Annotated in this window: 84 protein-coding genes and 1 pseudogene (1 of these 85 only partly in view); 53 read left to right on the top strand and 32 right to left on the bottom strand. The window is 66.7% G+C overall.

Features of this window, described 5'->3' with window-relative positions:
- Nucleotides 1-364 precede the first annotated feature (364 nt).
- A pseudogene (locus tag HWX03_RS29790) lies at nt 365-1434 on the top strand (IS3 family transposase); the annotation flags it as partial.
- A gap of 28 nt (nt 1435-1462) precedes the next feature.
- On the opposite strand, the gene HWX03_RS29785 reads toward HWX03_RS29790, so the two are convergent.
- Both HWX03_RS29785 and HWX03_RS29780 read right to left on the bottom strand, forming a co-directional pair.
- Entirely contained in the window at nt 1463-1975 is a 513-nt protein-coding gene (locus HWX03_RS29785; protein ID WP_175873740.1) for a GNAT family N-acetyltransferase, read from the bottom strand.
- Nucleotides 1976-2294: 319 nt separating this feature from the next.
- Nucleotides 2295-3314 (bottom strand): IS110 family transposase, encoded by a 1020-nt coding sequence (locus tag HWX03_RS29780; protein ID WP_175873739.1) that lies wholly within the window; start codon nt 3312-3314, stop codon nt 2295-2297.
- Between the two features lie 213 nt (nt 3315-3527).
- Between HWX03_RS29780 and HWX03_RS29775 the strand changes: the two genes are divergently transcribed.
- The gene (locus tag HWX03_RS29775; RefSeq protein WP_175873738.1) at nt 3528-4580 is read left to right on the top strand and encodes an RNA-guided endonuclease TnpB family protein; all 1053 of its coding nucleotides are present in this window, start codon (nt 3528-3530) and stop codon (nt 4578-4580) included.
- Nucleotides 4581-4695: 115 nt separating this feature from the next.
- Here the strand turns inward: HWX03_RS29775 and HWX03_RS29770 are convergent, their stop codons facing one another.
- From HWX03_RS29770 to HWX03_RS29755, 4 genes are all read right to left on the bottom strand, one after another.
- Nucleotides 4696-5067, bottom strand: a complete 372-nt coding sequence (locus HWX03_RS29770) for a nuclear transport factor 2 family protein (RefSeq protein ID WP_175873737.1) — start codon at nt 5065-5067, stop codon at nt 4696-4698.
- A 54-nt stretch (nt 5068-5121) separates the two neighbouring features.
- Nucleotides 5122-5721, bottom strand: a complete 600-nt coding sequence (locus HWX03_RS29765; protein ID WP_175873736.1) for a hypothetical protein — start codon at nt 5719-5721, stop codon at nt 5122-5124.
- Between the two features lie 179 nt (nt 5722-5900).
- Entirely contained in the window at nt 5901-7154 is a 1254-nt protein-coding gene (locus tag HWX03_RS29760) for an SMI1/KNR4 family protein (protein WP_175873735.1), read from the bottom strand.
- A gap of 120 nt (nt 7155-7274) precedes the next feature.
- The gene (locus HWX03_RS29755) at nt 7275-8279 is read right to left on the bottom strand and encodes an AraC family transcriptional regulator (RefSeq protein ID WP_175873734.1); all 1005 of its coding nucleotides are present in this window, start codon (nt 8277-8279) and stop codon (nt 7275-7277) included.
- Between the two features lie 144 nt (nt 8280-8423).
- On the opposite strand from HWX03_RS29755, the gene HWX03_RS29750 reads away from it, so the two are divergent.
- The 3 genes from HWX03_RS29750 to HWX03_RS29740 are packed head-to-tail and all read left to right on the top strand — an operon-like array spanning nt 8424 to nt 12081.
- Entirely contained in the window at nt 8424-10091 is a 1668-nt protein-coding gene (locus tag HWX03_RS29750; RefSeq protein WP_175873733.1) for an acyl-CoA synthetase, read from the top strand.
- A gap of 13 nt (nt 10092-10104) precedes the next feature.
- Nucleotides 10105-10872: a 3-hydroxyacyl-CoA dehydrogenase gene (locus HWX03_RS29745; protein WP_175873732.1), complete on the top strand. Its 768-nt coding sequence runs from the start codon at nt 10105-10107 to the stop codon at nt 10870-10872.
- Between the two features lie 18 nt (nt 10873-10890).
- A complete protein-coding gene (locus HWX03_RS29740) occupies nt 10891-12081 on the top strand; it encodes an acetyl-CoA C-acetyltransferase (RefSeq protein ID WP_175873731.1) in 1191 nt (396 codons plus the stop codon).
- A gap of 109 nt (nt 12082-12190) precedes the next feature.
- Here HWX03_RS29740 and HWX03_RS29735 read toward each other — a convergent pair whose 3' ends face one another.
- Nucleotides 12191-12883, bottom strand: coding sequence for a TetR/AcrR family transcriptional regulator (locus tag HWX03_RS29735; protein WP_174434500.1), 693 nt, complete (start codon nt 12881-12883; stop codon nt 12191-12193).
- Between the two features lie 319 nt (nt 12884-13202).
- On the opposite strand from HWX03_RS29735, the gene HWX03_RS29730 reads away from it, so the two are divergent.
- From HWX03_RS29730 to HWX03_RS29685, 10 genes are all read left to right on the top strand, one after another.
- The gene (locus HWX03_RS29730) at nt 13203-14483 is read left to right on the top strand and encodes a Zn-dependent hydrolase (protein WP_175873730.1); all 1281 of its coding nucleotides are present in this window, start codon (nt 13203-13205) and stop codon (nt 14481-14483) included.
- A 129-nt stretch (nt 14484-14612) separates the two neighbouring features.
- A complete protein-coding gene (locus tag HWX03_RS29725) occupies nt 14613-15950 on the top strand; it encodes an NAD(P)-dependent oxidoreductase (protein WP_175873729.1) in 1338 nt (445 codons plus the stop codon).
- 55 nt (nt 15951-16005) lie between these two features.
- Nucleotides 16006-17322 carry an NAD-dependent dihydropyrimidine dehydrogenase subunit PreA gene (gene preA, locus HWX03_RS29720; protein WP_175873728.1) on the top strand — a complete coding sequence of 439 codons (1317 nt, stop codon included), beginning with the start codon at nt 16006-16008 and terminating at the stop codon, nt 17320-17322.
- 100 nt (nt 17323-17422) lie between these two features.
- Entirely contained in the window at nt 17423-18931 is a 1509-nt protein-coding gene (locus tag HWX03_RS29715) for an NCS1 family nucleobase:cation symporter-1 (protein ID WP_175873727.1), read from the top strand.
- 64 nt (nt 18932-18995) lie between these two features.
- Entirely contained in the window at nt 18996-20453 is a 1458-nt protein-coding gene (gene hydA, locus HWX03_RS29710) for a dihydropyrimidinase (RefSeq protein WP_175824351.1), read from the top strand.
- Between the two features lie 446 nt (nt 20454-20899).
- Nucleotides 20900-21823 (top strand): nucleoside-specific channel-forming protein Tsx, encoded by a 924-nt coding sequence (locus tag HWX03_RS29705; RefSeq protein ID WP_279612255.1) that lies wholly within the window; start codon nt 20900-20902, stop codon nt 21821-21823.
- Between the two features lie 51 nt (nt 21824-21874).
- The gene (locus HWX03_RS29700) at nt 21875-22921 is read left to right on the top strand and encodes a purine nucleoside permease (protein WP_174434507.1); all 1047 of its coding nucleotides are present in this window, start codon (nt 21875-21877) and stop codon (nt 22919-22921) included.
- A gap of 77 nt (nt 22922-22998) precedes the next feature.
- Nucleotides 22999-24273: a NupC/NupG family nucleoside CNT transporter gene (locus tag HWX03_RS29695; RefSeq protein WP_175873726.1), complete on the top strand. Its 1275-nt coding sequence runs from the start codon at nt 22999-23001 to the stop codon at nt 24271-24273.
- Nucleotides 24274-24328: 55 nt separating this feature from the next.
- The gene (gene deoA / locus HWX03_RS29690; protein ID WP_175873725.1) at nt 24329-25645 is read left to right on the top strand and encodes a thymidine phosphorylase; all 1317 of its coding nucleotides are present in this window, start codon (nt 24329-24331) and stop codon (nt 25643-25645) included.
- A gap of 25 nt (nt 25646-25670) precedes the next feature.
- On the top strand, nt 25671-26060 hold the full coding sequence (locus HWX03_RS29685; RefSeq protein ID WP_174434510.1) for a cytidine deaminase: 390 nt from the start codon (nt 25671-25673) through the stop codon (nt 26058-26060).
- Nucleotides 26061-26093: 33 nt separating this feature from the next.
- Here the strand turns inward: HWX03_RS29685 and HWX03_RS29680 are convergent, their stop codons facing one another.
- The 5 genes from HWX03_RS29680 to HWX03_RS29660 form a co-directional block, all read right to left on the bottom strand.
- The gene (locus HWX03_RS29680; RefSeq protein WP_175824356.1) at nt 26094-27209 is read right to left on the bottom strand and encodes an aromatic ring-hydroxylating dioxygenase subunit alpha; all 1116 of its coding nucleotides are present in this window, start codon (nt 27207-27209) and stop codon (nt 26094-26096) included.
- A gap of 243 nt (nt 27210-27452) precedes the next feature.
- On the bottom strand, nt 27453-28196 hold the full coding sequence (gene msrA, locus HWX03_RS29675) for a peptide-methionine (S)-S-oxide reductase MsrA (RefSeq protein ID WP_174434217.1): 744 nt from the start codon (nt 28194-28196) through the stop codon (nt 27453-27455).
- Between the two features lie 60 nt (nt 28197-28256).
- Nucleotides 28257-30116, bottom strand: coding sequence for a cytochrome c biogenesis protein DipZ (locus tag HWX03_RS29670; protein ID WP_175873724.1), 1860 nt, complete (start codon nt 30114-30116; stop codon nt 28257-28259).
- 35 nt (nt 30117-30151) lie between these two features.
- Nucleotides 30152-30682 carry a peptide-methionine (R)-S-oxide reductase MsrB gene (gene msrB, locus HWX03_RS29665; RefSeq protein WP_174434215.1) on the bottom strand — a complete coding sequence of 177 codons (531 nt, stop codon included), beginning with the start codon at nt 30680-30682 and terminating at the stop codon, nt 30152-30154.
- 391 nt (nt 30683-31073) lie between these two features.
- Nucleotides 31074-32423, bottom strand: coding sequence for an MFS transporter (locus HWX03_RS29660; protein WP_244132818.1), 1350 nt, complete (start codon nt 32421-32423; stop codon nt 31074-31076).
- A 228-nt stretch (nt 32424-32651) separates the two neighbouring features.
- Between HWX03_RS29660 and soxR the strand changes: the two genes are divergently transcribed.
- The gene (soxR, locus tag HWX03_RS29655; RefSeq protein WP_175824360.1) at nt 32652-33134 is read left to right on the top strand and encodes a redox-sensitive transcriptional activator SoxR; all 483 of its coding nucleotides are present in this window, start codon (nt 32652-32654) and stop codon (nt 33132-33134) included.
- 190 nt (nt 33135-33324) lie between these two features.
- Here soxR and HWX03_RS29650 read toward each other — a convergent pair whose 3' ends face one another.
- Nucleotides 33325-33603, bottom strand: a complete 279-nt coding sequence (locus HWX03_RS29650) for a hypothetical protein (protein WP_175873722.1) — start codon at nt 33601-33603, stop codon at nt 33325-33327.
- 770 nt (nt 33604-34373) lie between these two features.
- On the opposite strand from HWX03_RS29650, the gene HWX03_RS29645 reads away from it, so the two are divergent.
- From HWX03_RS29645 to HWX03_RS29635, 3 genes are all read left to right on the top strand, one after another.
- Nucleotides 34374-34691, top strand: a complete 318-nt coding sequence (locus tag HWX03_RS29645) for a co-chaperone GroES (RefSeq protein WP_175873747.1) — start codon at nt 34374-34376, stop codon at nt 34689-34691.
- 80 nt (nt 34692-34771) lie between these two features.
- Entirely contained in the window at nt 34772-36394 is a 1623-nt protein-coding gene (gene groL / locus HWX03_RS29640) for a chaperonin GroEL (protein ID WP_175873721.1), read from the top strand.
- Between the two features lie 116 nt (nt 36395-36510).
- Nucleotides 36511-36789: a hypothetical protein gene (locus HWX03_RS29635; RefSeq protein WP_175873720.1), complete on the top strand. Its 279-nt coding sequence runs from the start codon at nt 36511-36513 to the stop codon at nt 36787-36789.
- A 498-nt stretch (nt 36790-37287) separates the two neighbouring features.
- Here the strand turns inward: HWX03_RS29635 and HWX03_RS29630 are convergent, their stop codons facing one another.
- The 4 genes from HWX03_RS29630 to HWX03_RS29615 all read right to left on the bottom strand — a co-directional run bounded on the left by HWX03_RS29630 (nt 37288) and on the right by HWX03_RS29615 (nt 40456).
- Nucleotides 37288-37569: a hypothetical protein gene (locus tag HWX03_RS29630; protein ID WP_174391109.1), complete on the bottom strand. Its 282-nt coding sequence runs from the start codon at nt 37567-37569 to the stop codon at nt 37288-37290.
- A gap of 328 nt (nt 37570-37897) precedes the next feature.
- On the bottom strand, nt 37898-39190 hold the full coding sequence (locus HWX03_RS29625; RefSeq protein ID WP_175873719.1) for a divalent metal cation transporter: 1293 nt from the start codon (nt 39188-39190) through the stop codon (nt 37898-37900).
- A gap of 84 nt (nt 39191-39274) precedes the next feature.
- Complete coding sequence (locus tag HWX03_RS29620; protein WP_175873718.1) at nt 39275-39790, bottom strand: hypothetical protein; 516 nt, start codon at nt 39788-39790, stop codon at nt 39275-39277.
- Between the two features lie 63 nt (nt 39791-39853).
- The gene (locus tag HWX03_RS29615; RefSeq protein WP_175873717.1) at nt 39854-40456 is read right to left on the bottom strand and encodes a TetR/AcrR family transcriptional regulator; all 603 of its coding nucleotides are present in this window, start codon (nt 40454-40456) and stop codon (nt 39854-39856) included.
- A 414-nt stretch (nt 40457-40870) separates the two neighbouring features.
- On the opposite strand from HWX03_RS29615, the gene HWX03_RS29610 reads away from it, so the two are divergent.
- The 3 genes from HWX03_RS29610 (at nt 40871) to HWX03_RS29600 (ending at nt 43353) form a co-directional block, all read left to right on the top strand.
- Entirely contained in the window at nt 40871-41458 is a 588-nt protein-coding gene (locus HWX03_RS29610) for a tetratricopeptide repeat protein (RefSeq protein ID WP_175873716.1), read from the top strand.
- Nucleotides 41459-41579: 121 nt separating this feature from the next.
- Nucleotides 41580-42407: a hypothetical protein gene (locus tag HWX03_RS29605; RefSeq protein ID WP_175873715.1), complete on the top strand. Its 828-nt coding sequence runs from the start codon at nt 41580-41582 to the stop codon at nt 42405-42407.
- A gap of 136 nt (nt 42408-42543) precedes the next feature.
- A complete protein-coding gene (locus tag HWX03_RS29600; RefSeq protein WP_175873714.1) occupies nt 42544-43353 on the top strand; it encodes a hypothetical protein in 810 nt (269 codons plus the stop codon).
- Nucleotides 43354-43504: 151 nt separating this feature from the next.
- Here HWX03_RS29600 and HWX03_RS29595 read toward each other — a convergent pair whose 3' ends face one another.
- Complete coding sequence (locus HWX03_RS29595) at nt 43505-43690, bottom strand: hypothetical protein (protein ID WP_244132817.1); 186 nt, start codon at nt 43688-43690, stop codon at nt 43505-43507.
- A 457-nt stretch (nt 43691-44147) separates the two neighbouring features.
- On the opposite strand from HWX03_RS29595, the gene HWX03_RS29590 reads away from it, so the two are divergent.
- The 6 genes from HWX03_RS29590 to HWX03_RS29565 all read left to right on the top strand — a co-directional run bounded on the left by HWX03_RS29590 (nt 44148) and on the right by HWX03_RS29565 (nt 53026).
- The gene (locus HWX03_RS29590; protein ID WP_175822711.1) at nt 44148-46229 is read left to right on the top strand and encodes a bifunctional diguanylate cyclase/phosphodiesterase; all 2082 of its coding nucleotides are present in this window, start codon (nt 44148-44150) and stop codon (nt 46227-46229) included.
- Between the two features lie 254 nt (nt 46230-46483).
- The gene (locus HWX03_RS29585; RefSeq protein WP_175873713.1) at nt 46484-47536 is read left to right on the top strand and encodes an RNA-guided endonuclease TnpB family protein; all 1053 of its coding nucleotides are present in this window, start codon (nt 46484-46486) and stop codon (nt 47534-47536) included.
- Between the two features lie 464 nt (nt 47537-48000).
- Nucleotides 48001-49092, top strand: a complete 1092-nt coding sequence (locus HWX03_RS29580; RefSeq protein WP_175873712.1) for a triacylglycerol lipase — start codon at nt 48001-48003, stop codon at nt 49090-49092.
- 3 nt (nt 49093-49095) lie between these two features.
- A complete protein-coding gene (locus HWX03_RS29575; RefSeq protein WP_175873711.1) occupies nt 49096-50151 on the top strand; it encodes a lipase secretion chaperone in 1056 nt (351 codons plus the stop codon).
- 614 nt (nt 50152-50765) lie between these two features.
- Nucleotides 50766-51485, top strand: a complete 720-nt coding sequence (locus tag HWX03_RS29570) for a response regulator transcription factor (RefSeq protein WP_174391209.1) — start codon at nt 50766-50768, stop codon at nt 51483-51485.
- Nucleotides 51485-53026, top strand: coding sequence for a HAMP domain-containing sensor histidine kinase (locus HWX03_RS29565; protein WP_175873710.1), 1542 nt, complete (start codon nt 51485-51487; stop codon nt 53024-53026). Before HWX03_RS29570 ends, HWX03_RS29565 begins: the two co-directional genes overlap by 1 nt.
- Before the next feature lie 15 nt (nt 53027-53041).
- Here the strand turns inward: HWX03_RS29565 and HWX03_RS29560 are convergent, their stop codons facing one another.
- Nucleotides 53042-54142 carry an AraC family transcriptional regulator gene (locus HWX03_RS29560; protein WP_175873709.1) on the bottom strand — a complete coding sequence of 367 codons (1101 nt, stop codon included), beginning with the start codon at nt 54140-54142 and terminating at the stop codon, nt 53042-53044.
- A 311-nt stretch (nt 54143-54453) separates the two neighbouring features.
- Between HWX03_RS29560 and HWX03_RS29555 the strand changes: the two genes are divergently transcribed.
- Complete coding sequence (locus HWX03_RS29555) at nt 54454-56088, top strand: AMP-binding protein (protein WP_175873708.1); 1635 nt, start codon at nt 54454-54456, stop codon at nt 56086-56088.
- 22 nt (nt 56089-56110) lie between these two features.
- Nucleotides 56111-57241, top strand: coding sequence for an AraC family transcriptional regulator (locus HWX03_RS29550; protein ID WP_175873707.1), 1131 nt, complete (start codon nt 56111-56113; stop codon nt 57239-57241).
- A gap of 148 nt (nt 57242-57389) precedes the next feature.
- On the opposite strand, the gene HWX03_RS29545 is transcribed toward HWX03_RS29550, so the two are convergent.
- Entirely contained in the window at nt 57390-58658 is a 1269-nt protein-coding gene (locus tag HWX03_RS29545) for an FAD-dependent monooxygenase (RefSeq protein ID WP_175873706.1), read from the bottom strand.
- A 111-nt stretch (nt 58659-58769) separates the two neighbouring features.
- Between HWX03_RS29545 and HWX03_RS29540 the strand changes: the two genes are divergently transcribed.
- From HWX03_RS29540 to HWX03_RS29520, 5 genes are all read left to right on the top strand, one after another.
- Nucleotides 58770-59606 carry a helix-turn-helix transcriptional regulator gene (locus HWX03_RS29540; RefSeq protein WP_175873705.1) on the top strand — a complete coding sequence of 279 codons (837 nt, stop codon included), beginning with the start codon at nt 58770-58772 and terminating at the stop codon, nt 59604-59606.
- Nucleotides 59607-59813: 207 nt separating this feature from the next.
- On the top strand, nt 59814-61604 hold the full coding sequence (locus tag HWX03_RS29535; RefSeq protein WP_175873704.1) for an acyl-CoA dehydrogenase: 1791 nt from the start codon (nt 59814-59816) through the stop codon (nt 61602-61604).
- A 36-nt stretch (nt 61605-61640) separates the two neighbouring features.
- Nucleotides 61641-63314: an electron transfer flavoprotein-ubiquinone oxidoreductase gene (locus HWX03_RS29530; protein WP_175873703.1), complete on the top strand. Its 1674-nt coding sequence runs from the start codon at nt 61641-61643 to the stop codon at nt 63312-63314.
- 48 nt (nt 63315-63362) lie between these two features.
- Entirely contained in the window at nt 63363-64556 is a 1194-nt protein-coding gene (gene bktB / locus HWX03_RS29525; protein ID WP_175873702.1) for a beta-ketothiolase BktB, read from the top strand.
- Between the two features lie 38 nt (nt 64557-64594).
- Entirely contained in the window at nt 64595-65449 is an 855-nt protein-coding gene (locus tag HWX03_RS29520) for a 3-hydroxybutyryl-CoA dehydrogenase (protein WP_174432149.1), read from the top strand.
- A 71-nt stretch (nt 65450-65520) separates the two neighbouring features.
- Here HWX03_RS29520 and HWX03_RS29515 read toward each other — a convergent pair whose 3' ends face one another.
- On the bottom strand, nt 65521-66186 hold the full coding sequence (locus tag HWX03_RS29515; RefSeq protein ID WP_175873701.1) for a TetR/AcrR family transcriptional regulator: 666 nt from the start codon (nt 66184-66186) through the stop codon (nt 65521-65523).
- A gap of 95 nt (nt 66187-66281) precedes the next feature.
- Between HWX03_RS29515 and HWX03_RS29510 the strand changes: the two genes are divergently transcribed.
- Nucleotides 66282-67106, top strand: coding sequence for an NmrA family transcriptional regulator (locus HWX03_RS29510; protein ID WP_175873700.1), 825 nt, complete (start codon nt 66282-66284; stop codon nt 67104-67106).
- Nucleotides 67107-67108: 2 nt separating this feature from the next.
- On the top strand, nt 67109-67594 hold the full coding sequence (locus HWX03_RS29505) for an anthrone oxygenase family protein (protein ID WP_175873699.1): 486 nt from the start codon (nt 67109-67111) through the stop codon (nt 67592-67594).
- An 84-nt stretch (nt 67595-67678) separates the two neighbouring features.
- Here HWX03_RS29505 and HWX03_RS29500 read toward each other — a convergent pair whose 3' ends face one another.
- From HWX03_RS29500 to HWX03_RS29490, 3 genes are read right to left on the bottom strand one after another with little or no spacing between them, the layout of a single operon-like run.
- The gene (locus HWX03_RS29500) at nt 67679-69106 is read right to left on the bottom strand and encodes an efflux transporter outer membrane subunit (RefSeq protein WP_175873698.1); all 1428 of its coding nucleotides are present in this window, start codon (nt 69104-69106) and stop codon (nt 67679-67681) included.
- Nucleotides 69103-72300 (bottom strand): efflux RND transporter permease subunit, encoded by a 3198-nt coding sequence (locus HWX03_RS29495; protein WP_175873697.1) that lies wholly within the window; start codon nt 72298-72300, stop codon nt 69103-69105. Before HWX03_RS29495 ends, HWX03_RS29500 begins: the two co-directional genes overlap by 4 nt.
- A 12-nt stretch (nt 72301-72312) precedes the next feature.
- Nucleotides 72313-73569, bottom strand: a complete 1257-nt coding sequence (locus HWX03_RS29490; protein WP_175873746.1) for an efflux RND transporter periplasmic adaptor subunit — start codon at nt 73567-73569, stop codon at nt 72313-72315.
- Nucleotides 73570-73661: 92 nt separating this feature from the next.
- Here HWX03_RS29490 and HWX03_RS29485 point away from each other — a divergent pair, with 92 nt between their 5' ends.
- From HWX03_RS29485 to HWX03_RS29475, 3 genes are all read left to right on the top strand, one after another.
- Nucleotides 73662-74714 (top strand): RNA-guided endonuclease TnpB family protein, encoded by a 1053-nt coding sequence (locus HWX03_RS29485; protein ID WP_175873696.1) that lies wholly within the window; start codon nt 73662-73664, stop codon nt 74712-74714.
- Nucleotides 74715-75056: 342 nt separating this feature from the next.
- Nucleotides 75057-75806 carry a response regulator gene (locus HWX03_RS29480; protein WP_175873695.1) on the top strand — a complete coding sequence of 250 codons (750 nt, stop codon included), beginning with the start codon at nt 75057-75059 and terminating at the stop codon, nt 75804-75806.
- A complete protein-coding gene (locus HWX03_RS29475) occupies nt 75790-77067 on the top strand; it encodes an ATP-binding protein (RefSeq protein WP_175873694.1) in 1278 nt (425 codons plus the stop codon). Before HWX03_RS29480 ends, HWX03_RS29475 begins: the two co-directional genes overlap by 17 nt.
- A 249-nt stretch (nt 77068-77316) precedes the next feature.
- On the opposite strand, the gene HWX03_RS29470 is transcribed toward HWX03_RS29475, so the two are convergent.
- Both HWX03_RS29470 and HWX03_RS29465 read right to left on the bottom strand, forming a co-directional pair.
- The gene (locus tag HWX03_RS29470; protein WP_175873693.1) at nt 77317-78183 is read right to left on the bottom strand and encodes a DUF2071 domain-containing protein; all 867 of its coding nucleotides are present in this window, start codon (nt 78181-78183) and stop codon (nt 77317-77319) included.
- A 126-nt stretch (nt 78184-78309) separates the two neighbouring features.
- Nucleotides 78310-79137 carry a phytanoyl-CoA dioxygenase family protein gene (locus HWX03_RS29465; RefSeq protein WP_244132815.1) on the bottom strand — a complete coding sequence of 276 codons (828 nt, stop codon included), beginning with the start codon at nt 79135-79137 and terminating at the stop codon, nt 78310-78312.
- Between HWX03_RS29465 and HWX03_RS29460 the strand changes: the two genes are divergently transcribed.
- Complete coding sequence (locus HWX03_RS29460) at nt 79120-79572, top strand: hypothetical protein (protein ID WP_175873608.1); 453 nt, start codon at nt 79120-79122, stop codon at nt 79570-79572. The genes HWX03_RS29465 and HWX03_RS29460 overlap by 18 nt on opposite strands.
- On the opposite strand, the gene deoC is transcribed toward HWX03_RS29460, so the two are convergent.
- Entirely contained in the window at nt 79545-80225 is a 681-nt protein-coding gene (gene deoC / locus HWX03_RS29455) for a deoxyribose-phosphate aldolase (RefSeq protein ID WP_175873691.1), read from the bottom strand. The genes HWX03_RS29460 and deoC overlap by 28 nt on opposite strands.
- A 146-nt stretch (nt 80226-80371) precedes the next feature.
- Between deoC and deoR the strand changes: the two genes are divergently transcribed.
- Nucleotides 80372-81142, top strand: coding sequence for a DNA-binding transcriptional repressor DeoR (deoR, locus tag HWX03_RS29450; protein WP_175873690.1), 771 nt, complete (start codon nt 80372-80374; stop codon nt 81140-81142).
- A gap of 46 nt (nt 81143-81188) precedes the next feature.
- Here deoR and HWX03_RS29445 read toward each other — a convergent pair whose 3' ends face one another.
- From HWX03_RS29445 to rbsK, 3 genes are read right to left on the bottom strand one after another with little or no spacing between them, the layout of a single operon-like run.
- A complete protein-coding gene (locus HWX03_RS29445) occupies nt 81189-82241 on the bottom strand; it encodes an aldose 1-epimerase family protein (protein WP_175873689.1) in 1053 nt (350 codons plus the stop codon).
- 2 nt (nt 82242-82243) lie between these two features.
- Entirely contained in the window at nt 82244-83617 is a 1374-nt protein-coding gene (fucP, locus tag HWX03_RS29440) for an L-fucose:H+ symporter permease (RefSeq protein ID WP_175873688.1), read from the bottom strand.
- 40 nt (nt 83618-83657) lie between these two features.
- Complete coding sequence (gene rbsK / locus HWX03_RS29435; protein WP_175873687.1) at nt 83658-84584, bottom strand: ribokinase; 927 nt, start codon at nt 84582-84584, stop codon at nt 83658-83660.
- Nucleotides 84585-84908: 324 nt separating this feature from the next.
- Here rbsK and HWX03_RS29430 point away from each other — a divergent pair, with 324 nt between their 5' ends.
- Together HWX03_RS29430 and HWX03_RS29425 are read left to right on the top strand one after the other, a co-directional pair.
- Nucleotides 84909-85337, top strand: coding sequence for an antitoxin Xre/MbcA/ParS toxin-binding domain-containing protein (locus HWX03_RS29430; protein WP_175822684.1), 429 nt, complete (start codon nt 84909-84911; stop codon nt 85335-85337).
- Nucleotides 85334-85807, top strand: a complete 474-nt coding sequence (locus HWX03_RS29425) for an RES domain-containing protein (protein ID WP_175822683.1) — start codon at nt 85334-85336, stop codon at nt 85805-85807. The genes HWX03_RS29430 and HWX03_RS29425 overlap by 4 nt, the downstream gene beginning before the upstream one ends.
- 463 nt (nt 85808-86270) lie before the next feature.
- Here the strand turns inward: HWX03_RS29425 and HWX03_RS29420 are convergent, their stop codons facing one another.
- Nucleotides 86271-87185 (bottom strand): helix-turn-helix transcriptional regulator, encoded by a 915-nt coding sequence (locus tag HWX03_RS29420; RefSeq protein ID WP_085043334.1) that lies wholly within the window; start codon nt 87183-87185, stop codon nt 86271-86273.
- A 332-nt stretch (nt 87186-87517) separates the two neighbouring features.
- Between HWX03_RS29420 and HWX03_RS29415 the strand changes: the two genes are divergently transcribed.
- From HWX03_RS29415 to HWX03_RS29390, 6 genes are all read left to right on the top strand, one after another.
- Nucleotides 87518-88591, top strand: coding sequence for a porin (locus tag HWX03_RS29415; RefSeq protein ID WP_175822682.1), 1074 nt, complete (start codon nt 87518-87520; stop codon nt 88589-88591).
- A 104-nt stretch (nt 88592-88695) separates the two neighbouring features.
- Nucleotides 88696-89019 carry a hypothetical protein gene (locus HWX03_RS29410; RefSeq protein WP_175822681.1) on the top strand — a complete coding sequence of 108 codons (324 nt, stop codon included), beginning with the start codon at nt 88696-88698 and terminating at the stop codon, nt 89017-89019.
- Between the two features lie 151 nt (nt 89020-89170).
- Nucleotides 89171-90418 (top strand): MFS transporter, encoded by a 1248-nt coding sequence (locus tag HWX03_RS29405; protein WP_175822680.1) that lies wholly within the window; start codon nt 89171-89173, stop codon nt 90416-90418.
- 39 nt (nt 90419-90457) lie between these two features.
- On the top strand, nt 90458-91324 hold the full coding sequence (locus tag HWX03_RS29400) for a dihydroorotate dehydrogenase electron transfer subunit (RefSeq protein ID WP_175822679.1): 867 nt from the start codon (nt 90458-90460) through the stop codon (nt 91322-91324).
- The gene (locus HWX03_RS29395; protein ID WP_175822678.1) at nt 91317-92294 is read left to right on the top strand and encodes a dihydroorotate dehydrogenase; all 978 of its coding nucleotides are present in this window, start codon (nt 91317-91319) and stop codon (nt 92292-92294) included. The genes HWX03_RS29400 and HWX03_RS29395 overlap by 8 nt, the downstream gene beginning before the upstream one ends.
- A complete protein-coding gene (locus tag HWX03_RS29390; RefSeq protein WP_175822677.1) occupies nt 92294-93610 on the top strand; it encodes a hydantoinase/carbamoylase family amidase in 1317 nt (438 codons plus the stop codon). The genes HWX03_RS29395 and HWX03_RS29390 overlap by 1 nt, the downstream gene beginning before the upstream one ends.
- A 57-nt stretch (nt 93611-93667) precedes the next feature.
- Here the strand turns inward: HWX03_RS29390 and HWX03_RS29385 are convergent, their stop codons facing one another.
- Nucleotides 93668-94228: a DNA-binding protein gene (locus tag HWX03_RS29385; RefSeq protein WP_175822676.1), complete on the bottom strand. Its 561-nt coding sequence runs from the start codon at nt 94226-94228 to the stop codon at nt 93668-93670.
- 274 nt (nt 94229-94502) lie between these two features.
- Here HWX03_RS29385 and HWX03_RS29380 point away from each other — a divergent pair, with 274 nt between their 5' ends.
- The 3 genes in view from HWX03_RS29380 to HWX03_RS29370 are tightly spaced (at most 22 nt apart) and all read left to right on the top strand, a layout consistent with a single transcriptional unit that may run on beyond the window.
- Nucleotides 94503-95729 carry an aromatic ring-hydroxylating dioxygenase subunit alpha gene (locus HWX03_RS29380; protein WP_175873686.1) on the top strand — a complete coding sequence of 409 codons (1227 nt, stop codon included), beginning with the start codon at nt 94503-94505 and terminating at the stop codon, nt 95727-95729.
- Entirely contained in the window at nt 95726-97123 is a 1398-nt protein-coding gene (locus HWX03_RS29375; RefSeq protein ID WP_175822674.1) for an SLC13 family permease, read from the top strand. Before HWX03_RS29380 ends, HWX03_RS29375 begins: the two co-directional genes overlap by 4 nt.
- 22 nt (nt 97124-97145) lie before the next feature.
- A protein-coding gene (locus HWX03_RS29370) for a PDR/VanB family oxidoreductase (RefSeq protein WP_175873685.1) crosses the window boundary here: on the top strand, nt 97146-97597 show its 5' end (the start). The gene runs 520 nt beyond the window's last position; only the first 452 of its 972 coding nucleotides appear in the window; its start codon is at nt 97146-97148; the stop codon falls past the right edge of the window.

The raw sequence follows: 97597 nt of genomic DNA, 5'->3' as shown, positions 1-97597 counted from the left end.
ACGCCGATGATAGTGCGGATTCCCGTGTGAAAGTAGGTAATCGTCAGGCTCCCTAAGCCAGAAACCCCCGCCCGACAAGGCGGGGGTTTTTGCATTGGCGCGGCGGAAATGCGCGTGCCAGGCGCGGAGCCATGCGGCACGAGCTACGGGCGTAGACAGCGTCATCACGCCGACCAGTCGGGCTAATCGAAGTCCGACATTTCTCCCCACTGCAACCTCGTTCACAACCGTCGGTAGCTCTGTTCCATCGACCGCACGCAGTGAGCCATCTTGCTGCCCTCTCCTCACCCATCAGACCGTGACCTTTCCCCTCCGAAGTATCCCACTGTAAAGTTAGTGGCAAGGCCGCAGGAGAAACCTTGTCATGAAGAAGTCGCGGTTCAGCGAAGAGCAGATTATCGGGGTGCTGAAGGAAGCCGACGCAGGCATGAAGGTCGCAGACCTGTGCCGCAAGCACGGCATATCGGATGCGAAGTTCTATAACTGGCGTAGCCGTTATGGCGGCATGGATGTGTCGGAAGCGCGGCGATTGCGGCAACTGGAGGAAGAAAATCAGCGGCTCAAGCGGCTGGTGGCCGACCAGGCGCTGGACATTCAGGTTCTGAAGGACGTTCTCGGAAAAAAGTGAGTTCGCCCGCGCAGCGCCGGGAGGTCGTGCAGCAGGTGATTGAACAACACGACTATTCGGAGCGCCGGGCGTGCGCCCTTATTGGTCTGAATCGCCGAACGTTCCGGCGGCCGGCGCCGCCTGACGCCGACCACGAAGTGCGGCAACGGCTGCGCGAGCTGGCACAGCAGCGGCCACGGTTTGGCTCGCCCCGCCTGCATGTCTTGCTGCGCCGGGAGGGCCTGGTCCAGAATCACAAGCGCACTGAGCGGCTGTACCGTGCAGAAGGCCTATCGCTTCGCCTGAAACGTCGAAAGAAGCGCCCGAGTCATCTACGCGTGGTCATGCCGACGCCCAACGGCGCAGACGAAAGCTGGGCGATGGACTTTGTTGCTGATGCGCTGGTGCATGGCCGACGCATACGCATGTTGACGATCATCGACGCGTGGAACCGCGAGTGCCCGCACATCGAGGTCGACTTCTCGCTAACGGGTGTACGCGTGGCGCGTGTGCTCGAGCAGTTGCGGCAACGCGGACGATGTCCCAACCTGATTCAGGTGGATAACGGCCCGGAGTTCGTCAGTAAGGCGCTCGACGCATGGGCGCACGAGCACGGCGTAAAACTGCAGTTCATTCGGCCCGGCAAACCGGTGGAGAACGCTCACATCGAGAGCTTCAACGGCCGACTGCGTGAAGAGTGCTTGAATCAGCATGCATTCGTCAGTCTCGACGATGCACGCGGGCGAATCGAAGCGTGGCGCACGGACTACAACTCGGTGCGTCCGCATAGTGCCTTAGGACAGTTGGCGCCGGACCAATTCCGGCAATTGCATCAACCGAAAACCGGCGAGCCCACTAACTTACGAGTGGTGTACTCGAAGGGGCAAGGTCAACCGCGATCCACAAGATCGGAAAAAATCTACCCGGGACGACGCTCGATTCTTTTTCGCCGATCTTTTCAGCTCCCAGCGTCAGATAGAACGGCGCAGCATTGGGATCTGCTTCGATCACGAAGCTTTTGATTCCTCTCGCAGCGGCTTCGGCCCGAACGGATTCCCACAGCGCACGGGCGACGCCCTGACCCATGTGATCGGGATGAACGAACAGCCATCCGGGCGTCGGTCGATCCGAATCCAATGATGCTCGGACCCAGAACCCGATGATCGACTCGCCCGATTCCGCGACGTAACCGATCGCCCCTTCGATCGTCTCCGGCGAAATCGTGAGATCGTTTTGCCACAAGTCGAGCCATTCCTTCGGATAGCCCCAATGCGCCTTTGAAAGGCGCGCCAGTCGCGTGAGTTCGTCCGCGTCCGTGGCCCGCGCAGAACGCACGGTACATAGCTTGTGCATGTCGTCTCTCGCCATGGCCGACACCACCTTGGTCGGCGTTTTTCATCAGTTGCTATATGAACGCGTCCCGTTTGCAACAGTTTTCGTGTGTTTTGATAGACAGGATGGGCTGCAGCTCTATATGCGGCCTTGATGCAGCCGGTCCTGCCGCTGCGGGCCCCTATGAAATTCGCTGACTCGCACCTCATTCTCCTGGCGAGCTCGAAGCTCTTCAACTGATTCAGGTTTAGCGAGTCCCGGTCCTACCTGGCTTGTCATCACACTCGATTGCTGCGCAACCTTTCGACGTTCACCCTGTGTTAAAAACGGTTGATCAACTACGCGGCGCAGCCCATCAAGCGGGTTTCGCGCTTACGTAGTCCTTTTGATACGGCCGATCGTGTGCCAGTACAGCCCAGATCGTTCTTGCTATCTTGTTGGCCAATGCGACGACGACCACGTTCGTCGGCCGCCGTTTCTTCATCTGCTCGATCCAGAGGCCAGGTTCTTTCGCATGCCACAGCACGCTGCGTGCACCGTGGATCAGCAGGGTGCGCAGATAGGTGTCGCCCCGCTTGCTGATCCCGTGCAAGTTCACTTTGCCGCCCGATCCCGTCTGCTTCGGCACCAGTCCCGCCCATGCGGCAAACTCTCGCCCCGAGCGGAATGCCTTCGGGTCGCCCATCATCGCCACCGCCGCGGTGGCCGTCAGCGGTCCCACACCGGGAATCTCGCTGATCGCCTTCACCGCCCGATCTTCCTTCTTCCACTCCCGCATGCGCCTCTCGATGCCGGCAACCTGCCCGTCGAGCTTCGCCAGCCCATTCCACTGCTCACGTAGCGTGTCGATCAGCACTGCCGGCAAACGCTCGGCGAGCCTGCCCAATGCCGCCGGAATCTCGGCATCAAGCTTCCCCCGGCCACGGCTCATCACCTCGCCGTATTCCGTGAGCAGTCCGCGCAGTCCGTTGATCTGCATCGTGCGGAACTTCACGAGCTGCTCACGCATCCGGTGCAGCGCCAGCATCGCCTGCTGCATCTCGGTCTTCACCGCCACCGGCTTGCCCGGTTGCTGCACCGCCAGCCAGATCGCCCGTGCGTCCGCCGCGTCGTTCTTGTTGCGGATGTTGAACGCCTTCACGAACTCCGCGGGCATGAGCCTGACCTCGTGACCCATCTGGATGAACTGTCTGGCCCAGTGGTGCGCACCACCACATGCTTCCATTCCGATCAGGCACGGCGCACGGTTCGCAAAGTGCTCCAGAAACGTCGCCCGCTTGATCGCCTTGTTCACGATCTCCCCGGTTGCCGGATCGACGTAATGCACTTGAAACACCTGTTTGGCGATGTCGACGCCCACTGCCATACTGTTCATCGTGGATCCTCCGGTTGCCTGGGAAATGCGTGCATTTTCCACTTGGGCACATCGATGCCGTAGGCCCGTGAGGATCCACCCTTCCTCTTCCTCTCACTCGACCGTAGGGTGGGACGCGTTCATTTCAATTCTCCGAGAAACCCCGTCCTTCAGGACTGGGAGGAAAGGCGTGCTGTTGACAGGCTGCTTCTTCCACGGGTTAGGATCACCTGCATGATTCTTGTCTACCGCTACCGGGTGAAATCGCTCAACGGACTGCTTAACAAGCAGAGCCGCGCGGTGAACTACGTCTGGAACTTCTGCAACGACACGCAGAAGCACGCGCTCAAGTGGGGCAAGAAGTGGCCTACAGGATTCCACCTGAACGTGCTGACGACCGGCAGCAGCAAGGAACTCGGTATTCACTCCGGCACGGTCAACGCGACGTGCGAGCAATACGCGAAGTCGCGCAGTCAGCACCGACGCCCGTACCTGCGCTATCGCGGCAGGAAATCGCTGGGCTGGGTGCCGCTGAAGGGGCGTGACCTGAAGCGCGAGGGCGACGCGTTTCGCTTTGCCGGCAACACCTTTCGCGTGTTCAACAGCCGACCGCTTCCCGAAGGCAAGATCAAGGACGGGACCAACTTCGCGCAGGATGCGCGTGGCAACTGGTTTCTCAACATCGTGATCGCAGTACCCGATGTTCAGGCTCGGCCGATCCGTTCCGGCGTCGGCATCGATCTCGGCCTGAAAGACTTCGCCACACTTTCGACCGGCGAGAAGCTGCCCAATGACCAGTTCGGTCGACGCGCGGCGGAAAAGCTGGCGAAGGCGCAGCGAGCACGAAAGCACAAGCGACATATCGCGAAGCTGCACGCCAAGGTCGCGAATGCCCGCGCCGACTTCCAGCACAAGCTCGCGCTCGATCTGGTGCGGCGTTTCGATTACATCGCGGTTGGCAACGTATCTGCCGTCAAACTTGCCAGAACCAGGATGGCGAAGAGCGTCTACGACGCATCCTGGTCGTCCTTCCGAAACAAGCTCCGCTACAAAGCGATCGCGCACGGGGCCATGTTCGAGGAAGTCGACGAAAGCGGTTCTACCCAGTCCTGTTCGTCGTGCGGATCGAAAGGCAGCACGACGCGGCCGAAAGGTATCGCGGGACTGAGAATAAGAGAGTGGGTCTGCAGTGACTGTGGTGTCGAGCATGATCGTGATATCAACGCTGCGCTGAACATTCTCCGATGCGGACGTGCATCGCCAGGTGTGGGAATCCTCTCCCTTTAGGGAGAGGAGGACGTCAACAGTGCATCATCCGGATCGCAGGGTCTCACTGCTCAATCGACAGCCGGCCCGCTCGCAGCATTGCCTGACGCGGTTCATCCGCACACGCTCGGCGCAGCTACATCACCTGCGATGCATGTCCGGCGACGACGCGCCAGTTGGCGTCCGATCGACGCCAGAGGCGCGTATAGGCAAACGTGCCGGCGAATGCCGTGCCATCGAAATGGCCGGCGAGGGTCGCTCGCGTCGTGGTCAGGATCATCTCGTCGATCGCGCGTGCGTGCATTTCGTGGACGTCGAGTGTGTCGAGACGCAGAAGCTTCGCGCGATGCGCGGCGAGGTCGTCCTCTTTCGAGATGATCTGGCCGGTCGGGACGGTGAACACCAGCTCGTCGTCCAGCAACGCATCGAGCGCTTCGACGTCGTTGGCCAGCATCGCCGCGCGGAGCGCGGTTTCGCAGGGTTCGATGACGGTACGGATTGCATCCATGTCAGGCCTCGCATCATTTCGGAGGGGAGGTGGCACGGCGGCGACAAACGCAGCCTACCGCGCGTTCGACAACGACTGGCGTCGGACCAGCATCACCAAGCAGATGCCGATCGACGCGATGAGGTTGACGGCCGGATAGAACGCGACCGCGACATTCCACGTGCTCAGTGCCAGCAACGCCAGCGCGTACTTGAGCACGCACAGCGCGAAATAGGCGAGGCTCTCGCTCCACGGATTGCGGATCGTCTTGCGCACGGTCGGGCCGAGGCCGGCAAGCTCGATCAGCGTAACCAGGCAGATCGACACCGTCGGATCGTCGGTCAGCATCCACAGCGGAATGGCCGACAGTGCCGCGCACAGGAACAACCAGTCGAGGCCCGTCCAGCCGCGCTCGCCGCGAAACAGGCTGGCGATCAGCGTCAGAAAGCATGTGAGGGCAATCGCCGCCGTGCACCACGCGGACGGCCCCGCGCCTGCAACGAACTGGCCGGCGGCCGCGATCGCCGTGACGACCGACCACACGAGCCACGTGAACAGATGCGGGCGAACGGTGCGCCGGTAGATCGCGAGCGCGTAAGGAATCGCTGCCAGCAACGACACGGCCGTTCCGAGCACGCCGAAGATCGAAGCGGGGCTCTCATCGACATTCACCATCGACGCAACCTTGTTCGGACTGGCTGACCAGTATGTGGTCAGACGGAACGGGGCGCAACGTCATGCCTGCAGCGCTACGCAGAATCGCACCGGAACGCGGGAGAAACCAGATCCAGGCAAACGGCACCCGGACTGCGATGCCACAGGAAAATCCACTGTCCGTCGGTGCTGGCGTGACGTCAGCGCTCGAACGTCCGCAGGCGCTCGGCGCATGCTTCGAGCCCGTCGAGCCCGAGATAGTGACTGAGCTTGCCGGCGCGAACCTTGCGGATGTCGGCCGTCAGCGTGTCCAGCAGCTTTTCGCTCGCCGCGCGGTAGGCTGCTGCTGCATCGACGCCATGGGCGGACAAGGCCGCGCCGATCAGCCGCGCGCTATCGGCACCGCCGCCCGCGACGCAACGTGCCATCGCGTCGGCATCCGGCTGTACGCCGGCGTCGAGCAGCGCACGCATCAGTGCGACCGGCACGTCGCCGGACACGGACGCGAGCGAATCCGGTGCGACCGGGGCGCCCGATTCGAGCAACGCGGCGGCGGCCGCAAACTTCTGGCGCCGCAGCGCATAGTCGGTCGGAATCAAGCTGCCGGCGACCGGGGTGCCGAGATCCGCGACGATCGGCGCCAGTTGTGTGGTGAGTGCCGTGTCGTCGTGGTCGATCGCATCACGCAACGCGTGACGCGCGAGCACCGGCTGCGACGCGAGCGTGCCGTTGGCAAGCGGCGTGCGCCAGTCGATCACGGCCTCGCGATAGAACGCGATCAGCTTGTCCGCGAGCGGCGCCGACAGGCCATGCCCGGTCCGGCGCTCGTCGACATACTCGAGCAATGCTTCGCCGGTGCCGCTTTCGCTGCCCGGTTCCAGCGGATCCGCATGGAGTTGCAGCGCGCCGAATGCTGCGTACAGGTCGTGTGCGATCGTCGCGAGGCCGTCCTCGTGCATCGCGCCGCGCCATGCGGGCGGCAGCCCCTGTTTCCAGGCGAGTACGTGGCCATGATCCTTGGCGCCGGGTTCCGTCACGACATAGATCCGGTCGCAGTATTCGAAACCGCCGACAGGCAACGCAGCGATCTGGCCGCTCCAAGGGCGCGAGTTCTCTTCGGCGGCTTCCTCGGTCAGTTCGAGTTCGTGGTCGATCCAGCCCTGCAGATCGCGGTAGCCGTCGCTGCCGTTGTAGAACAGCTCACCCCAGCTGATCCCTTCGATATTGCCGTTCATCTCCAGCGTCAGGTCGTAGTCGAGGCGGCCGCCGGCGGTGACGCGCCACAGCTCGAGCAACGGGAGCGGAATGTCGCCGTGACAGCAGGCCTGCACGGCTGTGATCTGGTCGGCCGGCATCGGCGGCTGCGCATCGAAGATCACGCGGCCGGCAAACAGTACGATGCCGTGCGCGCGCAGATCAGCCAGTTCGGTATCGGAAAAGAAGGTGGCTTGCATCGGAGCGTGAGCGGTGAGGGTTGATCGGGTGTTTGCCGCGGTTCATCGGCGACGGACGGCATGCGGATGTTCGCATCGTATCAGCGTCGCGTGACGAGACGCTCCGCACCCACGCGCCATTCAAGACTCCGCATTCGCCGCATGCACGTCGCGCCGAAAGGCACCGGGACTCGTGCCCGTCCATTTCCGGAACGCGCGATGAAACGCGCTCGGCTCGGTGAAGCCGAGTTCGGCCGCGATCTCCGCGACGCTCAGCGTGTGCTCGCGCAGCAGCGACTGCGCGAGCGCGCCGCGCAACTCGTCCTTGATCGCCGCGAAGCTTTGCCCTTCGCTGCGCAAACGCCGCCGCAGCGTCGCGGGCGTCGTGTCGAGGCACACGGCCAGCGTGTCGAAGTCGGGCCACTCGGCGGCCGGCAGCGCCTTCAGGTGCGCGCGCGTCTTCGCGACCCAGCCCGTGTCGTGCCGGTAGCGCACGAGGAGATTGCCGGGCGCGCCGCGCAGGAAGGTCTTCAGCGCCTGCTCCGAACGGATCGTCGGCAGCGTGAGGTACGCGGCGTTGAACGCGAGCCGGCTGTCGGGCCGGTCGAAATGCACGGGGACGCCGAAGAACTGGTGATAGTCGCTGCGCTGGCCGGGGCTCGGGCACGCGAAATCGATGCGCTGCAGCGGGATGCGCCGGCCGATCAGCCAGCACGCGACGCCGAGCAGGATCAGCCAGAACGTCCGGTATGCAAACGCCGGGTACGGCGCGCGTGATTGCGCCAGCACGATCTGCGCCTGCCCGTCGGCCACGACGAGTTCGCCGTGCGGCTCGTCGAGCACGACCCGCAGGAACTTCAGCGCGCGCCGCAGCGCCTTGTCGAGCGTGCCGGCGTGCAGCACCGCGTGGCACAGCAGCGTGAAGCTGCCGCGCCGCATCGGGCGCGCGGCGAGCCCGAAGAATTCGTCGTCGAGCACACCGGCGATCGCGAGCCACAGCCGGCCGTACTGCTGCGGCGTGACGGGCTCGTGCACGGCGGCCGGCAGCCCGGCGGTGCGCAGCACGGGCGCCGTCGGCAGGTCGTGCCGGCGCAGGCACGCGAGCGCATCGTCGACGAAATCCGGCGAAATCATCTGCGGCCCCATTTTCCTGCGTCCTCCCGACATGGCAAAAGCGATCACGATTCTAGATTCCGTTTGTCATTGATTGCAATGTGGGGGCTGTCTACTATCGATGTATCCCCGTCGCGCCCCTGGCTCGCCGGCGGCCATAACGCACAGGAGACACGCATGCCTGAAGGAGCTACCGCCCGGCCGGTGCCGGCCTACGCCGACGCCGTGGCCCGGTTCAGTATCGAGACCGCCGCCGCGCAACTGAGCGGCGACCTGGAGCGCGGCCTGAACGCGTGTGTCGAATGCTGCGACCGGCACGCGAAGGCGGACGCGATCGCGCTCGACTGGATCGACGCCGGCGGGCAGCACCGCCGCTTCACGTTCGCGCAGATGCAGGCGTGGTCGGCCCGGGTCGCGAACCTGCTCGTCGCGCAGGGGGTGAAGCCCGGCGACGTGGTGGCCGGCCTGCTGCCGCGCACGCCGGAGCTCGTCGCGACGATCCTCGGCACGTGGCGCGCGGGCGCCGTGTACCAGCCGCTGTTCACCGCATTCGGTCCGAAGGCGATCGAGCACCGGCTGCGCATGAGCGACGCGCGGCTCGTCGTGACCAACGTCGCGAATCGCGCGAAGCTCGACGAAATCGCCGATTGCCCGCCGGTGGCGACGGTGTGCGAAGCGGGCGCTACGCTGCGGGACGGCGACATCGATTTCCGTGCGGCGCTCGACGCGCAGTCCGCTACGTTCGAGCCCGTGCTGCGCAAGGGGTCGGACCTGTTCATGATGATGTCGACGTCGGGCACGACGGGTTTGCCGAAGGGCGTGCCGGTGCCGCTGTACGCGTTGCTCGCGTTCGGCGCGTACATGCGCGACGCCGTCGATCTGCGCGCCACCGACCGGTTCTGGAATATCGCCGACCCAGGCTGGGCGTACGGCCTCTATTACGCGATCACGGGCCCGTTGCTGCTAGGCCATGCGACGACGCTCTACGAGGGCAGCTTCACGGTCGACAGCACGTACGACGTGATCGAACGGCTCGGCATCACGAGCCTCGCGGGTTCGCCGACCGCGTACCGGATGCTGATGGCGGCCGGGACGGAAGCGGCCGCGCCCTTGAAGGGCCAGCTGCGCGTGGTGAGCAGCGCGGGCGAACCGCTGAATCCGGAAGTCGTGCGCTGGTTCCACGCGGCGCTCGGCGCGCCGATCCATGATCACTACGGCCAGACCGAGCTCGGAATGGTCGTGAACAACCATCACGGGCTCACGCACGTTGTCCATGCCGGTTCAGCCGGCTTCGCGATGCCCGGCTATCGTGTCGCGGTGCTCGACGAAGCCGGTCGCGAACTCGGCCCCGGCGAGCCCGGCACCCTCGCGATCGACATCGCGCGCTCGCCGCTGCTGTGGTTCCGCGGCTACTGGCAGCAGGACACGCCGGCGATCGCGGGCGGCTACTACCGGACCGGCGACAACGTCGAGCTGGAGCCGGACGGCACCGTGAGCTTCATCGGCCGCGCGGACGACGTGATCACGTCGTCCGGCTACCGGATCGGCCCGTTCGACGTGGAAAGCGCGCTGATCGAGCATCCGGCGGTCAGCGAGGCCGCCGTGATCGGCGTGCCCGACCCGGAGCGCACGGAAATCGTGAAGGCGTTCGTCGTCCTGTCGAAAGGATTCGACGGCACGCTGGAACTGGCCGAGGAATTGAGTCTGCACGTGAAGCGGCGGCTGTCCGCTCACGCTTATCCGCGCGCGATCGATTTCGTCGACGCGCTGCCCAAAACCCCGAGCGGCAAGATCCAGCGCTTCGTGTTGCGCAAGATGGAAGCCGAGAAGGCCGCTCAACCCTGAATACGGACTGCGAATGAATATCAAGGATCGCGTTTTTCTGATTACGGGCGCAGGTTCCGGCCTCGGCGCCGCGGTGGCGCGCATGGTCGTCGCGCAAGGCGGCAAGGCCGTGCTGCTGGACGTCAACGACGAGGCGGGCGCGAGTCTCGCCAACGAACTCGGCTCGGCCGCGCGGTTCGTGAAGACCGACGTGACGAGCGAAGCCGACGGTCAGGGGGCCGTCGCGGCTGCGCGCGACGCGTTCGGCCGCGTCGACGCGCTCGTGAACTGCGCGGGCGTCGCACCGGGCGAGAAGGTCGTCGGCCGCGACGGCCCGCATTCGCTCGACCGCTTCGCGCGCGCGGTGTCGATCAACCTGGTCGGCACGTTCAACATGATCCGGCTGGCCGCCGAAGCGATGTCGAAGCAGGACGCCGACGCGGAAGGCGAGCGCGGCGTGATCATCAACACCGCGTCGGTCGCGGCGTTCGACGGGCAGATCGGACAGGCCGCGTATGCGGCGTCGAAGAGCGGCGTGGTGGGCATGACGCTGCCGATCGCACGCGAACTCGCGCGCTTCGGCATTCGCGTCGTAACGGTCGCGCCCGGCATCTTCGCGACGCCGATGATGGCCGGCATGCCGCAGGACGTGCAGGACGCGCTCGGCAAGAGCGTGCCGTTCCCGCCGCGGCTTGGCCGCCCGGAAGAATTTGCGGCGCTGGTGCGCCACATCGCCGAGAACACGATGTTGAACGGCGAAGTCATCCGTCTCGATGGCGCGTTGCGCATGGCACCGCGCTGACACTGGAGGAAGCGAATCATGACGACTCAGGATCCGATCGTAATCGTGGGCGCGGCGCGCACGCCGATGGGTGGTTTTCAGGGCGACCTGGCGGCAGCCAGCGCGAGCGATCTCGGCGCGGCGGCGATTCGCGCCGCGCTCGAGCGCGCGAACGTGCCGGCCGAACGCATCGACGAAATCGTGTTCGGCTGCGTACTGCCGGCCGGCCAGGGCCAGGCGCCCGCACGACAGGCCGCGCTGAAGGCCGGACTGCCGCTCGCGGCGGGCGCGACCACGGTCAACAAGATGTGCGGTTCGGGGATGAAGGCGGCGATGTTCGCGCACGACCTGCTGCTGGCAGGTTCGGCGGGCGTGGCCGTGGCGGGCGGGATGGAGAGCATGACGAATGCGCCGTACCTGCTGCCGAAGGCGCGCGCGGGCATGCGCATGGGGCACGGGCAGGTGCTCGACCACATGTTCCTCGACGGGCTCGAGGACGCATATGAAAAAGGCCGCCTGATGGGCACGTTCGCCGAGGATTGCGCGCAGGCCTACCAGTTCACGCGCGAAGCGCAGGATGCGTTCGCGATTGCGTCCCTGACGCGGGCGCAGCGCGCGATCGCGGAAGGGCATTTCGTGTCCGAGATCGCGCCGGTGACCGTGAAGGCCGGCAAGACGGAAAGCGTCGTGTCGATCGACGAGCAGCCGGGCAAGGCGAAACTCGACAAGATCCCGACGCTGAAGCCGGCGTTTCGCGACGGCGGCACGGTGACGGCCGCGAACGCATCGTCGATCTCGGACGGCGCGGCCGCGCTCGTGATGATGCGCCGCTCGGAAGCCGAGCGCCTCGGCCTCACGCCGAAGGCCGTGATCGTCGGGCATTCGACCTATGCGGACAAGCCCGGCCTGTTCGCGACCGCGCCGATCGGCGCGCTGCGCAAGCTGTCGGAGAAAACCGGCTGGAACCTGCGCGACGTCGACCTGTTCGAGATCAACGAAGCGTTCGCGGTGGTGCCGATGGCCGCGATGCGCGACCTCGACCTGCCGCACGAGAAGGTCAACGTACACGGCGGCGCGTGCGCGCTCGGGCATCCGATCGGCGCATCGGGTGCGCGCGTGATGGTGACGCTGCTGGCCGCGCTCGAAACGTACGGCCAGAAGCGCGGCATCGCATCGTTGTGCATCGGCGGCGGCGAAGCGACGGCCGTCGCGATCGAGCGCATCGCGTAACGCATCGCGTCGTTCGCAAGCAAGCGCCAACACGGGCGGCGCGTATCGCACGGAACATCCCCGTGTGGTGCGCGCCGCCCGTTTTTATTCGGCGGATCGTCGTGTCGCGTTACGACTTCGCATTCGGCGACACCGCGCCGCACGCGCGAATCACGAGCTGCACGACCTGCTCGGTCTTTTCGTCGAACGCCTTCTTCGTGAACGCGCGCTTGCCGCTCAGCGCGCGAATCTGCGCATCGAAATCCGCATAGTGCTGCGTGGTCGCCCAGATCAGGTACATCAGCGCGTGCGGGTCGATCGGCGCGAGCAGCCCGCGCGCGATCCAGCCTTCGATCACCTTGATGCGCGTGTCGAACCACGGCTTCACGCGTTGCGACAGGATGTCCTGCATGTGCTCCGCGCCGTGGATGATCTCGTTGGCCCACACCTTCGAGCCGAGCGGGCGCCGCTGCGACAGCGCCATCTTCGCGCGCACGTAGCCGCCGATCGCTTCCACCGGATCGTCGCCGCCCTCGAACGAGCCGGCCGCGCGGTGCCAGTCCTCGAACAGGTCGTCGAGCACGCGGCGATACAGCGCGAGCTTGGTCGGGAAGTAGTAGTGCACATTCGCCTTCGGCAGGCCGGCGCGCTCCGCGATCATCGCGGTGCTGGCGCCGGCGAGCCCGCGTTCCGCGAATACGGCCTCCGCGCACGCGAGCAGATGCGCTTCGTTGGATTCGCGAATGTGTGCCTTGCGTCGCCGCAAAGGCGCCGGCGTTTCATCCCGGTCGGTGGCTGCGATTGCCGCCTCGTCATGTCTCATCGTGACCCTCGCGCGGCGGGCATGCCGCGTTGAGCTTCATTCTAGCCGCTGATTCGTGTCGCGCGCACGCATGGGAATGCCGCCACGCCACGGCGATGCTGCGTTGCGATGGCACGTTTCTCGCTCCGGTGCGTCGCGCAAGAAAGACGTTGCGCTGGTTATTTTGATGGTCTAAAACCTGTCCAAACGGACAGGATTTAACGCGTTTCGCGAGTCGACGGACATGCACCGCATCCGTGCGGTGTGCCCCGAAACAGGCCTCACATGCACCGGCACAGACCGGGCTGACGACATCACCGACCCCACAGGAGCGATACGAATGAACGCGGTATCGGAAACAGTGAAGCGGGCAGCTTTCGACACGTCGATCAAGGTCGACGGCAAGCGGTTGTGGGACAGCCTGATGGAAGTCGCGAAAATCGGCGCGACGCCGAAAGGCGGCGTGTGCCGTCTCGCGCTGACCGATCTCGACAAGGCCGGCCGCGACCTGATCGTCGGCTGGGCGAAGGCCGCCGGCTGCACGGTGACGGTCGATACGATGGGCAACGTGTTCATGCGCCGTGCGGGCCGCGTGGCCGACGCGGCGCCGGTCGTCACGGGCTCGCACGCGGATTCGCAGCCGACCGGCGGGCGCTTCGACGGCATCTATGGCGTGCTCGGCGGACTCGAAGTGATTCGCAGCCTGAACGATCACGGCATCGAGACCGAGCATCCGGTCGAGGTCGTGATCTGGACCAACGAGGAGGGCTCGCGCTTCGCGCCCGCGATGGTCGCATCGGGCGTGTTCGCGGGCGTGTTCCCGCTCGAATACGGGCTGTCGCGCAAGGATGTCGACGGCAAGACGATCGGCGAGGAGCTGGCGCGCATCGGCTACGCGGGCGACGTGCCGTGCGGCGGGCGCAAGCTGCACGCGGCATTCGAACTGCATATCGAGCAGGGGCCGATTCTCGAGGCGGAATGCAAGACGATCGGCGTCGTGACCGACGCGCAGGGGCAGCGCTGGTACGAGATCACGTTCACCGGCCAGGAAGCGCACGCGGGACCGACGCCGATGCCGCGCCGTCGCGACGCGCTGCTCGGCGCGTCGCGCGTGGTCGATCTCGTCAACCGGATCGGCCTCGATCATGCGCCGTTCGGCTGCGCGACGGTCGGCATGATGCAGGTGCACCCGAACTCGCGCAACGTGATTCCCGGCCGCGTGTTCTTTACCGTCGATTTCCGTCATCCGGACGACGCCGTGCTCGCGAAGATGGATGCGGCGCTGCGCGACGGGGTCGCGCGCATCGCGGCCGACATCGGGCTCGATACCGAACTCGAGCAGATTTTCTACTACAAGCCGGTCGCGTTCGATTCCGCATGCGTGGCGGCCGTGCGCGATGCGGCCGATCGCTTCGGCTACTCGCATCGCGACATCGTGTCGGGCGCGGGCCACGACGCGTGCTATCTGGCGCAGGTCGCGCCGACGTCGATGGTGTTCGTGCCCTGCATCGACGGCATCAGCCACAACGAGATCGAGGACGCGACGCCCGCATGGATCGAGGCCGGCGCGAACGTGCTGCTGCACGCGATGCTGTCGCGCGCATGCGAGCCGGTCTCATGACGGATCGGGTATAGCGCGGTCGGCAGGCCACGCATCGTCCGACCGTAGCATTCCTAAGCACGACCGCCCCGACTGTGCATCCGCAGCCGGCGGGGACGGCTTTGTCTCCACCCAGTCGAAGGAACGCGTATGACCACCCAGCCAACCGGCGATATCGCCGCGCACCGCCTGTCGTCCACGCAACTCTCGTGCGAATTCGCCGATATCGCGCCGCTGCTCGATCCGACTGCCGCGGCGGCGGCGGCCAGCCGCTGCCATTACTGCTACGACGCACCGTGCGTGCACGCGTGCCCGACGCAGATCGACATCCCGAGCTTCATCCGCAAGATCGGCAACGGCAACCTGAAGGGTGCCGCGACCGACATCCTGTCCGCGAATCCGCTCGGCGGGATGTGCGCACGCGTGTGCCCGACGGAGATCCTGTGCGAAGGCGCGTGCGTGCGCAACCATCAGGATGCGCAACCGGTCGCGATTGGCGCGCTGCAGCGGCATGCGACCGACTGGGCAATGCAGACCGGCGCGGTGCAGTTCCGGCGCGCGCCCGACACGGGTCGCCATGTGGCGGTGGTCGGCGCGGGGCCGGCCGGGCTCGCGTGCGCGCACCGGCTCGCACTCGCCGGGCACCGCGTCACGCTGTTCGACGCACGCCCGAAGGCCGGCGGCCTCAACGAATACGGGATCGCCGCGTACAAGACCGTCGACGATTTCGCGCAACGCGAAGTCGAGTGGCTGCTGTCGGTGGGTGGCATCACGCTGGAAACGGGCGTGGCGCTCGGACGCGACGTGACGCTCGACGCGCTGCGCGAGCAGCACGACGCGGTATTTCTCGCGATGGGGCTCGGCGGCGTGCGTGCGCTCGCGATCGACGGCGAGCAACTGGACGGCGTGATGAATGCGGTCGACTTCATCGAGCAGGTGCGGCAGGCCGACGTGCTGGAGAACGTGCCGGTCGGGCGGCGCGTGGTCGTGATCGGCGGCGGCAACACGGCGATCGATGCGGCGGTGCAGAGCCGCAAGCTCGGCGCCGAACGCGTGACGATGGTGTACCGGCGCGGCGTGGAGGCGATGAGCGCGACGTGGGCCGAGCGCGAGTTCGCGCAGAAGAGCGGCGTCACGCTCGTCACGCACGCGAAGCCGGTGCGCATGGCGGGCACGAACGGGCAGGTGACGGGCGTCGAATTCGAGGGTGCATCGGGCGAGCGCTTCTCCGTCGACGCGGACATGGTGCTGAAGGCGATCGGCCAGACGCTGGTGCCGGACGGCATCGCGGCCACGTTGCTGACCGCGGACGGCACGCGTATCGCGGTGGATGCGGACGGGCGCACGGCGCTGCCCGACGTATGGGCCGGCGGCGACTGCGCGGCGACGGACGGCATCGACCTCACGGTTCAGGCCGTGCAGGACGGCAAGCGCGCGGCCGCGTCGATCGACGCGACGCTCGCGGCGCGCGCCGCGAAGGCGGCCTGAACGCGCGGCGCACCGCCGGCATACCGAACACGACCCCCTTCTCACGGAGCCGAACATGGCCGATCTTCGCTGCACCATCGCAGGCATCACTTCGCCGAATCCTTTCTGGCTGGCGTCCGCGCCGCCGACCGACAAGGCCTACAACGTCAATCGCGCGTTCGAGGCGGGCTGGGGCGGCGTCGTCTGGAAGACGCTCGGGCTCGATCCGCACGTCGTCAACGTCAGTTCGCGCTACGGCGCGGTGCAATGGAACGGCCAGCGCATCGCGGGGCTGAACAACATCGAGCTGATCACCGACCGTCCGCTCGACGTGAACCTGAGAGAAATCGCGCAGGTGAAGCGCGACTGGCCGGACCGCGCGCTGATCGTGTCGCTGATGGTGCCGTGCAACGAGCGCGACTGGAAATGGATCCTGCCGCTCGTCGAAGATACCGGCGCCGATGCGGTCGAGCTGAACTTCGGCTGCCCGCACGGGATGAGCGAGCGCGGGATGGGCGCGGCGGTCGGGCAGGTACCCGAATACGTCGAGATGGTCACGCGCTGGGTCAAGGAAGGCACGAAGCTGCCATGCCTCGTGAAGCTCACGCCGAACATCAGCGACATCCGCATGGGATCGCGCGCCGCATACAAGGGCGGCGCGGACGGCGTGTCGCTGATCAACACGATCAACTCGATCGTCGCGGTCGATCTCGACCAGATGGCGCCGATGCCGACCGTCGACGGCAAGGGCACGCACGGCGGCTATTGCGGGCCGGCGGTCAAGCCGATCGCGCTGAACATGGTCGCGGAGATCGCACGCGATCCGGAAACGCCGAACCTGCCGATCTCGGGTATCGGCGGTATCTCGTCATGGCGCGACGCGGCCGAGTTCATGGTGCTCGGCGCCGGCAGCGTGCAGGTGTGCACCGCCGCGATGCATTATGGATTCCGGATCGTGTCGGATCTCGCCGACGGCTTGTCGAACTGGATGGACGAGAAGGGCTACGCGACGCTCGACGACATTCGCGGCCGTGCGGTGCCGAACGTGACCGACTGGAAATACCTGAACCTGAAGTACGACATCAAGGCGCGCATCGACCAGGACCGCTGCATCCAGTGCGGGCTGTGCCATATCGCGTGCGAGGACACGTCGCACCAGGCGATCACGGCGATGAAGGACGGCGTGCGGCACTTCGAAGTGATCGATTCGGAATGCGTCGGGTGCAATCTTTGCATGCATGTGTGCCCGGTCGAGCAATGCATCACGATGGAGCGCGTCGATTCGGGCGACTACGCGAACTGGACCACGCATCCGAACAATCCGGCGAGCGCGGATGCCGGTGCGAGCGGCGGCCCGGCGGCCGAGCCCGAGAAGCACGCGAAGGCGGCCTGACCGGCGTCCGGCGGCGCGGGATGGGTCGCGCCGCCGATTTTCGTTTCCCTGGGCCGGCATCGCACGATGCCGGCGCCGACGTTTTCGTGGAGTGCGATCGATGAAATCCGCAGCGAATCCCGCCGATCCCGACAGCGCCGCGGCGCACGGCGGCAGCCTGTACAACGACGACCTCGCGCCGACGACACCGGCGCAGCGCACGTGGAAGTGGTACCACTTCGCGGCGCTGTGGGTCGGGATGGTGATGAACATCGCGTCGTACATGCTCGCGGCCGGGCTGATCCAGGAAGGCATGTCGCCGTGGCAGGCGGTGATGACGGTGCTGCTCGGCAACCTGATCGTGCTCGTGCCGATGCTGCTGATCGGCCATGCGGGCGCGAAGCACGGGATTCCGTACGCGGTGCTCGTGCGCGCGTCGTTCGGCACGCAGGGCGCGAAGCTGCCGGCGCTGTTGCGCGCGATCGTCGCGTGCGGCTGGTACGGCATCCAGACCTGGCTCGGCGGCAGCGCGATCTACACGCTGCTGAACATCCTGACCGGCAATGCGCTGCACGGCGCGGCGCTGCCGCTCGTCGGCATCTCGCTCGGGCAGCTCGCGTGCTTCCTCGTGTTCTGGGCGCTGCAGATCTACTTCATCCTGCACGGCACCGATTCGATCCGCTGGCTCGAAAGCTGGTCCGCGCCGATCAAGGTCGTGATGTGCGTGGCGCTCGTGTGGTGGGCGACGTCGAAGGCGGGCGGGTTCGGCTCGATGCTGTCGGCGCCGTCGCAGTTCGCGGCGGGCGGCAAGAAGGCCGGACTGTTCTGGGCGACCTTCTGGCCGGGCCTGACCGCGATGGTCGGCTTCTGGGCGACGCTCGCGCTGAACATCCCCGATTTCACGCGTTTCGCGCATTCGCAGCGCGACCAGATGATCGGGCAGTCGATCGGGCTGCCGCTGCCGATGGCGCTGCTGTCGGTGGTGTCGGTCGTCGTGACGTCGGCGACCGTCGTGATCTACGGCAACGCGATCTGGGATCCGATCGACCTGACGAGCCGGATGACCGGCATCGGCGTGGGCATCGCGCTCGTGATCCTCACGCTCGACACGATGTGCTGCAACCTCGCCGCGAATCTCGTCGGTCCTGCATACGATTTTTCGAGCCTGTGGCCGAAGGCGATCTCGTACCGCATGGGCGGGATGATCACCGCGACGATCGCGATCGTGATGATGCCGTGGAAGATTCTCGCGACGACGGACGGCTATATCTTCACCTGGCTCGTCGGCTATTCGGCGCTGCTCGGGCCGGTCGCGGGCATCCTGATGGTCGACTACTTCCTGATTCGCGGTACGCAGCTCGATACGCGCGCGCTGTTCGACGAAGGCGGCGACTTCAGCTACGCGCGCGGCTGGAACCCGGCCGCGCTGGTCGCGCTCGCGGTCGGCGTGCTGCCGAACCTGCCGGGCTTCCTGCATACGGCGTTTCCGGCATCGTTTCCGAACGTGCCGGCGTTCTTCAACACGCTTTACACGTACGCGTGGTTCGTCGGCCTCGTGCTGGCGTCCAGCGTGTACGGCACCTGGATGAAGTGGCGCGCCGGACAGCGCGCACAGATCGCGAGCGCATGACGCGCGAGCCGATGCGACTCGCGCGCGGCATGCGGCACCCGACAGTCAACGAGGAGGCAACGAAATGGCAATCCTGATTCGTGGCGGCACCGTGGTCGATGCGGACCGTTCCTATCGCGCGGACGTGCTCTGCGCGGACCCGCAGGACGGCGGCACGATCCTGCAGATTGCGGAGCAGATCGACGCGCCGGCCGGCGCGACCGTCGTCGACGCGCACGACCAGTACGTGATGCCGGGCGGCATCGACCCGCATACGCACATGGAACTGCCGTTCATGGGCACGACCGCGAGCGACGATTTCTATTCGGGCACGGCTGCCGGGCTGTCGGGCGGCACGACGAGCATCATCGACTTCGTGATTCCGAGCCCGAAGCAGCCGCTGATGGATGCGTTCCGCGAATGGCGCGGCTGGGCCGAGAAATCGGCTTCCGATTACGGCTTTCACGTGGCCGTGACGTGGTGGGACGACAGCGTGCACCGCGACATGGGCACGCTCGTGCGCGAGCATGGCGTATCGAGCTTCAAGCACTTCATGGCGTACAAGAACGCGATCATGGCCGACGACGAGATCCTCGTGAACAGCTTCACGCGTTCGCTCGAACTCGGCGCGCTGCCGACCGTGCACGCGGAGAACGGTGAACTCGTGTTCCAGCTGCAAAAGGCGCTGCTTGCGCGCGGCATGACGGGGCCGGAGGCGCATCCGCTGTCGCGGCCGCCGGAGGTGGAGGGCGAAGCCGCGAACCGCGCGATCCGCATCGCGCAGGTGCTCGGCGTGCCCGTGTATATCGTGCACGTGTCGGCGAAGGATGCGGTGGATGTGATCACGCGTGCGCGCAGCGAAGGGCTGCGCGTGTTCGGCGAAGTGCTGCCGGGGCACCTCGTGATCGACGAGGCCGTCTATCGCGACCCGGACTGGACGCGTGCGGCGGCCCACGTGATGAGCCCGCCGTTCCGCTCGGCCGAGCATCGCGAGGCGCTGTGGCGCGGGCTGCAGTCGGGGCAGCTGCATACGACGGCGACCGATCATTGCGTATTCTGCGCATCGCAGAAGGCGATGGGCCGCAACGATTTCACGAAGATCCCGAACGGCTGCGGCGGCGTCGAGGACCGCATGTCGGTGCTGTGGCATCACGGCGTGAATCATGGCCGCATCACGCCGAACGAGTTCGTGCGGATCACGTCGACCAATGCCGCACAGATCTTCAACCTGTATCCGCGCAAGGGCGCCGTGCAGGTCGGCGCCGATGCCGATCTCGTCGTGTGGGACCCGGCCGCGACGAAGACGATCTCGGTGAAGACGCATCACCAGCAGGTCGATTTCAACGTGTTCGAGGGGATGACCGTGCAGGGCGTCGCGACGCACACGCTCACGCGCGGCGCACTCGCGTGGGCCGACGGCGAATTGCGCGCGGTGCGCGGCGCGGGCCGCTACCTGAAGCGCCCGCCGGCGGCCGGCTACTACGAGGCCGCGCGGATCGCGAACCGCCTGCGCGAGCCGCATCCGGTCGAGCGCGGCGGCTGAGCGGAACGTATCGTGCGGGTTGTCCGTTTGCGCGGCGCGCCCCGCGTGCGTCCGGACATCCCGTTGCGTTCATGGCGGCGGACGATCGGTGCGGGACGGCCTGTCCCGCCGGCGTCGGCCGCGCTCCGGTCCCGAATCTTCCTCGCATCCTGTCCATCCGGTCAATATATGGCACGGCTTGTGCTTTATCCCCTCCGTTTTATCCGCGAAGCGGTCTGAATGCTGACTGACCGGTCAAGTTCGGAGCGCACGCGCACCTGAAGCAGGCGGCGCGCCCGAATCTGGGGCAGCGGCCGGCCGCGGCGATCCGGGTCCGCCGGAAAGCGTCGGGATATCGACAAGAGCAACGATCGGAAGGTGGGGTCAAGAGAATGTATGTAGAAGAACTGAATAAATTGTCAAGGAGTGGAACGAAGACGGTGCGCGTGGCGACGCGGACGGGCGCCATGCTGCTTGCGCTGTCGGTGGGCATGCCGGCGGTCGCAATCGCGCAGGGGACGGGGACCGTCGCGCCGGGGGCCGGTTTGCAGGTCGCCGAGAGCGGCACGGTCACGCCGAATGCGCCGCCGGCACCCGCGCCGTCGCCGTATCTGTCGGCATGGTTTCACCAGAGCCTCGGCGTGATTGGGTCGAAGGACATCCGCTTCGGGCCGCACACGACCAATGACGTGTACCTCGAATACGAATATTTCGGCCGGAAGGGGCCGTTCGACCTGTACGGCTATGTCGATCTGCCGCGTGCGATCGGCGTCGGCAACGGCTATGACTCGGGCTATACGAACAAGGGCTCGCCGCTGTTCAGCGAGCAGGAGCCGCGCGTGTCGATCGACGATCTCCTCGGCCGGCATCTCGGATTCGGGCCGTTCAAGGAATGGTATGTCGCGTTCGACTGGATCTACGACCAGGGGCACAACACGGCCGGGCGGCAGAACACGCTGTATGCGGGCTTCGGCACCGACATCGACACGCATACGAAGCTGATGCTGTCCGCGAACCTGTACGTGCGCCGGCAATGGGAGAACTACGGCGCAGCCAACCAGAATACGTGGGACGGTTATCGCGCGCAGATGAAATACATCTACCCGATCGGCACGTTCCACGGCGGCAACCTGACCTACGTCGGGTTCTTCAACTACGACTTCGGTTCGAAGCTGCGCGAGGAGACGGGCGGCAATACGCGCACCGACACCGCGTTCGTGTCGACCAACGTGCTGATCTATTCGTTCAAGCATTGGCGTTTCTGGACCGCGGCCCGCTATTTCCACAACGGCGGCCAGTGGGGCGGCACCGAGCTGAATTTCGGCGACGGGCCGTTCCAGAACCGGTCGACCGGCTGGGGTTATTACGCGAGCGTCGGCTATCAGTTCTGACGGGCCCGCGCCCGCGACACGATCATGAATCTCACACGAACGAGGCAAGCAATGTTGAAGGGGAACGTACTAAAGTTGGCGGCAATCATCGCGCTGGTCGCGACGATGACGGCCGGCGCGCACGCGGCCGGCGAACGCGTGCATCGGCCGCGTGCGATCAAGGTGCTGATCGTCACGATGTTCGGGCCGGAAGGCAAGGCGTGGCTCGACCGGATCGGGCCGGTGCAGAAGATCGCGGTGCCGGGCCTGTCGCCCGACTACCCGGACATCAGTTGCACGCGCAACGACGTGTGCGTGCTGACGACCGGCATGGGCCACGCGAACGCGGCTGCGTCGATAGCGGCGCTGGTCTATTCGCGCCGGTTCGACCTGCGCAAGACCTATTTCGTGGTGACCGGCATCGCCGGCATCGATCCGGCGCAGGGCACGCTCGGCTCGGCCGCGTGGGCGCGCTACCTGGTCGACTTCGGGATCCAGTGGGAGCTGGATGCGCGCGAGATCCCGGCCGGCTGGAAGTCGGGCTATCTCGGCATCAACACGAAGAACGGGGACGAGAAACCGCCGCTCGACTACCGCACCGAGGTGTTCCGGTTGAACGAGGCATTGCTTCGGAAAGCCGTCGCGCTGTCGCGCGACGTGACGCTGCACGACAGCAAGGAAGCGGCCGCGTATCGCGCGAAGTATCCGGACGCGCCCGCGAACCGGCCGCCGACCGTGATCCAGTGCGATACGCTCGCGGGCGACACGTGGTTCTCGGGCACGAAGCTGGGCGAGCGCGCCAGCGAATGGACGCGCCTGCTGACCGACGGCAAGGGGGTGTACTGCACGACGCAGCAGGAAGACAATGCGACGTTCGAAGTGATCAAGCGGGCGGCCGCGGCAGGGCTGGCCGATACGCAGCGTGTGGCCGTGCTGCGCTCGGGTTCGGACTTCGACCGGCCGCCGCCGGGCGGCTCGGACGTCGACAACCTGCTCGATTACCAGAGCCAGGGCGGGTTCGTGCCGGCCCTCGACAATCTGTACCTCGCCGGTTCGCCGCTCGTGAACGCGATCGTGAAGGACTGGGCGCACTGGAAGGACGGCGTACCGGCCGAGTGATGGCCGCCGTCGGCAGGACACCGGCGCGCTTCGGGCGCGCCCGGCAGTTCAATAACATCGAGAGAAAGGAGTACAAGGTGGATATTCTGCGCAGTCTCCTGGGTATGCTGTTCCTGCTATTGGTTGCCTATCTGCTGTCGAACAACCGCCGCGCGGTCAGCACGCGGACCATGATCGCCGCGCTGCTCACGCAGTTCGCGATCGGCGCGCTGGTGCTGTTCGTGCCGTCGGGCCGCACGGCGCTGGCCGCGGCCGCGAACGGCGTCAATCGCGTGCTCGACATGGGCAATCACGGCATCGCGTTCGTGTTCGGCGGGCTGGTCGACGCGCGGATGTTCCAGTTGTTCGGCGACGGCGGGTTCGTGTTCGGCCTGCGCGTGCTGCCGATGATCATCTTCGTCACCGCGCTGATCTCGGTGCTGTACTACATCGGCGTGATGAAGTGGATCGTCGCGATCCTCGGCGCCGGGCTCGCGAAAGTGCTCGGCGTGAGCCGCATCGAGGCGTGCTCGGCCGTCGCGACGATCTTCCTCGGACAAAGCGAGATGCCCGCGCTCGTGAAGCCGTTCGTGCGCAACATGACGAGCGCCGAGATCTTCACGGTGATGGCGAGCGGCATGGCGTCGGTCGCGGGCTCGGTGCTGGTCGGCTACGCCGGCCTCGGCGTGAAGATGGAATACCTGCTCGCCGCGTCGTTCATGGCGGTGCCGGGCGGGCTGCTGTTCGGCAAGCTGCTGTTTCCGACCGTCGAGCCGAGCCGCGTGGTGGTCGACGGCCTTGATTTCGACGACAAGCGGGCCGCCAACGTGATCGAGGCGGCCGCATCCGGCGCATCGGTCGGCCTGCGGATCGCGATCAACGTCGGCGCGATGCTGATCGCGTTCGTCGGGCTCATCGCGCTGATGAACCTGATCATCAGCGGCGCGGCCGCGTTCGCGGGCTTTCCGCAGGTCACGCTGGTCGGTATCATCGGCCACCTGTTCGCACCGCTCGCGTGGATCATCGGCGTGCCGTGGCACGATGCGACGCTGGCCGGCAACTTCATCGGCGAGAAACTGATCTTCAACGAATTCGTCGCGTACGGCGACCTGTCGCCGTACCTGAAGGGCGGCGCGCATGCGGCGGCGGCCGGCCTCCAGGTGCTCGACCCGAAGACGCTCGCGATCGTGTCGTTCGCGCTGTGCGGCTTCGCGAACTTCTCGTCGATCGCGATTCTCGCGGGCGGCTTCAGCGCGGTCGCGCCCGAGCGCCGCTCGGACGTCGCGCGGCTCGGCTTGCGCGCGCTGACGGCCGCGACGCTGTCGAACCTGATGAGCGCGGCGATTGCCGGCCTGTTTTTCTCGCTGCATTAGCGTGAACAGGCCCTAAGCCGTGCAGTCGACTCCGACCAATCGAAGCGAGGTAACGATGTTTCTACCGCAGGAATTCATTCGCAGGAAGCGCGATGGGCAGCCGCTCGATCGCGACGGCATGGCCGCGTTCGTGCGCGGCGTGACCGACGGCAGCGTGACCGAGGGCCAGGTGGCCGCGTTCGCGATGGCCGTGTATTTCAACGACCTGAGCACCGACGAACGCGTCGCGCTGACGCTCGCGCAGCGCGATTCGGGCGACGTGCTCGACTGGCGCGCGCTCGATCTCGGCGGGCCGGTGATCGACAAGCATTCGACGGGCGGCGTCGGCGATGTCGTGTCGCTGATGCTCGGGCCGATGGTGGCCGCGTGCGGTGGCTACGTGCCGATGATCTCGGGGCGCGGGCTCGGCCATACCGGCGGCACGCTCGACAAGCTCAGCGCGATTCCCGGTTACGACGTGATGCCCGCGACGGACGCGTTTCGCCGCACGGTGCGCGAGGTCGGCGTCGCGATCATCGGGCAGACCGCGCGGCTCGCGCCGGCCGACAAGCGCATCTATGCGATCCGCGACGTGACGGCGACCGTCGAATCGGTCGCGATGATCACCGCGTCGATCCTGTCGAAGAAACTCGCGGCCGGGCTCGACGGGCTCGTGATGGACGTCAAGGTCGGCTCCGGCGCGTTCATGCCGACCGCGGAGAAATCGGCGGAACTGGCTCGCAGTATCGTCGACGTCGGCAACGGCGCCGGCATGAAGACGACCGCGATCCTCACCGACATGAACCAGTCGCTCGCGCCGTGCGCGGGCAATGCGCTCGAGGTGGCGTGCGCGATCGACTACCTGACGGGCAAGTCGCGTCCCGCGCGGTTGCACGACGTGACGATGGCGCTGTCGGCTGAACTGCTCGTGATCGGCGGGCTGGCGCGCGATGCTGCCCACGCGCGCGAGAAGCTGCAGCAGGTGCTCGATTCCGGCGCGGCGGCCGAACGTTTCGCGCGCATGGTCGCGGCGCTCGGCGGCCCTGCCGACCTGATCGACGCGCCCGCGCGGCATCTGGCGCGCGCGGCGGTGGTCGTGCCGGTTCCGGCGCCCGCGAGCGGCGTGGTGCAGCGCGTCGATTGCCGCGCGCTCGGGCTGGCGGTGGTCGCGCTCGGTGGTGGCCGCACGCGCGCGGAGGACGCGATCGACGTCAGCGTCGGCCTGTCGGCGCTCGCGGAGATCGGGCAGCGCATCGAGGCCGGCGAGCCGCTCGGCTTCGTGCATGCCCGCGACGAAGCGGCCGCGGCCCATGCGGTGGACGCAGTTCGGCGCAGCTACATGCTCGGCGAGACCGGCGAAGCGCCGCCGACCCTTTACCAGCAGATCGGCTGATCCTGCTCCCGGAGGCCTCACCACGATGGAACGAGACGAACTGATCGAACAGGCGAAGGCGGCGCGCGAGCACGCGTATGCGCCGTATTCGCGCTTCAAGGTCGGCGCGGCGCTGCAGGCGCGCGACGGGACGGTTTTCCACGGCTGCAACGTCGAGAACGCGTCGTACGGACTGTGCAATTGCGCGGAACGCACGGCGCTGTTCGCGGCGATTGCCGCCGGCTATCGGCCGGGGGATTTCGCGCGGCTCGCGGTCGTCGGCGACACGGATGGCCCGATCGCGCCGTGCGGCGCCTGTCGTCAGGTGATCATCGAGATCGGCAAGCCCGACATCGAAGTGATCCTCGCCAACCTGAAAGGGGCCGTCGAGATCACGACGGCCCGCGCATTGCTGCCGGGCGCGTTCACCCTGTAACGGCGCGCGCCGCGGCGAACCGCATGCGTCGCCTCACGCGCCGTCGCGCGCGTCGCGGATCGGGATCACTGTGCGTGCGCCGCACTGGCGCAGCAGGTCGCGCAGCTCGTTGATGACCGGGAACACCTCGTGGTTCCAGTCGGCGCCCTGGCGATCGTGCGCTTCCTGCTCGCGCTCGACGATCCAGCGATCCTCGCGGAAGATGCGCTCGGTGAACCACACGAGCAGCGGCCACGCGAGATCGAGTGCGAACGGGATGCCGGGCTTGTGGATCGACAGCAGTCCGAACGTGCGGTTGGTGCGCTGCTCGGCGTCGAGCGGCACGTAGACGATCCACAGGTCCATCACGAGCGTGCCTTCGCTCGAGCGAATCTGCAGCGTCTGGTACGGATAGCCGGTGCGCACCGTCATCACGCTCTTGTCGGACTGGTCGGCCGGCTTCTTGCTCGCGCCGAACACGAGCGCCTCGCCGACCGGCTGCTTGCCTTCCATCCGCGCGAACGTGTAATCGACCTCGACCCAGTCGTCGCCGCGGCGGCGGCCCACCGAGCGCGCGCGCATCTGCCCCATCTGCTTGCGATGCAGGAACTGATGGTTCATGTCCATCAGGTTCTCGTGCATGAACGAGTAGTGGCACTTGACCTCGCGGCCGAAGCGGCGCGTCTTGTACGCAGGGTTGTCCGCCGATTCGAGCGCGGGGAACGGCCGTTCTTCGGCGAGCGTGGCATCGCCCGGGAACACGAAGATCAGCCCATGCGCCTCGCGGCACGGATACGCGCGCACGCCGTTGGGCAAGCGCTCGCGGCCGAGGTAGGGCACGTCGACGCAGCGGCCGCTGTCGCACGCGTAGGTCCAGCCGTGATAGCAGCAGCGCAGCGTTTCGCCGCTCACGACGCCCGCATGCAGCGGCACCTGGCGGTGCGCGCAACGATCTTCGAGCGCATACACGGCGCCCGATTCGGTGCGCACGAGCACGATCGGGTCGCCGGCGAAGCGCACGCCGAGCGTCTTGCCGCGCTTGAGCTCGCGCGACCACGCGAGCGGATACCAGTGATCAGGATGAATGGGCACGCGGCGCAGGTCGCGCACGACCGCGCCGGTGGACGGTTCTTCGAGGGTATTGCTGTCAGGCAAAGGCACTGCGCGCATGCGTGACGCCTCCTGGCGGGACTGAATGTCGAGCGCCGCAAGAAGCGGCGGGAATCCGGAGAGTCTACGCGAAGTTGCCGGCCGCGGCGGACGCGATGCGGGTTTGCCCCGGCATCGCGTCCGCCGATTCGTTGATGTGGCGCAAACGAGCCGCCGCCGGTGCGTGGCGGCCGCGGCGCGGCTGGGCGGCGGGCGGCATCCCGTCACGCAACCGGGTGGGGCACGAGCGGGCTCACAAGCGGTTCACAAGTGCGCTTCGCGCCACAGCACCGCGTCGGCACGGTACAGCGCCGGGAAGTGCTGTTTCAACCCGGCGACCTTCGGCAGGTCGTTGAACGCGATATACGGCGCATCGGGATGCAGTTCGAGGTAGTTCTGATGATAGGCCTCGGCCGCATAGAACCCCTTGTAGGCTTCGACACGCGTGACCACGGGCGCCGGAAACACATGCGCGCTGCCGAGCTGCGCGATGTACGCGGTCGCGACCGCGCGTTGCTGCGCGGTGGTCGGGAAGATCGCGGACCGGTACTGCGAGCCTTCGTCGGGGCCCTGCCGGTTCAGTTCGGTCGGGTCGTGCGCGACCGAGAAGAACACCTGCAGCAGCCGGCCGTACGTGATCTGCGTCGGGTCGTAGACGATGCGCACCGATTCCGCGTGCCCCGTCAGCCCGGAGCCGACGAGCGCGTAGTGCGCGGTTTCGGACGCGCCGCCCGCGTAGCCTGCGGTGACCTGCTTCACGCCCTTCACGTGCTCGAACACGCCCTGCACGCCCCAGAAGCAGCCGCCGGCGAGCACGGCGGTTTCGTCGTGCGACGCGCCGGGCGTTTCGTCGAGCGTCGGCGCGGGCACGGTACGCATCGGCTCGGCGGAATTGACGATGCGCTGGTAGCCGAACACGGCGGCCACCGCGATGGCGATGGCGCCGATGCGGCGCAGCATGACCGCGCGCCGTTGTGCGGCGGCATCGCGGGTCGGGATCGGGTTCATCTTTTGCTCCTTCGAAATACGTTGAGAAAAGCGGCGCTCGGATGGCGGCGGCGCGCGCGATCAACCGAAAGTGAATGCATACGCATCGACACCCGGATCGAGGAACTCGATCGCGAACGTGCGATCCGCGATCGCGCCGGGCTGCCGGACGAGCTGGTACAGGCGCTGGCCGTTGACGGTGCCGTAGCCCTGCGCATCGACATCCGTGCCATGCGCGGCCCCGGGCGCCGCGCCGTCGAGCGTCACGCGAAAGCGCACGGGCCGGCCGTTCGTGCCGGGGCCGAGCACCAGGTGCAGGTCGCGTGCATGGAAGCGGTAGACGATCCGGCCATCCGGCGCGGCGAGCGCTGCGCGCTCGGCGCCGACGTTCCACGTGCCGGCAAGGCCCCAGTCGTTGAGATCCGGGTGGGCCGGCCCGTCGTAGCGGTGCACCGCATCGCGCACGACGCCGCCCGGCGACGCGAAGCTTTCCGCGCGCGCATAGCCGACATAGGTTTCGGGCGAACGGACGTCCGCGCTGTCGGCCGCCGCGAGCGCACCTTGAGCGGGCGCGCCGGCGAGCCCGAGCGGCACGTTCAGCGCATCCGGATGGCCGGCTTCGGCGAGCAGCGACTGGATCGCGCGTTCCGATTGCGCGTATTCGCCTTCGCCGAAGTGGTGATGGCGGATCCGCCCTTGCGCGTCGATGAAGTAATGCGCGGGCCAGTATTCGTTGTTGAACGCGCGCCAGATCGAATAGCCGTTGTCGATCGCGACCGGGAAGTCGATGCCGAGGTCGTGCACGGCTTTCTTCACGTTGCCGATGTCGCGCTCGAACGCGAACTCCGGCGCGTGCACGCCGATCACGACGAGCCCGTACGGCGCGTACTTGCGTGCCCAGGCGGTCGTGTACGGCAGCGTGCGCAGGCAGTTGATGCATGAATACGTCCAGAAATCGACCAGCACGACCTTGCCGCGCAGCCCGGCCGCCGTCAGCGGCGGCGAATTCAGCCACTGCACCGCGCCGTCGAGCGACGGCAGCGTGCCTTCGACCGGCAGCGCGGACGGCGTCGCGCCGGCCGCACGCATCATCGCGCCGCCGGCCATCGCACCGCCGCCGGCCTGCGCGCCATCGGCCGCGGCGGCCATCATCGCGCTGCCCGTCGCGTTGTCGGTGGCACCGGTTGCGGCCGTCGCTGCCGGCGCGCCGTTCGAGCGGCCGCCGAGGCGGTCGACGAGCTTCGTTTCGAGCCCGCCCGTGGTGACGGTCGACAGTTGCGCGAGGGCGCCCGTGTCGAGGCCGAGCGCGATCGCGCCGACACCGGCCAGGAGCGCCGCGCCGATCCCGCGCCGGATCCATTCGCCGGCGCCGAGCGAGCGCTTCATCGCGGCGAACACCTTGCCGCCGATCACGAGCGCGACGCCGAGCGAGGTCGCCGCGCCGGCCGCATACGCGACGAGCAGCAGCGTCGTGCCGACGCTCGCGCCGCGCAGCGCGGCGCCGGTCAGCACGAGGCCGAGGATCGGGCCCGCACACGGCGCCCACAGCAGGCCCGTCGCGACGCCGAGCAGCAGCGACGACGCCGGGCCGGCCGGGCGGCCGTCGCGTTGCGCGAACCCGGTGAGCCGGTTGCCGGCGGCGACGAGCGGGCGCGTCAGGTGTTCCGCGAAGCGCGGCATCAGCAGCGTCAGGCCGAACACCGCGAGCAGCACGATCGCGATCCAGCGGCCGGCCTGGTTGGCCTGCGCGACCCAGCCGCCGCCGACGGCGGCGAGCGTCGCGACGACGGCGAACGTGAGCGCCATGCCGGCGAGCAGCGGCAGGCCGGTGCGCACGAACGGCTGGTCGGCGCGCGCGAACACGAACGGCAGCACGGGCAGGATGCACGGGCTCAGGATCGTGAGCACGCCGCCGAGATAGGCAAGGACGATGAGCAGCATGGTGCGTTCTCCAGTCGGACGGGAGTGGGGCCGGATCAGGCGGCGGCCGGGTGGAAGGCGAGCGCGAGACCGTTCATGCAGTAGCGCAGGCCGGTCGGCGCCGGGCCGTCGTCGAACACGTGGCCGAGATGGCCGCCGCAGCGGCGGCAGTGCACTTCGGTGCGGACCATCCCGAACGACGCGTCGGTGTCGGTGCCGACCGCGTGGTCGAGCGGTTTCCAGAAGCTCGGCCAGCCCGTATGGCTGTCGAACTTGGTGGCCGACGAGAACAGCGCGAGGTCGCAGCCGGCGCACGCGAACGTGCCGTGCCGGTGCTCGTCGTTCAGCGGGCTGCTGAACGGCCGCTCGGTGCCGGCTTCGCGCAGTACCGTGTATTGGGCGGGCGTGAGCCGGCGATGCCATTCGGCGTCGCTGAGCGTGATCTCGAAAGGAGCGGCTTTGGGTGAGCCGGCGGGCGGCGCGGCGAACGCGCGGCCGACCAGCGCGCGGCGGCCGGCGGACGACAGCGCCGCGAGCGCGGCGAGGCCGGTGGCGCCGGCGAACAGCAGGTGTCTGCGGGTGGGCATGATGGGCTCCTGGAAGCAGGTCCTGAAAACATGCGCCCATCGTAGGCAGCGGCCGGTGTCGAAGTCCTCACGGAAAGTTAAATGAATCGTGATGATTGGCCGCGGGTGGCGGGAATGTATGCCCGAATCCGGCCGGGCACCGGCGACAACGGTCGCGAGGGGGAGGGGAGCGCGCATGCCAGCGCGCCGTCGATTTCACGCATCCGGCAGGGCTGGCGCGTTCGGCGCTGCCGCCGGTACGGGCGACCACGCCGGAACGAAGCCGCGATCCGTCGAATTGCGCGGCGTGATCGCTGTCGTACAGCGGAACACACGAGGTCATGGCAGGTATTCCGTCAAGTCGGGTTGTCGTTCGACGGGGTATGGCAGAAAAACGTGAGCGGCCCGGCCATTACCGGAAGGGCACTCGGCGCGCGACGACTGCGGCCAGCAGCGGCGCGGCCGCGAATAATGCGAACAGCCATGCGGCCGCGTGCTGCGCGCCGGCGAGTCCTCCGGGCGTCGAGAAACCGGCAAGATTGGCGACGAGACCGCCGAGTGCTGCGCCGATCGCGGTCGCATAGAGTTGGACGGTCGTGATCGATGTCGACGCGAGATCTTCCTGCCCGACCGGCGCATGGTTCAGAACCTGTGTGAGCAGGTGCGGCCACCCCATGCCGATGCCGGCGCCGACCGCCACGAGCGCCGCGCACAGGGCTGCCACGCCGGTCCCGGCTTCGGACGCGTGCTGCGACGGCGCGATGAACGCCAGTGCGGCGAGCGCCAACGTCACGACCAGCGGGCCGCCGCGCACGAGCGCCTGCGCGGCGCGCGGGCCGCGCCCGGAGCTGAAGAGCGAGCCGACCGTCCAGCCCGCGGCCATCAGCGCGGTCAGGTAGCCGGCGATCAGCGGCGGGTAGCCGTGAATGACCTGCAGAAAATACGGAACGAAGACCTCCGTCGTGATCCCGATCACGAGCAGGCTCATGCACGCGTAAATCGCGCCGAGCGGCGCACGCAGGCTGTACGCACCGACCGGCAGCAACCGGATCGTCGCGCTGCGCTCGAGGCGTGCGATCAGCGCCGCGATCGCCAAGCCGGCGGCGACGCCCGCGAGGTTCGCGGCTCGCGCTGTCGACAGGCTGGCCACGGACACGACGAGCACGGAGACGGCAAGCAGCAGAACCCGGCCGAGCGCGGGCGACGATGCGTGCCGGCCGGACACCTCGCGCGCGGGCAGCCTGACGATCACGATCAACGCGAGCACGGCGGCGATGGGCAGCAATGCGACGAACGCGAGCCGCCACGTACCCGACTCCGCGAAGATCCCGCCGATTGCCGGCCCGCAGAGCGTGGCGACGCCCCACATGCCGGACACCATCGCCATCGCGCGCGGCCACAGGCGCGGGTCGAACACGACACGGATCAACGCATAGCTGAGCGCGAACAGGATGCCTCCGCCAAACCCCTGAGCCGTCCGGCCGACGAGCATCCACGGCATGGTCGGCGCGCTCGCGCATGCGAGCGTGCCGCCGCAAAACACGACGAGTGCAACGAGATAGGCGGCGCGCGGCCCGAAGCGGCCGAGCACGTTGGCGGACAGCGGGGCACCGACGATCGATGCGGCCATGAACAGTGTCGTGTTCCACGCGTAGTACTCGAGCCCGCCGATGTCTCGAACGACCGACGGCAGGATCGTCGTCGCGATGTAGATGTTGATCGCATGCAGTGCGACACCACCGGCCAGTGCCAGCGATCGCATTCCGTTCGCGCCGGACAAGAGCGCATGCCAGCCGACGTTGGTGTCGTGTGCCGCTGCGTTGACGTCCGGCCTGGCGGCGGCTGATGCAGGTTGCGCGTGCGTTGCGTCGTCGATATCCATGTTTTCTCCGATTCGTGATCGCGCGTCATGCGGCGACCCGATGCTTGAAAAGGCCATCGCTATCCGTTATAAAACCTCAACCAATGTTGAGGTCAACAGCGGGGGAACATGAAAATTGATGTGCAGGTACCGTTGTCCGTCGGCGAGGTCGCGCAACGCAGCGGCGTTGCCGTGTCGTCGATCCACTTCTACGAAGCGAAGGGATTGATCCACGGCTGGCGTAGCGACGGCAACCAGCGCCGTTACGCGCGCGACGTGCTGCGACGGGTCGCGATCATCAAGGTCGCGCAGCGCGCGGGTATTCCGCTCGACACGATCAAGGCCGCGCTGGACGAGCTGCCGTCCGGCAAGGCGCCGAGTGCGGCCGACTGGCGGCGGCTGTCGACGGGATGGCGCGACCTGCTGAACGAACGGATACGGAAGCTCACGCAGTTGCGGGATCAGATGGATGGGTGCATCGGTTGCGGATGCCTGTCGATGAAGGATTGTCCGCTGCGAAACCCGGGCGACGCGTTGAGCGAGCGCGGACAGGGGGCGGTGCTGCTCGAGGGTGAACCTGTCCGCAAGTCGAGGTCGAAGCCGGGTTCATGACGACGGTGATGTGGCTGTGATCCGCATGTGGGCGGTTGGCCGCGGCTGTCGGCGGAGGGCTCGACGACAGCCGCCGGGATCACGGACGAGATGCGAGCTTCGGTGTCGGCGGCGCGTTTTCGCGGATACCGCGGACATCGGGCATGACCGCGCGCCCTTCGATCGCCGGGACACTGTCCCGAACACCGCGTCATCCCGCCTCGTCCGATAGTGCGCCAGGCGCTTCGCCTTGACCGCCGCGCTCCGCCGTCGACCCATGGCCCCGGCGCGGCGCGATGTCGGCCCCGAGCGCGTTGAGAATCGATCGACCCTTCTTCGTCAGGTACGCGCGTCGGCGGCCGGGGGTGCCGTGTTCGAGCATGACGAGTTGTCGTTCGAGCAACGCATCGAGTTCGGCGCGATTCATGTCGAGCTGATCCGGCGCCTGGCACACCAGCATCAGGGTCGCGAATTCGTGCGGGCTCAGCATGGCCGCCTCCCGTCGCGCACGGAACCGCCGCCGGCAGGCGTGACGCAGAAAAACGAAATAGGGTGCAGCACGCGTCCAAGCGTGGCGACTCGACGGCGCGGCAGCTTCGATCGGCCCATCGCGGCGGGTGGGTCCGCGCGGCGCAACGCGAATGGCTTGCGCGCAGCGCGTCGCCGAGCGCCGATCGGCGCGAAGCGAACGTTGCCGTTGCGCGCGACCCGCAGGCCGGCCGGCAGACCCGCGATGACGCGGGCGACGCGGACGACGCGTCGTGGTCGGTGGCCGACCTCCGTCGGCCGATCGAAGGTGAAGAAAGGATCGGTCATGATTCGCTCCCGGTTGGACCTCGCACGGAGGACGAACCGGACCACGCGCTCCAGTTCGTCGATCCGCGAGAGGCCTCGCTGACAAACAAATCGAAACACGCAGCGCGTAAGCCGCGGCTGCTTGAGCGATACCAAAATAGGATGGGAAGCGCGGATTTCAAGCGCCGTCCCGAGACGCTTCGCGCGACCCGGAGCGGCGACCGTCGAGGCCGTGCCGTCGCCCGTCACGGGATCATCGCGAGACAAGCGCCGGCCGGACGAACACGGTTTCCGGCCGGAAACATTTTGTTACAAACACGCTTTTCCCGCCCTCTTGAAGCGCGCTTCCCGCGCCACTATTTCGCTTTTCGCCATTCGATGGCACGCCGGCGCATCGCAGCCTTTGCGCGTGCATGCGCCGACGGATTCCCTTTTCCAGGTGATCTCATCGCTCAGGAAATGAAAATGCAGATTCGTCCCCTCTACGAGCGGGTTATCGTCAAGCGAATCGAACAGCAGCGGACGACAGCCTCCGGCATCGTGATTCCCGATTCGGCCGCCGAACGGCCCGAGCAGGGTGAAGTGATTGCGGTCGGCGGCGGCCGGCTGCTCCAGGACGGCTCGCAGCGCCCGCTGCAGCTCCAGGTCGGCGACCAGGTTCTCTTCGGCAAATATGCAGGCCAGACCGTGAAGGTGAACGGCGAGGAACTGCTCGTGATGCGCGAAGAGGACGTCATGGGCGTACTCGAACCCGAATCGCCGGCCGCCAGGAAAGCGGCCTGAATGCCGATTCGACCGCGTCGCACGGGTGGCTGCCCGATGCGCGCGGCATCCCGTTCAACGACTGTATCCGGAGCAAGAAAATGACCGTAAAAGACGTGAAATTCCGCGATGGCGCCCGCCAGCAGATCGTCAAGGGCGTGAACGTGCTGGCCGACGCGGTGAAGGTGACGCTCGGCCCGAAAGGCCGCAACGTCGTGATCGAGCGCGGCTTCGGCGCGCCCGTGATCACGAAGGACGGCGTGTCGGTCGCGAAGGAAATCGAGCTGAAGGACCGCTTCGAGAACATGGGCGCGCAGATCGTCAAGCAGGTCGCATCCAGGACGGCCGACGTGGCCGGCGACGGGACGACCACCGCCACCGTGCTCGCGCAGGCGATCGTGCAGGAAGGCATGAAGCACGTCGCGGCCGGCATGAACCCGATGGACCTGAAGCGCGGCATCGACAAGGCCGTCGGCGCGGTGCTCGACGAACTGCGCAAGCTGTCCCGACCGATTTCGACCCACAAGGAAATCGCGCAGGTCGGCGCGATTTCCGCGAACTCGGACGACGCGATCGGCAAGATCATTGCCGATGCGATGGAGAAGGTCGGCAAGGACGGCGTGATCACGGTCGAGGACGGCAAGTCGCTGGAGAACGAACTCGACGTGGTCGAAGGCATGCAGTTCGATCGCGGTTACGTGAGCCCGTATTTCATCAACGATCCGGCGAAGCAGGCGGCTTATCTCGACGATGCGCTGATCCTGCTGCACGACAAGAAGATCTCCAGTGTCCGCGATCTCCTGCCGATCCTCGAAGCGGCGTCCAAGGCCGGCAAGCCGCTGCTGATCGTCGCCGAGGATGTCGAGGCCGAAGCGCTCGCGACACTCGTCGTGAATTCGATGCGCGGCATCCTGAAGGTCGCCGCCGTCAAGGCGCCGGGTTTCGGCGACCGGCGCAAGGCCATGCTGGAGGATCTCGCGATCCTGACCGGTGCGACGGTCATCTCGGAGGAAACCGGCAAGCAGCTCGACAAGGCCACGCTCGATGAGCTTGGCAGTGCGAAGCGTGTCGAGGTGCGCAAGGACGATACGATCATCATCGACGGCGCGGGCGATGCGGCGCGCATCGCTGCGCGCGTGAAGTCGATTCGCGTGCAGATCGACGAAGCGACGAGCGACTACGATCGCGAGAAGCTGCAGGAGCGCGTCGCGAAGCTCGCGGGCGGCGTGGCGGTGATCAAGGTCGGCGCGGTCACCGAAGTGGAAATGAAGGAGAAGAAGGACCGCGTCGACGATGCGCTGCATGCGACGCGCGCCGCGGTCGAGGAGGGCATCGTGCCGGGCGGCGGCGTCGCGCTGCTGCGTGCGCGCGCGGCGCTGTCGGACATCCGGGGCGCGAATGCGGACCAGGACGCCGGCATCCGGATCGTGTTGCGCGCGCTCGAGGCGCCGCTGCGCGTGATCGCGGCCAACGCGGGCGACGAACCATCGGTCGTGGTCTCGAAGGTGCTCGAGGGCAAAGGGAACTTCGGCTACAACGCGGCGACCGGCGAGTACGGCGACCTGGTGGACGCAGGCGTGGTCGACCCGACCAAGGTCACGCGTACCGCGCTGCAGAATGCCGCGTCGATCGCGAGCCTGGTGCTGACGACCGATGCGACTGTCGCGCAAGCACCGAAAGAGGACAGCGCCGAGCCGGCCCCGGCGCCCGAACTCGGCTACTGACCTGCGTCGCAGGCTCGCCTGCGATCGTCGAATAGCCGCTGGCCGGAGCGGCTTTGCCCGGCGCGCGCGACAGCGGGGGCGCGCCGCGCCGCTTTTTCATGTTTGCGAGACTAACCATGAAGCTCGAACTTTCGATCGATTCCAGGCCGCTGCACGTCGAACTCGACGACGTCATCGCCGGCCTGCTCGCTGCGCGGCTCGGCCTGCCGCCCGATGGCGACCATCGCGGCGCGATCGGCCGCTACCTCGGCGACGCGGCGGGGCCGTGGACGCTGGATGACGACCACATGCGCAAGCGCGTGATGCGCCGCCTGATTCTCGACATCGCCGATCCGACGCTGGTCATTCAGTACCTGATGGCAGACCAGACCGAGTCCGGAGAAGCAGGCGCGTGATGCATCGCCGGCGCGTCGGATCCTGGTCGCGCGCCCGTCGAACTCCCGTTCAGGCGCCGTCCGGCTTGCCAGCTTGCGGCCCTGGGGGCCGGCTGGCCCGTGCCGAGTTCGGCACCGGTCACCGGGTCGCTGAGCACCTGTGTCACGTGGCTGTCGTTGCCCGCGCCGTGCAGCTTGCGATACAGCTCGGCCTGTTCGTCGACCGCTTCGGCCAGTTGGCGCGAGCGCGCGTCGCGTGACCTGCGATCCTCGTCGCCGGATTTTCAAGCGGTTGCCATGTCAACAACCTGCCAGGCCGTGCCACGCCGGCATGAATGCGGCGCGGCGCGGCGCGGCATGTCGACGGTGCGCGGGACCGATCGCATCGGCGATGCATGATGCCGGGTTCGCAAAGGAGTACAGAGGGCGACGCTCGACAGGAACGCGGTGCCTCCGCATTGCCGGTGAGCCGGACGACTGCAGGCGCGCGGGCCGAGCGGCGCCCGCGGGCATGCCGGTTCATCGCGCTTTCAGCATTTCGTCGGCGAGCCGATAGGCGCTGACTGCGCGCTTCGATTCGTAGTCGGCGATCGTGGACACGTTGCGACCGGCGTCACGCGACAGCAAACCTTGCAGCGCGGCGGCGGCGAAGAAATCGCGAAGATCCGGGGCGGTGGATTGCGTCTCGGGCGGCGCGGCTTCGACGAGCGGATCCGGCTTCCAGAAGACGGGCGACAGCGGCGATGCTTTGGGTAAGGCGGCTGTCTGCTTGATGCTCACATTCTGGGAAAACGGTGTCATTTCTTCCCCTTCGATCAGGTATCAATTGGCGAAGCAGTGGAACGTCCCCGACTGAATGAGCGAGCATCGTGTCGTTATTTTTTGAGCGGTACTAACGATTGATCGACGCGAATATTCGCCGGTAATACGAAATCCGTCAAAGAAAATAAATTGGCTCCACCTCGCGGTCGAACGAGCAGGATTCGTTCCCGCTCGCGGTAGGGGCGAAGCGGCGTTTTCGCGAGCCGGAGTCGATGGTATGTCGGCGCGAATGACGTCCCGGTGACATGCCGTGGGGTCATCGTTGATCCCGACTTTCTCACGCCGACGGCGGTCGATATGGTGTGATTTATCCCGGCACGAACACGCCCATCGCGGCGATCGCCATCGCGAGCGTCGCGATCCATCCTCCCCACGCAAGCGCGCCCTTGACGGCAAACTCGCCCATGACCCGCTTGCTTCTCGCCATCAGCATCATCACGACCATGATCGGAACGGCGCTCACGCCGTTGATGACGGCGCTCCAGTAAAGTGCGCGGATCGGGTCGAAGTGCATGAACGTGAACGCGATTCCGCCGACGGTCGCCAATACGATCACCGCATAGAATGCGGGCGCGACGCCCAACTGCAGCGCGAGACTGTTGCGCCAGCGGAAGGTGCCGGCCGCCGCATAGGCGGCCGATCCCGCGAGCACCGGCAGCGCCAGCAGGCCGGTGCCGACGATGCCGAGCGCGAACAGCACGTACGCGAAGTGACCGGCAAGCGGCTCGAGCGCCCGCGCGGCGTCCGCCGACGTCTTGATGTCGATGTGATGCGCGTTGAGCGTGGCCGCTGCCGTCAGCACGATGAAGAATGCAATCACGTTCGATACGCCCATGCCGAACCACGTATCGAAGCTGATCCGGCGCAACTGCGCGGGTGCCTGGCGCGGCATGCGCCGCAGCGGCCGCTGGTTCGGCACGGCGCACAACTCCTCGACTTCCTGGGACGCCTGCCAGAAAAACAGATACAGGCTGATGGTCGTGCCGAGCACGGCGACGACCGTGGTCAGATAAGCGGCGCTCAGTTGCGCATGCGGCTGCACGATCGCGCGACCGACCTCGGCCCAGCTGACGGGCACGATGAGGGCGACCGCAACATAGGCCAGCAGCGTCAGCGCCGTCCATTTGAGCAATCGCGAGTAGCGGTCGTACGGCACGAAAACCTGCAGCACGACCGACACGCCGCCGAGGCACACGATGTAGAGCTGTTGCGGGCCGGGCAGCAACAAATTGACGGCCGCGCCCATGGCCGACAAGTCGGCCGCGATGTTGATCACGTTGGCCGTGATCAGCAGCACGACCGTCCCGTACAGCAGCCATGGCGGGTAGTGCGTGCGTATGTTGGACGCGAGACCCTTGCCCGTCACGCGACCGATGCGCGCGCTGACCAGCTGGATGGCCGTCATCAGCGGGTACGTCAACAGCAGCGCCCACAGCAGTTCGAAGCCGAATTGCGCGCCCGCCTGCGAGTACGTGCCGATGCCGGAAGGATCGTCGTCGGCGGCGCCGGTGATCAGGCCGGGGCCCAGGCGGCGGACCCACGTGACCGCGTTCGGGTCCGGTTCCGTCGGCTCGGGCTGGAGATAATCGTTGTCGTTCATGATGGCGGGCCTCCCGGAGAGTGCAGCAGGCGCAATTGCCGTGCCCACCCGGATGGCTTCCCGCACCGGCGGTTCAGGCGGGCATCACGGCCCGTTCGGCGTCGCCATGTCGCCCGCGTCGACTTTGATCGCGTGTTCCTTCGACACCAGCCGGGCCCCGGCCATGCTCCCGCTGCCGATGCGCAACGTCAGGAGCGCCGGTTCGTTTGCATCGAATCCCGATACATAGTCCAGACCATGCAGCCCCGCGCGATCATGGAACGGAATGAACCAGGAGGAGCAGAACGCCGACGTGGGGATCGGGCAGCGGGCGTGGAGGTCGAGCCGCCGGGCAGAGAACGGATAGTCGTCGAGATCGGTTGCACCCACATCGAATCGCTTCCGGAGGGTGACCGGCGTGACGGCGTACCGAGGGTAGACGTGGTCGGCCCACAGCGCATTGTCGAGCGACGCCAGATCTTCAGTTGTGAACGCAACGATCGTGAGGCCGTTCCGATCCCGATGCTGGATTTCATACCGGCTGACATCCACCGACTTGCAGCCGGCACATGCGATTGCCGCACCCAGCGCGAAACCGATCGAACGCATTCGGTCGTGCATGCCGTTCTCCCCGGCGCCCTCCGGCCTCGGTTTGCTTGCAATACGACGGCGGCGCGACGTGCGTTACGTCGGGCTACCCGTACCGTCGGCGGGCGAGGCCGTCGCGTGCATCGCCTGTTCGAGAAGGGCGTGCGCGGCTTGCCACGCGCGCGCGGCAGCCGCGGAGTCGTTGAACGCCCGCGCTTCGACCGTGGCGCCGTCCAGCAGCATCATGAAGACGGTCGCCAGCCGGTTTGCGGTTTCGGCCGGCACGAGGGCTTCGATCAGTTCGGCGATCCATTCGACCATTTTGCGGCGATAGCGGATCGCGACATTCGAGATCGGCGCATAAGCGGTGCCGAATTCGGCCAGCGCACGCTCGAACAGGCAGCCGGCAAATTCGGGCGTCCTGAACCATGCTGCGTACCAGTCGAAGATGGTCTTGATGCGCTCGACCGGATCGACGACGTGCTGCAACTGCGCGTCGATGCTGCCGACGATCAGGTCGTAGCGCTGGACCAGCACTTCGCGGATCAGCTCATCCTTGCTCGCGAAATGCCGGTACAGCGTCATTCGGGCGACACCGGAATCGTCGATGATCCAGTCCACGCCCACCGGGTGGAATCCGTGCCTGGAGAACAGTTCGGTCGCTTTGTCTACCACCAGCTGGCGTTTGTTGGCTCGCACGAACAGCTTCCTCCTCGATATTTCAGCAGCATAGACCGATTATTCTAGCATCAGGCTGCTCGGTGAAATCGACCTCCCGCCCCCAATCCGTGGCCCTTCCGCCCGGAAATCCCCCTCCTGCACCGGTTATCAAGTTATCTTGACTATTGGATAGACCGATATGTATCATTTGAAACTAGTAAGCAGCGGTTGGTATTGCGTGGATTAAAGAGGTGGAACAGGGGCAGTATCCCGCATTCCGCTTTCCGCCGCATCGGACGCTGCAACGATGTTTCAAGCCGACAAGAGAACCTGAGAGAGCCTTGGCATGCGGGCCCGCGGACGATGTTCGCTGCGCCTCGCGCCAGCCGGGGGCATGCTCGCGGGCGAGCGCGCGAAGCAATACGGCGCCAATGAAACGTGAGGACAGTACCCATGTATCGCCGTTTACTCGCACCGGGGCTGCTGTTGCTGTTGGCCGCGTGCGCGCAGGATCCGTCGATTACCGCCAGCACGGTACGGATCTGCGACGACACAGGTTGTTCCGATCGCCCTAAAGATCAGGTCTCCTATCAAAAAAGGGACGATGCGGAAGACCGGGACGATCCGCGCATCGCCGCGCTCAAGCAAACCGCGAAGACCCAGCCGAAGGCCGCGTACGACCTCGGCCTGCGTTATTTCCGCGGCGACGGCGTGCGCCAGGACAGCTACCAGGCCCTCAAGTGGATGCGCGAGGCCGCCGAGCGCGGCGACCTGAACGCGCAGAAGGCGCTCGGCAGTTTCTACTTGTTCGGCCTCGAGGAAATGGGCTCGGATTCGCGCGAAGCGGAGAAGTGGCTGTCGATCGCGGCCGGCCGCGGCGACAAGGAATCGAAAAAGCTGCTCGAACTCGCGCGCAAGGCGAAGAAAGAAGACGAAGAAGACTGGAAATGGCGCACGCAATGGCGTGACACCTATTACGGCTACTGGTACTCGGGCTATCCGTACTACGGCGTCTGGCAGCAGACGTACTGGTACTACTGACCGGGCATCGAGCAACGGGGGCAGCCGCGGGGAGACCACCATCGCGCGCCACGCCGGGGGGCTTATCGAAGTTCGCACGGACACATAAGCCGAACAACGACTCTAATCGATCGACAACGACATGAAGACCAACCTTTCCCAACGTCTCATTCAAGGTGCGCTGGTTGCAGCGCTTGGCGCGTCCGTCGCGGGGTGCGGCGGCGTGGTGACGCCCGGCGGGCAGAACGCCGGCGTGACGGGCGCGGCGGCCGGCGGCGCGAGCGCCGGCGCCGATTCGCAACTGCAGCGCTGCACGTCGCCGCTGGGCACGATCGCGGTCGATGACGGCCGCAACGCCGACTGGTGGGGCCCGTTCGGCAGCGCGACCAAGATGACGACGATCGACCCACTGCTGCGCCTGGCGGTGCAGCAGTCGAACTGCTTCGTGATCACGTCGATCGGCAACCAGAAGAGCGACGCGCGCCTGTCGCGCATCACGCAGTTGCAGCGCAACTCGGGCGAATACCGGGCGGGCTCGAAGCAGCAGAAGGGCCAGCGTGTCGCGGCCGACTACTACATGGAGCCGCAGATCGTGATCAACGATTCGCCGATCGGCGGGATCGGCAGCATGATCGGCGGGCTGATCGGCAACAGCGCGGTGGCGGCGGTGGCGGGCCACCTGCAGACGAAGGCGTCGGTCGTGACGCTGACGCTGTTCGACGTGCGCTCGGCAGTGCAGATCGCGGCGTCGGAAGGCAGCTCGACGGCGACCAACTACGGCGCGGCGCTGGGCGGCTTCGGCGGTGGCGTGGGCGGCGCGCTCGCGGGCTTCTCGGCGACACCGGAAGGCAAGGCGACGGTCGTCGCGTTCATCGATGCGTACAACAAGATGGTCGTCGCGCTGCGCAGCTACAAGGCGCAGGACGTGAAGGGCGGGCTGGGCCGCGGTGGCCAGCTGCAGGTCAACTGACGTCGCCGGGCCGGCGGGGGCCGCCGGCCGATTGCTGCTTCCTGAGTCTTGATTCCTGATTCGTGATGGTCGGTGCGTGCGGCGTGATCCGCGCGTACCGGCTGCGTTCGTCCTGTTCGTTTGAAAGGTGATCCCGATGAGAGCCGCTGCACTGATTGCATTGACCTGCCTCGCGCTGACCGCTTGCGGCGGTGGCGACGACAATTCCTCGCCCGCAGCGTCCGGCGGTTCGGGGACGACGAACAACGGCGGCAGCGGCGGCAGCGGCGGAAGCGGCGGGACGCCGACGGGCACACCCGACGGCAATTCGGGTTCACCGACCGCCTCGAACGTCGAGTGCGATCCGGTTTACCAGCAGGGCGATACCGTGCAACTGCACATGTATACGCAAGCGACGTCGCAGAGCCCGTCGGTCGACAACGGCGTGTACACGCGGACTTACGCGCCGGCGACGTTCGAGGGCATGGCGCTCACGCAGCAAGCCGAAACCATGACAGGCTCGCCGATCCAGACCAATCACTACTACCTCGTCGGCAACGGCGTGCGCACGAACTACGGCAGCGAGGTCTACAGCGGCGGCACGCTCGCGTTGCGGGACGTGAACTCGCCGCCCGATGTCGAGACGATCGGGCTCGCGGGAAGCGAGTCGGTGAATTACGTGGATACGCCCGTCTTTCCGTCAGGCGGCGCGCAAACGTCCGTCTCGATCCAGCGGACCTACGTCGCGCGCGAAACGGTCAGCCTTCGGAACGGCAAGGTCTTCGCGAACGCCTGCCACTATCACACCACGGAGACCGCCACCAACCCGGCGTTGACGAGCAAGACGATCGCGGACGACTGGCTCGCGCCGGGCGTCGGCCTGGTCAAGTCGGTCGCCGACGTGGGCGGCACGCAGATCATCACGCGCGAACTGGAATCGGCGACGGTGGGCGGAAAGTCGTACTAGAGGTCAACGCTAGACGCGCGCAGCGGATGGAGAGGTTGCGCCATCCCGTCGCGCCGTTCGCCGCGCAAGTCGAAGCCCGGCAACACGACGCACGTGGCGGAGATCGACATCCCGCTCGATCAGGACCGCGAACACACCGTGCCCGAGCCCTTCAAATGGAACGCAGGAACGCGGCGGACACACCCAACCGAAGGTCCGACGAGAGACCGCGCGATCGTGCGATTTCCTTCGTGAGCTGCATGACCGTGCGGCACGCCAGCGTCAGTTCGCCGTGAGGCGACATGGCGAGCGCAATGAAGCGCGGCACGGACGGATCGACCACCATCGACGCTTGCAAGCGGCTTTCCCGTTCCAGATTGGCAATCGCATAAGGGCGTCGCGTGGCGATGGGGCAGCGTTTTCGTGGCGCGACGGCATCACCGCATGGCGGCGCTCCCAACGCAGCTTGAGTTCCGCTGGCCGCGCTTCATCGTCGACGCCCGCGTCAGGAGGATGCAGGCGCTTGGGTGAGTGACACGCGACCGCCCGAGGGCGCGCACGTGGATGCCCGCCCCGCAAATTCCGGCCGCACCCTCCACCGCCCCCGCAGCGGTAAATCCTTCCCTGAACGGCAAGTCGCGTTTATGATCCGCCGCTGCAAGCGGTAGTCGTCCGAATCGTCTGACGCGTCACACGACTGGTCCATGCCTTCGGACGCCGCTTTCCCTTTGTGCCCAACTTTCACACGAATCCGCGAGACCCCGGCTAACCGGTGGTCTCGTGACTGCCGAATCGAAAGCGATCTGTAAATAACAATGCTGCCGACAAGTTATAACGCGTTGCTCGTTCTTCTTTCGCTCCTGATTGCCATATTGGCGTCCTACACCGTGCTGGACATGGCCGGGCGTATCAAGACGGCCGAGGGGCGCGCCGCACATTGGTGGCTGGTAGGCGGGGCCAGCGTGATGGGTGCGGGCATCTGGTCGATGCATTTCGTCGGCATGCTTGCCTTCGCGTTGCCGATTCCCCTGGGATACGATCCGGCCATTACGGTGCTTTCGTTGCTGATCGCCATTGGCTGCTCCACGGTTGCGCTGTGGCTCGTCTGTCGGGGCACGCTGAAGTGGCACCGGCTTGGCGGCGGAGCGATGTTGATGGGGGCCGGCGTCTCGGGAATGCATTACACGGGCATGGCCTCGATGCGCATGTCACCGGGCATCCAGTACGACCCGTTGCTCGTTTGCCTGTCGGTCGCGATTGCCGTGGTCGCATCGGGCGCCGTGCTATGGATCGTATTCATTCGGCGTAGCGGTTCGTCTCGCGTGCGTCTGCTCAATCTGGGCGCCGCGGTCCTGATGGGCGCCGCCATCGCCGGCATGCACTATACGGGGATGGCGGCCGCCCGGTTCCCGTTGGGCAGCATCTGCGGGGCAGCCGGCTCCAGCATGGATGCCGGCGGGCTTGCGCTCGTCATTGTCGTGGCCACGTTGGCGATACTCGCCATCGCGCTGATCGTTTCCGTCCTCGACCTGCGTCTGGAGTCCCGCACGTCGGTACTCGCGACGTCGCTGGCGGAAGCCAACCAGGAACTGACGTATCTGGCGCTGCACGACACCCTCACCAAGCTCCCCAACCGCGTGCTGCTCGAAGACCGGATCGATCAGGCGATCCAGAGCGCCGACCGCGAGCACGGGAGTTTCGCGCTGATGTTCATGGACCTCGATGGATTCAAGGCCGTCAACGACGCCTATGGTCATCATGTCGGTGATCTGCTGCTGGTCGACGTGGCGCGGCGCATCGGCGCGAACCTGCGCTCGCAGGACACGATTGCCCGTCTGGGTGGCGACGAGTTCGTGCTGGTCGTGGCCGTGAACGAGCCCGCCGACGCGGCCGACGTGGCGGACAAGGTATTGGCGGTGATCCGGGCGCCATTCCACGTGTCCGAACACGAATTGCGCGTGTCGGCCAGCATCGGTATCGCGCTCTATCCCGGCAATGGCGGCGATTTCCGGGAGCTGATGACCAATGCCGATGCAGCGATGTATCACGCCAAGGCGCTCGGCCGTAACGCGTACTGTTACTTCGAGGCATCGATGAACGCGAATGTCCGCGAGCACTTGAAAATCGTGCAGGAACTCCGTTTGGCGCTGGAGCGGCGTGAACTGATCCTGCATTACCAGCCGAAGTTCGACGTTCCTGACGGGCCGATCATCGGCGTCGAGGCGCTATTGCGATGGCTGCACCCGACGCGCGGCCTCATTGCGCCCGACCAGTTCATCGCCATCGCGGAAAAGACCGGATTGATCGTGCCGATCGGCGAATGGGTCCTGGACGAGGCCTGCCGGCAGATGCGCGAGTGGCGCGATGCAGGCCGAACCGACTGGACGATGGCCGTCAACCTGTCACCGCTGCAATTCGGCCACGCGAGCCTGATCCGGGTCGTGGAGGCCACATTGCAGCGGCACGCGCTGGAACCGCACTGCCTGACGCTGGAGATCACCGAATCGACCGCGATGCGCGATGCCGACGCCAGCTTGAGAATCCTGCAGCAGTTGCACGACATGGGTGTGCGCATTTCCATCGACGACTTCGGAACGGGTTATTCAAGCTTGCTGTATCTCAAGCGCTTGCCGGCCAGCGAGCTCAAGATCGACCGGGGATTCATCCGGGATCTCGAACACGATACCGAAGATGCCGCGATCATTTCCGCGATCGTCGCGCTCGGCCGGGCACTCGACCTGAAGATCGTCGCGGAGGGCGTTGAAACGACCGCACAGCAGCAGTTCCTGACCCAACTCGGCTGCAACTCGCTGCAGGGCTTCCTGCTCGGACGTCCGATGCCGGCGGATCACTTCGTCGAAATGACCGCGCAAGGTACTGCGATCAGAAATATCTGATCCTGTTTCGGAACGCGTCGCGGTCGGCCGTGGAAGGGGCGGCCGGACATCGCGAGCGGTCCGGTCGACATCGGACAGGCACGCGGCGCGCGACGATCGCGAGCCGGTTCGCAGCGCGGGTCGGCGTGATGCGGACGTTCATGCGGCCATGACGATCGAGTTCATCAGTTGTTCCGAGAAACCCCGCCATTGATGGCGGGAAGGAAAGGAGCGAAGTTGACAGGCAGCTTCTTCCACGGGTTAGGATCACCTGCATGATCCTTGTCTACCGCTACCGCGTGAAGTCGCTCAACGGACTGCTCAACAAGCAGAGCCGTGCGGTGAACTACGTCTGGAACTTCTGCAACGACACGCAGAGGCACGCGCTCAAGTGGAGCAGGAAGTGGCCGACGGGTTTCGACTTGAATGTGCTTACCACTGGTAGCAGTAAGGAACCCGGCATTCACTCCGGCACGGTCAACGCAACGTGCGAACAATACGCGAAGTCGCGCAGCCTGCATCGACGCCCGTACCTGCGATATCGCGGCAGGAAATCGCTGGGCTGGGTGCCGCTGAAGGGCCGCGACCTGAAACGCGAAGGCGAAGCATTCCGCTTTGCCGGCAACACCTTCCGCGTGTTCAACAGTCGACCGCTTCCCGAAGGCAAGATCAAGGACGGGACCAACTTTGCGCAGGATGCACGCGGCAACTGGTTTCTCAACATCGTGATCGAGATGCCGGATGTTCCGGCCCGACCTATCCATTCCGGTGTCGGCATCGATCTCGGCCTGAAAGACTTCGCCACACTTTCGACCGGCGAGAAGCTGCCCAATGACCAGTTCGGTCGACGAGCGGCGGAAAAGCTGGCGCAAGCGCAACGGGCGCGAAAGCACAGGCGGCATATCGCGAAGCTGCACGCCAAGGTGGCGAATGCCCGTGCCGATTTCCAGCACAAGCTCGCGCTCGATCTGGTGCGGCGTTTCGATTACATCGCGGTCGGCAACGTGTCGGCCGCGAAGCTCGCCAGAACCAGGATGGCGAAGAGCGTCTACGACGCATCCTGGTCGTCCTTCCGAAACAAGCTCCGCTACAAAGCGATCGCGCACGGGGCCACGTTCGAGGAAGTCGACGAAAGCGGTTCGACCCAGTCCTGTTCGTCGTGCGGATCGAAAGATAGCACGACGCGGCCGAAAGGTATCGCGGGACTGCGAGTAAGAGAGTGGACCTGTAGTGACTGTGGTGTCGAGCATGATCGAGATACCAACGCTGCGCCGAACATTCTCCGATGCGGACGTGCATCGCCAGCTGTGGGAATCCTCCGCCTTTAGGCAGGCGGAGGAGGACGTCAATCCATCGGATGCGAAGCAGGGTGCAGATGCGCGCCAGCGCAAGTCTTCTCGACGGGACGCGACGCGGGGGCGAAGCGGTCGAATCCGGACATTCACACTATTGACCGCGTGGGCAGGCCAATCCATTCAAGCCTGTCCGGGAGCAACATCATTCTCGATGCAACGTCTAGTGATTGATGCCCCCGTTGTCAACTGACTGGAGGGCCCTGTCTAACCGTCTCCGCAATCTTGTCGAACGTGATTCACTTCGCCTGCTGGTGCGAAAACGTTCGTTTGTGTTCGTTTTTATTCGTTTTCGGGCATCGGTGTGCGCCCAAGCCGTCGAGGCCGGTATGGCCGACACCGCGCGGGCGACGCTTCAGTGCCGGAAGCGTCGCTGCATCAGCGATTCTCGCGTCCTCATCCTCAAGCAATTGATACGCACGTAAAAAATGGAGAGCAAGATGAGCAGATCGATACGAGCGAAGACAGCGGCGGCCGTGGTCGCATTCGCAATGAACGCGGCGCCTGCCGCGAGTGTTGGAACCTTTCTGTCGCTGGCCGGCACGCACGCCGCCTCCGCCGCGACGACCGCCGTCGACGATTATGCGGCGACCAAGTATCCGATCATTCTCGTGCACGGGTTGACCGGCACCGACAAGTATGGCGGCGTCGTCGAGTACTGGTATCACATTCCGGCGGATCTGCAGGCGCACGGCGCGAAGGTCTACGTTGCCAATCTGTCCGGCTTTCAGGGCGACGATGGCCCGAACGGGCGCGGCGAGCAGTTGCTTGCCTACGTGAAGCAGGTGCTCGCGGCGACGGGCGCGCAGAAAGTGAATCTGATCGGCCACAGCCAGGGCGGTCTGTCATCGCGTTATGTTGCGTCCGTCGCGCCGGAGCTGGTCGCGTCGGTGACGACGATCAGCACGCCGCACTGGGGTTCGCAATTCGCGGACTTCGTCCAGCAACTGTTGCAGACGGATCCGACCGGCCTGTCGTCGGCCGTCTTCAGCGCGTTCGCGAATGCGCTCGGCACCTTGACGAGCAGCACCTTCAATACGAACCAGGATGCGATTCAGGCATTGTCGGTGCTGACGACAGCGAAGGCTGCCGCATATAACCAGAAATTTCCGAGCGCAGGTCTCGGTGCGCCGGGCTCGTGCCAGACGGGTGCGTCAACCGAGACGGTCAACGGCAATACGCACCTGCTTTATTCGTGGGGCGGCACGGCGATCCAGCCGACGACGACGGTGGCCGGCGTGACAGGTGCCGTCGATACGAGCGTGAGCGGGGCCACCGATCCGGCGAACGTGCTCAATCCAGCAACGCTGGCGTTCCTCGGCAGCGGCACGGTGATGATCAATCGCGGCTCCGGGCCGAACGACGGCGTCGTGTCGCAATGCAGCGCGCTGTTTGGCCAGGTGCTTGGCACATATCACTGGAATCACACCGATGCGATCAACCAGATTCTCGGCGTGCTCGGCGCGAATGTGGAGGATCCGGTAGCGGCGATCCGCACGCACGCGAACCGGCTGAAAACGCAAGGCGTGTAATCGATGACAGGTCGCAAGAGCGGCATCGCGCGTCGCGTCGCGCTTTACGGGGTAGCGGGCGTCGTTGCGGCTGGCGCAGCCTGGTATGGGGTCGACGCTCTGAAGACGCGCGACGCCGGCATGTCCGGCGTCGCGCGTGCCGGGGCCGTGTCGTCCGCGTCGGCGTCGGCGTCGGCGGGCGGCACGGCGGCGAGCACCATGCCCGGTTTCGGCGCAAGCGGGTTCCCCCCGGCACTCGCTGGCTCGACTGCGCCGCGCCTGCCGCTCGATGCGCACGGCCATCTCGCCAAGGTCGGGGCGGTGCGTGGCTTCTTCGACTATTTCCTGACCGCGCAAAACCAGTTGCGCACCGTGGAACTCGATGCACTCGTCGCGCGCGCGATTGCCGCGCAGCTCGACGGGACGGTTGCGCAACGCGAGGCGCTCGACGTCTGGCAGCGCTACCGCGCGTATTTCGCCGAACTCGCGAAGCTGCCGGGCGGCGGGGCGGTGGACAACAAGCTCGACCTTCCGGCACTGCAGCTCGCGCTCGACCGACGCGCAACGATCGCGAGCCGCGCACTGGGCGACTGGAGCGAGCCGTTCTTCGGCGCCGAGCAGGCGCTGCAGCGTGGCGATCTCGCGCGATTGAAGATCATCCGCGATCCGTCGCTGACCGAAGCCCAGAAGGCGGCATATCTTGCCGCGCTCGAGCAGCAACTGCCGGCCGATCAGCGCGCCGAGCTGGAACGCCAGAAGGAGCAGAACAACGCGATCGCGCAGATCGACAAAGTGTGGAAATCGAACGCGACGCCCGACGAAATGCGCGCGCAGCTCGTGCAAACGCTCGGGCCGGAGGCTGCCGAGCGGGTCGTGAAGATGCAGCAGGCGGACAATGCATGGCATGCCAAGTACAACGAATATGCGGTTCAGCGCGCGCAGATCGATGCGCAGAACTTGTCGACACAGGATCGCGATGCGCAGGTCGCGCAGTTGCGGCAGCGCTACTTTACGGAGCCTGGTGAGGCACTGCGTGCGGCGTCGCTCGATCGTGGTAGCGCGTCGACGCACACGCAATAAATCCGCCCGCGTTCGCGCGGATCGGCGTGCATCGAATGATTTCCGCTACGCGTTGTCGATACCGGTCTACGACGCGCGGTTCATCAGCGCTTCAGCGCAGTCGACATAAAACAATTCCCACACGATTCGATCGTGCGGTGTGTCGCGCATGTAATGGAGCGCGATTGTCGAGGCGATGCGGAACAAGTAGCTGCATTCGTGACGTCGTCAAGCCTGCGAAGCGAATCGATCATGAACGAAGCTGTCGCGGTTTGCTTTCGGTTGTCCTTGCGCACCGTTCAGATTGCCGACGCCCCAGGTCCGGTTCTCGCCCATTTGGAGTCGGTGATGCGGGCACACCTGTGCCGTCAATCGTGCGCGGCACGGATAAGGTCTTAGTGTCTATTCAGTGTTCGGGCGAGTCGAGTTTCGTTTTAGAGGGACGGAACGGCCGGCCTTGCGGGTATTGGCCCGCGGTGCGGGCGTGATCCAAAGATAAACGAAATGTGATCACTATCCGCCGCAAAATTTTGCACAATGACGGCAGCGCGGCCTTCCGCCGCGCTTCGGCCGGCCCCGATCGCCGCCCGACAACCGTGACCGAGCCCCGCTCCGACGTGCCGCCGCCCACCGCCATGGACCATCCGAAACGTATCCTGATCGTCGAGGACGACGCCGACATCGCCGACGTGCTGAGCCTGCACCTGCGCGACGAGCGCTACGAGGTCGTGCACAGCGCGGACGGCGCCGAAGGGTTGCGCCTGCTCGAACAGGGTAACTGGGACGCGCTGATCCTCGACCTGATGCTGCCGGGCGTCGACGGCCTCGAAATCTGCCGGCGCGCGCGGGCGATGACGCGCTACACGCCGATCATCATCACGAGCGCGCGGTCGAGCGAGGTGCACCGGATCCTCGGCCTCGAGCTCGGCGCCGACGACTACCTCGCGAAGCCGTTCTCGGTGCTCGAACTCGTCGCGCGCGTGAAGGCGCTGCTGCGGCGCGTCGATGCGCTCGCGCGCGACTCGCGGATCGACGCGGGCACGCTCGACGTCGCCGGGCTGGCGATCGACCCGATCGCGCGCGAGGCGAGCGTCGACGGCGCACGCATCGACCTCACGCCGCGCGAATTCGACCTGCTGTATTTCTTCGCGCGGCATCCGGGCAAGGTGTTCTCGCGGATGGATCTGCTGAACGCGGTGTGGGGCTACCAGCACGAAGGCTACGAACATACGGTCAATACCCACATCAACCGGCTGCGCGCGAAGATCGAGGCCGATCCGGCCGAGCCCGTGCGGATCCTCACCGTGTGGGGGCGCGGCTACAAGCTCGCCGCGCCGGGCCAGCGGGACGCATGATGAAACTCACGCTCACCCAGCGGCTGTCGCTCGTGTTCTCGATCCTGCTGCTCGCGTGCTCGGGCGCGTCGGCGTGGTTGCAGATCCGCGCGAACGACATGCGCGAGAAGGAAGTCGTGCAGGCGCTGTCGCGCGACCTGGCCGCCAACATCGCCGGCAGCGCGCCGCTGATGGACGCGAACGGGCTGCGCCCCGATGCCGTGCGCACGCTGTTCGGGCAGTTGATGGGCGTGAACCCGAGCGTCGAGGTGTACCTGCTCGACAACGCGGGCCGCATCAAGGGCGACGATGCGCCGCCGGGCCACGTGAAGCGCGACCGCGTCGATCTCGCGCCCGTGCAGCGCTTCATCGCGGGCCAGCCGCTGCCGATCCTCGGCGACGATCCGCGCAGCCCGGACGCGCGCAAGGTGTTCAGTGCCGCGCCGCTGCAGCGCGCGGGGCAGCCGCCGTCGGGCTACATCTACGTGGTGCTGCTCGGCGAGGCGCATGACCGGCTCGCCGCGCGCGTCGACGCCGGGAACGTGCTGCGCACGACGCTGTGGTCGATGGCGATCGTCGCGCTGCTCGGCCTGCTCGCGGGCCTCACCGCATTCAGCTTCATCACGCGCCCGCTGCGCCGGCTGACGGCCGCGATGCGCGGCTTCGACGCGAACGGTGTGCCTGGCGCGCCGGGTGCGCCTGACACACCTGATGCGCCTGATGCTGCGTCTGATGCGCCGCCGCCGGTGCTGCGCTTGCCGCCCGGCCGCCGCGGCGACGACATCGCGGTGCTCGAATCCGCGTACGCGCAGATGGCCGACCGGATCGGCGACCAGTGGCGCGCATTGACGCGCCAGGACCAGCAGCGGCGCGAACTGATCACGAACATCTCGCACGACCTGCGCACGCCGCTCACGTCGCTGCACGGTTATCTGGAGACGCTGTCGCTGAAGGCCGACACGCTGGCCGAGCCCGAACGGCGGCGCTACCTGTCGATCGCGCTCACGCAGAGCGCGAAGGTCGGGCGGCTCGCGCAGGCGCTGTTCGAGCTCGCGCGGCTCGAATCGGGCGGCGTGCAGGCCGAGCGCGAGCCGTTCTCGCTCGTCGATCTCGTGCAGGACGTGTTCCAGAAATTCGAGCTGGCCGCGCAATCGCGCGGCGTCGCGCTGCATGCGCGGATTCCGCCGCGCGTGCCGGTCGTGTCGGCCGATCTCGGGATGATCGAGCGCGTGCTGACCAACCTGCTCGACAACGCGTTGCGGCACACGCCGCAGCACGGCGAAGTCGAGGTCGCGCTGACGCCGCAGGACGATTGCGTGGTCGTGACCGTGTCGGATACCGGTGCAGGGATTCCGCCCGCGCGGCGCGAAGGGCTGTTCCAGCGGCCGCAGCGGCCGATGAGCGGCGGCACGGCGACGAGCGGCGGGCTCGGCCTGTTGATCGTGCACCGGATGCTGGCGCTCAACGGCAGCGGCATCCGGCTCGTCGACCGGCCCGGGCGCGGCGCGGTGTTCGAGTTTGCGCTGGCGGTCGCGTCGCCGGCGGCGGGCGACGCGCGCTGATCGCGGTCGGCGGCGTCATCCGCCGCGCTTGCGCCGCACGTCGCTCGGCGTCGTGCCGGTCCAGCGCTTGAACGCGTGGCGGAATCCCACGGCATCGCTGAAGCCGAGCGTCAGCGCGATGTCCTCGGTGCTGAGCGTGGTCGTGCCGAGATAGTCGATCGCGAGCGCCTTGCGCACGCTCGTCAGCAGTTCGCTGTACGACGTGCCTTCGGCTTCGAGCTTGCGGCGCAGCGTGCGCGAGGTCATGCACAGGATCTCGGCGATCGCGTCGATGTCCGGGAATTGTCCCGGCGTGCGGGTGAGCTCCTCGTAGACGCGTCGCGTGATGCCCGACTGGCTGCGCAATTCGTCGAGCAACTGCGCGCAGTGCGACGACACCTGCGCGGCGGTGATCGGATTCGCGAGCTGCGGCGCGCGCGCGAGCCATGCCGCCGGATAGCTGAGCACGTGATGCGGCTGGTCGAACGCGATCGGGCATTCGAGCGCGTCGGCCAGCAGCGCCCCGTGCGGCGGCCGCGGCTGCGCGAACTGCGCGCGCGCCGGCACGCACCATCCGCCCATCACGTCCTTGATGATCGTCACGTGCAGTGCGAACTGCATGTCGATCAGGAAACGGTACAGCGGCTCGTCGAGATCGGGCAGCGCGACTTCGTGGCGGTCCGGAAACAGCCACGACGCGGTGTCGCCCTGTTCGACCCAGCGGATCGGCAGCATGCCGTTCGCGAGCCGGTGATAGTTGACGGCCGAATCGAACGCGCGCGCGAGCGATTCCGAGCACAGCATCGCGTAGCCGTACATGCCGTAGCTCGACGCGCGCAGCAGGCGGCCGACGCGCACGCCGAGGTCGGTGCCGTCGTACCGGCCGACCGCATTGCGCGCGGCCGTCAGGAACTGCAGCGGCGACGTGAGCGTGAACGGGTCCGCGACGTCGGCCGGCGCGAGGCCGGTGCCGGCGAGCACCGTCGCCGGGTCGAGGCCGGTTTGCGCGGCTACGTCGACCAGCACGGCCAGCTTGGCCGGCGTGAAGCGCTGCTCGCGCAACGCGTGGGTGGAGGCGGCGTCCGGCAGCCGGGTGTGACGGGCGTCGGTCGGTTTCAACAGCGCACTGCGCGGCATGGCGGGATCCTGCGTCCGAATCGATATCGTTGACGGCACGCAATTCTGCGCGGGAACGGTTCCATCCGCCACAGGGTTCACCCTGATGTGCTGACGGAACAGGCCGGGCGGACGGGCGTTCGCCGTATGAAGTTGCGTAGGCACGTGCGTCCGCGTGTCCGTTTCGATCATGTTTTCGGCCGCCCGGATCATTTGCAAAGCGCGTCGCGCGGGCGATAGTCGCCGATCAGGCGGCGGCCCGCGTCCTTGTGGCGTGCAGGCCGCCGTGCGAACGGCGCGCAGGCTGGCGTGCCGTCCCAGAGGAGTGAGACATGACGAAGAGACACTGGACCGGGTCGTATGGCTCGATCCCCGCCGAGATCGACGCCGATCGCCATCCTTCCGTCAGCGCGCTGCTGGACGACGCGATGCGCCGCTTCGCCGACCGTCCGGCGTTCCATGCATTCGGCCGTACGCTCGCCTATGCCGACGTCGAGCGCCTGTCGACTGCGCTGGCCGCGTATCTGCAGCAGGTCGTCGGCGTGCGCAAGGGCGATCGAGTGGCCGTGATGCTGCCCAACGTGCTCGCGTTTCCGGTCGTGTTCGTCGCCGTCGCGAAGATCGGCGCGATCCAGGTCAACGTGAATCCGCACTACACCGCGCGCGAACTCGAGCATCAGCTCAACGACGCGGGGGTCGAGGTGGCGGTCGTCTGCGGCGGCTCGATGGGCACGTTCGCGGAGGTGGTCGGCGGCACGCGCGTGCGCACCGTGCTGAGCGTGGGGCGCGAGGATCTCGGCGTCGTCGATGCGCCGGCCGGCACGTGTGACGCACTGCCGCCCGGTTCGACCGCGCTCGCGCAAGCCATCGCCGCCGGCGAATCGCTCGCGTGCGAGCCGGTTGCGCTGAGCGGCGCGGACCTGTTGCTGCTGCAATACACGGGCGGCACGACCGGCTTGTCGAAGGGCGCGGCGCTGTCGCATCGCAACCTCGTCGCGAACGTCGCGCAGTTCGCAGCGATCGTGCCGGATGCGCGCCAGCCGGGCGAAGAGGTCGTGGTCACGGCGATCCCGCTGTATCACATCTTCGCGCTGACGGTGAACTTCCTGTCCTACTTCGCGATCGGCGCGCAGAACTGGCTCGTCGCGAATCCCCGCGACATGGACGGGTTCGTCGACGTGCTGAAGGCCGCGCGGCCGACGGTGTTCGTCGGCGTGAACACGCTGTACGCGGGGCTTGCCGGCCATCCACGGCTGAAGGAGGTCGACTGGTCGCGGCTGAAGCTGTCGGCCGGCGGCGGCGCGGCGGTGATCGACGTGATCTCGTCGCGCTGGAAGGCGGCGACGGGCAATTTCATCCGCGAAGGCTACGGGCTGTCGGAAACGTCGCCGGTCGTGTCGTTCAACCCGCAGTCGATCGACCGGTTCACGGGCACCACGGGCCTGCCGCTGCCGTCGACCGACGTGAAGCTGCTCGACGAGCAGGATCGCGAGGTGGCGCTCGGCGAAGCGGGCGAGATCTGCGTGAAGGGGCCGCAGGTGATGAGCGGCTACTGGCAGAAGCCGGACGCCAATGCGGCCGCGTTCACGGCGGACGGCTATTTCCGCACCGGCGACGTCGGCGTGTTCGACGCGGCCGGCTTCCTGCGGATCGTCGACCGCAAGAAGGACATGATCATCGTGTCCGGCTTCAACGTGTACCCGAACGAGGTGGAAGCGGTGGCGACCGCGCTGCCGGGCGTCGCCGAATGCGCGTGCATTGGCGTGCCGGACCCGCGTACGGGCGAGGCCGTCAAGCTGTTCGTGGTGCGTGCGCCGGACGCCGACGTGACGGAAGCGCAGCTCGTCGCGCATTGCCGCGCAAGCCTGGCGGCGTACAAGGTGCCGAAGCTGGTCCGCTTCGTCGACCGGCTGCCGAAGTCGACGGTCGGCAAGATCCTGCGCCGGGAGCTCAGCCGCACCGACTGACGAGGGCGCCGCGGCCGCGGCTGTGCGGCCCGGTGCGCCGATAACCCCGACAGTGGCGCTCGGGCCGCTCAAGTACAATGCGGTCGGTTCGATCGACGGGGACGCGATGACCGGCTCAGATTCACTTTCCGCCCGGCCCGGGCGTGCGCAGCCGTCGCCGAGCGCGACGGTGCCGATCTCGCTCGTCAACGGCTTTCTCGCGAGCGCGGGCATGCAGCGCGACGGGGTCGAACGTTACCTGCGCGGCGCCGGCATTCCGATCGAGCTGCTCGGCGAGCCGCACGCGCGCGTGACGGAGGAGCAGTTCTCGACGCTGTACCGCACGCTCGCGATCGACCTCGACGACGAGATGCCCGGCATCTTCTCGCGCCCGCTGCGCGGCGGCACGCTGAAGTATCTGTGCCTGAGCCTGCTCGATGCGCGCAACCTCGAAACGGCGCTGCATCGTTTCGGACAATTCTTCCACATCCTGCTCGACGACTTCTTCGTCGAATCGAAGCGCGACGAGCTCGTCGCGCAGGTGCTGCTGCGCCCGAACGACGCCATCGGCCCGATCGGCGCGCTCGGCCAGGAGCTGATGCTCAAGCTCGTGCACGGCGTGTGCTCCTGGCTGATCGGGCAGAAGATTCCGCTGCTGCAGATCGAGTTCGCGTGCCCGCGGCCGCGCCATGCGGTCGACCACCTGTACTTCTTCACCGGCGCCGTGCAGTTCGACTGCGAGCGCACGCTGATGCGCTTCAGCGCCGATTACCTCGACGCGCCGATCCGGCAGAGCAAGCGCAACCTGGGTAAATTCCTCGCGCGCGCGCCCGGCGACTGGATCTTCGAATCGTTCAGCGAGCAGCTCGTGTGCCATCGGGTGCGGCAGTACCTGTCGGCGGCGCTGCCGGATCTGCCCGTGATCGACCAGGCGGCCGAGCACCTGCATTGCTCGGTGCGTACGCTGAGCCGTCACCTGGCCGCCGAAGGGACGACGTTCCAGGTGCTGAAGGACGAGCTGCGGCGCGATATCGCGATCCAGCGGCTGACCGATACGCCCGACACGATCGCGGCGATCGGCGCCGATATCGGCTTCGACGACCCGAGCGCGTTTCATCGCGCGTTCCGGCACTGGACGGGGAGTACGCCGGGGACGTATCGGCGCCGCGCGTGATGCGGGCGCGGGGCCGTGCGTCGCGGGTTCGCGGATGCGCGGAGTGAATCCCATAACCGGCTCCTTTGCGGTTTTCACGGCCGGTTTTGAGCGGACGCTCCCATAACCGGCTCCCTTCGACGCTCGCGCCGTGCGGGCACGATTGCGGCTAGCCGTTTCCTTTGGCGCGCGTGCCCGCGATCGTCGATATGGACTCCGGATTAATGGGCGCTTCCGGTTCGCCCGCGGCAAACAGCCACGCGGCTGCACGATCGGACGCGGCCACCGCGTCGGTCGCCCACACACGCATGTGTTCGGCATATCGCGTCAGCGCGTGCCGGATGTCACCGTCGCTGCCGGTCTGCCCGGCCAGCAGCGTTGCGAGCGCAGCGGCATCCCTGAGCGCGGTATTGGCGCCCGCGCCGCCGGCGGGACTCATCGCATGGATCGCGTCGCCGAGCAGCGTGACCGGGCCGGCCGGCAGCGCGACGTCGGGGCATCCGCGGCGCACGGGCAGCGCGGCGACGGCGTCGGCCGGCGTATCGAGCAGCAGGCGTCGCAGCACCGGGTGCCAGTCTCGCGCGACGTGCCGCAGCGCGGCCGGGATCCGGGCCGCCAGCGCAGCCGTCGTGTCGGCGCCGTCCAGCCCGAGGCGGCCTGACGGCCCGATCGCGGCCCAGTAGAAATAGTCGTCCGGCGGCGTGAACCGGCTGCGCGGCAGCGCACGGGCGGCGAGCGCGCGCAAGTCGGTGCGGAACCGCATGTCCTCGAGGATCGCCGCGCAGCCGTCGGCCAGGATCACCGTGGTGGCGTCGCGCAACACGGCGGTGTCGGCGAAGGCGGGGCCGTCGGTCGGTAGCCGGGTCCTGCCGTAGAGGCACAGGCTGCCGGTCCGGACCGGCGCGGCGGCGGGGACGAGCTGCGCCCGGACGGTCGAATGGACGCCGTCCGCGCCGACCAGCACGTCGCACGTGACGGCCCCGGACGTGCCGCTCGCGAACATCACCTGCGCGCGGCCGTCGGGCAGCAGGCGATAGTGGTCGACCGCGTGCGCGAAATGCACACGATCCTCGATGCCGGCCGTCAGGATCTCCCGCAGGGTCAGCCGGTTCACGCTCAGGTCCGGCGTGTCCGGTGCAGTGTGCCAGCCGGGGGACGCGTGTCCGTCGGCCGGCGCGAGCCGGGGCGTCGCGAGCCGCGAGCCGCCGGCGCCCTGCGACGCCGACGCCCGGAACAATGCCGCCAGCCCGGCCGGCAGGCAGGCCGCCAGCGCGCGCTGCCCGGCCGTGTCGATCCGGATGCGGTAGCCCTGCATCCGGCTGTCGATGGCGGGGTCGCGCTCGTAGACATCGAACGCGATGCCGGCCTGTTTCAGCGCCTGGGCGAGGCACAGACCGCCGAGGCCCGCGCCGACGATGGCGACATGAATGTTTTGCATGGGACGATCTCCGCTAGCCGCGCGGGGCGCGCGGTCCGGCATGCATTGTTCCGCGCGGGACGGGCGGTCGGATAACGGCATCCGGCCGCTCGATGCCGTAAACTGGCCAACATGGACGACGCACCCGCCACCGACGTGACGCCCCCCGACTACAGCGAATGGCTGGACGGTCCCGCGCTGATCGCGCTGCGCGGCAATGACGATCCGGCCAGCGCGTATCGGCTCGGCACACGCGAATACGACTGGCATGCGCATGCGCGCGGCCAGGTGCTGTGTGTCGAGGCGGGGCTGATCCACGTTCATACGCCACGCGGCGCGTGGCTGCTCCCGCCGCATCGTGCGGGCTGGGTGCCGCCCGGCATGCCGCACAAGGTGCGGGTGAGCGGTGCGCCGGCCGGCTGGGTGCTGCTGGCCGCGCCGCCGTTCTGCGCGGGCCTGCCGGACGAGCCGTGCGTGATCGGCATCAGCGCGGTGCTGCGCTCGCTCGTGCACCGGGCGATCGGATGGTGCCGGCACGCGCCGCTGGCGCCCGAGCACGCGCGGATGGCCGCGGTCATCCACGACGAAATCCGGCGCACGCCGCTCGAGGCGTTGCACGTGCCGATGCCCGTCGATCCGCGGCTCGCGCGCGTGGCACGGGCGCTCCTCGACGATCCCGGCAACCCGCGCACGCTCGACGCGTGGGCGGCGTTCGGTGCGATGTCGCCTCGTACGTTGCGGCGGCTCATGTCGGCCGAAACGGGGATGAGCTTCGCGCAATGGCGCCAGCAGGCACGTCTCGCGCATGGCCTCGATCTGCTCGCCCGCGGCCGACCGGTGGCCGAGGTGTCGGACGCGCTGGGTTACGCGTCGCCCAGCAACTTCATCGCGATGTTCCGCAAGGCGTTCGGTGATTCGCCCGCGCGCTATTTCGCCACCCGGCCGGAACGGCCGTCGGACGAGCGCTGATGGCCGCCCGACGGGCTTTCCTGGTTAGGCGCGAGGGCAGCCGCCCGCGCGCGACGTGGCCGGTTTTGTCACCATGTGGGCCGGATATGACAATGGGAATCCGGATCCCCGGCGTTAGGATGGCCCATCCCGTCGCCCGGTTCTGGCCGGTTTTGCCGTATCAGACCCCGTGGCGCTCCTATTCACCGCCTGATTGGAACATCGACCATGAGCTATAACGCCCCCGTCAAGGACATGCTGTTCGTGCTGAAGGAACTCGCGGGCATCGACGCCGTTGCGCAGTTGCCGGGCTTCGAGGATGCGGGTTACGACACGGCGCAGGCCGTGCTCGACGAGTCCGCGAAATTCTGCGGCGAGGTGCTGGCGCCGCTGAACGTCGAAGGCGACCGCAACCCGAGCAGCTGGAAGGATGGCGTCGTGACCGCGACGCCGGGCTTCGGCGAAGCGTTTCGCCAGTTCGTCGAAGGCGGCTGGCAGGGCCTGCAGCATCCGGCCGAATACGACGGCCAGGGGCTGCCGAAGCTGATCGCGACGCCGTGCATCGAGATGCTGAACGCGTCGAACCTGTCGTTCGCGCTGTGCCCGCTGCTGACCGACGGCGCGATCGAGGCGCTGCTGACGGCCGGCACCGACGAGCAGAAGCAGCGTTACGTGCCGAAGCTGATCTCGGGCGAATGGACCGGCACGATGAACCTGACCGAGCCGCAAGCCGGTTCGGATCTCGCGCTGGTGCGCTCGCGCGCGGAGCCGCAGGGCGACGGCACCTACAAGGTGTTCGGCACCAAGATCTTCATCACGTGGGGCGAGCACGACATGGCGGACAACATCGTCCACCTGGTGCTGGCGCGCACGCCGAACGCGCCGGAAGGCGTGAAGGGCATTTCGCTGTTCATCGTGCCGAAGTTCATGGTCAATGAAGACGGCTCGCTCGGTGCGCGCAACGACGTGCACTGCGTGTCGATCGAACACAAGCTCGGGATCAAGGCGAGCCCGACGGCGGTGCTGCAATATGGCGATCACGGCGGCGCGATCGGCTACCTGATCGGCGAAGAGAACCGCGGCCTCGAATACATGTTCATCATGATGAACGCGGCGCGCTTCGGGGTCGGGATGCAGGGGATCGGCGTGGCCGACCGCGCGTACCAGAAGGCGGCCGAATTCGCGAAGGAACGCGTGCAGAGCCGTCCGGTGGATGGCTCGGCCAAGCAGTCGGTGACGATCATCCATCACCCGGACGTGCGCCGGATGCTGGGCACGATGCGTGCGCTGACCGAAGGCGCGCGGGCGCTGGCGTATGTGGCCGCAGCACACAGCGACATTGCGCACCATCATTCGGACGAGGCGACGCGCGCGCGTCATCAGGCCATCTACGAGTATCTGGTGCCGGTGGTGAAGGGCTGGAGCACGGAGATGGTGAACGACGTGGCGAGCCTGGGTGTGCAGGTGCACGGCGGGATGGGCTTCATCGAGGAGACCGGCGCGGCGCAGTACTACCGCGACGCGCGGATCCTGGCGATCTACGAAGGGACGACCGCGATTCAGGCGAACGACCTGGTCGGCCGCAAGACGATGCGCGACGGCGGCGCGGTCGCCAAGGCACTGATTGCGGAGATCGGCGAGACTGTCGCGGCGCTCGGCAAGCTGGACGGCGCGGCAGCCGCGTCGATGAAGGCGCAGCTGGAGAAGGGCGCGCGCTCGCTGTCGTCGGTGGTGGACTACGTGCTGGCGAACGCGAAGCAGGACCCGAACGCGGTGTTCGCGGGCAGCGTGCCGTACCTGAAGCTGGCGGGCGTGGTGCTGTGCGGATGGCAGATGGCGCGCGCGCTGTTGGCCGCGCACGCGAACCGCGCGAGCGACACGGCGTTCTTCGACGCGAAGATCGCGATCGCGCAATGCTATGCGGAGCACGTGCTGGTGCAGGCGAGTGCGCTCGAAGCGTCGATCGTCGGCGCGAAAGGCAACGAGAGCGTGCTCGCGTTGACGGAAGACCAGTTCTGACCGGCTGACGGTCGGGACGCAGCAGGAGACAGGATTTTGACCACACAGGACTTGCTCGCGCAATACGGCCCGCGCGAATCGATGGAATACGACGTCGTGATCGTCGGCGGCGGCCCCGCCGGGCTGTCGGCGGCGATCCGGCTCAAGCAGCTGGCTGCCGAGAAAGGCACCGAGATCGGCGTGTGCGTGCTCGAGAAGGGTTCCGAGATCGGCGCGCACATCCTGTCGGGCGCGGTGATGGACCCGCGCGCGATCACCGAACTGTTTCCCGACTGGAAGGAACGCGGCGCGCCGCTCGACGTCGAGGTGACGGAAGACCGCTTCCTGTTCCTGTCCGAGAAGAGCGCAGTCACGACGCCCAACTGGGCGCTGCCCGAGAATTTCAAGAATCACGGCAACTACGTGATCTCGCTGGGCAACGTCACGCGCTGGCTTGGGGCACAGGCCGAGGCGCTCGGCGTCGAGATCTTCCCGGGCTTCCCGGCCGCCGAGATTCTCTACAACGACGACGGCTCGGTCAAAGGCGTCGCGACCGGCAACATGGGCGTGGGCAAGGACGGCGAGCCGACCGAGAACTTCCAGCTCGGCATGGAACTGCACGCGAAGTACACGCTGTTCGCCGAAGGCTGCCGCGGCCACCTCGGCCGTCAGCTGATCTCGAAGTTCAAGCTCGACGCGAACGCCGATCCGCAAGCGTACGGGATCGGCATCAAGGAACTGTGGGAAATCGATCCCGCGAAGCACAAGCCGGGCCTCGTGATCCACACGGCCGGCTGGCCGCTGAAGTCCGATACCTACGGCGGCTCGTTCCTGTATCACATGGACAACAACCAGGTCGTGGTCGGCTTCGTGGTGGGCCTCGGCTACACGAACCCGTACCTGTCGCCGTTCGAGGAATTCCAGCGCTACAAGACGCATCCGTCGATCCGCGCATTCCTCGAAGGCGGCAAGCGCGTGTCGTACGGCGCGCGGGCGATCACGGCCGGCGGCCTGCTGTCGCTGCCGAAGACAGTGTTCCCGGGCGGCGCGCTGATCGGCGACGACGCGGGCTTCCTGAACGCGTCGCGGATCAAGGGCAGCCACGCGGCGATCAAGACCGGCATGCTGGCGGCCGATGCTGCGTTCGACGCGGTGCAGGCCGGCCGCCAGTCGGACGAGCTCAACGCGTACCCCGACGCGTTCAAGCAATCGTGGCTGTACACGGAGCTGTACCGCGCGCGCAACTTCAAGCAGTGGATGGCCAAGGGCCTGTACCTGGGCACGCTGATGGTCGGGCTCGAGCAGAAGGTGATGGGCGGCAACGTGCCGTGGACGCTGCATCACCAGCACGCGGACCATGAAATGCTGAAGCCGGCATCGCAGTGCGAGCCGATCGAGTATCCGAAGCCGGACGGCAAGCTGACGTTCGACCGGCTGTCGTCGGTGTTCATCTCGAACACGAACCACGAGGAGAACCAGCCGGCGCACCTGACGCTGAAGGACGCGAGCGTGCCGGTGAACGTGAACCTGCGCACCTACGCGGGGCCGGAGGCGCGCTTCTGCCCGGCGGCGGTGTACGAGTTCATGAAGAACGACGACGGCAGCGATCGGCTGGTGATCAACGCGCAGAACTGCGTGCACTGCAAGACCTGCGACATCAAGGACCCGACGCAGAACATCGTGTGGGTCACGCCCGAAGGCGGCGGCGGGCCGAATTACCCGAACATGTAACGCAACGCATCCCCGCGCCCGCGGGCGCGAACGAACCGGAGTGAGACGATGAGCAATGCAGCGAAGGAAGTCGTGGTGGTGAGCGGTGTCCGTACCGCGATCGGCGATTTCGGCGGGAGCCTGAAGGATTTCGCGCCGACCGACCTCGGCGCGAAGGTGGTCGCCGAAGTGCTGGCGCGCGCGAACGTGCCGGGCGATGCGGTCGGCCATGTCGTGTTCGGCCACGTCGTGAACACCGAGCCGAAGGACATGTATCTCGCGCGCGTCGCGGCGATCAATGGCGGCGTCGCGCAGCACACGCCGGCGCTGACCGTGAACCGCCTGTGCGGCTCGGGCCTGCAGGCGATCGTGTCGGCCGCGCAGACGATCATGCTCGGCGATGCCGACGTCGCGATCGGCGGCGGTTCGGAGAACATGAGCCGCGCGCCGTACACCGTGCCGGCCGCGCGCTTCGGTCAGCGCATGGGCGACGGCAAGCTCGTCGACATGATGCTCGGCGCGCTGCACGACCCGTTCCAGACGATCCACATGGGCGTGACGGCCGAGAACGTCGCACGCAAGTACGACATCTCGCGTGAAGCGCAGGATGCGCTGGCGCTCGAATCGCATCGTCGCGCGGCGCGCGCGATCGCGGAAGGGCGCTTCAAGGACCAGATCCTGCCGATCTCAATCCGCACGAAGAAGGGCGAAGTCGCGTTCGACACCGACGAGCACGTGCGCCACGACGCCGGCCCGGACGATTTCTCGAAGCTGAAGCCGGTGTTCGCGAAGGAGAACGGCACCGTGACGGCCGGCAACGCATCGGGCATCAACGACGCCGCGGCCGCCGTGCTGATGATGAGCGCGGACGCCGCGCGCGCGCAGGGCGTGAAGCCGCTCGCCCGCCTCGTCGCGTACGCGCACGCGGGCGTCGATCCGGCGTACATGGGCATCGGCCCGGTGCCGGCCACGCAGAAGGCGCTTGAACGCGCCGGCCTGAAGATCACCGATCTCGACGTGATCGAAGCCAACGAGGCGTTCGCCGCCCAGGCGTGCGCGGTCACGCAGGAACTCGGCCTCGATCCCGCGAAGGTCAACCCGAACGGCTCGGGCATCTCGCTCGGCCACCCGATCGGTGCGACCGGCGCGCTGATCACGGTGAAGGCGCTGTACGAGCTGAAGCGCATCGGCGGGCGTTACGCGCTCGTGACGATGTGTATCGGCGGCGGCCAGGGGATTGCCGCGATCTTCGAGAACATCTGATAATCGACCGCTCAGCATCCGAATACACAGGACATTTCATGGCCATCGAAATCGTCGGCGTCGTGGGCGCCGGAACCATGGGTAACGGCATTGCGCAAACCGCTGCCGTTGCAGGACTGAACGTCGTGATGATCGACGTCAGCGACGCCGCGCTCGACAAGGGTCTCGCGACGCTGAAGGGCAGCCTCGAGCGGCTCGTGTCGAAGGACAAGCTCGACGCGGCCGCACGCGATGCGGCGCTCGCGCGCATCACGACGTCGACCGACTACGCGAAGCTCGCGTCGGCCGACATCGTGATCGAAGCCGCGACCGAGAACGTCGAGCTGAAGGGCCGCATCCTGAAGCAGATCGAGGCGGTCGCGCGCCCGGACGCGATCATCGCGACCAACACGTCGTCGATCTCGATCACCGCGCTCGCGGCGCCGCTTGCCGATCCGTCGCGTTTCCTCGGCATGCATTTCTTCAACCCGGTGCCGCTGATGCCGCTCGTCGAGATCATCCGCGGGCTGCAGACGAGCGACGCGACCGCGTCGGCCGTGCGCGCGCTGACCGAGCGTTTCGACAAATCGCCGATCGGCGTGCGCAATTCGCCGGGCTTCGTCGTAAACCGGATCCTGGTGCCGATGATCAACGAAGCGTTCTTCGTGCTGGCCGAAGGCATCGCGTCGGCCGAGGAGATCGACGCGGGGATGAAGCTCGGCGCGAACCACCCGATCGGGCCGCTCGCGCTGGCCGACCTCGTGGGCCTCGACGTGTGCCTCGCGGTAATGGATGTGTTCGTGAAGGACTTCGGCGATCCGAAATATCGCGCGTGCCCGCTGCTGCGCGAGATGGTGTCGGCAGGACGGCTCGGGCGCAAGACCGGGCGCGGGGTGTACGACTACGGCAAGTAAGGCAAGTAAGCGGCACATCATGCCACTTCGCGCGGCCGCCTTCGGGCGGCCGCGTGCTTTGTGCGGCGCGATTATGCGTCAAGCACCGACAGATCGCGCGGCAGCGCGCGCTTGAACATCGCGAGAATCTGCCGCGCCGCCTTCGGCGGCAGCGTGATCGCATGGCGCACGGCCGCCGCGATCTGGATCATCATCAGCTCGGCGAATGCGCTGCGCTGCGCGCGGGTCGTGCCGGGTGCGACTTCTGCCAATGCATCCGCGAACATCCCGGCCAGGAACGCGCCGTCCGCACGATCCAGTTCCTGCAGCGCGCGATCGGCCTGCGTCGCGCGCCAGATGTCGCGCATCAGCGGCTCGTCGACGAACATCCGGTAGTAGCTGTCGGTGATGCGCGCGAGCGTGGCGTGCAGATCGTCGAGCGTCTTCATCGTGGCGAGGTCGCGCCGCACGCAGTCGTGCCCGGCCGCGTTGTAGCGCTCCGCGAGCGTGCCGATCACCGCGGCCTTGTCCGGAAAGTACTGGTACAGCGAACCGAACGAGATGCCCGTGCGTTCGACGATGTCGCTCATCCGGAACGCATCGCAGCCTTTCTCGATCATCACCTCCGACGCACACGCAAGGATGCGCTCGAACCGCTCGCGGCTGCGCTGCTGCGTCGGCACCAGCCGCGCGCGCGCAGGCGCATCCGCTGCCGCCGCGTCGGGCTCGTCGTTCCGCCCCGATTTTTGTCGGCCCATGCCGCCTCCCGAAAAACTTGACGTTGCTAATGCGAGAGTCTATCGTGTTTTTAAAATACGAGAAATTCTCGTGTTTATTGTCAAAGGAGACGCTCATGTCGGCACTTCCCATCCTCATCGTCGGCGGTTCGGGCAAGACGGGCGCCCGCGTCGATGCCCGGCTGCGTGCTCGCGGCCTCGCGACGCGGCCGGTGTCGCGCACGTCGGCCGTCCGCTTCGACTGGACCGTGCCCGAGACCTGGCCCGCCGCGCTCGACGGCGTGTCGGCCGCCTATGTGACCTACCAGCCCGATCTGGCCGTCGAAGGCGCGGTGGACGCGATTGCCGGATTCGCCCGGCTCGCGCGGGAGCGCGGCGTCGAGCGCGTGGTGCTGCTGTCCGGGCGCGGCGAGCCGCGTGCGCAGGCGGCCGAGGCCGCGTTGCAGGCGTCGGGCGTGGGCTGGGGTGTCGTGCGTGCAAGCTGGTTCAACCAGAACTTCTCCGAGGGCTATCTGCTCGACGGCGTGCTGGCCGGCGAAGTCGCGCTGCCGGCGGGTGCGGTGCCCGAGCCGTTCGTCGATGCGGACGACATCGCCGATGTAGCCGTGGCCGCACTCACCGATGGGCGGTTCGCGGATCGTGTGATCGAAGTCACGGGCCCGCGCGCACTGACGTTCGCGGAAGCCGTCGGTGAAATCGCGCGGGCCGCCGGCCGGCCGCTCGCTTATCGCGAGATTTCGCACGATGCGTTCGTCGCGAGGCTGCACGAGGTCGGGGTGCCGGAACCGGTCGTCGAACTGCTCGACGATCTGTTCCGCGTGGTGCTCGACGGGCGCAACAGCGCGGTGGCGTATGGCATCGAAGAGACGCTCGGGCGCCCGGCGCGCGATTTCGCCGACTATGCGCGTGCGACGGCCGCCACCGGCGTGTGGAGCGCCTGACCATGATCGCGTTCGTGACTTCCGCATTGCTGTGGGGTTCGGCCATCGGCTGCGGGCTGATGGCCGGCGTGTACTTCGCGTTCTCGACGTTCGTGATGACGTCGCTCGGCCGGCTCGCGCCGCCAGCCGGCGCGGCCGCGATGAACGCGATCAACGTCGACATCGTGCGTTCGCCGTTCATGCCGCTGTTTCTCGGCACGACGCTGACGGCGCTTGCGCTTGTTGTGATCGCATTGTTCAATCGCGACCAGCCGGGCGCGATGGCGGCGGTCGCGGGCGGCGTGCTTTATGTGTTCGGCATGTTCGCCGTGACGATGGCCGTCAACGTGCCGCTCAACGATGCGCTTGCCGCGGCCGATCCGGTGAGCGTGCAAGGCGCGGCACTGTGGGCGCGCTACGTGCACGACTGGACGAGGTGGAATCACGTGCGCACGGTGGCGTCGGCGGCTGCAAGCGTGTGCTTCATTGCGGGGATCGCGGCGCGGTAGCGCCGTCGCTACGACGAAGTGCCGCTCATCGATAGCAAGACACCCGCGATTGGTGAATACACGTCGTTCACGGGCGTACAGCGGTTACCGCTGCGCCACCATGCCCGTCTCCCACCAGCCGCCGCCCAGCACCTTGTACAGCGTGATGAGGTTGGACTGCTTGGCGAGCATGTCCGTGACCAGTTGCTGCTGCGCGGCGTAGAGCGTCCGCTGCGCGTCGAGCAGGGTCAGGAAGCTGTCGGTACCGCTGCGGTAGCGTGCCCGCGCGAGATCGTAGTACTGCTGCGCCGAGTTCACGTAGTCACGGTCCGCGGCCACCTGGGTGACATACGTGGTGCGTCCGGCGAGCGCATTCGACACTTCCTTGAACGCCGTCTGGATGGCCTTTTCGTAGTTGGCGATGTCGATGTCCTTTTCGACTTTCGCCACGTCCAGCGTGGCGCGGTTGTAGCCGAAGTCGAAGAGAGGTACCGAGATGGACGGCGCAAATGTCCACGCGCCCGTGCCCGCCTTGAAGAGGTTCGAGAGGCCGCCGCTCGTGGTGCCCGCGGAAGCCGTCAGCTCGATCTTCGGAAAGAACGCGGCGCGCGCCGCGCCGATGTTGGCGTTGGCGGCCTTCAGCGTGTGCTCGGCTTCGACGATGTCGGGCCGGCGCGCGAGCAGATCCGACGGCACGCCTTCGCCGATGTCCGCGAACGTGTTCTCGCTTTCCATCAGCGAAGGGCCTTGCGGCAGATCGTCGGGCAGCGGCGCGCCGATTTCGGCCACCAGGTTGTTGCGGTCCTGTGCGACCGCACGCGTGTACGAGGCGAGACTCGACCGCGCGCTCGCCAGCGAGTTTTCGGCCTGGCGCACGTCCTGCAGCGACGCGCTGCCCATCTTCATCTTGTTCACCGTGAGGTCGTAGGTGTGCTGGTCCGCATCCGCGGTGTTCTGCGTGATCTGCAACGAAGCCTCGTCGGAAAGCAGTTGCAGATAGTCGGTGGCGACGGTCGCGATCAGGCTGATCTGCGTGCTGGTGCGCGCGGCGTCCGTGGCGAGGTACTGCTCGAGCGCCTGGCGCTTCAGGCTGCGCAGGCGGCCGAAGAAGTCGATTTCCCACGACGTGAGGCCCACGCTCGCGCTGCTCGAACTGTATGCGCTCGTGGAGCCTGCCACGCGTTCGCGCGTGACCGAGCCGGATGCGTTGATGGTCGGTCCGACGTTGGCGCGCGCAATGCGGTACTGCGCTTCGTACTGCGCCACGTTGAGCGCGGCCACGCGCATATCGCGGTTGTTCGCGAGCGCGAGTTCGATCAGCTTTTGCAGTCGCGGATCCTTGAAGAAGTCGCGCCAGCCGAGATCGGCCCCCAGCGGCACCGCGGCGGTGCTCTGAGCGGCCTTCGGCTGCGCCTGCGCGGGCACGGTGGACCAGGTGTTATCGACCGGTGCGGCCGGCCTTTGGTACATCGGGTCCAGCGTGCAGCCTGCCAGCGCGCCCGCGCAAAGAAGGGCGATCAATGTGCGTTTCATGCGTTGCCCTCGATGATGTCGGCGGAGTCCGTGGTGTGACCGTGTTCCTTGAACAGCCTGCGCACCACGACGAAGAAGACCGGTACGAAGAAGATGGCGAGCACCGTGGCCGCGATCATGCCGCCCGTCACGCCCGTGCCGATGGCATGGCGTGCGCCGGCGCCGGCACCCGTACTGATGACGAGCGGCAGCACGCCGAACACGAACGCGAGCGAGGTCATGAGAATGGGGCGCAGCCGCATGTGGGCGGCTTCGAGTACGGCGTCCACGAGGCTGTGCCCCTGCGCCTGCAGATCCTTCGCGAACTCGACGATCAAAATGGCGTTCTTCGTGGAAAGCCCGATGGTGGCCAGCAGCCCCACCTTGAAGTAGATGTCGTTCGAAAGTCCGCGCCCATGAGCGGCAAGTAACGCGCCCAGCACACCGAGCGGCACGACGAGCAGCACCGCAAGCGGAATCGACCAGCTTTCGTAGAGACCCGCAAGGCACAGGAACACGACGACGAGCGAGATCGCGTAGAGCGTCGTGGCCTGGGAGCCGGCCTGCTTCTCTTGATAGGATTGTCCTGTCCATTCCAGAGCGAAGCCGGGCGGCAGTTTGTGCGCGAGCTGCTCGACCGCGTTCATGGCATCGCCGGTGCTCACGCCGGGCCGCGTGGCGGCCGAAACGCCCATGGCGAGCTGCCGGTTGTAGCGCTCGATCTGCGGCGGCCCGAACGTCCAGTGGCTCTTTGCGAACGACGAGAAGGGCACCATCGTGGAGTCGTAGCCTGTCGTACTCGTGGTGGTGCTCGAAGACGATGAAGACGACGAACTCGATGCGTTGCTGCTTGCCTTCACATACCAGTCGCCAAGGTCGGCAGGCATCATGCGATACGGCGCGTCCGACTGCACGTAGACTTTCTGCACGCGCCCCGTGTCGATGTAGTTGTTCACGTAGGACGAACCGAACGCGGTCTGCAGCGTGTCGTTGACGTCGGAGATGGAAAGCCCCAGCGCGTTGGCTTTTTCGCGGTCGATGTCCACCTGCAACTGCGGCGTGTCTTCAAGGCCGGACGGGCGCACCATCGCGAGCGTCGGTTCCTTCGACGCCATGCCGAGAAACTGGTTGCGCACCGCGAGCAGCTTGTCGTGGCCTGCGCCGCCGCGGTCTTCTATCTCGAAGTCGAGACCGCTTTGCGTACCCAGTTCCTGAATGGCGGGCGGATTCAGCACGAAGATGCGCGCGTCGCGATTCCCGGCGAAATGCTGGTTGGCGCGCGCGATGATGGCAGGCGCGCTGTCGCGCGAACCGCGCAGGCTCCAGTCCTTGAGCGTCACGAACGCGATGGCGTTGTTCTGCCCCTGGCCGTTGAAGCTGAAGCCGTTGATGGCGATGACCTGCTTGACGCCCGGCTCGTCTTTCAGCACGTACTGCTCCACGGCCTCCACCGTCTTCAGCGTACGCGAGGCTGGCGTGCCCGCGGGCGCGCTGATCGACACGATGAAGTAGCCCTGGTCTTCGGCAGGCAGGAACGAGGAGGGCAACGTGACGTAGAGCAACGCCACGACGCCGGCGATCACACCGTAGAGAAGCATGTAACGCGCGGGCCGTGCGACCACGCGTGCGAGCGAGGAACTGTAGCCCGCATTGCTCTTGGCGAACCACCGGTTGAACCAGCCGAAGAAGCCGCGCTTTTCGTGGTGCTCCACGTCGGCGCGCTTGAGCAGCGTGGCGCACAGCGCCGGCGTGAGCGTGAGCGCGAGCATGACCGACAGCAGCATCGCCGAGACGATGGTGATGGAGAACTGCCGGTAGATCGCGCCCGTGGAGCCCGCGAAGAACGCCATCGGAATGAAGACGGCGGTGAGCACGGTGGTCACGCCGACCAGGGCGCCGGTAATCTGCCCCATCGCCTTGTGCGTGGCTTCCTTCGGGCCGAGCTTCTCCTCGCTCATGATGCGCTCGACGTTTTCCACCACCACGATGGCGTCGTCCACGAGCAGGCCGATGGCGAGCACCATCGCGAACATCGAGAGCACGTTGATCGAAAAACCGATCATCGACATCACACCGAACGTGCCGAGCAGCGCGACGGGCACCACGATGGTGGGAATCAGCGTGGCGCGCACGTTCTGCAGGAACAGGTACATCACGAGGAAGACCAGTACGACCGCTTCGAACAGCGTTTTCACGACCTCTTCGATCGAGATGCGAACGAACGGCGTGGTGTCGTACGGGTAACTGATCGCGACGTCCTTCGGCAATTGCAGCTGGATTTCGGCGAGCTTCGCGCGCACCGCGTTGGCTGCGTCCAGCGCGTTGGCGCCAGTGGCGAGCTTGATGGCGAGCGCGGATGCCGGCTTGCCGTTCAGACGCGACGAGGTGTCGTAGCTGTCGCCGCCCACCTCCACGCGCGCAACGTCCTTCAGCAGCACGCGCGAGCCGTCGCTGTTCACGCGCAGCAGGATGCTGGCGAACTGGTCGGCGGTCGTAAGCAGACTCGACGAGCGGATGGTCGCGTTGATGGCCTGCGAATCCGTTGCCGGCGAGCCGCCTACCTGCCCCGTGGAGAGCTCGACGTTCTGGTTGGTGATGGCCGTGGTCACGTCGGAGGGCGTGAGTCCGACGCTGTGCAGCTTCACCGGGTTGAGCCAGATGCGCATGGCGTGCTGCGCGCCGAACAGCGTCACGTCGCCCACGCCGTTCAACTGCGCGAGCGGATCTTCGATCCGGGTCGCGATGATGTTGCCGAGATCCACCGAATTCCAGGTGCCGCCCGGCGACGAGAGCGCGACGATCATGAGGAAGCTCGTCGACGCCTTCGCTACCTGCACCCCTTGCTCCTGCACCGTTTGGGGCAGGGTAGGCGTGGCCTGCGTCACCTTGTTCTGCACCTGCACCTGCGCGATGTCGGGATTCGTTCCGGGATTGAACGTCAGCGTGATGGTGGCCTGCCCGGCGGAACTGCTCGTGGACGACATGTACAGCACGTTGTCGATGCCGCTCAGCTTCTGCTCGATCACCTGCGTCACGGTTGCAGCGACGGTGTCTGCGGAGGCGCCGGGGTAAGTGGCCGTCACCTGCACCGAGGGTGGCGCGATGGTGGGGTACTGCGCGACGGGAAGACTCGTGACCGCCGCCGCGCCCACCAGCATGATGACGATGGCCATGACCCACGCGAGAATGGGACGCTTGATGAAGAACTCTGCCATGCCGTTCTCCGCCTAGTGTTGTGCCGACACGGTCGAGGCCGTGTCTGTCGCGGGTGCCGCGGGTGCCGCGTCCGCCTGCGTCTGCGGCGTATCGGCCGCCACCTTGACCGGCGCGCCCGCATGCACGCTCTGCAGGCCGCTCACGATCACGCGGTCGCCGGCGTGCAGACCGGACGTCACGATCCATTGGTCGCGGAAAGCGTTGTCGGCCGTTACTTGCACCTGCTGCGCGTTGCCCGCCGCATCCACGACGTAGACGCTCGCCTTGCCGTCCGACGCGCGCGTCACGGCCATCTGCGGCACGAGTATCGCGTTGTCGTTCTCGCCTTCTTCCAGGCGCGCGCGCACGAACATGCCCGGCAGCAATTCGCGTTCGGGGTTCGGGAACGTGCTGCGCAGCGTGACCGAACCCGTGGTGGCGTCCACCGTGACGCCGGAGAACTGCAGCGCGCCGGGGTGGGCGTATTCGGTGCCGTCTTCCATCACGAGCGTGACGGCGGCGCTGTCGCTGCCCGTCTTCTTCAGGCGCCCGGAAGCGAAGGCCTTGCGAAGCCTCAACCATTCCGTGCTCGGGCGCGTGACGTCGAGGTACATCTGGTCGAACGCCTGGATGGTGGCGAGCGCGGTGGTCTGGTTCGAGGTGACGAGCGCGCCTTCTGTCACGGTCGATGCGCCGATGCGCCCCGAAATGGGCGCACGCACGCGCGTGTATTCGAGGTTCACGCGCGCGGATTCGAGCGCTGCCTCGTCGGCCGTGACGCTCGCGGCGTCTTCGCGAACCGCAGCGACGGCATCGTCGTAGTCCTGCTTGCTCACGGCGTTGATCTTCACGAGTTCGGTGTAGCGGTCCGCTTTCGTCTTCGCCGAGGCCAGCGTGGCGCGGGCGTTTTCGAGCGTGCCACGCGCCTGGTCGTAGGCAGCCTGGTAGGTGGCCGGATCGATCTGGTAGAGCACCTGGCCCGCCTTCACGTCGCCGCCTTCCACGAACAAGCGCTTGAGGATGATTCCGCTCACCTGCGGTCGCACGTCGGAGACCTTCTGCGAGGAAAGGCGGCCGGAGAGTTCGGTGGTTTCGACGATGTGCTGCGGCGCGAGCGAGAGCACGCCCACCTGTGCGGTCTGCGAGGCGAAGCCTCCGGGCGGTGCGCCTGTTTGCCTGTTGCAGCCGGCGGTTCCGACTATCGCAAGTATCGAGAGTGCGGCAAACAGCTGGCGCGGCCTGCACGTCATGTGGCGGTGCGCGTGGTTCGGGAGAATGGGCGTCTTCATCAGAATTTGCTCCGAGAGACCCCGCCATTGATGGCGGGAAGGAAAGGAGTGCTGTTGACAGACAGCTTCTTCCACGGGTTAGGATCACCGGCATGATCCTTGTCTACCGCTACCGGGTGAAATCGCTCAACGGACTGCTCAACAAGCAGAGCCGTGCGGTGAACTACGTCTGGAACTTCTGCAATGACACGCAGAAGCACGCGCTCAAGTGGAACAAGAAGTGGCCGACCGGTTTCGACTTGAATGTGCTCACGACCGGCAGCAGCAAGGAACTCGACATCCACTCCGGCACGATCAACGCGACGTGCGAGCAGTACGCGAAGTCGCGCAGTCGGAACCGTCGCCCCTACCTGCGCTATCGCGGCAGGAAATCGCTGGGCTGGGTGCCGCTGAAGGGGCGTGACCTGAAGCGCGAGGGTGACGCGTTCCGTTTCGCCGGCAACACCTTCCGCGTGTTCAACAGCCGACCGCTTCCCGACGGCAAGATCAAGGACGGCACCAACTTTGCGCAGGATGCGCGCGGCAATTGGTTTCTCAACATCGTGATCGAGATGCCGGATGTGCAGGCCCGACCTATCCGTTCCGGTGTGGGCATCGACCTCGGCCTGAAAGACTTCGCCACACTTTCGACCGGAGAAAAACTGCCGAATGACCGGTTCGGCCGACGCGCGGCGGAAAAGCTGGCGAAAGCGCAGCGAGCACGAAAGCACAAGCGACATATCGCGAAGCTGCACGCAAAGATCGCCAATGCCCGCGCCGACTTCCAGCACAAGCTCACGCTCGATCTGGTGCGGCGATTCGATTACATCGCGGTTGGCAACGTATCTGCCGTCAAACTCGCCAGAACCAGGATGGCGAAGAGCGTCTACGACGCATCCTGGTCGTCCTTCCGGAACAAGCTCCGCTATAAAGCGATCGCGCACGGGGCCACGTTCGAGGAAGTCGACGAAAGCGGTTCCACCCAGTCCTGTTCGTCGTGCGGATCGAAAGACAGCACGACGCGGCCGAAAGGTATCGCGGGACTGAGAATAAGAGAGTGGGCCTGCAGTGACTGTGGTGTCGAGCATGATCGAGATACCAACGCTGCGTTGAACATTCTCCGATGCAGACGTGCATCGCCAGGTGTGGGAATCCTCCGCCTTTAGGCGGTGGAGGACGTCAACTTTGACCTGTTTGGACATCGCGATGTCGCGCGATGCGAGAACGGGACGGCACCGGACGCTTCAGGGGTACCTCAGCGGTACCGGTGCTGGACAAGGCGTAACGCTACCGATGGCGCATTTTTTTGTGCTTACGGAAACTTACTGTCCAGTGACGCGCCCGGACAGGGGAAAGCGCATCGGGACTTCGGCATACGAAATACCCTCGCGGCCCGGCCCTCGTACCGGTTCCGTTAGCGATCGCAAATCACAGTAATATTCCGAAAGCCATTCAGATCGCATCCGGGCTACCATCATTTGGTCCTCACGCCGCCCTGAGTACCCGAAATGCACCCACCTTCCATCCCCGACACCGCCCCGCAAGTCCTGCTCGTCGACGACGATGCGGAACTGCGCGACCTGCTGCGCAAGTTCTTCCAGCAGCGCGGCATCGAGTTCTCCGTTCTTCACGATGCAACGAATCTCGTACGGCGGCTGGAGCGCGAGCGGCCGGCCATCATCGTGCTGGACCTCATGATGCCGGGCGGGGATGGCCTTACCGCACTCAAGCAACTGCGCGCGAGCGGCGACACGATTCCCGTCATCATGCTGACCGCGCGCGCCGAAGGCGCGGACCGCGTGCTGGGGCTCGAACTCGGGGCGGACGACTATCTGGGCAAGCCGTTCATGCCGCAGGAACTGCTCGCGCGCATCCATGCAGTGCTGCGCCGCCAGGGGCCACCGCGAACCACGGCGGTGCGGGAGAAGCGCGCACCTTGCCGGTTCGGCCGTTTCGAACTGGATTTCTCGACGCGCACGCTGCTGTGCGAAGGCACACCCGTGAAGCTCACTAGCGGCGAGTATGCGCTGCTCGAGGTGCTGGCCTCGCACCCCATGGAAACGCTATCGCGCACGCGGCTCATCGAACTGCTCCACGGTCCGGATGCCGAAGTGACTGAGCGCGGCATCGACGTGCCGGTATGGCGCCTGCGCCGCCTGATCGAGGACGATCCATCCAATCCCCGACGGCTGCAAACTGTGCGCGGGATCGGCTACATGTTCATTCCCGACAACCCGGCCGATGAAGAATCCACTTGATACGATGTTCGGCCGGCTCGTCGTCACCACGGTGGGCCTGCTCGTGCTGGTTCACCTCACGTCGCTGCTGTTGATCGAGCGAACCCGCGCGAGCCTCGCCGCCTTCCATATTTCGCGCGTAGTGGAGGCTGCCGCCAGCATGGGCGGCCAGGACAGCGGCGGTGAGCGGTCCGTGGCGGACATCCTCGGTATTTCGTTCGTGGACCTGAAGCAACTGCCGGCCGCCGATGCGCAGCGCTTTCGCGGCGACACGAACGGGCCCGTCGAACGGCAATTGCGGAACGTGCTGCCGCCGGGCACCCACGTGGCAATGGACGACGGCGGCACGCTGCGCGTGCTTCGGGCGGGCAGCACGCGTGGCATCGTGCTGCCGCGAGCCGAGGTGCCGCTGAGCCGTTTCACCGGGATGCTGGCGTTGACGCTGGTGTTCGCCATCGCGGTTGCCGTCGTGCTTGCCTGGCAACTGAATCGCCCCATTCGCGATCTTGCCGCAGCCGCGCGCGAATATCGCATCGGTCGCCATCTGAACATCGTGCGCAAGCGCGGGCCGCGCGAATTGCGCGAGCTGATCGGCGACTTTAACGACATGACGGGCGAGCTGGCCGTGGCCGAGCGCGAGCGCGCCGTGATGCTGGCGAGTATCGCGCACGACCTGCGCACGCCGATCACACGCATGCAGGTGCGGGCTGACCTGCTGACCGACCGTGGCGATCGCGAGGGTTTTTTGCGCGATACCGAGTCGATGTCGCGTGTCATCACGCAGTTTCTCGACTTCGCGCGCGAGATCCCCGAAGGTTCGCCGCAGATCAGCGTGGACACGTATTGTCGTCGCGATTACACCGGCGCGCCGGGTCCGAGCGGCGAAGCGAACCTGGATGCGCTCGTCACGCTCGATCTTCACGCGGGGCCCGGCTTCATGCTGCCCACGGTCGATATCGATCGCACGCTCTCGAACCTCGTCGAAAATGCGCTGACCTATGGTGAGCCGCCCGTGGAGATCGCCACACGAGCGCATGGCGAGCACTACGAAGTCGTGGTGCGAGACCACGGGCCCGGCGTATCCGAGCTCGATCTCGACCGTGTGCTGCGTCCGTTTGTCCGGCTCGATCCCGCTCGCGGTGGCACCTCGCACAGCGGCTTGGGCCTGGCCATCGTTCACCGCCTTGTTCGCCATAACGGCGGCACGCTGCAGATTTCCAACGCGGCCGACGGCGGGCTTGTCATAGCGATGAGGTTTCCGAAGCACAGCGCCGCGCAATGAAGCGCCGCAAGCGGTGTCGTCACCCGTTTGCATGCGCCGCGAAGGTCGGCACGACACAAATAGCCACGCTCGCCAACGTAACGAGCCCGAGAGTATTCCGAGAACAGTCCTGCCGCCGCGAAGCTCTGGCTGCTGTAGCAGTGATCCATCGCGACGGTGGCGATCTTCTCGCCGTGTGCAAGATGCTTGAGCGCGAGCAGCCGCCGCGCCCGCTAGCTCGCGCCAGTGGCGGACCACCCGAGCATCACGCTACAGCAGCCGCTCGGACAGTACGCGGAATGCGACGTCGGGCACGACGAAGCACAGCGGTTCGCCGGTCGCGCCGATGCGGGCGAGGAAGTCGCCGCCGCCTGCGGGCCCGACCGTCTTCAGCGGCCGCACCGCGTCGACGTCGATCGGCAGGTCGATCGACGCATACGCGAGGCGGTCGCAGTCCTCGACATGGGCGATGGCCGCGTGCTGCAGCGACAGCGCGGCGACGGCCGTGCGCCAGTCGTCGAAGAACGGCGCGAATGCATCGGGCAGCGTCCGGTCGTGCGACGCTTCGGCCGTGCAGCGGAAGTCGGGCGCGCTGCCGCCGCTGCCCGCCAGCCGCGTGTCGTAGCGTCCGTCGCGCGCCGCATGCGTAAAGGGCCGCGCGAGATGCGACGGCAGCGCGTCGCTGAACAGCCGGCTGCCGAGCGCATAGAGCGGGTGATCGAACACGTTCTTCACGAACAACACGGTGCGCTCGGCCGGCTTCCCGTCCGGCAGCGCGTCGACGTAGAGCCGCCAGTTGCTCTGCAACGGCGACGGAAACACGCGCCGCAGTGGGCCGGCGAGCCGCGGGCCGAAGTGCCGGTGCCGGTAGGTGAGCGTCGTGAACAGCGTGCGGCCGCCGCGGCTCGCGAGCGTGACGCCGCGCGGCACGAGATGGGCGACGGCCGCGACATCGACGACCCACGTGCAATACACGACATGCTCGACGTCGCTCGCGAGCTGCAGGAACGGCAGCCGCGACAGCAGCGCGCGGCGTGCGCGCAGCAGCGGGCCGCTCGCGACGATCCGGTTGGCGAGCCGGCCGACGAGGCCGGTGGACGGGTAAACGAAGGCGTTGTCGTAGCGCATGGGCGGCATTGTGCCGGGGTTGCCGCGTGCGCGGAAGAGGCTTGCGTCCACCATCCTGCTTGCGGACGTCATCCATGACGGAAGAGACCCGCGCGTCCAGGAGATGTGGCAACTCTCCACCGATCCCGCCGCGATTCATTCCGGCTCGGGTTCGCCCATCTGCTGCCACGGCACGTTCAGCCAACGCGCGATCCTGCCGCCCGCGAGTCGCCATTCGAACGGATTGCGGAAATCGAACGTGTACAGTTCGCGTCGAAGGTACGGCCAGCACCCACGCAGACTCCGGGACGCCCGGGATCGCTCGACGCGCGACGGCCGCCACGTGTTGTGCCAGGGAAAGTTCGTCACCCTACTCGAGCGCCGTCGTGGTAACCGGAAATTGAGCGCATACGCGTACCGTGGCTGGTCCGAGAAGTTTGCCCCCGCGGCATGCAGCGTGCGTCCCGCATGCACGGTGCAGTCCCCAGGCATCAACGGACACGCCACGGCGCGCGCCGGATCGAATCCGCCGACACACTCGAGTCCATGTGCGGTCACGTCGCCCCCGAGCGGACCATGCGGAAGGACGTCGTACAGATGAGATCCGGGGATGAACTGCATGCATCCGTTGTCGACCGAGACGGCTTGTAACGGAATCCAGAAGTTGACTTCGCGATGCTCGATGCGCGCGTCGGTAAACGCGTCGTCCTGATGCCATGGCGTCACGGTGTCCGTACGCGACTGCTTCAGGAAAAAGCTGTCACCGGCAAAACGAACATCCGGGCCGAGCAGCGCCTTGGCGATATCGAACGCGGCGCGGCGGACACGGAGTTTCGATAGCCGACGCTCGAAATAGGATGCCCAGTGGAGTTGGAGAAGTTGAGGCCCGGCATCGCACCCGTTCGGCTCGGGATAGAAATCAAACATCAGGCCCTCGGCGTAGCCCGTGCGGCTGCCGAGCAGACGATGGCCGATTTCGCGCAAGCCTGCGAGCTCCGATGCATCGATCAGCCGGTTGATCACCGCAAAGCCATCGTGATGGAACTGGGACCGAAGATCGGCTTGCATGGGAGCCTTGACGATAAGTTCACGGATCGCGAAGCGATGCAGATGGCCTGCGACTTTTCGATTTTCGTATCGTCGCGCGGGACGCTTCTGTTCGATATCTTACGTTGGTTGCCGACGGCGGAGCAGCCCGACGAGTTGTACGACGAGGGCTATCGGGTTGCGGATGGCGCGGACGGCAAGGCGCACTACGTCGCGATGCCGCCGCGTGCCGAGCCAGGGCCTGTTCACGCTAATAACGGGCTTGCGCTGGCCCCCAGAAGGGCCGAGCGCAAGGGCCGGTCTTCACGCGTAATGCGCGCGTGCGAAGGCCGGCCGTTCGCGCGTCAGTATCCCGACCCGCCGCCGCCCTGATCGCTGACGATCGCCACCCCCGAACTCGTCCCGAGCCGCGTCGCGCCGGCCTCGAGCATCGCGAGCGCGGCCGTGCGGTCGCGCACGCCGCCCGACGCCTTCACGCCGAGCGTCGGCCCGACCGCGCGGCGCATCAGCGCGACATCCGCGAGCGTCGCGCCGCCGTGGCCGAACCCGGTCGACGTCTTCACGAACGCGACGCCGAGATCGCGGCACATCTCGCACACGCGCACCTTCTCGTCGTCGGTCAGCAACCCCGTTTCGAGGATCACCTTGAGCGGCACCGTGCCGCAGGCGCGATGCACGGCGTCGATGTCGGCCTTCACGTCGTCGGCGCGGCCGCTTTTCAGCGCGCCGATGTTGATCACCATGTCGATCTCGCCGGCGCCCGCCGCGATCGCGGCGGTGGCTTCGAAGGCCTTCGCGGCGGACAGCCCCGCGCCGAGCGGAAAGCCGACCACGGCGCAGACGAGCACGCCGGTATCGGCCAGCTCGCGCGCGGCGAGCGGCACGTTCGCCGAATTCACGCAGACCGAGTAAAAGCGATGCTCGGCCGCCTGGCGGCAGAGTTCGCGGATCTGCGCGTCGTTCGCGTCGGGCGCGAGCAGCGTGTGATCGATGGTTTGGGCGAGTTGGGCGTTGGAAAGCGGCATGTGTCAGGACTCCACGGATCGTGTGCGGAAAGGGCACACGGAAAGTTGATGTTTTCACATCGGTTTGTTACAAATACGACATTCCGGCCGGGCCTGCGTGCCCGGCACGACGAGCGACTCACGCGGCGGGCACGCAGGATACAGGCATGGAAACAAAGAAGGGCGAACGGATCAAGACCTTGATGAACGTGCTGCAAGGGCAGAACGCGATTCATCTGAGGGAAGTCGCCGAGCTGTTCGGCGTGTCCGAAATGACGATCCGCCGCGATCTCGCGGACAATCCGCATGGCCTCAGCCTGATCGGCGGCTACGTGACGCGCCATTTCGCCGCGCAGCGCAGCGACATCGGCGAATACCTGATCAGCGCCGAGAACAACCGGCAGACCGAGGAAAAGCGCCGCATCGGCAAGCTGGCCGCGCAATTCGTGACGACCGGCGACACGATCTTCGTCGACTGCGGGTCGACCACGCCGTTCATCGTCGACTTCATTCCGGACGACCTCGAATTCACGGCGGTTTGCAATTCGCTGAACGTGTTCGCGAAGCTGCAGCAGAAGCCGCATTGCAACGTGATCCTGTGCGGCGGCGTGTATCACCGCCAGAACATGGTGTTCGAATCGGTCGCCGAGACGGGCATCCTCGATTCGGTGCGCGTATCGAAGGCGTTCATCTCGGCGGCCGGCGTGAGCGAGCGCTGCGGCGTCACGTGCTTCAACTTCCACGAAGTCGATGCGAAGAAGAAGGTGATGGCGCGCGCGCAGAACCGCTTCCTGCTGGTCGATCACACGAAGTTCGACGAAGTGCGCGCGGCCTATTTCGCCGAACTGACCGATTTCAACTACGTGATCTCCGACGGGCAACTGAGCCGCCGCTACGAAACGGCGATCCGCGAGCACGGGATCGCGCTCGTGACCTGATGCGGCGCGGGCGTGCATTGCGCTGGGCAGCGCGCTTTTCATCGCATCACGCATCGCGCGCTTCCGCCGCGCTCAGGTAGCCGGTGACGACCTCGAAGCGGCGCGATGCGCCCGGCGCCAGCGCCGCGACGTGGCCCTTGCGGCGCTCGGCTTCGTAACCCTCCGGCTCGCAGGTCGACGGCAGCGCGAACGCGGCGACCTGCTGGTCCGCGTTGTGCAGGATCCAGCGCGTCGCATGCGGGAATTGCGCGGGGCGGTACGCGGTGTGGAACGCGCCGCCGTCCGGATGCGCGAGCCGGAAATGCGCGACGCCGTCGGCATCGGTTTCCACGTCGTTCATGAAGAACACGATCTCCGGGTCGTACAGCGCGGGCGCGTCGAGCGTCGCGAGCCGCGCCGGTTCGCGCGCGAGCGTGGCCGTGTAGTCGCGCCACGCGGCGGTCGGCTTCACGTGCGCGGGCACGCTGTCGCGCAGCCGCATGCCGCCGCGCGGCAGCGACTGCACGAAACGGCCGCCTGGCACGTACGCGTAGTTCAGGTGGGCCATGTACATCAGGTCCATCGGCGCGCCGCCGAGATTCGTCACGTCCATCGCGATCGTCATCCGCGCGTCGTGCTCCGCCAGCCGCACCGACGGACGCGCGACGTAGTGGCTGCCGAAGCCCCGCACGTATTCGTATTCGCCGGTCACTTCGACCGTTGCGCCGCGCGCATCCGTGCCGACGACGAGGCTTGCGCGATCCATCGGCGCGCACGGCATCTCGCCATGCAGCGCGTGCGTGTCGTCCGGCCCCGGGCAGCCGTTGCGCAGCAGCCCGCTGTGGAACATGAAGCAGCCGTAGGTATCGATGATCGACGTCGCGCGCTTCGGCTGCCGGAACATGTGCTTCATCGTCAGGTCGCGGCCGTCGAATTCGGCGGCCCAGATCATCTGGCCGAGATACGGCAGCACGACGAGATGGCCGCGGCGGTTATCGAGCTTCAGCGCCTCGACGCCGGACGGATACGCGAACGCGGTGACGGTGAGGCCGTCGGTGCGGTACAGCGTGCGCGGCGCTTCGCGGAAGTCGTCGCGCCGCAGTTCGATTTCGCCCCGCATGGTCAGGCTCCCGACGTGTGGCGCGTCGCGGCGTAGCGCGCGGACGCATGGCCGTCGGCCGCCGCGTCGGGCGTGGCCGCCGGCAGGTGACGCAGGCAGTAGAAGCCGTAGTAGACGATCACGACGAAGCACAGGAGCGGTACGACGAACGCGAGCTGCATGTTGCCGCCCGTGTGATCGGAGATCAGCCCCTGGATCAACGGCACGACCGCGCCGCCGACGATGCTCATCACGAGGATCGAGCCGCCGTATTCGGTGTCCTTGCCGAGACCGTCGATCGTCAGCCCGTAGATCGTCGGCCAGCACGGGCCGAGGAAGATGCTCACGCACACGGCGGCATACACGGCCGTGATGTTGTGCACGCTGATCGTGTACGCGAGCAGCGCGATGCACAGGATGCCGTAGACGATCAGCACCTTGGCCGGCCCGACGCGCTTCATCACGAGCGTCGCGACCAGCTTGCCGACGAAGAATGCGAAGAAGGTCGCGAGCAGGTAGCGCGATGCGCCGCGCTCGGTGAGGCCGCCGATCTGCATCGCGAGCCGGATCGTGAAGCTCCACACGCCGACCTGCGCGCCGACATACAGGAACTGCGCGACCACGCCCGCGACGAAGCGCCGGTTGCCGAACAGGCGCGCGAGCGTGCCGCGCGCGTCGATCCGGTGCGTGACCGCGCCCGCGCCGTTGCCCTTGCACGCGGGGTACGGCGTGAGCGCGAATACGATGAACACGGCGACGAGCACGACGATCAGCCACTTGTACGGCTCGAGCGTGGCCTGGATCATCGCGAGCTGGTGCGTGTGCGCGTCGGCGGTCGACATCGCCGCGAGCTGCGCATGCGACGCATCGCCTTCCTTGAAGATCAGGAAGCTGCCCATGTAGACGCCGGCCATCGCGCCGAACGGATAGAACGTCTGCGAGATGTTCAGCCGCCGCGTGCTGGTGTCGCGCGGGCCCATCAGCGTCGAATACGAGTTCGACGCCGTCTCGAGGAACGACAGGCCCGCGGCGATCACGAACAGCGCGACGAGAAACATCCCGTACTTCGCCATCGACGCGGCCGGGAAGAACAGCAGGCAGCCGGTCGTGTAGAGCAGCAGGCCGACGAGGATCGTCGTCTTGTAGCTGAACTTCTTCACGACGGTCGCGGCCGGAATCGCGAGGAAGAAGTAGCCGAGATAGAACGCGGACTGCACGAACGCCGATTCGAAATCGGACAGGAAGAACGATTTCTTGAACTGCGCGATCAGCACGTCGTTCAGGTTCGCGGCGGTGCCCCACAGCGCGAACAGGCAGCACAGCAGCGTGAACGCGAAGAGCGGCGTGCGATTCAGGTAATAGCCGTCGGGGGCGTGTTCGATCCGGGTTCGGCTCATGGGTGTCTCCTTCCCAATGTCTCGTCGATGAAGGCGCCGGTCAGAAGCCGGCGTCGTGGAGGAAGCGTTCGAACGTCGCGGCGTCGGCGTACGACTTCTGCGTGCCGAGGCCCGTGACCGAATGCGCGGCGTATGCGGACGCATAACGCATCGCGTCGACGGCGTCGCGCGAGCCGGCATAGCAGTGCGCGAAGCAGCCGATATACGCGTCGCCGGCGCCCGTCGTGTCGCGCGCGTCGACCGGCACGCCCGGCACGTGCCGCACGCCGTCGCGCGACACCAGCAGCGAACCCGCGCTGCCGAGCGTGACGAGCACGTGCTTGAGCCCGCGCGCGACCAGCGCTTCGGCGGCGCGGGTCGCGCTCTCCCGCGAATCGACCGGCATGCCCGACACGATCGCGAGCTCGGTCTCGTTCGGCACGAAGAATTCGACGGAACGGATGCGCTCGAAATCGAGATCGGCGACGGCGGGGGCCGGGTTCAGCAACACGGGAATGCCGTGCCGCGCGCCGAATTCGATCGCGTGATAGACGGTGTCGAGCTCGATCTCGAGCTGCAGCACGATCAGTGCGCATTCGTCGAGCATCGGCGCGGCCGCGTCGATGTCGGCCGGTTGCAGGTGGCGGTTCGCGCCCTTGACGATCAGGATGCTGTTGCTCGAATCGGGTTCGACGAAGATCGGCGCGACGCCGCTCGGCACGCCGGCGACCTTGCGCACGTGCGTGGTGTCGATGCCTTCGCGCTCGAAGTTGCGGATCGTGTTGTCGGCGAACACGTCGTCGCCGACCTTCGTGACCATCACGACGCGCGCGCCGAGGCGCGCGGCCGCGACGGCCTGGTTCGCGCCCTTGCCGCCGCAGCCGAGTTCGAAGTTCGGCGCCTCGAGGGTTTCACCCCGGGCGGGCATGCGTGCGACGTAGGTCACGAGGTCGACCATGTTGCTGCCGATGACGGCGATTGTCTCCATCTGCGTCTCTTCCTTGGTATGGGGTGCGCCGCGCGCGTGGGCGGCGGCAGCTTGCGACAGGTGATAATAAAATCACATTGAATGTGAAAATGCAATCCTATGATGTTATGAGGGTCACCTTATGGCTGGCGGGCAGGCGGACGAGACGCCCATGCCGCTGTCGGCATACAAAAAGATTGCACTGGTGGTCCCTGATTTTCTGGCGTTATCACGACGTGCGAGCGGCTGCGGTGCGGAGAGAATTGGGGAGCGAAAGCGCTTTTTCCAATGTCGGATCAAATGCCCTACAATCGAGTATCATCTGATACCAGGCTGGGAGCCGACATGTCACTCGTTACCCCCGAAGCGGTAGCCGCGGTCATGGGACTGCGACCGGTCCCGCACACGCTGGCTGAGTTGGAGGCACTAGTGCGCGACGGTCTGCCGAAGTCTGCGCTGCGGGCTGGCGTCGAACATGCGGCGCGAGGTGCCGATGCCCGCCGCGCGCTGCTCGCCCGCATCATCCCTGAGGCAACCTATAAACGACGCCGAGACCGGCTGACGCAAGACGAATCAGAGAAGACCGAGCGCCTCGCCCGCATCGTGGCCACGACCACCTACGTCTGGAGCGACGAAGACGATGCACGGGAATTTCTGTCGACGCCCCACCCTGAACTGGAGGGACGGGCACCGCTCGATGTCGCGCTGACCGAACTCGGTGCGCGCCGGGTCGAAGAATTGCTCTGGAGGCTGTTCTACGGGCTGCCGGCATGAAGTTGTTTCGCATTGCTGATACGCGACACACGATCTGGAGCGGCACCGGCGCGATGCTTGTCGGTGGCCGCTTTAATAGTCCGGGGCGGCCCGTCATCTACGCGGCTTCGACCTTCGCAGGTGCAATGCTGGAGGTACTCGTGCATGCGCGAATCGGCAAGGTACCGAGAACGCACGGTTGGGTCGAAGCAACCGTTCCCGACGATCTTAGCGTCGAGCATCACACGGCAGAAACGTTGCCGAGAGAATGGGATGCGGCAGCACTGCAGGTAGCACGGCAGTTCGGCGACGCATGGCTGACCGAATCGAGGACAGCGCTCCTGATCATCCCTTCCGTTGTCGTCCGGGCAGAGTTCAACGTGCTGGTGAATCCGGCGCATCCTGACGCGGCGCGAATCGTCGTGACAGATCCTCAACCCGTGGTGTGGGACGAACGCCTCTTTATCATGCGACCGGCCGGGCAGTCATAGCGCCTCGATGGCCTGAGCCTTCGTTACTGCACAACGCGGCCGAACTGGCGATTCGCAGGGGCGACGAATTTGTCGGTATCGCGCACCTCGAGCATGTCTGCCGACTTTCCGAGTAGCGTCGTCCCATGGCCGATCGCTCCCAGACCCTTCTACGAGGAAGCGCTTGGAGGTTGGTTGGGCCGTGTTGCGACACGGTATCAGGTCAGCGTTCCGATGCTGTGGGAAATACGTTGCCGGCACTTGGAACGGCGGGATGGATGCTGTTCCCACCGGTTTCCGATAGGGTGCTGCAACGATTCGCAGCACTCGCCCGTCTTGATGATGACAGGTTCGATTGCATACAGACGCCTTCGGACTGGATCACTGAGCGTCGTTACCGATCACAGGCGCAAAAGAAAGCGCAGTGCGGGAACGCGCGCGATGCGGGTCAACCGGGATCGCGCGTGGTCGATGCGACGCCGCACTACGCCCGGTCGAGCAGGTCGACGAGCAGCCTGGCCCCGTCGGCCCCCTTCGTGGAATCGGTCCACAGCCGGTCGATCATCTTCCGGTACATCGCGACGGCATCCGCCGACGTGGTGATCGTCGCGATGCCGGTACGAATGTTCGGCAGCTCGCCGAGCCGGAACGGCGATACCGCGATATGCGCGCTGTCGTCGTCCTCGAAGATCTGGAAGGTCTCGTTCGGCAGGTTGTCGCTGACGATGCCGATACGCACGCCTTTCGCATCGTCCTCGAGCATCCCGACGATCCGCATCACTTCCCGGCGCGCGGCGAGTTTGCGCTCGAGCTGCACGCCCGGCGGCAGCCCGAGGCGGCCGACCAGGCCGTGGTGCAGGAACTGCTCGATCTGGCGCAGCCCGATCAGGCTCGTCACGTTCAGCGGTGCGCGCCGGAACGCGGCTTTCCGGTCCGCGAGGATCGCCATCACTTTCGACAGCGTCTGCCGCCACGCGGCATCGGTCAGCGACGGCGGGATGCTTTCCTCGAGCATCTGGCGCAGCCAGCCTTCGTAATCGTCGGAGGTCAGCAGGAACGAGAACGGGTCGAAATGCGCGAAGATCCGCTGCGAGCGGCTCTCGATCTGCCGCATGCGCTCGAAATAGCTGATCGCCGAATCGTGATACTCGACCTCGACGCCCATCAGGTTCGCGAGCGACACGCCGAACAGCGCGGCGAGCCGCTCGAGCGTATCGATCTTGACAATCTCGCCGCGTTCGAGCTTGTAGACCGCCGCGCGCGAGATGTTCAGGCGCTCGGCGACATCCTCGCTGCGCAACTCGGCAGCCATCCGGTACGCGCGCAAGCGCTCGCCAATGCTGTCGAAGTCGAAGCGCGCGCCGCGCAGACGCGTTTTTCGGGAACCGGCGGTGGACATGAAGTACCTCTAGGTGGCGGGTGAAAAATCGACAGACACCGGGTTGCGCGACCGCGCCGCGCCGCGCCGCCATCCTGCGGACGGCATCGCGAAGATCGATGCTTGTCTATTTTTTTGTATCGGGTATTTTAACGTAGCCGACAGCGGATGCTCGCACACCCCGCGGCTTGCGCTCGTCTTGTGCGCGGTAACGGCCCGCGACCGGACCGTGTCCGTGCGCGTCGTCTAAATATTTGGACGAACGGCGAGCGCGCAGACGCTGTCGGCGATAGAGGCATCGCATCTTCCAGACATTCCCACGTGCCGGCCCATTGCGCCGGGAGGAGAAAAGCATGACGTTGCGCACCCCGCGCGCCCGATTTCGGGCAGGATTCCTGATGGCTGGCGCGGCAGGCGCCCTTGGCATCGCGCCGCTCGCGCACGCGCAGTCGAGCGTGACGCTGTACGGCGTCGCTGACGCTTTCGTCGGTTCGGTGAAGCAACCCGGCGGGCGCACGGCGCTCGTGCAGTCGGGCGGCGGGATGACGACGTCGTTCTGGGGGCTCGGCGGCAGCGAGGATCTCGGCAACGGCAACAAGGCGTTCTTCGTGCTCGAAAGCTACTTTCAACCGCAAAGCGGCGCGTACGGCCGCTACGCCGGGGACAGCCTGTTTTCGCGCAATGCGTACGCGGGATTGCAGACGCGGTTCGGCCAGCTTCGTCTTGGCCGGATCACGACGCCGCTGTATCTCGCGACGATCCAGTTCAACCCGCTGGTCAATTCGTACACGTTCTCGCCGATGATCTTCCACACGTTCAAGGGCGTGGGCGCCGAGGGCGTGGTCGGCGATTCGGCGTGGAACAACGCGCTCGCCTATACGAGCCCGACGTTCGGCGGGTTCAATGCGGGGCTGCTGTATGCACTCGGCAATACGGCCGGCCGGAACGGCGCGAAGAAATGGAGCGTCAACGCGAACTACGCGCGCGGCGCGTTCGCGGCCGCCGCGATCTTCCAGTACGTGAATTTCAGCGCGACGCCTGGCGATCTCGACGGCGCGCTCGCCGCGGCGCCGGGCCTGTCGAGCCAGCGCACGGTGCAGGTCGGCGCGTCGTACGACTGGCGTGTCGTGAAACTGTTCGCGCAGTACATGAACGTCGCGAACCGCGCGCAGCGCGGCAACTTCCACGGCGATACGCTGCAGGCCGGCGTCAGCGTGCCGATCGGCGTGGGTTCGCTGCTGGCGAGCTACGCGTATACGCATTCGAGCGGGGCGCTCGCCGACGGCGCGCATCGCAGCACCGGCGCGCTCGGCTACGACTATCTGCTGTCGAAGCGCACCGACCTCTATTCGGCGATCAAGGTCGATCACGTCGGCGGGCTGTCGACCGGCATCACGTACGGCGCGGGTCTGCGCACGCGTTTCTGACGCAGGCATCGCGATGCGAGGCTTCCCGGTTTACCCCGACATATCGGACGCTTGCATTCCGTTTTTGATACGGGTAGTCTAAATATTTAGACGAGGAGGAGAGCATGAACCTTATGGACGCCACGCAGTGGCTGGCACAGGACGTCGTCGGCTTTTCCGACATTCACCGGTTCGCGACGCGCTGCCGCGACGCGGCGGCGCCGCACGGGCGGGAATCGGCGGCGCTGGTGCTGCTCGCACAGGCGGCCGCGACGTTCGCCGAACGGCAGGAGGGCGTGGCGGTCTGCACGGAGACGGTGCAGGCGTTTCTCGCCGAACTGCGCGAGCACGCGCGGCGACTGAGCGATGCGAGCGCGGGCTCGGACGACGCGCTGCTCGCGGCGCTCAACGGCTTCGCCGCGCAGGTGTCGAAGGAACTGGTCGTCTGATGCGCGACGCCGGCGCGAATCTGCCCGGGCCACGCCCTTAAGCTGTGCGATGCCGACGATCGGGTTGCGGCCAGTCTGTCTAAAAAAAACGACAAACGGCCGCCAGGCGGACCGCCGGCATCGATATTCCCTCCTCACGATACGGACAATCATGGAAGCGAACCTTCGATCCTCCGCCGCCGCGCCCGCCGGCGCACCGCCCGAACGGGTGTCGCGCTACGCGTGGAAAGTGCTGGCCGGCTCGGCCATCGGCTATGCGATGGACGGCTTCGACCTGCTGATCCTCGGCTTCATGCTGCCGGCCATTTCGGCGTCGCTGCAGCTCGGCGCGCAGCAGGCGGGGGCGCTCGTCACGTGGACGCTGGTCGGCGCGGTCGCGGGCGGCGTGATTTTCGGCGCGCTCAGCGATCGCTACGGCCGCGTGCGCGTGCTGACCTGGACGATCCTGCTTTTCGCGGTGTTCACCGGGCTGTGCGCGTTCGCACAGGGCTTCTGGGATCTGCTCGCGTACCGGACCATCGCCGGCATCGGCCTCGGCGGCGAATTCGGCATCGGCATGGCGCTCGCGGCCGAAGCGTGGCCTGCAGCCAAGCGCGCCCGCGTGTCGTCATACGTGGCGCTCGGCTGGCAGAGCGGCGTGCTCGCGGCGTCGCTGCTGACGCCGCTGCTGCTGCAGAGCGTCGGCTGGCGCGGCATGTTCGCGATCGGCGTGCTGCCCGCGATCGTCGCCTGGGTGCTGCGCAACAAGCTGCACGAGCCGGAAGTGTTCGTCCGGAGCCGGCAGCCGGCGCGCACGGGCGCGCGTTTCCGGCTGCTGTTCGCCGATGCGCGCACGACCCGCACGAGCATCGGCATCGTCGTGCTGTGCGCGGTGCAGAACTTCGGCTACTACGGGATCATGATCTGGATGCCGACGTTCCTGTCGAAGCAGCTCGGCTTCTCGCTGACGAAATCCGGATTGTGGACCGCCGTGACCGTGCTCGGGATGATGGCCGGCGTCTGGCTGTTCGGACACCTGGCCGACCGGATCGGCCGCAAGCCGACGTTCCTGCTGTACCAGCTCGGCGCGGTGGCGATGGTGTGCGTGTATTCGCGGCTGACGGACCCGGCCACGATGCTGTGGGCCGGCGCGCTGATGGGCATGTTCGTGAACGGCATGGTCGGCGGCTACGGCACGCTGATGTCCGAAGCGTACCCGACCGCGGTGCGCGCGACCGCGCAGAACGTGCTGTGGAACGTCGGCCGTGCGATCGGCGGCCTCGGGCCGCTCGTCGTCGGCGCGCTCGCCGCGCGCTATTCGTTTCAGATCGCGATCGCGATGCTGGCCGCGCTGTACGTGCTCGACATGATCGTCACGGTCACGCTGATTCCGGAACTGAAGGACCGCGCGCTCGACTGACGCGCGTGCCTCCCGCCCAACCGTAACGAGGAGAGAACGATGGACGTGATCGACGGGGCGCGCGCCTGCGCGCAGCCGTGGGCGGCCACGGTGGCCACGCACGCGTGCGACGTGGTCGCGCATCGCGCGGTGAACCGGCGCTATCGCTATCTGCGCGTGCGCGCCGACGCGCCGCTCGCGAGCGTCACGCAGGCCGGCCAGTTCTATCAGCTCGTCTGCCCCGTCAGCGATCTGCACCGGCCATTCCTGCCGCGCCCGATGAGCGTGTACGGCGTCGGCCCCGGCGCCGGCGAAATCGAGTTCCTGTACAACGTGACCGGCGAAGGCACGCGTGCGCTCGCGCAGCTCGGCGTCGGCGCGCGGCTGTCGATCGTCGGGCCGCTCGGCCGCCCGTTCACGCTCGACGCCGGTGCGCGACGGCTGCTGCTCGTCGCGCGCGGCGTCGGTCTCGCGACGATGGCGCCGCTCGTGCAGCGCGCGGCGCGGGCGGGCATCGCGCTGACGGTCGTGATGTCGGCGCGCACGCCGGACGACCTGATGACCGCGGAATTCCTGCGCGGCGCGCCGGCCGACGTGCATGCGGTGTTCGACAGCGACGGCTCGTCGGCGGTCGCGAACGTGGACGCGCTGCTGCGCGCGAGAATCGCGCGCGATCGGCCGGACGCGGTCTACACGTGCGGCTCGCAACGGTTGCTCGCGCTGCTGCAGCGCGTGCTCGCCAGCCATCCGTCGATGCGCGGCGAGGTCGCGCTCGAGCAGCGGATGGCATGCGGGATGGGCGTCTGCCTGTCGTGCGTGCGGATGTTCGACGACGGCGCGACCCGCGCATTCCGGCGCGTGTGCCGCGAGGGCCCGGTGTTCGCGATTCGCGACGTGGTGACGGAGGGGGAGGTGGAAGTTGGCTGACCTGAGCGTACGCGTGGGCGAACTGCGCCTGCGCAATCCCGTGATGCCGGCATCCGGCTGTTTCGCGATCGAGTATCGCGATGCGCTCGACCTGACCGGGCTCGGCGCGCTCGTGATCAAGAGCGTGTCGCCCGTCAGCCGCCCGGGCAACCCGACGCCGCGTGTCGCCGACGCGGGTGACGGCATGCTGAATTCGATCGGCATTCCGAGCCGCGGCATCGACGACTATCTCGAACACGTGCTGCCCGCGTACACGGGCCACGGCACGCCGGTCGTCGCGTCGGTGTCCGCCGATACGGCGGACGCGTTCGCGCACGCGTGCGAGGCGCTGTCGCGGCCGGACGTCGCGGCGATCGAGGCGAACATCTCGTGCCCGAATCTCGAGGCGGACGGCATGGCGTTCGGGATGGACGCGGGCATGACCCGGCAGGTCGTCGACGCGATCCGCACGCGCACCGGGCATCCGCTATGGGTGAAGCTGACGCCGAACGCGGGCAACATCGCGAAGATCGCGCAAGCGGCGCAGGACGCGGGCGCCGATGCGATCGTGATGGGCAACACGGTGCTCGGCATGTCGATCGACGTGCGCACGCGCCGGCCGTCGCTCGGCAACGTGATGGGCGGCCTGTCCGGGCCGTCGATCAAGCCGATCGCGCTGCGGCTCGTCCACCAGTGCTACCGCGCCGTGTCGATTCCGGTGATCGGCTGCGGCGGCATCCGGAGCGCCGCCGACGCCATCGAGTTCCTGCTCGCCGGCGCGAGCGCGGTGCAGGTGGGCACGGCATCGTTCCGCGATCCGGGCGTGATGCGCACGATCATCGACGGGCTCGAGCAGTTTTGCGCGGACGAGGGCATCGGCGCGATCGCGTCGCTGACCGGGCAGGTCAGGCTCGACGCGGAGCTGAGCGAGCGCTGGCGGCGCTTTTGCGCGGCGCCGGCGCGCGCGGGCGGCACGACGGCGGGGGCATGATGAACGCGCATACCGACAGGCCGGACGCGCCGGCGGACATCGACGTGCACGACGCGGCGGCGCTGCCGCTTGCCGAACTGACGGCGCTCGCCGAGCAGTGGTTCGACGAGATCCGCGTGCTGTCGGCCGACGGCGTGGGCGTCACGCGCGAGAGCTACGGCGACAGCGAAACGGCGGCCGCGCAGCGGCTGGCGGCGCACGCAGAACGCGAGGGCATCGCGGTGCGCGCCGACCGCGCGGCCAACCTGGTCTTCAGCCTGCCCGATGCGGACCCGCAGGCGCGTGCGATCTGGGTCGGCTCGCATCTCGACTCGGTGCCGCATGGCGGCAACTACGACGGGCTCGCGGGCATCGTCGCGGGGCTGCTGTGCCTCGTCGCGCAACGGCGCAGCGGCTGCGCGTCGCCGCACCCGTTGAACGTGATCGCGCTGCGCGGCGAAGAGAGCGCCTGGTTCGGCAAGGCCTACATGGGATCGAGCGCGCTGTTCGGCCGGCTGACGCCGGACGATCTCGCGATGAAGCATCGCAGCACCGGCCGCCCGCTGGCCGATTGCATGGCGGCGGCGGGCGTCGACATCGACGCGGTGCGGGCGCGCAAGCCGCTGTTCGACGTGCGGCGCGCGCATGCGTATCTGGAGCTCCACATCGAGCAGGGGCCCGTGATGGTCGCGCGCGGGCTGCCGGTCGCGGTCGTGTCCGGCATTCGCGGCAACGTGCGGCACAACTCCATCAGCTGCATCGGCGAGGCCGGCCACTCCGGCGCGGTGCCGCGCGACCTGCGGCACGACGCGATCTTCGCGGTCGCCGAGCTGATCACGCGGCTCGACGAGCACTGGCGCCGGCTGCTCGAACGCAACATCGATCTCGTCGTGACGACCGGCATCGTGTCGACCGACCAGGACGAGCATTCGATTTCGCGGATTCCCGGCCAGGTGCATTTCAGCTTCGAGGCGCGCAGCGAGAGCACGGAGACGCTCGATGTCTTCCATGAGCTGCTGATCGCCGAATGCAATTCGATCGCGCGCGAGCGTGGCGTGCGATTCGATTTCGACCGGCGGTTGGCGAGCGCGCCGGCGCGGATGGATGCCACGCTGCGCGCCGCGCTTGCCGACGCGTGCACGCGGCTCGACGTGCCGTATGCGACGCTGCCGAGCGGCGCGGGCCACGACGCGGCGCTGTTCGCGAACGCGGGCGTGCCAAGCGGGATGCTGTTCGTGCGCAACGATCACGGGTCGCACAACCCGCACGAGGCGATGTCGATCGATGATTTCATGCTGGGCGTGCGCGTGCTCGCCGACACGATTGCGCGGCTGTGACCGGCGACACGGGGAGCGATGGCGGCCGACGCGCCGTGGATCCGGAAGGCGTGCGGCTCACGCCGACGGAACGTGTGCGCCCGCGCCGCCTTCCGCGCGGTTCACCTGCGCGAGCACGAAGGCATAGACGTCATCGAGCGCCGACACGATGCGCGTGCCGGCCGCGACGCCATCGAACGCGCTCGCGGGCCCGGCGCAGATCAACGGCTTCGCGAAGCGCGCCGCGAGGCGGATCTCGTCGAGCGTGCCCTTGCTCCCCGGCAGCGCGACGACGACATCGCTCGTCAGCACGTTCACGTAGTTGCGGCTCAATGCATCGTCCGGCGCGTCCGCTTCCTTGCGCGGCAGTGGCGTGACGATAGGCAGGTCGATGAACGGATTCGGATAGCCGGCGATCGGCACGAAGCCGAACAACGGGTGCGCTTCGCTCGGCACGATGCCGATCGAGCGGCCGCGGCGCCCCGGCGTCGTCGCGTAGGCGCGCGCGACCGACAGCATCACGCCGCGGCCGGCGCCGGTCAGCAGGTCGAATCCTTGCGCGGCGATCCACGTTCCGAGCGGCGTCGCCCACTCCGGCCATTCGTTCTTGCCCGAGCCCATCACGCCAATGATCGCCATCTTGTCCTCCTGGTTGGCCGACGCGCGGCGCGTCGATCTCGGCGATCGCGCGTACTGTTCGTCTTTTTAATTATACACATCGACCGATTTCTGGTGATGTGACGGCGATGACGGGCTGAAAATTATGGATTTTCCCGCCTTGCATTTTTCCTTCACTTTATTTAGTCTAAAAAAATAGATTTATCGACGGACGTATCGCGACTCGAGGGTTCGCCGGTACGCAGACGTCTCCGGGGCGATACAGCCCGCTACAACCTGAGAGAGAGGTGTATTCATGCTTGACCACGCCACCAACGAATTGCTGACCCGCGTGGGGCCCGGCACGCCGTGCGGCGAATTGCTGCGTCGCTACTGGCATCCGGTCGGTTATTCGTCGGAGCTGGCCGAAGCCGGCCAGACGAAACGCGTGCGGATTCTCGGCGAGGATCTGGTGCTCGCGCGCACCGGCAACGGCGGCGTGCTGCTCGTGCAGGAGCGTTGCCCGCATCGCGGTGCATCGCTGCTGTACGGCTTCGTCGAGGAAGCCACGATCCGCTGCGCGTATCACGGCTGGCAGTACAACGCGGCCGGCGAATGCGTGGAGCGGCCGTTCGAATCGGCGAAGGCGAGCCGCGTGTGCAAGAAGCTGATCGACAGCTATGCGACGCACGAATGCGGCGGGCTGATCTTCGCCTACATGGGGCCGGCGGAGCAGAAGCCCGCGTTTCCGAACTGGGACATCCTCGTGCGCCACGACGGCGTCCGCCATTTCGAGGTGCAGGACGATCTCGCGTGCAACTGGTTCCAGGTGCAGGAGAACGCCGTCGACGTCACGCACACCTTCTATACGCACTCGAAATACTTCGAGCACCTCGGCATGCGCGACGCGTCCGGGTTCGGCAAGCCGTTCAAGCGGTTCGGCTTCCAGCGCTTCGACTGGGGCATCGTGAAGAGCTGGGAATACGAAGGCGAGGGCCGTGGCTGGGGCAACCTGATGGTGTTCCCGAACATGCTGCGGATCATGACCGAGATGCACTGGCGCGTGCCGGTCGACGATACGACGACGCGGATCGTCTGGGTGTCGTTCACGCCGAACGCGGACGGCGCGCAGCCGCCCGCCGATGAGGCGCCGAAGATCGTCCGGCAGCCCGCGCGCACCGACGCGGCGGGCCGCTACCTGATGAACACGTTCATGAGCCAGGATGCGATGGCGGTCGAGACGCAGGGGCCGATCTTCGATCGTTCGCGCGAGAACCTCGGCGCGTCCGATCGCGGGATCGTGATGTTCCGCCAGATGCTGCAGGAGCAGATCGACGCGGTCGCGCGCGGCGAGCGGCCGGTCGCGAACGTGTACGGCGGCGCGCCGGACGTGACCGACCTGCGCGCGTGGATGGGCGGCTATCTGCCGATGAGCTGCGCGCCGGACCCGACGTTCCGCCAGCAGCGCGAATTCGGCGACATCTTCGACGAGTCGCACGTCGAATACGAGATCCCGGCGAACTCGCCGGTGATGAGCGCTTGAGCGGCGGTGCGCTCGGCGGGCCGGGCCGCGGCGCCGGCATGCTGACGGCCGGCCGCGTCACGGCCGCGCTGCTCGCGGCCGGGCTCGCGAGCGTCGCCGCGCTCGGCGCGCGCGGCACGCTGTCGGCCGGCGACGCACGCATCGTCGCGATCGTGTTCACCTGCATCGTGCTGTGGGCGACGGGCACGGTCGCGAGCCTGTGGGTGTCGCTGCTGTTTTTCTTCCTCGCGGCGACCTGCACGCCGGTGCCCACCGCCGAGATCTTTTCCGGCTTCGGGTCGAGCGCGTTCTGGCTCGTATTCAGCGGCGCGGCGATCGGCTTCGCGCTGAAGGAGAGCGGCCTGAGCGAACGGATCGGCATCGCGCTCGCGCGCCGGATCGGCGGCTCGTATCTGAAGGCGCTGCTCGCGTTCGCGACCCTGAGCTTCCTGCTGTCGCTCGTGATGCCGTCGACGTTCGGGCGGATCGCGATCCTGATTCCGATCGCGATCGGCTACTGCGACGTCGTGAAGCTCGGCGCGCACGCGAACGGGCGGCGCGGCATCCTGCTGCTCGTGATCGTCGGCTCGTACGAGCTGGCTGCCGCGGTGCTGCCCGCGAACCTGCCGAACGTGATCATGGCGGGGATTCTCGAGCAGTCGCACGGGATGCATCTGCGCTTCTCCGAGTATCTGCTGCTGTTCTTTCCGGCCGGCGTGATCGTGCGCGGCGCGGTGCTGGTGCTCGCGTCCTGGTGGCTGTTCGCGGATACGGTCGGCGAAGTCGAGATACCGGCGGCGCGCGTCGCGCTCGGCCGCCGCGAATGGCACGCGATCGTGCTGCTGGCGATCACGCTCGCGCTCTGGTTCACCGACGCCGTGCATCGCATCGCGCCCGGCTGGGTCGGGCTCGGCTTCGCGCTCGTCTACTTCGGCACGTCGCCGCCCGCGCAGCTCGAGCGCTTCACCGCGACGCTGAAGATGGACCTGCTGTGGTTCATCGCGGCGATCATCGGGCTGACCGCGCTCGTCAACCATCTCGACATGCGCGTGCCGGACACGCTCGCGCTCGATGCGCTGCGCGACAGCCCGATGCTCATGTACTTCGCGCTGACCGCGCTGTCGATCGTCGTCTGCTTCGCGGTCACGTCGAATGCGGAACCGGCGCTATACGTGCCGATCGTGTCGCGCCTGCTCGCGCAGGGACTGCACCTGAAGGCCGGCCTGCTCGCGCAGGTGATGGGCTATGCGACCACGGTCCTGCCGTACCAGTCGCCGCCGATCGTGTTCGGCAACGCGCTCGCGCAGCTGGACCGGGGTGCGGTGCTCCGGTACTGCATCGCGACGGCGCTGCTGGGCGTGGTGTTCGTGATCCCGGTCAATGCGTTGTGGTGGCGGCTGATCGGGCTGCTGTGAGTTTTCCTGAACGGTGAATCCAATGATCGAAAACGATCTGCTTGCCGCGCGCGTGATTGCGCGCGAGCGCGTCGCGTGCGACGTGATTTCGCTGCGGCTCGTCAGCGACGCGCCGGGTATCGCCCTGCCGGCGTTCGAAGCCGGCGCGCATATCGACCTGCATCTGCGCGACGGGCTCACGCGCAAGTATTCGCTGTGCAACGATCCGGTCGAGCGCGGCGTGTACGAGATCGCGATCAAGCGCGAGCCGGCGTCGAGCGGCGGCTCCGCGCACGTGCACGATGCGATCCGGGTCGGCGACGTGCTGCGGATCGGCGCGCCGCTGAATTACTTCCCGCTCGCGCCGGACGACAGCCCGGCCGTGCTGCTCGCCGCCGGGATCGGCGTGACGCCGTTGCTCGCGATGGCGCATAGCCTGGTGCGCGCGGGGCGGCCGCTCGCGTTCCACTACTTCGTGCGTTCGGCCGACGCGGC

It is taken from the genome of Burkholderia sp. BCC0397 (assembly GCF_902832865.1).
Classification (GTDB): domain Bacteria; phylum Pseudomonadota; class Gammaproteobacteria; order Burkholderiales; family Burkholderiaceae; genus Burkholderia.
This window is presented reverse-complemented; position numbering and strand designations above follow the sequence as displayed.

Bases quoted from the DNA above. Each gene is read 5' to 3' on its own strand.
- HWX03_RS29755 (WP_175873734.1), bottom strand. From the start codon at position 8,279: ATGGGGCCGCAGATGATTTCGCCGGATTTCGTCGACGATGCGCTCGCG.
- HWX03_RS29515 (WP_175873701.1), bottom strand. From the start codon at position 66,186: ATGGGCCGACAAAAATCGGGGCGGAACGACGAGCCCGACGCGGCGGCA.
- HWX03_RS29600 (WP_175873714.1), top strand. From the start codon at position 42,544: ATGAGAGCCGCTGCACTGATTGCATTGACCTGCCTCGCGCTGACCGCT.
- HWX03_RS29500 (WP_175873698.1), bottom strand. From the start codon at position 69,106: ATGAAACGCACATTGATCGCCCTTCTTTGCGCGGGCGCGCTGGCAGGC.
- HWX03_RS29700 (WP_174434507.1), top strand. From the start codon at position 21,875: ATGTTGAAGGGGAACGTACTAAAGTTGGCGGCAATCATCGCGCTGGTC.
- HWX03_RS29560 (WP_175873709.1), bottom strand. From the start codon at position 54,142: ATGCCGCGCAGTGCGCTGTTGAAACCGACCGACGCCCGTCACACCCGG.
- rbsK (WP_175873687.1), bottom strand. From the start codon at position 84,584: ATGGAGACAATCGCCGTCATCGGCAGCAACATGGTCGACCTCGTGACC.
- HWX03_RS29445 (WP_175873689.1), bottom strand. From the start codon at position 82,241: ATGCGGGGCGAAATCGAACTGCGGCGCGACGACTTCCGCGAAGCGCCG.
- HWX03_RS29670 (WP_175873724.1), bottom strand. From the start codon at position 30,116: ATGCTGCTCATCGTCCTTGCCTATCTCGGCGGCGTGCTCACGATCCTG.
- HWX03_RS29745 (WP_175873732.1), top strand. From the start codon at position 10,105: ATGAATATCAAGGATCGCGTTTTTCTGATTACGGGCGCAGGTTCCGGC.
- hydA (WP_175824351.1), top strand. From the start codon at position 18,996: ATGGCAATCCTGATTCGTGGCGGCACCGTGGTCGATGCGGACCGTTCC.
- HWX03_RS29415 (WP_175822682.1), top strand. From the start codon at position 87,518: ATGACGTTGCGCACCCCGCGCGCCCGATTTCGGGCAGGATTCCTGATG.
- HWX03_RS29430 (WP_175822684.1), top strand. From the start codon at position 84,909: ATGTCACTCGTTACCCCCGAAGCGGTAGCCGCGGTCATGGGACTGCGA.
- deoC (WP_175873691.1), bottom strand. From the start codon at position 80,225: ATGCCGCTTTCCAACGCCCAACTCGCCCAAACCATCGATCACACGCTG.
- HWX03_RS29660 (WP_244132818.1), bottom strand. From the start codon at position 32,423: ATGCGATCGCTGGCACTGGCCGGTGGTGTCGCACTGCATGCGATCAAC.
- HWX03_RS29585 (WP_175873713.1), top strand. From the start codon at position 46,484: ATGATCCTTGTCTACCGCTACCGCGTGAAGTCGCTCAACGGACTGCTC.
- HWX03_RS29620 (WP_175873718.1), bottom strand. From the start codon at position 39,790: ATGCACGACCGAATGCGTTCGATCGGTTTCGCGCTGGGTGCGGCAATC.
- HWX03_RS29780 (WP_175873739.1), bottom strand. From the start codon at position 3,314: ATGAACAGTATGGCAGTGGGCGTCGACATCGCCAAACAGGTGTTTCAA.
- HWX03_RS29730 (WP_175873730.1), top strand. From the start codon at position 13,203: ATGAACGCGGTATCGGAAACAGTGAAGCGGGCAGCTTTCGACACGTCG.
- HWX03_RS29680 (WP_175824356.1), bottom strand. From the start codon at position 27,209: ATGCGCGCAGTGCCTTTGCCTGACAGCAATACCCTCGAAGAACCGTCC.
- HWX03_RS29410 (WP_175822681.1), top strand. From the start codon at position 88,696: ATGAACCTTATGGACGCCACGCAGTGGCTGGCACAGGACGTCGTCGGC.
- HWX03_RS29385 (WP_175822676.1), bottom strand. From the start codon at position 94,228: ATGGCGATCATTGGCGTGATGGGCTCGGGCAAGAACGAATGGCCGGAG.
- HWX03_RS29565 (WP_175873710.1), top strand. From the start codon at position 51,485: ATGAAACTCACGCTCACCCAGCGGCTGTCGCTCGTGTTCTCGATCCTG.
- HWX03_RS29545 (WP_175873706.1), bottom strand. From the start codon at position 58,658: ATGCAAAACATTCATGTCGCCATCGTCGGCGCGGGCCTCGGCGGTCTG.
- deoR (WP_175873690.1), top strand. From the start codon at position 80,372: ATGGAAACAAAGAAGGGCGAACGGATCAAGACCTTGATGAACGTGCTG.
- deoA (WP_175873725.1), top strand. From the start codon at position 24,329: ATGTTTCTACCGCAGGAATTCATTCGCAGGAAGCGCGATGGGCAGCCG.
- bktB (WP_175873702.1), top strand. From the start codon at position 63,363: ATGAGCAATGCAGCGAAGGAAGTCGTGGTGGTGAGCGGTGTCCGTACC.
- HWX03_RS29770 (WP_175873737.1), bottom strand. From the start codon at position 5,067: ATGGATGCAATCCGTACCGTCATCGAACCCTGCGAAACCGCGCTCCGC.
- HWX03_RS29400 (WP_175822679.1), top strand. From the start codon at position 90,458: ATGGACGTGATCGACGGGGCGCGCGCCTGCGCGCAGCCGTGGGCGGCC.
- HWX03_RS29570 (WP_174391209.1), top strand. From the start codon at position 50,766: ATGGACCATCCGAAACGTATCCTGATCGTCGAGGACGACGCCGACATC.
- HWX03_RS29605 (WP_175873715.1), top strand. From the start codon at position 41,580: ATGAAGACCAACCTTTCCCAACGTCTCATTCAAGGTGCGCTGGTTGCA.
- HWX03_RS29735 (WP_174434500.1), bottom strand. From the start codon at position 12,883: ATGAGACATGACGAGGCGGCAATCGCAGCCACCGACCGGGATGAAACG.
- HWX03_RS29510 (WP_175873700.1), top strand. From the start codon at position 66,282: ATGTCGGCACTTCCCATCCTCATCGTCGGCGGTTCGGGCAAGACGGGC.
- HWX03_RS29575 (WP_175873711.1), top strand. From the start codon at position 49,096: ATGACAGGTCGCAAGAGCGGCATCGCGCGTCGCGTCGCGCTTTACGGG.
- HWX03_RS29650 (WP_175873722.1), bottom strand. From the start codon at position 33,603: ATGCTGAGCCCGCACGAATTCGCGACCCTGATGCTGGTGTGCCAGGCG.
- HWX03_RS29740 (WP_175873731.1), top strand. From the start codon at position 10,891: ATGACGACTCAGGATCCGATCGTAATCGTGGGCGCGGCGCGCACGCCG.
- HWX03_RS29420 (WP_085043334.1), bottom strand. From the start codon at position 87,185: ATGTCCACCGCCGGTTCCCGAAAAACGCGTCTGCGCGGCGCGCGCTTC.
- HWX03_RS29590 (WP_175822711.1), top strand. From the start codon at position 44,148: ATGCTGCCGACAAGTTATAACGCGTTGCTCGTTCTTCTTTCGCTCCTG.
- HWX03_RS29380 (WP_175873686.1), top strand. From the start codon at position 94,503: ATGCTTGACCACGCCACCAACGAATTGCTGACCCGCGTGGGGCCCGGC.
- HWX03_RS29580 (WP_175873712.1), top strand. From the start codon at position 48,001: ATGAGCAGATCGATACGAGCGAAGACAGCGGCGGCCGTGGTCGCATTC.
- HWX03_RS29485 (WP_175873696.1), top strand. From the start codon at position 73,662: ATGATCCTTGTCTACCGCTACCGGGTGAAATCGCTCAACGGACTGCTC.
- groL (WP_175873721.1), top strand. From the start codon at position 34,772: ATGACCGTAAAAGACGTGAAATTCCGCGATGGCGCCCGCCAGCAGATC.
- HWX03_RS29540 (WP_175873705.1), top strand. From the start codon at position 58,770: ATGGACGACGCACCCGCCACCGACGTGACGCCCCCCGACTACAGCGAA.
- HWX03_RS29505 (WP_175873699.1), top strand. From the start codon at position 67,109: ATGATCGCGTTCGTGACTTCCGCATTGCTGTGGGGTTCGGCCATCGGC.
- HWX03_RS29460 (WP_175873608.1), top strand. From the start codon at position 79,120: ATGGCCGATTTCGCGCAAGCCTGCGAGCTCCGATGCATCGATCAGCCG.
- HWX03_RS29635 (WP_175873720.1), top strand. From the start codon at position 36,511: ATGAAGCTCGAACTTTCGATCGATTCCAGGCCGCTGCACGTCGAACTC.
- HWX03_RS29480 (WP_175873695.1), top strand. From the start codon at position 75,057: ATGCACCCACCTTCCATCCCCGACACCGCCCCGCAAGTCCTGCTCGTC.
- HWX03_RS29765 (WP_175873736.1), bottom strand. From the start codon at position 5,721: ATGGTGAATGTCGATGAGAGCCCCGCTTCGATCTTCGGCGTGCTCGGA.
- HWX03_RS29470 (WP_175873693.1), bottom strand. From the start codon at position 78,183: ATGCCGCCCATGCGCTACGACAACGCCTTCGTTTACCCGTCCACCGGC.
- soxR (WP_175824360.1), top strand. From the start codon at position 32,652: ATGAAAATTGATGTGCAGGTACCGTTGTCCGTCGGCGAGGTCGCGCAA.
- HWX03_RS29425 (WP_175822683.1), top strand. From the start codon at position 85,334: ATGAAGTTGTTTCGCATTGCTGATACGCGACACACGATCTGGAGCGGC.
- HWX03_RS29715 (WP_175873727.1), top strand. From the start codon at position 17,423: ATGAAATCCGCAGCGAATCCCGCCGATCCCGACAGCGCCGCGGCGCAC.
- msrA (WP_174434217.1), bottom strand. From the start codon at position 28,196: ATGAACCCGATCCCGACCCGCGATGCCGCCGCACAACGGCGCGCGGTC.
- HWX03_RS29475 (WP_175873694.1), top strand. From the start codon at position 75,790: ATGAAGAATCCACTTGATACGATGTTCGGCCGGCTCGTCGTCACCACG.
- msrB (WP_174434215.1), bottom strand. From the start codon at position 30,682: ATGCCCACCCGCAGACACCTGCTGTTCGCCGGCGCCACCGGCCTCGCC.
- HWX03_RS29775 (WP_175873738.1), top strand. From the start codon at position 3,528: ATGATTCTTGTCTACCGCTACCGGGTGAAATCGCTCAACGGACTGCTT.
- HWX03_RS29705 (WP_279612255.1), top strand. From the start codon at position 20,900: ATGCTGCTTGCGCTGTCGGTGGGCATGCCGGCGGTCGCAATCGCGCAG.
- HWX03_RS29535 (WP_175873704.1), top strand. From the start codon at position 59,814: ATGAGCTATAACGCCCCCGTCAAGGACATGCTGTTCGTGCTGAAGGAA.
- HWX03_RS29490 (WP_175873746.1), bottom strand. From the start codon at position 73,569: ATGAAGACGCCCATTCTCCCGAACCACGCGCACCGCCACATGACGTGC.
- HWX03_RS29760 (WP_175873735.1), bottom strand. From the start codon at position 7,154: ATGCAAGCCACCTTCTTTTCCGATACCGAACTGGCTGATCTGCGCGCG.
- HWX03_RS29555 (WP_175873708.1), top strand. From the start codon at position 54,454: ATGACGAAGAGACACTGGACCGGGTCGTATGGCTCGATCCCCGCCGAG.
- HWX03_RS29625 (WP_175873719.1), bottom strand. From the start codon at position 39,190: ATGAACGACAACGATTATCTCCAGCCCGAGCCGACGGAACCGGACCCG.
- HWX03_RS29645 (WP_175873747.1), top strand. From the start codon at position 34,374: ATGCAGATTCGTCCCCTCTACGAGCGGGTTATCGTCAAGCGAATCGAA.
- preA (WP_175873728.1), top strand. From the start codon at position 16,006: ATGGCCGATCTTCGCTGCACCATCGCAGGCATCACTTCGCCGAATCCT.
- HWX03_RS29785 (WP_175873740.1), bottom strand. From the start codon at position 1,975: ATGGCGAGAGACGACATGCACAAGCTATGTACCGTGCGTTCTGCGCGG.
- HWX03_RS29685 (WP_174434510.1), top strand. From the start codon at position 25,671: ATGGAACGAGACGAACTGATCGAACAGGCGAAGGCGGCGCGCGAGCAC.
- HWX03_RS29725 (WP_175873729.1), top strand. From the start codon at position 14,613: ATGACCACCCAGCCAACCGGCGATATCGCCGCGCACCGCCTGTCGTCC.
- HWX03_RS29495 (WP_175873697.1), bottom strand. From the start codon at position 72,300: ATGGCAGAGTTCTTCATCAAGCGTCCCATTCTCGCGTGGGTCATGGCC.
- HWX03_RS29405 (WP_175822680.1), top strand. From the start codon at position 89,171: ATGGAAGCGAACCTTCGATCCTCCGCCGCCGCGCCCGCCGGCGCACCG.
- HWX03_RS29750 (WP_175873733.1), top strand. From the start codon at position 8,424: ATGCCTGAAGGAGCTACCGCCCGGCCGGTGCCGGCCTACGCCGACGCC.
- fucP (WP_175873688.1), bottom strand. From the start codon at position 83,617: ATGAGCCGAACCCGGATCGAACACGCCCCCGACGGCTATTACCTGAAT.
- HWX03_RS29390 (WP_175822677.1), top strand. From the start codon at position 92,294: ATGAACGCGCATACCGACAGGCCGGACGCGCCGGCGGACATCGACGTG.
- HWX03_RS29610 (WP_175873716.1), top strand. From the start codon at position 40,871: ATGTATCGCCGTTTACTCGCACCGGGGCTGCTGTTGCTGTTGGCCGCG.
- HWX03_RS29630 (WP_174391109.1), bottom strand. From the start codon at position 37,569: ATGACACCGTTTTCCCAGAATGTGAGCATCAAGCAGACAGCCGCCTTA.
- HWX03_RS29520 (WP_174432149.1), top strand. From the start codon at position 64,595: ATGGCCATCGAAATCGTCGGCGTCGTGGGCGCCGGAACCATGGGTAAC.